At 36.9% G+C, this 115,343-nt stretch carries 93 protein-coding genes and 8 pseudogenes (2 of these 101 only partly in view); 39 read left to right on the forward strand and 62 right to left on the reverse strand.

Annotated elements, in window-relative coordinates:
- Together HG567_RS02965 and xerH are read left to right on the forward strand one after the other, a co-directional pair.
- Positions 1-897, forward strand: the 3' portion of a protein-coding gene (locus HG567_RS02965; protein WP_202140101.1) for a hypothetical protein. Its footprint begins 381 nt before the window's first position; the window shows 897 of its 1,278 coding nt (coding positions 382-1,278); the start codon falls outside the window, past its left edge; its stop codon occupies positions 895-897.
- Between the two features lie 14 nt (positions 898-911).
- On the forward strand, positions 912-1,982 hold the full coding sequence (gene xerH / locus HG567_RS02970; protein WP_202163967.1) for a tyrosine recombinase XerH: 1,071 nt from the start codon (positions 912-914) through the stop codon (positions 1,980-1,982).
- Positions 1,983-2,045: 63 nt separating this feature from the next.
- Here xerH and HG567_RS02975 read toward each other — a convergent pair.
- The 7 genes and pseudogenes from HG567_RS02975 to glmU form a co-directional block, all read right to left on the reverse strand.
- Positions 2,046-2,553 (reverse strand): annotated as a pseudogene (locus tag HG567_RS02975) (methylated-DNA--[protein]-cysteine S-methyltransferase).
- Between the two features lie 3 nt (positions 2,554-2,556).
- Complete coding sequence (locus tag HG567_RS02980) at positions 2,557-3,324, reverse strand: sulfite exporter TauE/SafE family protein (RefSeq protein WP_202140104.1); 768 nt, start codon at positions 3,322-3,324, stop codon at positions 2,557-2,559.
- Between the two features lie 113 nt (positions 3,325-3,437).
- Positions 3,438-4,385: a Gfo/Idh/MocA family protein gene (locus HG567_RS02985; protein WP_000895570.1), complete on the reverse strand. Its 948-nt coding sequence runs from the start codon at positions 4,383-4,385 to the stop codon at positions 3,438-3,440.
- Between the two features lie 60 nt (positions 4,386-4,445).
- Positions 4,446-6,812 (reverse strand): ribonucleoside-diphosphate reductase subunit alpha, encoded by a 2,367-nt coding sequence (locus tag HG567_RS02990; protein WP_202140105.1) that lies wholly within the window; start codon positions 6,810-6,812, stop codon positions 4,446-4,448.
- A gap of 180 nt (positions 6,813-6,992) precedes the next feature.
- Positions 6,993-7,475 carry a hypothetical protein gene (locus HG567_RS02995; RefSeq protein WP_202140106.1) on the reverse strand — a complete coding sequence of 161 codons (483 nt, stop codon included), beginning with the start codon at positions 7,473-7,475 and terminating at the stop codon, positions 6,993-6,995.
- A 24-nt stretch (positions 7,476-7,499) separates the two neighbouring features.
- The gene (locus HG567_RS03000; protein WP_001950567.1) at positions 7,500-7,850 is read right to left on the reverse strand and encodes a hypothetical protein; all 351 of its coding nucleotides are present in this window, start codon (positions 7,848-7,850) and stop codon (positions 7,500-7,502) included.
- Positions 7,851-8,040: 190 nt separating this feature from the next.
- The gene (gene glmU / locus HG567_RS03005) at positions 8,041-9,342 is read right to left on the reverse strand and encodes a bifunctional UDP-N-acetylglucosamine diphosphorylase/glucosamine-1-phosphate N-acetyltransferase GlmU (RefSeq protein ID WP_202140107.1); all 1,302 of its coding nucleotides are present in this window, start codon (positions 9,340-9,342) and stop codon (positions 8,041-8,043) included.
- Between glmU and HG567_RS07945 the strand changes: the two are divergent.
- Positions 9,299-9,388 (forward strand): annotated as a pseudogene (locus HG567_RS07945) (flagellar biosynthesis protein flip); the annotation flags it as partial. The gene glmU and the pseudogene HG567_RS07945 overlap by 44 nt on opposite strands.
- Positions 9,389-9,423: 35 nt before the next feature.
- On the forward strand, positions 9,424-10,170 hold the full coding sequence (gene fliP / locus HG567_RS03010; RefSeq protein ID WP_015427821.1) for a flagellar type III secretion system pore protein FliP: 747 nt from the start codon (positions 9,424-9,426) through the stop codon (positions 10,168-10,170).
- 38 nt (positions 10,171-10,208) lie between these two features.
- Here fliP and HG567_RS03015 read toward each other — a convergent pair whose 3' ends face one another.
- Positions 10,209-12,512: a TonB-dependent receptor family protein gene (locus HG567_RS03015; RefSeq protein WP_202140108.1), complete on the reverse strand. Its 2,304-nt coding sequence runs from the start codon at positions 12,510-12,512 to the stop codon at positions 10,209-10,211.
- Between the two features lie 244 nt (positions 12,513-12,756).
- The gene (gene feoB / locus HG567_RS03020; protein WP_202140109.1) at positions 12,757-14,685 is read right to left on the reverse strand and encodes a ferrous iron transport protein B; all 1,929 of its coding nucleotides are present in this window, start codon (positions 14,683-14,685) and stop codon (positions 12,757-12,759) included.
- 136 nt (positions 14,686-14,821) lie between these two features.
- Here feoB and HG567_RS03025 point away from each other — a divergent pair, with 136 nt between their 5' ends.
- The 16 genes from HG567_RS03025 (at position 14,822) to HG567_RS03100 (ending at position 32,972) form a co-directional block, all read left to right on the forward strand.
- A complete protein-coding gene (locus HG567_RS03025) occupies positions 14,822-15,634 on the forward strand; it encodes a 3'-5' exonuclease (RefSeq protein ID WP_202164021.1) in 813 nt (270 codons plus the stop codon).
- Between the two features lie 281 nt (positions 15,635-15,915).
- Positions 15,916-17,091, forward strand: coding sequence for an acetyl-CoA C-acetyltransferase (locus tag HG567_RS03030; RefSeq protein ID WP_202140110.1), 1,176 nt, complete (start codon positions 15,916-15,918; stop codon positions 17,089-17,091).
- A 10-nt stretch (positions 17,092-17,101) separates the two neighbouring features.
- Positions 17,102-17,800: a CoA transferase subunit A gene (locus HG567_RS03035; RefSeq protein WP_202163969.1), complete on the forward strand. Its 699-nt coding sequence runs from the start codon at positions 17,102-17,104 to the stop codon at positions 17,798-17,800.
- Entirely contained in the window at positions 17,797-18,420 is a 624-nt protein-coding gene (locus HG567_RS03040) for a 3-oxoacid CoA-transferase subunit B (protein ID WP_202163970.1), read from the forward strand. Before HG567_RS03035 ends, HG567_RS03040 begins: the two co-directional genes overlap by 4 nt.
- 18 nt (positions 18,421-18,438) lie before the next feature.
- Positions 18,439-19,803, forward strand: coding sequence for a TIGR00366 family protein (locus HG567_RS03045; RefSeq protein WP_202163971.1), 1,365 nt, complete (start codon positions 18,439-18,441; stop codon positions 19,801-19,803).
- Between the two features lie 124 nt (positions 19,804-19,927).
- Complete coding sequence (locus HG567_RS03050; RefSeq protein ID WP_202163972.1) at positions 19,928-20,929, forward strand: lipid A deacylase LpxR family protein; 1,002 nt, start codon at positions 19,928-19,930, stop codon at positions 20,927-20,929.
- Positions 20,930-21,177: 248 nt separating this feature from the next.
- Positions 21,178-23,319 (forward strand): hydantoinase/oxoprolinase family protein, encoded by a 2,142-nt coding sequence (locus HG567_RS03055; protein ID WP_202163973.1) that lies wholly within the window; start codon positions 21,178-21,180, stop codon positions 23,317-23,319.
- Between the two features lie 11 nt (positions 23,320-23,330).
- Positions 23,331-25,628, forward strand: a complete 2,298-nt coding sequence (locus HG567_RS03060) for a hydantoinase B/oxoprolinase family protein (RefSeq protein ID WP_202163974.1) — start codon at positions 23,331-23,333, stop codon at positions 25,626-25,628.
- A 16-nt stretch (positions 25,629-25,644) separates the two neighbouring features.
- Positions 25,645-26,145 (forward strand): acetone carboxylase subunit gamma, encoded by a 501-nt coding sequence (locus HG567_RS03065; RefSeq protein ID WP_001862402.1) that lies wholly within the window; start codon positions 25,645-25,647, stop codon positions 26,143-26,145.
- Positions 26,146-26,348: 203 nt separating this feature from the next.
- Positions 26,349-26,540, forward strand: a complete 192-nt coding sequence (locus HG567_RS03070) for a DUF262 domain-containing protein (RefSeq protein WP_139521908.1) — start codon at positions 26,349-26,351, stop codon at positions 26,538-26,540.
- A gap of 11 nt (positions 26,541-26,551) precedes the next feature.
- Positions 26,552-27,580, forward strand: a complete 1,029-nt coding sequence (locus HG567_RS03075) for a hypothetical protein (protein WP_202163975.1) — start codon at positions 26,552-26,554, stop codon at positions 27,578-27,580.
- Positions 27,573-27,959, forward strand: a complete 387-nt coding sequence (locus tag HG567_RS03080) for a diacylglycerol kinase (RefSeq protein WP_202140115.1) — start codon at positions 27,573-27,575, stop codon at positions 27,957-27,959. The genes HG567_RS03075 and HG567_RS03080 overlap by 8 nt, the downstream gene beginning before the upstream one ends.
- A 15-nt stretch (positions 27,960-27,974) precedes the next feature.
- Entirely contained in the window at positions 27,975-30,458 is a 2,484-nt protein-coding gene (gene gyrA / locus HG567_RS03085; RefSeq protein WP_202163976.1) for a DNA topoisomerase (ATP-hydrolyzing) subunit A, read from the forward strand.
- The gene (locus HG567_RS03090; protein WP_202140117.1) at positions 30,458-30,931 is read left to right on the forward strand and encodes a hypothetical protein; all 474 of its coding nucleotides are present in this window, start codon (positions 30,458-30,460) and stop codon (positions 30,929-30,931) included. Before gyrA ends, HG567_RS03090 begins: the two co-directional genes overlap by 1 nt.
- A complete protein-coding gene (gene flgR / locus HG567_RS03095) occupies positions 30,928-32,073 on the forward strand; it encodes a transcriptional activator FlgR (RefSeq protein WP_202163977.1) in 1,146 nt (381 codons plus the stop codon). Before HG567_RS03090 ends, flgR begins: the two co-directional genes overlap by 4 nt.
- 104 nt (positions 32,074-32,177) lie before the next feature.
- Positions 32,178-32,972: a hypothetical protein gene (locus tag HG567_RS03100; RefSeq protein ID WP_202163978.1), complete on the forward strand. Its 795-nt coding sequence runs from the start codon at positions 32,178-32,180 to the stop codon at positions 32,970-32,972.
- Positions 32,973-33,306: 334 nt separating this feature from the next.
- Here the strand turns inward: HG567_RS03100 and HG567_RS07755 are convergent, their stop codons facing one another.
- Together HG567_RS07755 and uvrA are read right to left on the reverse strand one after the other, a co-directional pair.
- Positions 33,307-33,492, reverse strand: a complete 186-nt coding sequence (locus HG567_RS07755; protein WP_147748114.1) for a hypothetical protein — start codon at positions 33,490-33,492, stop codon at positions 33,307-33,309.
- Positions 33,493-33,658: 166 nt separating this feature from the next.
- Positions 33,659-36,484, reverse strand: a complete 2,826-nt coding sequence (gene uvrA / locus HG567_RS03105; protein ID WP_202140119.1) for an excinuclease ABC subunit UvrA — start codon at positions 36,482-36,484, stop codon at positions 33,659-33,661.
- Positions 36,485-36,648: 164 nt separating this feature from the next.
- Between uvrA and hopE the strand changes: the two genes are divergently transcribed.
- The 6 genes from hopE (at position 36,649) to HG567_RS03135 (ending at position 43,711) form a co-directional block, all read left to right on the forward strand.
- Positions 36,649-37,470 (forward strand): Hop family outer membrane protein HopE, encoded by an 822-nt coding sequence (hopE, locus tag HG567_RS03110; RefSeq protein WP_000395404.1) that lies wholly within the window; start codon positions 36,649-36,651, stop codon positions 37,468-37,470.
- A gap of 178 nt (positions 37,471-37,648) precedes the next feature.
- The gene (rsmH, locus tag HG567_RS03115) at positions 37,649-38,575 is read left to right on the forward strand and encodes a 16S rRNA (cytosine(1402)-N(4))-methyltransferase RsmH (RefSeq protein WP_202163979.1); all 927 of its coding nucleotides are present in this window, start codon (positions 37,649-37,651) and stop codon (positions 38,573-38,575) included.
- Positions 38,576-38,595: 20 nt separating this feature from the next.
- Positions 38,596-38,940 carry a hypothetical protein gene (locus tag HG567_RS03120; protein ID WP_202163980.1) on the forward strand — a complete coding sequence of 115 codons (345 nt, stop codon included), beginning with the start codon at positions 38,596-38,598 and terminating at the stop codon, positions 38,938-38,940.
- A 244-nt stretch (positions 38,941-39,184) separates the two neighbouring features.
- On the forward strand, positions 39,185-40,087 hold the full coding sequence (locus tag HG567_RS03125; RefSeq protein ID WP_202163981.1) for an SAM hydrolase/SAM-dependent halogenase family protein: 903 nt from the start codon (positions 39,185-39,187) through the stop codon (positions 40,085-40,087).
- A gap of 240 nt (positions 40,088-40,327) precedes the next feature.
- Positions 40,328-42,286 (forward strand): porin family protein, encoded by a 1,959-nt coding sequence (locus HG567_RS03130; RefSeq protein ID WP_202140122.1) that lies wholly within the window; start codon positions 40,328-40,330, stop codon positions 42,284-42,286.
- Between the two features lie 204 nt (positions 42,287-42,490).
- A complete protein-coding gene (locus HG567_RS03135; RefSeq protein WP_202163982.1) occupies positions 42,491-43,711 on the forward strand; it encodes an HD domain-containing protein in 1,221 nt (406 codons plus the stop codon).
- A gap of 111 nt (positions 43,712-43,822) precedes the next feature.
- Here HG567_RS03135 and HG567_RS03140 read toward each other — a convergent pair whose 3' ends face one another.
- From HG567_RS03140 to HG567_RS03160, 5 genes are all read right to left on the reverse strand, one after another.
- Entirely contained in the window at positions 43,823-45,067 is a 1,245-nt protein-coding gene (locus tag HG567_RS03140) for an RNA polymerase factor sigma-54 (protein WP_202140124.1), read from the reverse strand.
- Positions 45,068-45,069: 2 nt separating this feature from the next.
- Positions 45,070-45,792 carry an LPS export ABC transporter ATP-binding protein gene (gene lptB, locus HG567_RS03145; protein WP_000353224.1) on the reverse strand — a complete coding sequence of 241 codons (723 nt, stop codon included), beginning with the start codon at positions 45,790-45,792 and terminating at the stop codon, positions 45,070-45,072.
- A gap of 12 nt (positions 45,793-45,804) precedes the next feature.
- Entirely contained in the window at positions 45,805-46,206 is a 402-nt protein-coding gene (gene tsaE, locus HG567_RS03150) for a tRNA (adenosine(37)-N6)-threonylcarbamoyltransferase complex ATPase subunit type 1 TsaE (RefSeq protein WP_001201266.1), read from the reverse strand.
- Entirely contained in the window at positions 46,203-48,011 is a 1,809-nt protein-coding gene (locus tag HG567_RS03155) for a DNA polymerase III subunit gamma/tau (RefSeq protein ID WP_202163983.1), read from the reverse strand. The genes tsaE and HG567_RS03155 overlap by 4 nt, the downstream gene beginning before the upstream one ends.
- A 68-nt stretch (positions 48,012-48,079) precedes the next feature.
- Entirely contained in the window at positions 48,080-48,712 is a 633-nt protein-coding gene (locus tag HG567_RS03160; RefSeq protein WP_202140229.1) for a LysE family transporter, read from the reverse strand.
- Between the two features lie 259 nt (positions 48,713-48,971).
- Here HG567_RS03160 and HG567_RS03165 point away from each other — a divergent pair, with 259 nt between their 5' ends.
- Positions 48,972-49,394 carry a DUF1104 domain-containing protein gene (locus HG567_RS03165; protein WP_120917743.1) on the forward strand — a complete coding sequence of 141 codons (423 nt, stop codon included), beginning with the start codon at positions 48,972-48,974 and terminating at the stop codon, positions 49,392-49,394.
- 28 nt (positions 49,395-49,422) lie between these two features.
- Positions 49,423-49,908, forward strand: a complete 486-nt coding sequence (locus tag HG567_RS03170) for a sialic acid-binding protein (RefSeq protein WP_202163984.1) — start codon at positions 49,423-49,425, stop codon at positions 49,906-49,908.
- Between the two features lie 514 nt (positions 49,909-50,422).
- On the opposite strand, the gene HG567_RS03180 is transcribed toward HG567_RS03170, so the two are convergent.
- The gene (locus HG567_RS03180; RefSeq protein WP_202163985.1) at positions 50,423-51,469 is read right to left on the reverse strand and encodes a type II asparaginase; all 1,047 of its coding nucleotides are present in this window, start codon (positions 51,467-51,469) and stop codon (positions 50,423-50,425) included.
- 75 nt (positions 51,470-51,544) lie between these two features.
- Here HG567_RS03180 and HG567_RS03185 point away from each other — a divergent pair, with 75 nt between their 5' ends.
- A complete protein-coding gene (locus HG567_RS03185; protein WP_202140128.1) occupies positions 51,545-52,876 on the forward strand; it encodes an anaerobic C4-dicarboxylate transporter in 1,332 nt (443 codons plus the stop codon).
- Positions 52,877-52,942: 66 nt separating this feature from the next.
- On the opposite strand, the gene sabA is transcribed toward HG567_RS03185, so the two are convergent.
- The 7 genes and pseudogenes from sabA to HG567_RS03220 all read right to left on the reverse strand — a co-directional run bounded on the left by sabA (position 52,943) and on the right by HG567_RS03220 (position 61,266).
- The gene (gene sabA / locus HG567_RS03190) at positions 52,943-54,889 is read right to left on the reverse strand and encodes a Hop family adhesin SabA/HopD (protein ID WP_202140129.1); all 1,947 of its coding nucleotides are present in this window, start codon (positions 54,887-54,889) and stop codon (positions 52,943-52,945) included.
- A 222-nt stretch (positions 54,890-55,111) separates the two neighbouring features.
- On the reverse strand, positions 55,112-56,029 hold the full coding sequence (locus HG567_RS03195; RefSeq protein WP_202163986.1) for an outer membrane beta-barrel protein: 918 nt from the start codon (positions 56,027-56,029) through the stop codon (positions 55,112-55,114).
- On the reverse strand, positions 55,999-56,985 hold the full coding sequence (locus tag HG567_RS03200) for a tRNA dihydrouridine synthase (protein ID WP_202140131.1): 987 nt from the start codon (positions 56,983-56,985) through the stop codon (positions 55,999-56,001). Before HG567_RS03200 ends, HG567_RS03195 begins: the two co-directional genes overlap by 31 nt.
- A gap of 89 nt (positions 56,986-57,074) precedes the next feature.
- The gene (tilS, locus tag HG567_RS03205; protein WP_202140132.1) at positions 57,075-58,091 is read right to left on the reverse strand and encodes a tRNA lysidine(34) synthetase TilS; all 1,017 of its coding nucleotides are present in this window, start codon (positions 58,089-58,091) and stop codon (positions 57,075-57,077) included.
- Between the two features lie 35 nt (positions 58,092-58,126).
- Positions 58,127-59,194 carry an HP0729 family protein gene (locus tag HG567_RS03210; RefSeq protein WP_202140133.1) on the reverse strand — a complete coding sequence of 356 codons (1,068 nt, stop codon included), beginning with the start codon at positions 59,192-59,194 and terminating at the stop codon, positions 58,127-58,129.
- Positions 59,195-59,202: 8 nt separating this feature from the next.
- Positions 59,203-59,508, reverse strand: coding sequence for a hypothetical protein (locus HG567_RS03215; RefSeq protein WP_202140134.1), 306 nt, complete (start codon positions 59,506-59,508; stop codon positions 59,203-59,205).
- Between the two features lie 94 nt (positions 59,509-59,602).
- Positions 59,603-61,266, reverse strand: a pseudogene (locus HG567_RS03220) (LeoA/HP0731 family dynamin-like GTPase).
- Between the two features lie 29 nt (positions 61,267-61,295).
- On the opposite strand from HG567_RS03220, the gene HG567_RS03225 reads away from it, so the two are divergent.
- Positions 61,296-62,363 (forward strand): tyrosine-type recombinase/integrase, encoded by a 1,068-nt coding sequence (locus HG567_RS03225; protein WP_202140135.1) that lies wholly within the window; start codon positions 61,296-61,298, stop codon positions 62,361-62,363.
- A gap of 392 nt (positions 62,364-62,755) precedes the next feature.
- On the opposite strand, the gene HG567_RS03230 is transcribed toward HG567_RS03225, so the two are convergent.
- The 3 genes from HG567_RS03230 to ctkA all read right to left on the reverse strand — a co-directional run bounded on the left by HG567_RS03230 (position 62,756) and on the right by ctkA (position 65,483).
- Positions 62,756-63,526 (reverse strand): Fic family protein, encoded by a 771-nt coding sequence (locus tag HG567_RS03230; protein ID WP_165508510.1) that lies wholly within the window; start codon positions 63,524-63,526, stop codon positions 62,756-62,758.
- A 122-nt stretch (positions 63,527-63,648) separates the two neighbouring features.
- Positions 63,649-64,332 (reverse strand): hypothetical protein, encoded by a 684-nt coding sequence (locus tag HG567_RS03235; protein ID WP_001153523.1) that lies wholly within the window; start codon positions 64,330-64,332, stop codon positions 63,649-63,651.
- Positions 64,333-64,502: 170 nt separating this feature from the next.
- Positions 64,503-65,483, reverse strand: a complete 981-nt coding sequence (gene ctkA / locus HG567_RS03240) for a serine/threonine-protein kinase CtkA (RefSeq protein WP_202140136.1) — start codon at positions 65,481-65,483, stop codon at positions 64,503-64,505.
- Positions 65,484-65,713: 230 nt separating this feature from the next.
- Here ctkA and HG567_RS03245 point away from each other — a divergent pair, with 230 nt between their 5' ends.
- Entirely contained in the window at positions 65,714-66,703 is a 990-nt protein-coding gene (locus HG567_RS03245) for a hypothetical protein (RefSeq protein WP_202164022.1), read from the forward strand.
- A 5-nt stretch (positions 66,704-66,708) separates the two neighbouring features.
- Here the strand turns inward: HG567_RS03245 and HG567_RS03250 are convergent, their stop codons facing one another.
- From HG567_RS03250 to HG567_RS03275, 6 genes are read right to left on the reverse strand one after another with little or no spacing between them, the layout of a single operon-like run.
- Positions 66,709-67,995: a hypothetical protein gene (locus HG567_RS03250; protein WP_202163987.1), complete on the reverse strand. Its 1,287-nt coding sequence runs from the start codon at positions 67,993-67,995 to the stop codon at positions 66,709-66,711.
- A complete protein-coding gene (locus tag HG567_RS03255) occupies positions 67,992-69,257 on the reverse strand; it encodes a P-type conjugative transfer protein TrbL (RefSeq protein WP_202163988.1) in 1,266 nt (421 codons plus the stop codon). The genes HG567_RS03250 and HG567_RS03255 overlap by 4 nt, the downstream gene beginning before the upstream one ends.
- A complete protein-coding gene (locus tag HG567_RS03260; protein WP_000323427.1) occupies positions 69,254-70,687 on the reverse strand; it encodes a hypothetical protein in 1,434 nt (477 codons plus the stop codon). Before HG567_RS03260 ends, HG567_RS03255 begins: the two co-directional genes overlap by 4 nt.
- 9 nt (positions 70,688-70,696) lie before the next feature.
- A complete protein-coding gene (locus HG567_RS03265; protein WP_202140140.1) occupies positions 70,697-72,493 on the reverse strand; it encodes a hypothetical protein in 1,797 nt (598 codons plus the stop codon).
- On the reverse strand, positions 72,493-73,557 hold the full coding sequence (locus tag HG567_RS03270; protein WP_202140141.1) for an ArdC family protein: 1,065 nt from the start codon (positions 73,555-73,557) through the stop codon (positions 72,493-72,495). Before HG567_RS03270 ends, HG567_RS03265 begins: the two co-directional genes overlap by 1 nt.
- Positions 73,554-73,724, reverse strand: a complete 171-nt coding sequence (locus HG567_RS03275) for a hypothetical protein (RefSeq protein WP_000046007.1) — start codon at positions 73,722-73,724, stop codon at positions 73,554-73,556. Before HG567_RS03275 ends, HG567_RS03270 begins: the two co-directional genes overlap by 4 nt.
- Before the next feature lie 745 nt (positions 73,725-74,469).
- Here HG567_RS03275 and HG567_RS03280 point away from each other — a divergent pair.
- From HG567_RS03280 to HG567_RS03290, 3 genes are read left to right on the forward strand one after another with little or no spacing between them, the layout of a single operon-like run.
- Positions 74,470-75,138 carry a ParA family protein gene (locus tag HG567_RS03280; RefSeq protein ID WP_202140142.1) on the forward strand — a complete coding sequence of 223 codons (669 nt, stop codon included), beginning with the start codon at positions 74,470-74,472 and terminating at the stop codon, positions 75,136-75,138.
- Positions 75,139-75,178: 40 nt separating this feature from the next.
- Positions 75,179-75,571 carry a hypothetical protein gene (locus HG567_RS03285; protein WP_000365696.1) on the forward strand — a complete coding sequence of 131 codons (393 nt, stop codon included), beginning with the start codon at positions 75,179-75,181 and terminating at the stop codon, positions 75,569-75,571.
- Positions 75,549-76,217: a hypothetical protein gene (locus tag HG567_RS03290; protein WP_165508503.1), complete on the forward strand. Its 669-nt coding sequence runs from the start codon at positions 75,549-75,551 to the stop codon at positions 76,215-76,217. The genes HG567_RS03285 and HG567_RS03290 overlap by 23 nt, the downstream gene beginning before the upstream one ends.
- A gap of 125 nt (positions 76,218-76,342) precedes the next feature.
- Here the strand turns inward: HG567_RS03290 and HG567_RS03295 are convergent, their stop codons facing one another.
- The 12 genes and pseudogenes from HG567_RS03295 to tnpA form a co-directional block, all read right to left on the reverse strand.
- A complete protein-coding gene (locus HG567_RS03295) occupies positions 76,343-77,134 on the reverse strand; it encodes a nucleotidyl transferase AbiEii/AbiGii toxin family protein (protein ID WP_165511385.1) in 792 nt (263 codons plus the stop codon).
- Positions 77,104-77,574 (reverse strand): hypothetical protein, encoded by a 471-nt coding sequence (locus HG567_RS03300; RefSeq protein WP_202140143.1) that lies wholly within the window; start codon positions 77,572-77,574, stop codon positions 77,104-77,106. Before HG567_RS03300 ends, HG567_RS03295 begins: the two co-directional genes overlap by 31 nt.
- A 54-nt stretch (positions 77,575-77,628) precedes the next feature.
- Positions 77,629-79,685: pseudogene (locus HG567_RS03305) on the reverse strand (type IA DNA topoisomerase).
- Positions 79,675-79,893 carry a hypothetical protein gene (locus tag HG567_RS03310; protein WP_001105128.1) on the reverse strand — a complete coding sequence of 73 codons (219 nt, stop codon included), beginning with the start codon at positions 79,891-79,893 and terminating at the stop codon, positions 79,675-79,677. Before HG567_RS03310 ends, HG567_RS03305 begins: the two are co-directional and overlap by 11 nt.
- A 162-nt stretch (positions 79,894-80,055) precedes the next feature.
- Positions 80,056-88,071, reverse strand: a complete 8,016-nt coding sequence (locus HG567_RS03315) for an SNF2-related protein (RefSeq protein WP_202163989.1) — start codon at positions 88,069-88,071, stop codon at positions 80,056-80,058.
- A gap of 19 nt (positions 88,072-88,090) precedes the next feature.
- Entirely contained in the window at positions 88,091-90,352 is a 2,262-nt protein-coding gene (locus HG567_RS03320; protein ID WP_165530250.1) for a type IV secretory system conjugative DNA transfer family protein, read from the reverse strand.
- Positions 90,349-90,867, reverse strand: a complete 519-nt coding sequence (locus tag HG567_RS03325; RefSeq protein ID WP_202163990.1) for a replication regulatory RepB family protein — start codon at positions 90,865-90,867, stop codon at positions 90,349-90,351. The genes HG567_RS03320 and HG567_RS03325 overlap by 4 nt, the downstream gene beginning before the upstream one ends.
- Positions 90,864-91,808, reverse strand: coding sequence for a CpaF/VirB11 family protein (locus HG567_RS03330; RefSeq protein ID WP_165530262.1), 945 nt, complete (start codon positions 91,806-91,808; stop codon positions 90,864-90,866). The genes HG567_RS03325 and HG567_RS03330 overlap by 4 nt, the downstream gene beginning before the upstream one ends.
- Positions 91,809-91,812: 4 nt before the next feature.
- Entirely contained in the window at positions 91,813-92,085 is a 273-nt protein-coding gene (locus tag HG567_RS03335) for a hypothetical protein (RefSeq protein WP_180373640.1), read from the reverse strand.
- A 17-nt stretch (positions 92,086-92,102) separates the two neighbouring features.
- On the reverse strand, positions 92,103-93,074 hold the full coding sequence (locus tag HG567_RS03340) for a hypothetical protein (protein WP_202163991.1): 972 nt from the start codon (positions 93,072-93,074) through the stop codon (positions 92,103-92,105).
- A 12-nt stretch (positions 93,075-93,086) separates the two neighbouring features.
- A pseudogene (locus tag HG567_RS03345) lies at positions 93,087-95,081 on the reverse strand (collagen-like protein); the annotation flags it as partial.
- Positions 95,082-95,173: 92 nt separating this feature from the next.
- Positions 95,174-95,602: an IS200/IS605 family transposase gene (gene tnpA, locus HG567_RS03350; protein ID WP_001878871.1), complete on the reverse strand. Its 429-nt coding sequence runs from the start codon at positions 95,600-95,602 to the stop codon at positions 95,174-95,176.
- Positions 95,603-95,670: 68 nt separating this feature from the next.
- Between tnpA and HG567_RS03355 the strand changes: the two genes are divergently transcribed.
- Positions 95,671-96,954, forward strand: a complete 1,284-nt coding sequence (locus tag HG567_RS03355) for an RNA-guided endonuclease InsQ/TnpB family protein (RefSeq protein WP_202163992.1) — start codon at positions 95,671-95,673, stop codon at positions 96,952-96,954.
- A gap of 2 nt (positions 96,955-96,956) precedes the next feature.
- Here HG567_RS03355 and HG567_RS03360 read toward each other — a convergent pair.
- From HG567_RS03360 to HG567_RS03410, 12 genes and pseudogenes are all read right to left on the reverse strand, one after another.
- Positions 96,957-97,196: pseudogene (locus HG567_RS03360) on the reverse strand (collagen-like protein); the annotation flags it as partial.
- Entirely contained in the window at positions 97,180-98,379 is a 1,200-nt protein-coding gene (locus tag HG567_RS03365; RefSeq protein WP_202163993.1) for a DNA type IV secretion system protein ComB10, read from the reverse strand. The pseudogene HG567_RS03360 and the gene HG567_RS03365, both read right to left, overlap by 17 nt.
- Complete coding sequence (locus HG567_RS03370) at positions 98,376-100,004, reverse strand: TrbG/VirB9 family P-type conjugative transfer protein (RefSeq protein WP_202163994.1); 1,629 nt, start codon at positions 100,002-100,004, stop codon at positions 98,376-98,378. The genes HG567_RS03365 and HG567_RS03370 overlap by 4 nt, the downstream gene beginning before the upstream one ends.
- Positions 100,001-101,167, reverse strand: coding sequence for a VirB8/TrbF family protein (locus HG567_RS03375; protein WP_202163995.1), 1,167 nt, complete (start codon positions 101,165-101,167; stop codon positions 100,001-100,003). The genes HG567_RS03370 and HG567_RS03375 overlap by 4 nt, the downstream gene beginning before the upstream one ends.
- On the reverse strand, positions 101,160-101,294 hold the full coding sequence (locus HG567_RS07760; protein WP_237393069.1) for a type IV secretion system protein VirB7: 135 nt from the start codon (positions 101,292-101,294) through the stop codon (positions 101,160-101,162). Before HG567_RS07760 ends, HG567_RS03375 begins: the two co-directional genes overlap by 8 nt.
- A gap of 1 nt (position 101,295) precedes the next feature.
- Positions 101,296-103,860: a VirB4 family type IV secretion/conjugal transfer ATPase gene (locus HG567_RS03380; RefSeq protein ID WP_202163996.1), complete on the reverse strand. Its 2,565-nt coding sequence runs from the start codon at positions 103,858-103,860 to the stop codon at positions 101,296-101,298.
- Positions 103,860-104,096, reverse strand: a complete 237-nt coding sequence (locus HG567_RS03385; RefSeq protein WP_202140151.1) for a hypothetical protein — start codon at positions 104,094-104,096, stop codon at positions 103,860-103,862. The genes HG567_RS03380 and HG567_RS03385 overlap by 1 nt, the downstream gene beginning before the upstream one ends.
- 11 nt (positions 104,097-104,107) lie before the next feature.
- Entirely contained in the window at positions 104,108-104,371 is a 264-nt protein-coding gene (locus HG567_RS03390; protein ID WP_001177721.1) for a hypothetical protein, read from the reverse strand.
- 9 nt (positions 104,372-104,380) lie between these two features.
- The gene (locus HG567_RS03395) at positions 104,381-104,671 is read right to left on the reverse strand and encodes a TrbC/VirB2 family protein (protein ID WP_021176075.1); all 291 of its coding nucleotides are present in this window, start codon (positions 104,669-104,671) and stop codon (positions 104,381-104,383) included.
- Complete coding sequence (locus tag HG567_RS03400; RefSeq protein ID WP_165508556.1) at positions 104,668-105,147, reverse strand: hypothetical protein; 480 nt, start codon at positions 105,145-105,147, stop codon at positions 104,668-104,670. The genes HG567_RS03395 and HG567_RS03400 overlap by 4 nt, the downstream gene beginning before the upstream one ends.
- Positions 105,144-105,368 (reverse strand): hypothetical protein, encoded by a 225-nt coding sequence (locus HG567_RS03405; RefSeq protein ID WP_202140153.1) that lies wholly within the window; start codon positions 105,366-105,368, stop codon positions 105,144-105,146. The genes HG567_RS03400 and HG567_RS03405 overlap by 4 nt, the downstream gene beginning before the upstream one ends.
- A 2-nt stretch (positions 105,369-105,370) precedes the next feature.
- Positions 105,371-106,159: an integrase gene (locus tag HG567_RS03410; protein WP_202163997.1), complete on the reverse strand. Its 789-nt coding sequence runs from the start codon at positions 106,157-106,159 to the stop codon at positions 105,371-105,373.
- Positions 106,160-106,346: 187 nt separating this feature from the next.
- Between HG567_RS03410 and HG567_RS03415 the strand changes: the two genes are divergently transcribed.
- The 4 genes and pseudogenes from HG567_RS03415 (at position 106,347) to HG567_RS03430 (ending at position 110,094) form a co-directional block, all read left to right on the forward strand.
- Positions 106,347-107,747 carry a hypothetical protein gene (locus tag HG567_RS03415; protein WP_202140154.1) on the forward strand — a complete coding sequence of 467 codons (1,401 nt, stop codon included), beginning with the start codon at positions 106,347-106,349 and terminating at the stop codon, positions 107,745-107,747.
- A 51-nt stretch (positions 107,748-107,798) separates the two neighbouring features.
- Positions 107,799-108,076: pseudogene (locus HG567_RS03420) on the forward strand (hypothetical protein).
- Between the two features lies 1 nt (position 108,077).
- Entirely contained in the window at positions 108,078-109,340 is a 1,263-nt protein-coding gene (locus HG567_RS03425) for a type IV secretion system protein (protein WP_202140155.1), read from the forward strand.
- A gap of 70 nt (positions 109,341-109,410) precedes the next feature.
- Positions 109,411-110,094 carry a CAAX protease gene (locus HG567_RS03430; RefSeq protein WP_202140156.1) on the forward strand — a complete coding sequence of 228 codons (684 nt, stop codon included), beginning with the start codon at positions 109,411-109,413 and terminating at the stop codon, positions 110,092-110,094.
- A gap of 79 nt (positions 110,095-110,173) precedes the next feature.
- On the opposite strand, the gene HG567_RS03435 is transcribed toward HG567_RS03430, so the two are convergent.
- The 5 genes and pseudogenes from HG567_RS03435 to HG567_RS03450 all read right to left on the reverse strand — a co-directional run.
- Entirely contained in the window at positions 110,174-111,247 is a 1,074-nt protein-coding gene (locus HG567_RS03435) for a tyrosine-type recombinase/integrase (RefSeq protein ID WP_202140157.1), read from the reverse strand.
- A gap of 384 nt (positions 111,248-111,631) precedes the next feature.
- Positions 111,632-113,219 (reverse strand): annotated as a pseudogene (locus HG567_RS03440) (GTPase).
- 6 nt (positions 113,220-113,225) lie between these two features.
- Positions 113,226-113,492, reverse strand: a complete 267-nt coding sequence (locus HG567_RS07765) for a hypothetical protein (RefSeq protein WP_164863065.1) — start codon at positions 113,490-113,492, stop codon at positions 113,226-113,228.
- A gap of 104 nt (positions 113,493-113,596) precedes the next feature.
- Positions 113,597-114,916, reverse strand: a complete 1,320-nt coding sequence (gene rimO / locus HG567_RS03445; RefSeq protein ID WP_202140158.1) for a 30S ribosomal protein S12 methylthiotransferase RimO — start codon at positions 114,914-114,916, stop codon at positions 113,597-113,599.
- 1 nt (position 114,917) lies between these two features.
- Positions 114,918-115,343, reverse strand: partial view of a phosphoribosyltransferase gene (locus HG567_RS03450; RefSeq protein WP_202140159.1) — the 3' portion only. 36 nt of this gene lie beyond the right edge of the window; 426 of the gene's 462 nt are visible here — the last part of the coding sequence; its start codon lies off the right edge, out of view — the gene reads right to left on this strand; the stop codon is at positions 114,918-114,920.

Here is a 115,343-nt window from a genome sequence, read left to right on the forward strand (position 1 = left end):
TATAGAAAACTCTGTAATTGTAAAACATTCAATAAAACTTTTGTGGATAAATTCACAACAGATAAGAGCAAAGTGACAATGAAAGATTTCATGTCTACTCAAGGATTTATCACTAAATACAAATACTCCTATAGCGACTATATAAAAGAAACACAACACCTAAAATCTTTTTTAGATGGAAAGCGTGATTTTCTTGGTTATATTCAAGCGATTGGTTATTGGAAAGAAAAGGTAGAAAACGATCTTTTGCCTAACAAAGAAATAAGTTTTTTTGTATTTCAAAACGAGCCAAGCAAGACATTCAATTTAAGAAATTATTTGTTGTTATTGGCAAGATTGTTTGATCAAGAGGCGATCTGTTATTGTAAAAACGCTATTCATGATAAAGAAAACATTTATAAGGTAGAATTGGTGAGTGCTTTATCTAGTGATTTTAATGAGGTGTGGGCTAAATTCTCAGATATTACATTCTCAGTGCCTAGTCAATTACCGCAATCTCTCACACACTTAAAAAATAAGGTAGCTGCATTCTTTTCAAAACAGCCTGGTGGCAATTGTGGTATGAGTTTTAAGGAAATTGATAAGGTTCAAATAAAAGCGACATGCATGCCTAATATTGTTACTGGGGCATTTGAGGATGACATAAAATTATCTATTAAGCATAGTCAGTGGCGCGGTTATCCTAAAGTTTTTGATATTGAAAAGATAGAGAGCATAGAAAGAGAAGTTATTGAAAAGAGAGAACAACATAAAATAGGTTCGGCACAGAACCTTAAAATCAATCAAATTGCTGATGATTTAAAACAAGCTAAGGTAGTTAGCAATAAACTTATTGCGAATGCGCTTATAACGCAAAAAGCACCCAGTGATACGCCACATGATGACGATTTAGATTAGTTTAAAAACCCTAAATGAAGCACCCCCTAGAAGAATTAAAAGACCCCATAGAAAATCTTTTGCTATGGATTGGGCGCTTTTTGCGTTACAAATGCACAAGCTTGTCTAATTCCCAAGTGAAAGATCAAAACAAGGTTTTTGAATGCTTGAACGAATTCAATCATGCGTTCATCAATTCAAGCCAATTGGAAAAAGTTTGCAAAAAAGCTCGTAATGCTGGATTACTAGGGATCAACACCTACGCGCTGCCCCTACTCAAATTTTACGAATATTCCAAAAAGCTTTCTCTAAAATCGCTCAAAAGCATAGACGAAGTCATGTTGGCTGAATTTTTGAGTATTTATACCGGAGGTTTGAGTTTAGCCACTAAGAAAAATTACAGAATCGCCCTACTAGGGCTTTTTAGCTACATAGACAAGCAAAATCAAGATGAAAATGAAAAATCTTATATCTATAATATCACGCTTAAAAACATCAGCGGAGCGAATCAAAGCGCAGGCAACAAGCTCCCTACTCATTTAAACAATGAAGAATTAGAAAAATTTTTAGATAGCATTGATAAAATAGAAATGTCCGCTAAAGTGCGCGCCAGAAATCGCCTGCTCATTAAAATCATCGTTTTTACAGGCATGCGTTCTAATGAAGCCTTGCAGCTTAAAATAAAGGATTTCACTTTAGAAAATGGCTGTTATACGATTTTGATTAAAGGCAAGGGCGATAAATACAGAGCGGTGATGCTCAAAGCTTTCCACATTGAGAGCCTTTTGAAAGAATGGCTCACGGAAAGGGGATTGTATCCTGTTAAAAACGATTTATTGTTTTGCAACCAAAAAGGCATGGCTTTAACGCAAGCTTATTTGTATAAGCAAGTGGAGCGCATCATCAATTTTGCCGGACTCAGACGAGAGAAAAATGGGGCGCACATGTTAAGGCATTCTTTTGCGACCTTGCTCTATCAAAAACGCCATGATTTGATTTTGGTTCAAGAAGCTCTAGGGCATGCGAGCTTGAACACGAGCAGGATTTACACGCATTTTGACAAAGAACGTTTAAAAGAAGCGGCGAGCATTTGGGAAGAAAATTAAAAAACACCCCCCTACCCCCTTAAAAAAATGATTTTTACCATAAAACAACTAAAACCCCATTTTTTAAGAAATTAAAGGGTTTTTAGCTTGCTCATTTAAAATTTTGCTTTTCAAATTCTAACAGCCACTTTTTGACTTCTATGCCCCCATTATACCCCCCTAAAGCGCCATTTTTACGCACCACTCTATGACAAGGCACGATCAAAGAAATAGGGTTATTGCAGTTAGCGTTGCCAACAGCTCTGCAAGATTTAGGGTTATTAATGAGCTTTGCGATTTCATCGTAACTTTTTGTCTTGCCATAAGGGATAGTCATTAACGCAGACCAAACTTGTTTTTGAAAAGAAGTCCCTATCAAATCTAAAGGCGCATCAAATTCAAAAAGTTGTCCCAAGAAATAACGCTCCAAGGCTTGAACGCTGAGTTTTAATGGGGTATTCATAGGGGTGTTATGAGAAAAATTGGCCGCATCAAAATCCAATCTCAATAAATGGCTCTCATTAGTGCACAAATGCAAATACTCTAAAGGGAAGCTCTTAGGGGTCTTAAAATAGTAGTGGTATAAAACCATTAATTAAAAAAAGAGTTTGTATAAAATAATCAATAACGACAAACCATACACCCCTAAAATCAAAATTTTATGCATTTTTTCATTCAAAAGCCCTATGATCCATTTAATCCCAATGCTCACGCCAATAACTGAGCCTAATCCCACAATCGCCCCCGCTAAGAGCACTTCTTTATTGATGATGTGATGATACATTAAAGAAAAAGCTCCTGAAATAGAAGAAAACAAGATGAAAAATAACCCCAACGCCACGCATTTTTTAGAATCATACCCTAAAAAATAATGCATCAAAGGCACCATGAGCATCCCCCCACCAATCCCTAAAGTGATAGCAAAAAACCCTGTGAGCGCACCAATTAAAAATAATTTCAAACCTTGCAAATGATAGCGTCTAGTATCCGCTATAAAATCTTTTTTTTTGGGTTTCACAACAAATTGGATCATAGAATACACGACTAAAAGCGCGAAAATAACCATTAAAATTTTACTGGAAACGATTTTTAAAACAAATCCGCTAAAACTTGCCCCTATCAGCCCCCCTGCCCCTATCAACAAGCCTAAAGAAAAATCAAGCGATTTTTTTTTGAAATTCAAAACAGATCCCACGAACGATGAAAGCGCCATTTGCAAAATGGAAATACCAATGGATTCTTCAAAAGAATGCCCGGTTGCGAGCATGATAGGGACAATGATCAACCCCCCACCAATGCCAAAAATCCCAGATAGAATGCCAGTAAAAAGCCCTATCGCTATGTATAACGCATAAATATCCATAAAAACCCTTAAAAAAGTAAAAACCCCCTCTTAAAAGAAAATTAAAAACAACCCTATTCTAATCAAATGCAAATAACCAAACCCCCTAAACAACGCTTTTAAAAGTGATGCCTTTACTGGTCTGTTTTGTTTTTGCAACACAAAACATGCGAATCTTCATTGGGTTCGCTGACTGAAAGGTTTCTTAATTCATAAGCCAGTTTGATAGACGCCATAGCATCATCCAAGCCAAACCCCCCTTGAGCTAAAATCTGTTTGTAGCTTTCTATATACAGGTTATCAAAGCTCTGTGTGAGATTGACTTCTTCGCCCTCTAGGATCATTTTATGATAAACCTTTTCTTTAGCCACTCCCATGTGTTCTGGATTGATGGAAAAAAACCATCTTATTTTGGCATGCTCTAAAAAGAGTATCCCGCACACGCAATCAGGCTCTTCTCTGTTGATAACCTTGTCTTTAACGCCTCCAAACAAATACAATAAAGTGTCAAAAATATTCACTCCCATTTGAGTGGCTAGCCCCCCACTCCTATTCACATCGGCTCGCCATGAAGAAAAATACCATTTCCCTTGAACGCTGATATAAGTGAGCGTGATGTCAAACACTTTGCTAGGGTTTTTGTCTAATTCGCTTTTAATTTTTTCTTTCAAAGCCAGCGTGTCGCAATGCAAGCGCAAGGGCAAAAGACTGAACACCCTTTTTTGGTGTTTCACCTCCAAATCTTTCAATTCTTGTATTTCGCCAGGGTCTAAAACTAAGGGTTTTTCACAAATCACATGCATGCCGTTTCTTAACCCGAAACGGATGTGATCAAAATGCGTGTGCGTAGGCGTGCAAACGCTCAAATAGTTGATTTCTTTACCCATAGCCCTAGATTGCTCTAAATGCTTTTCAAAATCTTCAATATTGGTAAAAAACTCTGATTGCGGGAAATACTCATCTAAAACCCCCACGCTATCATGAACATCAAAAGAGCAATCCAAAAAATGCCCTGTATCTCTAATCGCTTGCAAGTGCTTGGGAGCGATAAACCCCCCTGAACCAATCATCGCAAAAAGCATTCAACTTCCTTCAAGAATTTTAATCTTATGTTAGCAAAGATTAGCTTATTTAAGCTTATATTATTGGCAATTAAAGCACTCCACCGATCGATCCAACACGCTTTTTTCATCTATGCTAGGGCTTTCGCTGCGCAAATAATAAGTGGATTTGAGTCCCAATTTCCAAGCGAGCGTGTAGATTTCATGCAAGGTTTTACCGCTGGCGTTTTCTATGCGTAAAAACACGTTGATGCTTTGGCCTTGATCGATCCATTTTTGGCGCACGGCCGCTGCTTTAATCAAATCTTTAGCGTCAATATCATAGGCTGACGTGTAAAAATTCCAGGTTTCTACATTCAAATTAGGCACTACCACTGGAATTAGCCCGCTCAAATTTTCTTCAAACCATTTTTTCTTATAAATGGGTTCAATCGTTTGGGTTGTGCCTACTAAAATAGAAATGGAGCTAGTGGGAGCGATCGCCATTAAATAGCCATTACGCATGCCATTGGCTTTGACTTTTTCCCTCAAACCTTGCCAATCGCAAGCATGATTAAAAAGCCCTTTTTCGGTGAGTTTTAAGGCTTCATTATTGGCTTTATCAATAGGGAAAATCCCCTTACTCCATTCTGAATTTTCAAAATCCTTATAAACCCCTTTTTCTTTTGCTAAATTCGCGCTCGTGTCAATCGCATGGTAGCTGATTTGCTCCATTAAAGCGTCAATTTTTTCTAAATGCTCTTTAGACCCCCAGGCGATTTGGTGTTCTGCGAGCATTTGCGCTTCACCCATAACCCCTAACCCTATGGCTCTATTTTGCAAATTAGTGGCTTTGACTTTGCGGTTAGGGTAGAAATTCAAATCAATCACATTGTCTAAAAGCCTAACCATGATCGGCACGACCCTTTTAATGTCTTCTTCAGTGTTGATCTTGCTTAAATTAATGCTCGCCAGATTGCACACCGCCGTTTGCCCGTCTTTAGCGATTTTAGTAGCGATATAGATTGGTTTGCCTTTTAGAATATCGGTGCTAGTGAGCTTGTTAGCGCATTTAGTGATATTATTATCTGTCGTTACCAACTCTTTTTCTTCAAAAAATTCTATGGCGCCATCGGTGTATTCTATTTGCATGTAATAGTGGTTAGGCGCGGTATTTTGAAAAATCTCTGTGCATAAATTAGACGATCGAATGATTCCTGCATGAGCGTTTGGGTTGCACCGATTGGCGTTGTCTTTAAAGGCCAAGAAAGGCAAGCCGGCTTCAAAATAATTCATTAAGATTTTTTTCCATAAATCTTTAGCGTTAATGTATTCTTTAATGATTTTGGGATCTTTTTCATACTCTAAATAGCGTTTTTCAAAATCCTGCCCATAAAGCTCAGTCAAATCCTTACACTCATAAGGGTCAAACAAAGTCCACATCGCATCTTCTAAAACCCTTTTCAAAAACAAATCGCACACCCAAAGAGCCGGGAACAAATCATGCGCTCTTCGCCTTTCATCGCCGCTATTTTTCCTTAAATCAATGAACTCCATCACATCAATGTGCCAGATTTCCAAATACACCGCAATCGCGCCCTTTCGTGTGCCTAATTGATCAACCGCAATCGCCACATCATTAGCGATTTTTAAAAAAGGGATCGTGCCTGCACTCGCATTTTTATGCCCATCAATATAGCTCCCGATAGAGCGCACCAAAGAAAAATCCCAGCCAATCCCTCCGCCGTATTTGGACAATAGCGCCATTTCCTTATAGCTGTCAAAAATCCCCTCAATATTATCCGGCGTGCTGCCAATATAGCATGAGCTTAGCTGGTGTTTGGTGGTGCGAGCGTTCGCTAGAGTGGGGGTCGCGCACATCGCTTCAAATTTGCTTAAAACTTCATAAAATTCTAAAGCGATTTTGTTAGGTTCTTGTTCGTTTTGCGCTAAAAACATCGCAATGCTCATAAACATGTGTTGGGGCAATTCAATAGGGTTGTTGTTAGCGTCTTTTAATAAATAGCGATCATACAAGGTTTTAATCCCTAAATAATTGAATTGGAAATCCCTTTCAGGCTTGATCTGGTTATTTAAAAACTCTAAATCAAATTTTTCCTTAAAGCCCTTAAGGATGCGGCCCTTTTCTTCAGCGTTTTCAAAATACTCTTTCAAATGCCTATACCCTGTAAAACCGCTTACTTTATGGTATAAATCATACAAAAAAAGCCTTGAGGCGACAAAGCTCCAATTAGGCGTGTCAATATCTATCTTATCCACAGCGGTTTTAATCAAAGTTTGTTGGATTTCTTCAGTAGTGATCTTGTCCCTAAATTGCAACCTCGCATCCACTTCCAGCTCACTTTGGCTCACGCCCTCTAAATTGTCCGTAGCGTCCTTAGTGTATTTTTGGATTTTGGTAATGTCCAAAGGCTCAATGCGCCCGTTTCGTTTAACCACCGTAATCAAAATTTTTCCTTTAAATCAAATCGTTTTCTTTTAAATTTAGCATTGTATCAATAAAAAACTTAAGAAAAAGGAAAGTTTAAAAATAAAACTCTTAAGGGGATAGAGAGTATTTTGAAATAATCCCCCTTACAACCCCCAACTAAACCCCTTAAGAGCGCTTTTTTAATAATTTGAGTTAAATCACCACCCTAATTTAGCGCAAAACTTAAGAAAACCTTGAAACCCCACAATGACCAAACCCTCTACAAGAAAGTTACTAGGATGCCCACAATACGCCGAAATTTCATGCATAGCGATACCAAAAGGTATCGTTAAAAGCACCATATAGAAATCCCTTAGTCTTGCTCCTAACACAGCGTCATAAAATGCGCCAAAAAACCTAGCCTTAAAAATGGCTTTAAAAAACTTGGGGAATCCTTGCCAAGTTTCAGCAATTAAATAACCCGCCGACCTGCCTTTTGGGTTGAACAAGAGGTTAGACAATAAAGCCGCTATTAGACCCGCTAACCACACATAATAGCTGTATTTAGGGTCAAAAATCGGATCGCTAGCTGAACCATTTATGTCATAAAAAATCCTAGTGGTTATGGAGATACATCCTCCATAGACTAGAGCCACTGCCCATTGATATTCCCAATCGCTCAAACGCTCTTTGATATTCATGCTTTCTCCTTTATTCACCCAAAACTACCTATCATACACGAAATGACGATCATAGGTGGGTTCTCTTGGGGCTTGCGGCTCTCTATCAACGCCACGGATATAATCTTCTACCCTATCGCCTATTTCAGCCCCAGAATATGCCCCTATTCCACCACCAATGCCTGCACCAAACACAGTACCCCACGGACCTCCAAGAGCCCCAATCATCCCACCCATTGCACCACCCATTCCAGCTCCAACACCACCCCCTATAAGTTTGCCTAATTCACCCCTTGCCTCTATTTTAGGACCAGCTATAGCCACATTAGCCATTGCACCGCATAAAACCACTACACAACTAAATGCTTTTAATCCGCTCATAACAAATCCTTTCATAAAATTGAGATTCAAGGCATGTTTGGCACACCTTGATAAGAATATTTATACCACAATCGCATTCAAAGCATTGTTACAAATCAGCTAAATATCACAAAAAAGATAAGTAAATGTTTTGTTTCTACACAAATTACAGAATTAAATTAAATAAATTATAATAATTTTTGGGTTTTTTCACTATTGAAGCAAATTAAGGTTTCTTAAAAAACTTAAAATACCCGTTTTCAATGTTGGTTTGAGGGGCGCGTGAAAGACTTAACGAACCGCTAGGAATGTCTTTAGTGATGGTGGTGCCGCTGCCGATTAAGACATTAGAGCCGATATTTATGGGGGCGACTAGTTGGCTATCGCTCCCTATAAAGACATTTTCACCGATAATCGTTTGGTGTTTCTTTTTACCATCATAATTGCAAGTGATCACGCCAGCCCCTACATTTGTGTTTTTCCCTATCTCACAATCCCCTAAATAGCTCAAATGCCCTGCTTTAGCGCCTTGAAGTTTGGCGTTTTTAGTCTCTACAAAATTCCCCACATGGCTGTTACAAATCACGCTTTTAGGGCGCGCATGGGCAAACGGCCCCACACTGCTATTAACAATCTGGCTTTCTTCTATCACGCTATAAGCCTTAATATGCGCGTTTTCTATCAAACAATTCCCAATCAAACGCACCCCTTGCTCTAAAACGCACTCCCCCTTAAAACTCACGCCTTTTTCTAAATAAATGCTATTAGGCAATTGCATCACTACTCCTAAGTCCATGGCGTTTTTTCGCAGTCTTTCTAGCATGATTTCTTCAGCTTTCGCCCTTTCTGTTTGGCTATTCACCCCTAAAAAACACTCTTCTTCTAAGAAAATAGCGTCAATTGTTTCATTTTCATTGATTCCTAGAGCGATTAAATCCGTGAGATAGTATTCTTTTTGGGCGTTTTGGTCATTAAGCTTGGGCAAGTATTTTTCTAAAAACTTTCTTTCAAAAAAATACACGCCAGCATTCACGCTTTTAATTTCTTTTTCTTCATCATTAGCGTCCTTTTCTTCTACAATCTTTTTAACCTGATGGTTTTCTAAAATAACGCGCCCATAACCTTTAGGGTCAGCTAAATGCAGTAAGCCTATGGCGTTATTCTTGCTTTCTAATAAGGGGGTAAGCGCGTCTTTAGTGATTAAGGGCATGTCTGCATTCAAAATCAAAACCCGCTCATGTTGAGTGGGAATAGGCGTTTTATCTTCTTGCATGATAGCCCCACCTGTCCCTGAATATTTTTCCACGATTTGAGCGTGAAAAATCACGCCCTTAAAACGCTCCAACACCGCTTCTTTAATGCGTTCTTGTTGGTGGTGTAAGACAAGATGCACATCATTACTGATTGAAAAAGCCGTTTCTAAAATGTAAAACAGCATAGGCTCCCCACAAAGGGTGTGTAAAGTCTTAGGCAGGCTAGAATGCATGCGAGTGCCTTTACCAGCGGCCAGTATGATTACAGAAAGCATTAAAATCCTTTTTTTAGGGAATTTTAACATGCCTTATCTTATAATTTGACTTCGTTTCATCAAAGATTTAAGGCTAGAATTTTGCGTTTTTTCATTTTTTTAATCCTCATTTGCCCTTTAATATGCCCTTTAATGAGCGCTGATAGCGCTTTACCTAGCGTCAACCTCTCTTTAAACGCTCCTAATGATCCCAAACAGCTTGTAACCACCCTTAATGTCATCGCCCTGCTCACGCTTTTAGTTTTAGCCCCATCATTGATTTTAGTGATGACGAGTTTCACCCGTTTGATCGTGGTGTTTTCTTTTTTAAGGACCGCTTTAGGCACGCAACAAACCCCACCCACTCAAATTTTAGTCTCGCTCTCTTTGATATTGACTTTTTTTATCATGGAACCTAGCCTAAAAAAGGCTTATGATACAGGGATTAAGCCTTATATGGATAAAAAGATTTCTTACACCGAAGCGTTTGAAAAAAGCGCTCTGCCTTTCAAGGAATTCATGCTTAAAAACACACGAGAAAAGGATCTAGCGCTTTTTTTTAGGATCAGAAATCTCCCTAACCCTAAAACCCCTAATGAGGTGAGCTTGAGCGTTTTAATCCCGGCATTTATGATAAGCGAGTTGAAAACAGCGTTTCAAATCGGCTTTTTACTCTACTTGCCTTTTTTGGTGATTGATATGGTAATTAGCTCTATTTTAATGGCGATGGGCATGATGATGCTCCCGCCTGTAATGATTTCTTTACCTTTTAAAATTTTAGTGTTTATTCTAGTGGATGGGTTTAATTTATTGACCGAAAATTTAGTAGCGAGTTTTAAAATGGTTTAACATTAAAAACATTCAAGCTATAAAAGCTTGAAATTAATTTAAAACTCATAATTCAAATACGCTGTAATGGATCTCCCTGGCGCGGGCTCTCTCCCTGTAGGGCTTGTGCCAATCCCCCTAAAATAATACTTCATGTTGAAAAGGTTATTGATTTGCAAGCTTCCTGTGATTTTATGCCTACCACTTTGCCATAAAACGGAGCTTACTTGGACATTCAACACAAAATACAAGGGCAATAACCCCACTGAATTACAACCATACTCTAGCCCACCCGTGTATTCTGGATTTAAGGGCAGGCACACGGTTTGGCTTTTGGCTTGATTGAGCATGGAACTATAAGCGCGGCTATAAAAATAACTGCTGATTCCAAAAGTCGTGTGCTTGTAAGTATACATCATGTCAAATATGAATTGGTTAGGACTCACATAAGGCAAACGCTTCCCTTTAATGTCAAAGGGTTTATTGACAATGCCTGTAAAATAATAAGCAATATCATCAGCGTTAGAAGTGATGCGCGCATCAATGTAAGTGTAAGCCACATGAAATTGCAAACCCCTAATCGGCGCGTAATACAATTCCAATTCCACCCCTTGACTCCTAGCATTCACAGGCTGCGGGCTATAGCCTCCCGCATAGTAACGATTGGCAAAAATCACAAAATAATTCGTGTTAAAGCTCAATAGGTTTTTATAACTATAGCGTTGCCCCACTTCAATTTCATTGAAAATTTGGTTGTAATTAGTCCTAGTAATGCCTACCATTGTGTGTTGTGGGGGGATAAAACTGCGGCGGTAGTTCGCATACCATATCCAATTTTCCATAGGTTTATAGCCAATGTTAAGGGCGGGACTCCATTCGTTTTGACGCTGTTTTTTACTGGTCCATACGGAAAAATCGTTCTTTTCTGGCTCTTTGTTATCGTAGTTTAAAAAGGTGTATCTAAGCCCTGGAGTTATCACCAATTTAGAATCAAAAAGCTCTATTTTATCGCTCAACCATACCGCTGTATAGTTGTTAAACATTTCTTGATTGTTACTAGGCTTTTTAGAAAGAACATATGGGGGCATATGACACACCCCATCAATAATATCTGATTTTTCGCATGTGCTTTGATCGGATCTAATGAACATGTCCATCGTCATAAAACGCATGCCCACATTAAAAGTTTGCTTAACTTTATTGGTATTGACAACTAAGTTCAAATTAGGTTCAAAAGCGTTCATCACATAACGCCTTAAATGATCAAAAATAAAAAATCCTGGATAATTTTGATCGGTATAAACAGGGCCTAATTTAGGATTGGTATTGACATTTAAATAGTTAGAATCAAATTTAAAATCCCTTGACATGTCATGCCCATAGTAGCTGAAAGTGAAATCCCCCCCTATTTTATCCGTGTCCCCAAAAAAGTTTTGATACACAGCTCCCCATCGCTTCGCTCTCCCACTTTTATCGTTATTGGGGCGGTTGTTTTGAAAACGATTTTGATTATACGCTTCTATGCCTAAAGATCCAGGGTCTGTCAAGAAATAACTATAATATTGAAAAAAAGCGGTGATTTTATTGCTATCATTGATTTGATACAATGAATCTAACATGTAGTTTTGAATGTTCGTAGGGCTGTTGTATCTAAACCCTTGCCCTTTGAGCCAATTGACTTGAGCTTGGATTCCAAAATGCTTATTCATCATGCCCCCCGTTCTTAAATAGGTGTTAAAAAGCATGTTATTAACTAAGCTTTTATCAATGTTTTTAGAATTTTGATTGAAAAACCCCCCATTTTCAGATTTGCCCCAAAAAGTGGTCCTCTCGCTCACCTGACTTTCCCAATTGGTAGGAATGCCTTTGGTGATAATGTTGATCACACCGCCAAAAGCGTTAGGGCCATAACGCACGCTCTCCCCACCTTTAGTTACGCTGATTCTATCCACAGATTGAAAGGTTACAGGAAAAATGACCGTGCCAATTTCAACATAGGGCGCGACATAAATAGGAATCCCATTGACTAGAATCATTCCCGTATTAGAATGCCCTGGGCCTCCCGCACCAAACCCCCTAATGGAAATGCTAGGCACAGCTCCAATACCGGTAGAGTTTCTAATATGCACGCCCGGCACATTTTGCAAAGCTTCTTCAATACTTTGATTCGCGCTTTTAGTGAGCTGTTTGTTAGAAATCACCGTGCGAGAACCCATATAATTTCTAACTTCCTTGCTCCTCCAGCTTAAAGGCGCTTCTTTATCGTTAGCCACCCCTGAAGCTTCTACCCTTTCCAAATTATGAGTTTTGACAGCATGCGCGCTATGACTCAAAACAGCTAGAGAGACTAAAATTCTTTTCATTTACCACCTTTTATGAAAAATGTTCTTTTTTACAACAAGGTGAAATTTATAATAACCATTATTAGTTTTAGCTTAAATTTTTAAAAAATTATTATTTAGATAATATTAATGACTTTTTTATCAAAAATGCCGATTAATGCGAATGTTTATAGAAAAGATTAGGAGAAAAATAAAAATTTTTTAATATTTCTAATGGGGTGAATTTTAAACAAATAAAGGGTTTTTAACCCTTTATGGCTAGGCTTTAAACCAAAATTTGGGTTACATAAAAAGCTATCAAGGAAAACGCATACGCTACAACGGTTGTGAAGATGAATAAATACGCAACAAACTTGATCCCCCCAGCTTCCCTACCAAAAGTAATGGTCGCTGCAAAACAAGGGATATAAAACATCACAAACACGATAAAAGCGATCCCGCTAGGCACGCTGACTTCTTTTCTTAAAATCTCTCTAAAAGCGTCAGATTTTTCATCTTGATCCCCTAAAGAAAACAACACCCCCAAAGTAGAAACCACCACCTCTTTAGCCATAAATCCGGTTACAAGCGAGACGCTCAAACGCCAATCAAAATCCATAGGGCTAAAGACTTTTTCTAAATACGCCCCACCTCTTCCTACAATGCTATTTTTTAAATTCTTTTGATCCAATTTGGTTTTTAATTCTTTTAATTTTTCTTCTTTAGCTTCGCTTGAAAGGGTGGTGTCTTTATCCACTAACAAGCTTTCTTGTTTATAAGTTTTCATAGCCGCATCGCTTTTAGGGTATTGAGACATAAACCAGATTAAAATCGCTCCCACTAAAATATAAGTCCCGGCCTTTTTAAGGTAAGAAAGCGATTTGGTATAGATACTGAAATAGACCATTCTCCAACTAGGAAAGCGGTATTTGGGCATTTCCATGATAAAGGATTCGGTCTGTCCTTTAAACACGCTTAATTTGAGTAATTTGGCCATCACTAATGCCACAACCGCCCCCAAAATATAAATACAAAACAGCACAAATCCCGCGCTTGAAGAAGGGAAAAACGAGCCTACAAACAGCACATAAATAGGGAGTCTTGCCGAGCAGCTCATAAACCCAATCACAAAAAGCGTGATCAATCGTTCGTTATAGTTTTGTAAGGTTCTTGTCGCCATGTAAGCGGGTACAGAGCAGCCAAAACCGGTGATTAAAGGGATAAAACTCTTCCCATGCAAGCCAAATTTATGCAAGATCCCATCTAATAAAAACGCTACCCTACTCATATAGCCTGTCGTTTCTAGTAAAGAAATCCCAAAATACAACACCACAATTAAAGGCAAGAATGAAACCGTCGCTCCCACTCCCCCAATAATGCCATCGCCCACCAAAGACGCTAAATCTTCATTAGCCACATTTTCTTTAACGCTATCGCTCAAAAATTTAAACCCTGCTTCAAGCGCTTTTTGCGCTCCGCCTCCTATTAAAAAGCTCAAAGAAAAAATGATAAACATAAACCCTAAAAAAATGAAAATCCCATAACGCTTGTGCATTAAAATCTTATCAATCTTATAGGTGTGTTCAAAGCTCGCATTTTGTTTGTTTTCATTGATCACTAATTGAGCGATTCTTTGAGCGCTCTGGCTGTATTTTAAAGACTCCTTAAAACTTTGAGACGGGACTTTTATGCTTTCATTGTTTGTAGTGTTTTGAGAATAAAGCCTGACAATTTCATCTAATAAAAGCTCTGTATTCAAGCGATCTTCTTTGGATCTTGCGCTTGTAGGTACGCACACAACCCCTAATTCTTGAGAAAGCTTTTTGGTATTGATTTTAATGCCTTCTTTTTGCGCCTCATCCCACATGTTGAGCGCAAGAAGCATTTTTTTATTCGTGTCTAACAGCTGCACGCTTAAGGCTAAATTACGCTCTAAATTGGTGGAATCCACCACATTAAGAATGAGATCGTATTGGGCTTTTTCTAAAAAATCTTTAGTAACTTTTTCTTCAGTGGTGAAGTCATTGAGCGCGTAAGTGCCAGGTAAATCAATGATAGTGATTTGACGCTCTTTGTGGATCAAACTCACTTCCATCTTATCCACGGTAACCCCGGCAAAATTCCCCACTTTCAAATGGGCGTTGCTCAAAGCGTTGATGAGGGAGGATTTCCCTACATTAGGTTGGCCCACAAGAGCGACAATGATTTCTTCCACTTCCAATTCTCCAAATAAGTTTTTTAATTTTTGGTTATATAGTTTTGATATTAAAAGTTAGTACTATAGCGCTATAAGACTAATTGTTATATAATAAAAGCGAGACAAGAATATCAAAATGCGAAAGGGGTGTGTGATGTTGTGCGTGTTTGATATAGAAACCATTCCTAGCGTGAGCTTGTGTAAAGAGCATTTTCAATTAGAAGAAAATGATGTGCTAAAAATCTGTGAACGGAGTTTTGAAAAGCAAAAAGAAAAAAGCGGGAGCGAGTTTTTGCCTCTTTATTTGCATGAAATTATCTCTATTGCAGCGGTCATAGGCGATGATTACGGGAAGTTTATCAAAGTGGGGAATTTTGGTCAAAAACATGAAAACAGAGAAGATTTTGCGAGCGAAAAAGAGCTTTTAGAAGACTTTTTCAAATACTTTAACGAAAAGCAACCGCGCTTGATAAGTTTCAATGGCAGAGGTTTTGACATGCCCCTACTCACGCTCAAAGCCCTTAAATACAATTTAACTTTGGACGCCTTTTATAGCCAAGAAAACAAATGGGAAAATTACCGTGCGCGCTATAGCGAGCAGTTTCATTTGGATTTAATGGATAGCTTGAGCCATTATGGATCCGTTAGGGGGTTGAATTTAAATGGCGTTTGCTCCATGACGAATATTCCTGGTAAATTTGATGTGAGCGGGGATTTAGTGCATGCGATTTATTACAACCCTAAGATAAGCCAAAAGGAGAAAAAAGAAATTATTGACAGCTATTGCCAAAGCGATGTGCTTAACACTTACTGGCTTTTTTTAAAATACGAAGTGTTAAAAGGCGCTTTAAATAAGGAGCAATACCTTGGGCTATTGAGCGATTTTTTAGAAAAATTCCCTAAAGAAAAATCCTATTCAAGCGTTTTTATTAACGCTTTAGAGAAAGAGATTAGGGAGTTTGCTTGAAACCCTAATTAAAACCCTGAAACTAGGCAAAGACTGCTTAGAAAGAAATTTTTTAAAGCGTTAGAGAAACATGAGTCTAAAGCGCGTATCTGCTTGATTTTAGATCCACACTTGAAACTGTATTGTGCAATAATCATTGAACGCTAAAATAATATTTTTGTGAAAAAAATAAACGGATCGCCCTCAATCTAAAACAAAACCCAAAACAAAATCAAACCTGTTAGGGTGTCAATCACCTAAAAGTGATACTATGACTGATAAATCAACTTAAAGGCAAAGACATGAATGAAGTGGTTGTAGTGGCGGCAAAGCGGAGTGCTGTAGGGAGTTTTTTAGGCTCTCTAAAGAGCGTGGGCGCTAGAGAAATGGGTGTTTGCGTGCTTAAAGACGCTTTGAATGCGAGCTCTCTTAAGCCTAGCGATGTGGATTCCGTCATTTTGGGCAATGTTTTAGGCGCCGGTTTGGGTCAAAATATCGCCAGGCAGATCCAACTAGACGCTGGCATCCCTAATGACAAAAACGCTTTTAGCGTCAATATGGTTTGTGGATCGTCTATGAAAGCTATCCAGTTAGCGCATGACAGCATCATGCTTGGGCGCGATGAGGTGGTGGTGTGCGGTGGCGTGGAGAACATGAGCAAAGCACCTTATTTGTCGTTTGACATGCGAGAGGGGAAAAGAATGGGGAATGCGAACATGATAGACTCCATGATCCATGATGGATTATGGGATGCTTTCAATGATTACCACATGGGGATCACCGCTGATAATGTCGCTCAAGCATACCACATAAGCCGAGAAGAGCAAGATAATTTCGCACTCCAATCGCAACTCAAAGCAAGAGCCGCCATTAATGCAGGGAAATTCCAAGAAGAAATCACGCCTATTGAAATAGCGAATAAAAAAGGCGTGGTGGTTTTTAAAGAAGACGAATACCCTAGAGACACGACTCTAGAATCCCTTGCAAAGCTCAAACCCGCTTTCAAAAAAGACGGCTCGGTAACGGCAGGAAATTCATCAGGGATCAATGATGGCGCGAGTATTATCATTTTATGCAGCGCTAAAAAAGCGCAAACATTGGGGTTAAAAACCATGGCAACTATTAAGGGGTTTGGTTTGGGTGGTTGCAGTCCGGATATAATGGGTATATGCCCTAGTATTGCGATTAAAAACAACCTTAAAAATGTCAAAATGAATCTCAATGACATCAATCTTTTTGAACTCAATGAAGCTTTCGCCGCGCAAAGTCTAGCCGTGTTAAAAGAGCTTGAATTAAACCCCAATATCGTGAATGTGAATGGAGGCGCAATAGCCATTGGCCACCCTATTGGTGCGAGCGGTGCTAGGATATTAGTGACTTTATTGCATGAAATGAAAAGAAGCGGTCATGGCGTGGGCTGCGCGTCATTGTGTGTGGGCGGCGGACAAGGGCTATCAGTGGTAGTTGAACAAAAATAAGGAGAATGAGATGAACAAAGTTATAACCGATTTAGACAAAGCATTGAGCGTTTTAAAAGACGGAGATACTATTTTAGTGGGCGGTTTTGGGCTGTGCGGGATACCCGAATACGCCATTGATTACATTTATAAGAAAGGTATTAAGGATTTGATTGTCGTGAGCAATAATTGCGGCGTTGATGACTTTGGGCTTGGCATTCTGTTAGAAAAAAAACAGATTAAAAAGATTATCGCTTCCTATGTGGGGGAGAATAAGATTTTTGAATCGCAAATGCTGAACGGAGAAATTGAAGTCGTTTTGACACCGCAAGGCACTCTGGCTGAAAACTTGCGCGCTGGAGGGGCTGGGATACCCGCTTACTACACCCCAACCGGGGTTGGGACTTTGATCGCTCAAGGCAAGGAATCAAGGGAATTTAACGGCAAGGAGTATATTTTAGAAAAAGCGATCACAGGCGATTACGGGCTTATCAAAGCCTATAAAAGCGACACTCTTGGGAACTTGGTGTTTAGAAAAACGGCTAGAAACTTCAATCCCTTGTGCGCGATGGCGGCAAAAATATGCGTCGCTGAAGTGGAAGAAATTGTCCCGGCTGGGGAATTGGACCCAGATGAAATACACTTGCCAGGAATCTATGTGCAACACATCTATAAGGGCGAGAAATTTGAAAAACGGATAGAAAAAATCACGACAAGGAGCGCAAAATGAGAGAGGCTATCATTAAGAGAGCGGCAAAGGAATTAAAAGAGGGCATGTATGTGAATTTAGGGATAGGCTTACCCACGCTTGTGGCTAATGAAGTGAGCGGAATGAATATCGTTTTCCAAAGCGAGAACGGGTTATTAGGGATTGGCGCTTACCCATTGGAAGGGAGCGTTGATGCGGATCTCATTAATGCAGGAAAGGAAACCGTGACCGTGGTGCCGGGCGCTTCGTTTTTCAACAGCGCGGATTCGTTTGCGATGATTCGTGGGGGGCATATTGATTTAGCGATTTTAGGAGGGATGGAAGTCTCACAAAATGGGGATTTGGCTAATTGGATGATCCCTAAAAAGCTCATAAAAGGCATGGGAGGGGCTATGGATCTGGTGCATGGCGCTAAAAAAGTGATTGTCATCATGGAGCATTGCAACAAATATGGGGAGTCTAAAGTGAAAAAAGAATGCTCCTTGCCCCTAACAGGAAAAGGCGTGGTGCATCAATTGATAACGGATTTAGCGGTGTTTGAGTTTTTTAATAACGCCATGAAATTAGTGGAATTGCAAGAGGGTGTCAGCCTTGATCAAGTGAGAGAAAAAACAGAAGCTGAATTTGAAGTGTGCTTATAGCTTATAAAAGGGGTGTTGATGTTTTTATTAAGGCATTTGACTTCAGCGTGCGTGTTTTTGGCGTCTAAATGTTTGCCGGACTCCTTTGTCTTGGTCACTCTTTTATCGTTTATCGTGTTTATTCTTGTTTATGGTTTGACAGGGCAAGACGCTTTTTCTGTCATTTCTAGTTGGGGGAATGGCGCTTGGACGCTCTTAGGTTTTTCTATGCAAATGGCTCTTATTTTGGTGTTGGGTCAGGCTCTAGCTAGCGCTAAATTAGTCCAAAAACTTTTAAAATATCTGGCGTCTTTACCTAAAGGGTATTATACGGCTTTATTGTTGGTTACTTTTCTATCATTGATCGCTAATTGGATCAACTGGGGTTTTGGCTTAGTGATCAGCGCGATTTTTGCAAAAGAGATCGCCAAAAATGTTAAAGGGGTGGATTACAGGCTGCTTATTGCGAGCGCTTATTCGGGTTTTGTCATCTGGCATGGGGGTTTATCAGGCTCTATCCCCTTAAGCGTTGCCACCCAAAATGAAGATCTATCCAAAATAAGTGCCGGGGTGATTGAAAAAGCTATTCCCATCAGTCAAACGATTTTTTCTACCTATAATTTAATCATTATAGGGATCATTCTTGTAGGGTTACCCTTTTTAATGGCAATAATCCACCCTAAAAAGGAAGAAATTGTTGAGATTGACGCAAAGCTTTTAAAAAATGAATACAAGGAAACAGAACTCATTGATCACCAACAAGACAAAACGATCGCGCATTTTTTGGAAAACAGCACTCTGCTTTCTTATCTTTTGGTTTTTTTGGGTTTTGGGTATCTTGGTATTTATTTTTTTAAAGGAGGAGGGATTAGTTTAAACATTGTCAATACGATTTTCCTTTTTTTAGGGATTTTGCTCCATAAAACCCCTTTAGCTTATGTGAAAGCGATCAATCATTCCGCTAGGAGCGTGGCTGGGATTTTATTGCAATTCCCTTTTTATGCCGGGATCATGGGGATGATGGCAAGCCATAGCGTGGGGGGTCATTCATTAGCGCAAATGCTTTCTTTAGCCTTCACGCACATCGCTAATGAAAAAACTTTCGCGCTCATGACTTTTTTGAGCGCAGGGATTGTCAATATTTTCATCCCGTCTGGCGGAGGGCAATGGGCGATTCAAGCTCCTATCATGCTCCCGGCAGGGCAAAGCTTGGGGGTGGATCCAGGCGTGGTTTCTATGGCTATTGCTTGGGGAGACGCTTGGACGAATATGATACAGCCTTTTTGGGCTTTGCCCGCTTTAGCCATTGCGGGTTTGGGTGCTAAAGATATTATGGGCTATTGCGTTTTGACTTTAATTTTTGTAGGCTTAGTCGTGTGTGGGGTGTTTTATTTTTTAGTGTGAGTTTTTTATGCCTAAAACCATGCTCTTTTCAATGGGGTAAGTTTTCTCTTTTTACCCTTTAAACGCTCTTGCAATTAAGCCTTATTTCGTTACAATAACCCCCATAATAACCTAAGGAAGTGTTTTGTTTTTCAAATTTATTTTATGTTTATTATTAGGAATGTTTGCATGGGCAAAAGAGGATATTCCTACCCCATTAACGCCCTCTAAACGCTATTCTATCAATTTGATGACTGAAAATGATGGTTATATCAACCCTTACATTGATGAGTATTATACTGCAGGCAATCAAATAGGCTTTTCTACTAAAGAGTTTGACTTTTCTAAAAATAAAGCGATGAAATGGTCTTCGTATTTAGGGTTTTTTAATAAAAGCCCTAGGGTTACTCGTTTTGGCATTTCCCTCGCCCAGGACATGTATACCCCTTCGCTTAAAAACAGAAAACTGGTGCATTTGCATGACAACCACCCTTATGGGGGGTATTTACGGGTGAATTTGAATGTGTATAACCGCCATAAAACTTTCATGGAGTTATTCACGATTTCTTTAGGCACGACAGGGCAAGATTCTTTGGCCGCTCAAACGCAGCGTCTCATTCATAAATGGGGTCATGACCCCCAATTTTATGGCTGGAACACGCAGCTCAAAAACGAATTTATCTTTGAATTGCACTACCAATTGCTCAAAAAAGTCCCCCTTTTAAAGACTCGTTTTTTTTCTATGGAGTTAATGCCTGGGTTTAATGTGGAATTGGGTAATGCGAGGGATTATTTCCAACTCGGATCGCTCTTTAGGGCTGGGTATAACTTGGACGCTGATTATGGTGTCAATAAGGTCAATACCGCTTTTGATGGGGGCATGCCTTATAGCGATAAATTTTCCATCTATTTTTTTGCAGGGGCTTTTGGGCGCTTCCAACCCCTTAACATCTTCATTCAAGGCAATAGCCCTGAAACTAGGGGCATTGCTAATTTGGAATACTTTGTTTATGCCAGTGAAATAGGAGCGGCTATGATGTGGCGTAGCCTCAGGGTGGCTTTTACGATCACTGATATTAGTAAAACCTTTCAATCCCAGCCTAAGCACCACCAGATCGGCACTTTAGAATTGAATTTCGCCTTTTGATTTAATATCAGTTTAATATTTTTCTTCCTATATGATATTTATATGATATTTTTGGGCAATTTAAGATGAATATCGGTAGCGTTTTAAATGAATTTGTTACTACTTTTCACTTTATTACACCAAATTTTCCCTTATTAAAAACAACTTTGAAATAAATGATTTCCATTTAAAAATCAGCCCTACAATTCGAATAGGTTACCTTGATAGGTTACCTCGAGCAACACTTTAATACTTAAGGAGTCTAAAAAATGAAAGACGCAAAAGTTCAGGTGATGGGTATTGATGCCGGTGGCACCATGACGGACACATTTTTTGTGAAAGAAAATGGCAGTTTCGTAGTTGGTAAAGCCCAAAGCAACCCAGAAGATGAAAGCTTAGCTATTTACAATAGCTCACAAGACGCTTTATCGCATTGGCAATCGGATGTAAATAAAGTTTATCCAGAGTTGATCACTTGCGTGTATTCAGGCACGGCGATGCTCAATCGGGTCGTCCAAAGGCGCGGGATGGAAGTGGGCCTAATTTGCAATAAGGGTTTTGAGCAAATGCATTCTATGGGCAGAGCGTTGCAATCTTATTTGGGGTATGCGCTAGAAGAAAGGTTGCATATCAACACGCACAAGTATGATGATCCGCTGATTCCTTTAAAAAGGATTAGAGGCGTTACAGAAAGAACCGATGTCAAGGGTCAAGTGGTTATCCCAGTGCGCAAAGAAGAGGTTGAAGTTGCTGTTAAGGAGCTTTTAGAAGCAGGTGCAAAGGCCATTGTGATTTGCTTGTTGCAATCTCATAAAAACGCTGAAAGCGAGCGAATCGTTAGAGATATAGCGTTAAAAGAGATTGAAAAATTGGGTAAAAATGTTCCTGTATTCGCTTCGGTGGATTACTACCCTCAAAGAAAAGAAAGCCACAGAATGAACACCACTATCTTAGAAGCTTATGCGGCTGAGCCAAGCAGGCAAACTCTCTCTAAAGTCAGCAACCGCTTCAAAGAGCATGGCGCTAAATTTGATCTTAGGGTGATGGCAACGCATGGAGGCACCATTAGCTGGAAAGCTAAAGAGCTCGCTAGAACGATCGTGAGCGGCCCTATTGGAGGCGTGATCGGATCTAAATTGCTAGGCGAAACGCTTGGTTATGACAATATTGCATGCAGCGATATTGGCGGCACGAGCTTTGATATGGCGCTTATCGTTAAGAGCAATTTCAACATCGCTTCTGACCCTGATATGGCGCGCCTTGTTTTATCTCTACCGCTTGTGGCTATGGATTCCGTTGGTGCAGGTGCGGGGAGTTTTGTGCGCATTGATCCGCACAGTCGATCTATCAAACTAGGGCCTGACAGCGCGGGGTATAGGGTTGGCACTTGTTGGAAAGACAGCGGATTAGACACGGTTTCAGTAACCGATTGCCATATTGTTTTAGGCTATTTGAACCCGGATAATTTCTTAGGCGGTTTGATCAAATTAGATGTGGATAGGGCTAAAAAACACATTAAAGAACAAATCGCTGATCCGCTAGGCATTAGCGTAGAAGATGCGGCTGCGGGTGTGATTGAGTTGCTTGATTTGGAGCTTAAAGAATACTTGCGATCCAATATTAGCGCTAAAGGGTATAGCCCGTCTGATTTTGTGTGCTTTTCATATGGTGGCGCGGGGCCTGTGCATACCTATGGCTATACAGAAGGCTTAGGGTTTAAGGATGTGGTAGTGCCTGCGTGGGCGGCTGGATTTAGCGCTTTTGGTTGCGCTTGCGCTGATTTTGAATACAGATACGATAAGAGCGTGGATATTGCCATTCCGCAGTATTCTTCAGACAAGTCAAAAGTAGAAGCATGCAAAATCATTCAAGACGCATGGGATGAATTGACCCTCAAAGTGATTGAAGAGTTCAAAATCAATGGATTTTCTCAAAAAGATGTGATCTTAAGACCTGGATACAGGATGCAGTATATGGGGCAATTGAATGATTTAGAGATCACTTCTCCTGTGTCAAAAGCTGCAAGCGTGGCTGATTGGGAAGAGATTGTTAAAGAATATGAAAAAACCTACGCTCGTGTTTATTCTGAATCAGCGTGTTCTCCAGAGCTTGGTTTTAGCGTGACCGGCGTGATCATGCGTGGTGTTGTGGCTACGCAAAAACCTGTGATTCCGGTTGAAAAAGAGCATGGTGCTACACCCCCAAAAGAAGCCAAAATAGGCGTTAGAAAATTCTATCGGCATAAAAAATGGGTGGATGCAGATGTGTGGCAAATGGAAAAATTATTGCCTGGAAATGAAGTCATAGGGCCTGCGATCGTTGAAGCGGATTCAACCACTTTTGTGATACCCAAAGGCTTTGCGACAAGACTAGACAAACACCGATTGTTCCACTTGAAAGAAATTAAATAAAGGAGTTCAAAATGGCAAATTTATTGAAAAACGGCAAAACTTTAAAACAAGCTAGAGATGAAATCCTAGCCAGGACAGAAAAAACAGGGCATTATAATGGTCTCAAAAAACTAGAGTTTAAAGAAAGAGATCCGATCGGTTATGAGAAGATGTTCTCTAAACTAAGGGGCGGTATCGTGCATGCCAGAGAAACAGCTAAAAGGATTGCGGCAAGCCCTATTGTTGAGCAAGAGGGGGAATTGTGCTTCACGCTTTATAACGCTGTGGGCGATAGCGTGCTGACTTCTACGGGTATCATTATCCATGTAGGCACTATGGGATCAGCTATCAAATACATGGTAGAGAATAATTGGGAAGATAACCCCGGTATCAATGACAAGGATATTTTCACCAATAACGACTGCGCGATTGGGAATGTGCACCCATGCGATATTATGACTCTTGTGCCTATTTTCCACGATGAAAAATTGATTGGGTGGGTAGGTGGCGTTACGCATGTGATTGATACCGGTTCGGTTACTCCAGGATCGATGAGCACTGGACAGGTTCAAAGATTTGGGGATGGATACATGATCACTTGCCGCAAGACAGGAGCGAACGATGAAAGCTTTAAAGATTGGTTGCATGAATCTCAAAGATCGGTTCGCACGCCTAAATATTGGATTCTAGATGAAAGGACTAGGATTGCAGGGTGCCACATGATTAGGGATTTAGTGATGGAAGTCATTAAAGAAGACGGCATTGATTCTTACATGCGATTCATTGATGAGGTGATTGAAGAGGGCAGAAGAGGCCTTATCTCTAGGATCAAATCCATGACCATACCAGGCAAGTATAGAAAGGTAGCGTTTGTGGATGTGCCTTATGCACATAAAGATATTGGCGTGTGCTCTGAATTTGCTAAGCTAGACACAATCATGCACTCTCCTGTGGAAATCACTATCAATAAAGACGCTACATGGAAATTAGATTTTGAAGGCGCGTCCAGGTGGGGATGGCACTCTTTTAATTGCAACCAAGTGTCTTTCACTAGCGGTATTTGGGTGATGATGACTCAAACGCTGATACCCACTTCTCGCATCAATGATGGCGCTTATTTCGCTACGCAGTTCAGGCTCAAAAAAGGGACTTGGATGAATCCAGATGACAGGCGCACCGGGCATGCTTATGCGTGGCACTTCTTGGTATCAGGCTGGAGTGCTTTGTGGAGAGGCTTGTCTCAAGCGTATTACAGCCGAGGGTATTTAGAAGAGGTCAATTCCGGGAACGCTAACACTTCCAATTGGCTGCAAGGCGGTGGTATCAACCAGGATGGAGAAATCCATGCGGTGAATAGCTTTGAGACGAGTTCTTGTGGGACTGGAGCTTGCGCGATAAAAGACGGCCTGAATCACGCAGCAGCTATTTGGAACCCAGAAGGCGATATGGGCGATGTTGAAATTTGGGAAATGGCAGAGCCTCTTCTTTATTTAGGCAGGAATGTCAAAGCCAATACCGGTGGGTATGGGAAATATCGAGGCGGTAACGGGTTTGAAACCTTAAGAATGGTGTGGGGTGCACATGATTGGACCATGTTCTTTATGGGTAATGGCTATATGAATAGCGATTGGGGTATGATGGGGGGCTATCCAGCGGCCAGTGGTTATAGGTTTGAAGCGCACAACACCGACTTGAAAAACAGGATTAAAAATAACGCTAGCTTGCCTTTGGGAGGCGATTTTAACCCAACGGATAGAGATTATGAAAAGCACATTTCTCATGCGTCTCAAGTCAAAAGGGATAAGCAATGCATCACCACCGAGAACTGCTTTGATAATTATGACTTGTATTTGAATTACATCAAAGGCGGTCCTGGATTTGGCGATCCGATTGAAAGGGATTTGAATGCGATTTTAGAAGATCTCAATAGCAAACAGCTATTGCCAGAATACGCTTACAAGGTTTATGGTGCGGTGGTGAGTCAAAATAAAGACGGCGTGTGGGTCGGCGATGAAGCCAAAACGAAGGCCAGAAGAAAAGAAATTCTTGAAAACAGAAAGTCTAGATCCATACCGGTAAAACAATGGATGGAGCAAGAAAGAAACGCTATCCTTGAAAAAGAGGCTTCCAAACAGGTTAAGCACATGTATGCGACTAGCTTTGATCTCTCGCCCAAGTTTTTAAACGATTTTAAAACATTTTGGAACTTGCCAAAGAGCTGGAGCATGAAAGAAGATGAGCTTGGCGTATTCACCTATGGATCTAAATACAGGATGGATTTGAGCAAATTGCCTGATGTGCGCACAGTTCTGTTGGTTGATGAGAAGTAAAGAAAGGAGAATGGTTATGTCAAAATACACACAAGAACAAATTAAAAATTTGGTAGAGGGGAACTTGGATTGGAACACTGTCTTAAAAATGCTTAGCATGCCTAAAGATCATGAAAGGTTTCAAATGTATTTGAAGGTGTTGCAAGATAAGGTAGATTTTGATGATAAAATCGTCTTACCCTTGGGGCCGCATTTGTTTGTGGTGCAAGATGCTCAAAAGAAGTGGGTTATTAAGTGTTCATGCGGTCATGCGTTTTGCGCTCCAGAGGAGAATTGGAAATTGCATGCAAACATCTATGTGCGCGATACAGCAGAAAAAATGGAAGAGGTGTATCCTAAACTCTTAGCCAGTGATACTCACTGGCAAGTGTATCGGGAGTATATTTGCCCGGATTGCGGCATCCTTTTAGATGTTGAAGCCCCAACTCCTTGGTATCCTGTGATCCATGATTTTGAGCCTGATATAGAGGTGTTTTATAAAGATTGGCTAGGCATACAGCCCCCAGAAAGACGCTAAAACCGATCGATCCTTTTTATGAAGAGGCTTTATGTCTCTTTGACACACTTATAAAAAGCTTGGGTTAATTTAACTCAAGCAAATTTTTCTTCAATCCCAACAAATTCAGCCACAAATTAGGACTTTTTCAAAATTTTAAGCTCTTTTTCTTTTTTTTTGATTTAATACTAGGTATAATTTTAATTCCACCTAAAAGGAAAGCTATGAAAGTAACACAAGGCATTGCTAACGACTTTTTTGCCCTAACAAACACGATATTTTCTGTTCTTGTACACCAACGAAACCACACTTGGGAAGAAGAAAATTGTGGAAAATTACTGCAAGATATTGTCAGTATTTCTCAAAATAAGAAAACGCATTTTATGGGTTCTATCACTATGCTTTCAATAAAATAAAGGGTGTTTTTTTGACTAAAAAATTCATGTCTTGGATGGTGGTTATTGGGGCTTTAATTTGCGTGCTTTTAGGGGTGTTTATCTTCTTTACTAGCATGTCGGTTAAAAAATCTTTAACCGCTTATCTTAACGCTTATTTAGATCAACGCCCCCAAATTAAGGGCATGGGGATTGTAGGCGCTCCTTTTGAATGCGAAGGGTTTTTTAAAATTGCATGCACTTCTAAAGAGCTCAGTTTTTTAGATTCTCAAAACTCCCCTATTGTGGATTTTAAAAATTTAAATATCAAGCTCCATTCTTTAGACAAAAGCTCTCTTACCCTTTCTATCAGCTCTCAAATCAAATCCCCTATTTTAGAACAAGATATTCAGCAAAAAATCAGCCAAATCCCCCTAAAAGATTTGAATATCTTATTGGAAAAATTCAAACCCACGCACTTGAATTGCTCTTTAACATTCAACGCTTTAGATGAAAAAACCTTAAACGACAACTTAAAATGCGATTTGACTAATGCGGAAAATATCCTTGCTTACACTTTTTTTCAAGAGGGTTTAATGGAGGCGCAAGAAAATCTCTCCCTTAAAAATATTTTTAAAACCTTGAGTTCTAAAGACGCTAAAGCCATAGAAGAGTTGCAAGACAAACTGCGTTTTTTAGCGCCAAAGTTGGGCGTTTCTATCCAAGTGCGCCATCTTAAAAATGTTTTAGAAGCCTTTTATTACCAAAATAAAGAGAGTTTGGGCTTTTTTTCCCCTTATTTTAGCTTGCGCTCTCAAACCCCTAGCATCTCTTATGAAAGCGCGTTAGCTTCTTTAAAAAACTATTTTATGGCCTTGTTCCAATCCCATTTTAAAGACAATACAGAGCTCCAACAAAATTTTAAAGGATTGTTGCAAGCCTTTGTTTCTATGGCTAAAGACAAACGATCCCAAATCGTTCTTAACGCCCAAGCTAAAGACAACGCTAAGCTGACTTTTAACGCTTTGTTAGAAAGCCTTAGCGTGAATTTCTTTCAATCTTACAAAATAAGCCATGAGTGATTTCAAAGTCCCCCCCAAAGCTAAAGGGTTTAAACGCCTTTTTAAAGCCCTTTTTTATTCTAAAGACGGGCTTAAATGCGCATGGGTTGAAGAGAGCGCGTTCAGGCAAATTATTATCTTGGCTCTTTTTTGTATCGCTCTAGCGAGCTATCTAGCTAAAGATTTTTTAGAATGGGGGCTATTGATTTTGCCTTGTTTTTTATCGGTGGTGGTTGAACTCATCAATAGCTCTATTGAAAAGGCTGTGGATTTTACTGGCACCGAGTTCCACCCTTTAGCCAAAAAGGCTAAAGACATGGCCAGTGCAGCCCAACTGATAGGGCTTATTTTTTGGGCTTTTGTTTGGGGGCGTTATCTTTTAGCGCTTTATTTTAATTAAATTTTAGGGAGACACATGCAAGATAATTCAGTCAATGAAACAAAAAATATTGTAGAAGTGGGGATTGATTCTTCTATTGAAGAGAGCTATTTAGCTTATTCCATGAGCGTGATCATAGGGCGCGCCTTACCGGATGCTAGAGATGGCTTAAAGCCAGTGCATAGGCGTATTTTGTATGCGATGCATGAATTAGGCCTTACTTCCAAAGTCGCTTACAAAAAAAGCGCTAGGATCGTGGGTGATGTGATTGGTAAATACCACCCCCATGGCGATAACGCGGTTTATGATGCGCTAGTGAGAATGGCGCAAGATTTTTCCATGCGTTTGGAATTAGTGGATGGGCAGGGCAACTTTGGCTCTATTGATGGCGATAACGCTGCAGCGATGCGTTACACTGAAGCCAGAATGACCAAGGCGAGTGAAGAAATTTTAAGGGATATTGATAAAGACACCATTGATTTTGTGCCTAATTATGATGACACCTTAAAAGAGCCAGATATTTTACCAAGCCGTCTGCCTAACCTTTTAGTCAATGGGGCTAATGGGATCGCTGTAGGGATGGCGACTTCTATCCCCCCCCACAGAATTGATGAAATCATAGACGCTTTAGTGCATGTCTTAGAAAACCCTAACGCTGAATTAGATGAAATTTTGGAATTTGTCAAAGGGCCTGACTTTCCCACCGGCGGGATCATTTATGGCAAGGCGGGTATTATTGAAGCCTATAAAACGGGGCGAGGGCGCGTGAAAGTGCGGGCCAAAGTGCATGTGGAAAAAACAAAAAATAAAGAAATCATCGTTTTAGATGAAATGCCTTTCCAAACCAATAAAGCCAAATTAGTGGAACAAATCAGCGATTTAGCGCGAGAAAAACAAATTGAAGGCATTAGCGAAGTGCGCGATGAGAGCGATAGAGAGGGCATTAGAGTGGTGATTGAATTAAAAAGAGACGCAATGAGTGAAATTGTCTTAAACCACCTTTACAAACTCACCACCATGGAGACCACTTTTAGCATCATTTTACTCGCTATTTACAATAAAGAGCCTAAGATTTTCACGCTTTTAGAGTTGTTGCGCCTTTTTTTAAACCACAGAAAAACCATTATTATAAGACGCACGATTTTTGAATTGGAAAAGGCTAAGGCCAGAGCGCATATTTTAGAGGGTTATTTGATCGCCTTGGACAATATTGATGAAATCGTGCGACTCATTAAAACAAGCCCAAGCCCAGAAGCGGCTAAAAACGCCTTAATGGAGCGTTTTAGTTTGAGCGAAATCCAAAGCAAAGCCATTTTAGAAATGCGTTTGCAACGCTTAACAGGTCTTGAAAGGGATAAAATCAAAGAAGAATACCAAAACTTATTAAAGCTTATTGATGATCTCAATGGCATTTTAAAAAGCGAAGATCGCTTGAATGAGGTCGTCAAAACCGAGCTTTTAGAAGTCAAAGAGCAGTTTTCTTCTCCAAGGCGCACTGAAATTCAAGAATCTTATGAAAATATTGACATAGAAGATTTGATCGCTAATGAGCCTATGGTGGTGAGCATGAGCTATAAAGGCTATGTGAAAAGAGTGGATTTAAAAGTTTATGAAAAGCAAAATCGTGGCGGTAAGGGCAAGCTTTCAGGCAGCACTTATGAAGACGATTTCATTGAAAACTTTTTTGTGGCTAACACGCATGATATTTTGCTCTTTATCACCAATAAGGGGCAATTGTATCATTTGAAAGTCTATAAAATCCCAGAAGCGAGCCGGATCGCTATGGGTAAAGCCGTTGTGAATTTAATCTCGCTCGCTCCGGATGAAAAGATCATGGCGACTCTAAGCACCAAAGACTTTAGCGATGAACGCTCTTTAGCCTTCTTCACGAAAAATGGTGTGGTGAAGCGCACCAATTTGAGCGAATTTGGGAGCAACAGGAGTTGTGGTGTCAGAGCGATTGTTTTAGATGAAGGCGATGAATTAGTGGGCGCAAAAATTGTGGATAAAGACGCCAAGCATTTACTCATCGCATCGTATTTGGGCCTTTTCATTAAATTCCCTTTAGAAGATGTGCGCGAGATCGGAAGAAGCACTCGTGGGGTTATAGGGATTAAACTGAATGAAAATGATTTTGTTGTCGGCGCGGTCGTTATTAGCGATGACAGCAACAAGCTTTTGAGCGTGAGTGAAAACGGGCTTGGCAAGCAAACTTTAGCCGAAGCGTATAGAGAGCAATCTCGTGGAGGTAAGGGGATCATTGGCATGAAGCTCACTCAAAAGACCGGCAATCTAGTGAGCGTTATCAGCGTGGATGATGAAAACCTGGATTTGATGATCCTTACTGCAAGCACGAAAATGATCAGAGTTTCTATTAAAGACATTAAAGAAACCATCGGAAGAAATACTAGTGGGGTAAAACTCATAGACACCGCTGATAAAGTCGTGTATGCCAATTCTTGCCCTAAAGAAGAAGAGCCAGAAAATTCAGAAAACCCTCCCACGCAATTGTTTGAGTGATGCGTTTCTTTTCATTCTTGTATTTTTTATTGTATTTTTTAGGGGTTTCTTTGCATGCTCTAAACCCCCTAGAAGATCAAGAATTTTTAATTTCGTATCGCTTGAAAATCGTTGATTCTAGAGTGATGGGCGAAGAGTATTCTGTTTCTAAACCTATCGTTAGCCGCATCAAAACAGCCCCCTATGTTTTAGACTATCATTGCTCCATCATCACTCGCAACTCACCCGATTTGAAAGACTCCTTGCTCCCAATAAAGTTAGAACGCTTCCTTTTAGAAATAGCGTTAAAAAAAGAAAAAGAGCGAGTCATAGACTGCATTTTAAAAAGCCAAGTCGCTATCACGCATTATGATCACAGCTATAAAAACGGCACCACTACCACAAGCATTCTTAACCTCAAAGCCTTAAGCGTTAAAGCGAGTTTAGTGGGAGATGTGCTGTTTTTAGATATTTTTAGAAAGGAAGAAGAATGAAAATCGCCATTGTAGAAGATGATATTAACATGCGTAAAAGTCTAGAGCTTTTTTTTGAGCTTCAAGACGATTTAGAGATTGTGAGTTTTAAAAACCCTAAAGACGCTTTAGCCAAGTTAGATGAAAGCTTTGATTTGGTCATCACGGATATTAACATGCCCCATATGGACGGCTTGGAATTTTTGCGCCTTTTAGAAGGCAAGTATGAATCCATTGTGATTACCGGTAATGCGACCTTGAATAAAGCCATTGATTCCATTCGTTTAGGCGTGAAAGACTTTTTCCAAAAGCCTTTTAAACCAGAATTGCTTTTAGAGTCCATCTATCGCACCAAAAAAGTTTTAGAATTTCAAAAAAAACACCCTTTAGAAAAACCTTTAAAAAAACCACACAAACACAGCTTTTTAGCCGCTTCAAAAGCGTTAGAAGAGAGCAAACGGCAAGCCTTAAAAGTCGCAAGCACGGACGCTAATGTCATGCTATTAGGCGAAAGCGGGGTGGGTAAGGAGGTTTTTGCTCATTTCATCCACCAGCATTCGCAACGCTCTAAACACCCTTTTATAGCGATCAACATGTCCGCTATCCCAGAGCATTTATTAGAAAGCGAGCTTTTTGGGTATCAAAAAGGGGCGTTCACGGACGCCACAGCTCCTAAAATGGGGCTTTTTGAAAGTGCTCATAAAGGCACGATCTTTTTAGATGAAATCGCTGAAATGCCCATTCAATTGCAAAGCAAACTTTTAAGAGTGGTTCAAGAAAAAGAAATCACGCGCCTTGGGGATAATAAGAGCGTTAAAATTGATGTTCGTTTCATTTCCGCTACCAACGCTAACATGAAAGAAAAAATCGCTGCGAAAGAATTTAGAGAAGATTTATTTTTCCGCTTGCAAATCGTGCCTATAACTATCGCGCCTTTAAGAGAGAGGGTAGAAGAGATCTTACCCATTGCTGAAATCAAGCTTAAAGAAGTGTGCGATGCGTATCATTTGGGGCCAAAATCCTTTTCAAAAAACGCCGCAAAACGCCTTTTAGAATACTCTTGGCATGGGAATGTGCGAGAGCTTTTAGGCGTGGTGGAGAGAGCGGCGATTTTAAGCGAAGAAGCAGAAATCCAAGAAAAAGATTTGTTTTTGGAAAGGTAGTATCATTTCATGGAGTTATTAAAAAGCATTTATTAGAAACGCTTAATTTGGGATTTTTGCTTAAAGGGATTTAAAGATGAGGGTTCAATTAATGGGGAGTTTTTATGTTAGCGAATGATTTTATGGTTAAGAAATTAAAAAACAAGGAGTTGCATGGTTTGTTGTGTAACAAATTGAGTAAAAGAGTGGATAGGTTTGGCTATAGAGCGATTGGTGTTGGAGTGGATCAAGAGACTAACGAAGTTATTGTTCAATTGAATAAGGAAACGATTGTTAGATTGAATAGCAAAACCGCTTTAGCAAATGATGATAATTTCATGGAGAGTATTCTTGATGAATTTAATGGATTAAAGGCTAATAAAGAACCACAGAAACCTAACTCAATCTATTATGGGCATGGTAGCTCCTATAAAATCATTGATATTCTTAATGATAAGGATGGTGATTTTATCAATTGCAAATTGTTTATCGTTAAGGAATTAGAGGTTGATGAGTGTTTAGGGTTTTATGCGCCCCCTATGATTGATAATAACAACACCACTCTTGCTGATTTGCTTGAAAATGGCGAGCTTGCAATATGTTATGAAGCTAATTCTGCAAATATCAGGCGTTTTTTGGATAGAGGGCCCTACAACATTGAGTGGTTGATAAGGAAGTATTTGGGGGTTGGGTTTAGGAGTTGCAAAATAGAGCGGATACAAGGAACAGAATTTGTGATCAAGTTCCGCTATAAAAAGTGGGGGTCTATGATTGATAGAGAAGTTAAAATGCAATTCCCCAAATACCTTAAAGACTCAAAGAAGACAGCCGTTAAAATAACAAGCAAGGTGTTTTACGAGTTGCTGAAAGGGTCTTTGTTTGGCAACCTTCTCGGCAAAGATCCCATTAAGCGATTATAATGCGGAAAGAAAACAATAATAAATAAAATCTTGTTGGGCCTTAATCTTCTTATTTTTTAAATTAAAAGTCATTTTTTAACCCCTAAGACCACGCTACACAAATTATCGTGCGACTAAAATCAGGCTCTTTACTATTGATTATAAAAAATGTTTTTTAGCATTTTTTATAATTTATGATTAACACTTAATGATAATAAAGCCTTATTAGTAGTTTTTGTGTGGGACTAAAAATAGTGAGTTTAGGGGTGTTTTTTAACCCTACCCCTTGTAATTTGGGCTACAGGGCGAAAATAATAGCGCCCACTCTCACGATTTTTAATGGCTGATAACCTGCTTATTTCAAGCTTTTTATAATCTTTAGCATGGATTTAACTATGGCGCATTTTTCTTGCTTCATTCGTTGTGGCTCTTGTGTTTTAAACTCGTTTGTGGTAGGATTATTCCCATTAAGGTTTGAGACGCTATTGCCGTTTCTGTAATGGTTAGAGAGTGTCGGCTTGGTCTCTATTTTCCTTAATATTTTCTCAAACTCTCATGCGATGGATTTCAAAAGCATGGCTTCCTTGCTAACTCTTGCATGATCAAGTGACTATTATTGCCTCTAGCCTTGTAATTTTTCTGCTCTCCAATATTTGGCTGTCTGTTATTTTATTCAGCCCTACTTTAACAAACAAACCCCATGCAAGCTATTTCAATTCCAAAGCTAAAAATTTTCCCGTATAGCTTTGGGTTTTTTCGCAATTTTGTGCCACCTCTAAAGGCGTGCCGCTCGCAATGACTCTCCCGCCTTTATCCCCCCCATCAGGCCCCATGTCTATAATGTAGTCAGCGTTTTTGATAATGTCTAAATTATGCTCAATCACTAGCATGGAATTGCCTAATGCCACTAAAGAATGCAAAACCTGTAAAAGGTGATTCACGTCTTCAAAATGCAAACCGGTGGTGGGCTCATCTAAAATATAAAGGGTTTTGCCTGTGTCTTTTTTACTCAATTCTTTAGCTAATTTGATCCTTTGAGCCTCCCCCCCGCTTAAAGTCGTAGCGTTTTGCCCTAAAGTGATATAGCCTAAGCCCACATCTATAAGCGTTTTTAACTTCACGGCGATTTTAGGGAATTTAGCAAAAAATTCATAAGCTTCTTCCACGCTCATGTTCAACACATCAGCAATGGATTTGCCTTTCACCTTGATTTCTAAAGTTTGGGGGTTGTATTTAGCGCCCTTACAGCTATCGCATTGGACTAACACATCAGGCAAAAAGTGCATTTCTATTTTAATATCCCCATCGCCTTGGCATTTCTCGCACCGCCCCCCTTTAACATTAAAGCTGAAACGGCTCGCGCTATAGCCTAAAATTTTAGCTTCTTTTTGCTCGGCAAATAAAATCCTGATTTCATCCATCACTCCCGTGTAAGTGGCAGGGTTGCTTCGTGGGGTTTTGCCTATGGGGGCTTGATCTAAATAAATCACTTTATCCAAATGCTCCAACCCTACAATCTCCACCCCATTCAAGCTTTGATTTTTTTTAGCATGGTTTAAAAGGGTTTGAGCGGTGGGTAAAAGGGTTTGTAAAATCAGCGAGCTTTTACCGCTCCCGCTCACCCCCGTAATGCACACCAATTGTTTTAAAGGGATTTGAACGCTCAAATTCTTAATGTTATTGATATTGACATTTTTAATTTCTAAAAAATGCTTTTCTTTAGGGGGTTCAAATTTGGGGCGCTCAATCTTTTTAGTGCCGTTGAGATACAAGGCGGTAGAATGGTTATTTTGCAACAATTCTTTCACGCTCCCGCTAAAAACCACTTCACCCCCATGCCTTCCAGCCTTTGGTCCAATATCCACAACAAAGTCCGCATGCTTAATCGTCTCCTTATCATGCTCTACGACAATGAGCGTGTTCCCCTTTTTTTGTAAATTCCTAAGGGTGTTGATGAGTTTGAGCGTGTCTTTTTCATGCAAGCCAATGCTAGGCTCGTCTAAAACATACAAAACCCCTGTCAAACCACTCCCGATTTGACTAGCGATTCGTATCCTTTGGCTCTCCCCTCCGCTAATGGTTCGCGCATCCCTCCCTAAAGTCAAATACCCTAGCCCCACATCGTATAAAAAAAACACCCTTTCTAAAATCTCTTTTAAAATGGGTTCAGCGATCTTTTTTTCTTGCTCGTTAAGATAGCTAAAATGCGTGGGATCATTAAAAAAGTGATAAACTTCTTCAATGGGCTTAGTTAAAAAATCCGCCATTTTCAAGCCAGCGACTTGGACGCTCAAACTGGAAGCTTTCAAACGATGCCCCTCGCACGAAGAACAGGTTTTTTCGCTCATGTAATCGCTCAAATCCTTTTGCTCTTTAAACATGTCATAAGCGATTTGGATAATGCCTTTCCAGGGGCGTTTCAAAGGGCTGTTTTTAAAATGAAAGCTGATTTCAGTGCCATTCCCATATAAAAGAGCGTCCTGTTGCTCTTTATTCAATTCGTTAAAACAAAGCGCGCTGTCAATGCCATTATAAGCGCAAAAGCCTTCAAACATTTGAGCGTAATAACTGCGGTTATACCCAAAAATCACTTTAATCGCTCCTTGATTTAAAGGCGTGTTAGGATCTAAAATCTTACTAATGTCTAAACTGAATTTTGTCCCCAAACCCAAACAGCTCTCACACGCCCCTTTAGGCGAATTGAAGGAAAAACTCAAAGGCTCTAATTCTTCAAAACTCATCTTGCATTTAAAGCATGCCTTATGCTCGCTGTAATGCTTTCTGATGCTTGGCGCGTTGTCTTGCAAGATTTCCACTTCTAATTCCCCATAGCTTTCTTTAAGGGCTTTTTCTACCGCGCTAGCGATCCGTGAAGAATTTTCGCTATTGATAACCACCCTATCCACCACCGCTTCAATGGTGTGTTTTTTGGTTTTGTGCAAATGGATTTCTTCATCTAAGCGCACCATCACCCCATCAACAAAAGCCCTCACATACCCCTTCAAACGCAAGCTTTCTAATTTATCGTTAAACGAACCTTTTTTATCTTTAATAATGGGGGCTAGAATAATGATTTTAGAATTTTCTTCTAAATGACAGATTTGAGAAATAATATCGCTCGCGCTCATAGAACTAATAGGCTCTAAACATGTGGGGCAAAATTGCTCCCCAACCCTTGCAAACAACAACCTTAAATAATCATAAATCTCAGTGATCGTCCCCACAGTGGATCTAGGGTTTTTAGAAGTGGTTTTTTGATCAATAGCAATCGCAGGGGTTAGGCCTTCAATTTTATCCACATTAGGCTTACCCACTTTGTCTAAAAATTGCCTCGCATAGCTGGACAAACTCTCTAAATAGCGCCTTTGGCCTTCAGCGTATAAAGTATCAAACGCCAGAGTGGATTTACCCGAACCGCTTAATCCGGTAAAAACAATAAATTGGTTTTTAGGGATTTCTAAAAAGATATTTTTGAGATTGTTTTCCCTAGCCCCTTGAATAATGATCTTATCCATAATGGTTTTATGTTGCAAGAGTTTCCTTAAAATAAGAAAATGGATTAAAAGGAGCTATTATACTTCAAAAAAGAATGGTTTTATTATCATTTCTTATTCATAAGAGTTAAAAATATTTGCTTGATTAAGGATAAACATGCTATTATTTTATGAGACAATTTTAAAGATAGGAATGTAAAGGAATGGAATTTATGAAAAAGTTTGTAGCTTTAGGGCTTCTATCCGCAGTTTTAAGCTCTTCGTTGTTAGCCGAAGGTGATGGTGTTTATATAGGGACTAATTATCAGCTTGGACAAGCCCGTTTGAATAGTAATATTTATAACACAGGGGATTGCACAGGGAGTGTTGTAGGTTGCCCCCCAGGTCTTACCGCTAATAAGTATAATCCAGGACATACCAATATCAACTGGCATGCTAAATACGCTAATGGGGCTTTGAATGGTCTTGGGTTGAATGTGGGTTATAAGAAGTTTTTCCAGTTCAAGTCTTTTGATATGACAAGCAAGTGGTTTGGTTTTAGAGTGTATGGGCTTTTTGATTACGGGCATGCCACTTTAGGCAAGCAAGTTTATGCACCCAATAAAATCCAGTTGGATATGGTCTCTTGGGGTGTGGGGAGCGATTTGTTAGCTGATATTATTGATAACGATAACGCTTCTTTTGGTGTTTTTGGTGGGGTCGCTATCGGCGGTAACACTTGGAAAAGCTCAGCGGCAAACTATTGGAAAGAGCAAATCATTGAAGCTAAAGGTCCTGATGTTTGCACCCCTACTTATTGCAACCCTAACGCTCCTTATAGCACCAAAACTTCAACCGTTGCTTTTCAAGTATGGTTGAATTTTGGCGTGAGAGCCAATATCTACAAGCATAACGGCGTAGAGTTTGGCGTGAGAGTGCCTCTACTCATCAACAAGTTTTTGAGTGCGGGTCCTAACGCTACTAATCTTTATTACCATTTGAAACGGGATTATTCGCTTTATTTGGGGTATAACTACACTTTTTAAACCCTTTAAAAGGGTGTCTTTAAACCCTTTTTAGTCTTTATAAAAGGGATTTTAGTCTGGGTTTTTGCATCTTAAAAAGCTAAGATTGATTATAAAGAAACTTTTGAGCGTAACCAACAAAACCAATACCATTGAGTGAGCGTTTGGAAAATTCATCTAGGGGTTTTAAGGGGATTGTTTGCAAGAAATAGAAAATCTGCACCAAAGCGTTTTGTTGCAAGAAGTTTTGCAAGCGTTCACGCCTTTAGAAGAAGGGGTTTTGATTGATTGCACTTTAGGGTTAGGGGGGCATTCTAAAGCCCTTTTATCCCAAAAACCGCACCTGAAACTCATTGGCATTGATAAGGATAAGTTCGCTCAAGAAATCGCTAAAGAACGATTAAAAGCCTTTGAAGGGCGTTATAATCTCTTAAGCGGGGGGTTTGCTAAACGCTTTAAAGAAGCCCTAGAAACGCATAACAAGGAGATTAAAGGGGTTTTAGTGGATTTAGGGGTGAGCTCTTTGCAGCTTAATGATGATAACAGAGGGTTTAATTTCCACTCGCACGCTCTGGATATGCGCATGGATTTAGAAGACGATTTGAACGCTCAAAAGGTCATCAACTCTTATCCTGTAGTGGCGTTAGAAAAAATCTTTAAAGACTATGGCGAAATCAAAGAATACAAAAAAATCGCCCACAAAATTGCAGAAAGGCGCGCTAAAAAACCCTTTAAAGACGCTAAGGATTTGAGCGATTTTTTAAGCTCCCTTTCTAAAAATAAAAAAATCCATCCAGCGACTTTAGTGTTTCAAGCCGTTCGCATAGAAGTTAATAGTGAATTAGAAGAATTAAAAGAGTTTTTACAATGCGCTAGAAACCTTAAGGGAGCGATTTTGTGCGTGATTTCTTTCCATTCTTTAGAAGATGCGTTAGTGAAAAACGCTTTTAAAGATTACGCTAAAAATTGCATTTGCGATTCTTTAAGTTTCAAATGCACTTGCTCTAACAATCACGCTTTAGGCGAAATTTTAACCAAAAAGCCCATCACTCCAAGCCCAGAAGAAATTAAAAACAACAGGCGTTCACGAAGCGCTAAAATGAGGGTGTTTCAATTCAAACCATGAATAAGTTCAATGAATAAGCCATGAATATCAAAACCCATTCTTCAAATGAAAAAGAACGCTTTGTGCGCATAGAAGAGGATGAAAAGAAAGAATTATTTGCTGGAACTGCAAATGAAAATTCGCACGGCCTTTCTTTAATGGCTTTAATAGGGGTATTGGTTTTTGGGGGCACATTTTTAGCTCTGTTAGTGCCTAAAATCTATTTGAGCAATAATATCTATTATATTAGCCGTAAAATCAACACCCTAGAGGATCAAAAACGCCTGCTTTTAGAAGAGCAACAAATCCTAAAAAACGAATTAGAAAAAGAGCGTTTTAAATACTATATAGAGAATAGTGAAAATATTGGCGATATTGCGTTTTAAGTGAAAACCCCCCTATCCTTAAGAGAATCTAATTGATAATAAATCATTTTGAATTATTTTAATATAAAAGACTTATTTTAAAATTTTGTTTCAATACGAAATTTTAATCCCTTATAAAAACTTTAAATTGTGAAAAACAAACAAACAACCCCCTTAAATTGTATAATAAAAACACTTTAATCCAACAAAGGATAACCATGAGAAAACAATCCACTCCACTTTTGTTATTCAGGAAATAATACAGATGAAAAAAACGATTTCAGCGTTGTTTTTATCAGCGTGCATAGGGTTATCGTCTGTTTATGCAGATAACGCTTTGATTTTACAAACGGATTTTAGCCTAAAAGATGGGGCGGTCTCAGCGATGAAAGGCGTTGCTTTCAGCGTTGATTCCAATCTTAAAATCTTTGATTTAACGCACGAAATCCCTCCGTATAACATCTGGGAGGGCGCTTACCGCTTGTATCAGACCGCTAGTTATTGGCCAAAAGGTTCGGTATTTGTGAGCGTAGTTGATCCGGGCGTAGGCACTAAGCGTAAATCGGTGGTATTGAAAACTAAAAACGGCCAGTATTTCGTCTCGCCGGATAACGGCACGCTGACTTTGGTGGCACAAACTTTGGGGATTGATAGCGTGCGTGAAATTGATGAAAAAGCTAACCGCTTGAAAGGTTCTGAAAAATCCTATACTTTCCATGGTCGTGATGTGTATGCTTACACTGGGGCGCGCTTGGCTTCTGGAGCGATCACATTCGAGCAGGTTGGGCCAGAGATTCCCCCAAAAGTCGTTGAAATTCCTTACCAAAAAGCGAAAGCCACAAAAGGGGAGGTGAAGGGTAATATCCCAATTCTTGATATTCAATACGGCAATGTTTGGAGCAATATCAGCGATAAATTACTCAATCAAGCAAAAATCAAACTCAATGACACGCTGTGTGTAACGATTTTTAAAGGTTCCAAGAAAAAATACGAAGGGAAAATGCCGTATGTTGCGAGCTTTGGCGATGTTTTAAAAGGCCAGCCGTTGGTCTATTTAAACAGCTTGTTGAATGTTTCCGTAGCGCTGAATAGGGATAATTTCGCGCAAAAATACCAAATCAAATCCGGTGCTGACTGGAATATTGATATAAAGAAGTGCGCTAAGTAAAGCACTTTTTAGAAAAATTAAGGGGGGTTATAAGGGGGGAGTTAAAGGGTTTTCCCTACCAAACTTTGATTAACACAGCCTAATTAATGCTAAATTAACCCTAAAACAAACGCTTGTTGTTGAAATTTTGTTTCAATATGAAACACTAATCCCTTGTAAAAACTTTAAATTTCAATAAAATAAACAAACCATTCCCTTAAATTGTATAATGAAAACACTATAAACTAACAAAGGATAACCATGAGAAAACTATTCATCCCACTTTTATTATTCAGCGCTTTAGAAGCGAATGAGAAAAATGGCTTTTTCATAGAAGCCGGCTTTGAAACCGGGCTATTAGAAGGCACGCAAACGCAAGAAAAAAGACACACCACCACAAAAAACACTTATGCGACTTATAATTATTTACCCACAGACACGATTTTAAAAAGAGCGGCTAATTTATTCACCAATGCCGAAGCGATTTCAAAATTAAAATTCTCATCTTTATCCCCCATTAGAGTGTTGTATATGTATAATGGTCAATTAACTATAGAAAACTTCCTACCTTATAATTTAAGCAACGTGAAGCTTAGTTTTAAAGACGCTCAAGGCAATGTAATTGATCTAGGCGTGATAGAGACCATCCCCAAACACTCTAAGATTGTTTTACCTGGGGAGGCATTTGATAGTCTAAAAATTGACCCTTATACTTTATTTCTTCCAAAAATTGAAGCCACTAGCACTTCTATTTCTGACGCTAACACGCAAAGGGTGTTTGAAACGCTCAATAAGATTAAAACAAATTTGGTCGTAAATTATAGGAATGAAAACAAATTTAAAGATCACGAAAATCACTGGGAAGCCTTTACCCCACAAACCGCAGAGGAATTCACTAATTTGATGTTGAACATGATCGCTGTGTTAGACTCTCAATCTTGGGGCGATGCGATTTTAAACGCTCCTTTTGATTTTACTAATAAAGGCGGAGAGGAATGCGATACTAGTAAAGAGAATGAATGCGTAAATCCTGGGACAAACGGGCGTGTCAATTCTCAAAATGAAAGTTATGTGTTAAACAAACAAGACATTGTCAATAAATTTAGAAACAAAGCGGATCTTGATGTCGTTATTTTAAAGGATTCAGGGGTTGTAGGGCTTGGGAGTGATATTACCCCTAGCAATAATGATGATGGTAAGCATTATGGTCAGTTAGGGGTAGTGGCTTCTGCTTTAGATCCTACAAAACTCTTTGGCAACAACCTTAAGACTATCAATTTAGAGGATTTAAGAACCATCTTGCATGAATTCAGCCACACTAAAGGCTATGGGCATAATGGGAACATGACTTACCAAAGGGTGCCAACCGGTCAAAGTGAAAATGGCAAGCCAAAAGATTCTGATGGCCTCCCCTATAATGTGTGCTCGCTTTATGGGGGTCAAGGTCAGAGCGCTTTCCCTAGCAACTACCCTAATTCCATCTATCACAATTGCGCGGATGTCCCGGCGGGCTTTTTAGGGGTAACGGCAGCGGTTTGGCAGCAGCTCATCAATCAAAACGCCTTGCCGATCAATTACGCTAACTTGGGGAGTCAAACAAACTACAACCTAAACGCTAGTTTGAACACGCAAGATTTAGCCAATTCCATGCTCAGCACCATCCAAAAAACCTTTGTCACTTCTAGCGTTACCAACCACTATTCTTCAAGCGCATCGCAAAGTTTTAGAAGCCCTATTTTAGGGGTTAACGCTAAAATAGGCTATCAAAACTACTTCAATGATTTCATAGGGTTGGCTTATTATGGCATCATCAAATACAACTATTCTAAAGCCCTTAATCAAAAATTCCAGCAATTGAGCTATGGTGGGGGGATAGATTTATTACTAGATTTCATCACCACTTACTCCAATAAAAATAGCCCTACAGGCGTTCAAACCAAAAGAAACTTTTCTTCATCTTTTGGTATCTTTGGGGGGTTAAGGGGCTTGTATAACAGCTATTATGCGCTCAATAAAGTCAAAGGAAGCGGTAATTTAGATGTGGCTACCGGATTGAACTACCGCTATAAGCATTCTAAATATTCTGTAGGGATTAGCATTCCTTTAATCCAAAGAAAAGCTAGCATCGTTTCTAGCAATGGCGATTATACGAACTCTCTTGTTTTCAATGAAGGGGCTAGCCATTTTAAGGTGTTTTTTAATTACGGGTGGGTGTTTTAAGTATAAAATCCATTAAGCGCGAAATCCATGACAGAAATAATATTTTTTTAAATAAAAGCCTTATTTTTGTCTTTTTTTCGTATAATAAGATTTAAGTTAGTATTGATAGTGGTGCGTTAAGATTTTTCAATCTTGTGCGATCAAATCAATATTTCTTAATAAGATCATAGCTTTAATATTCAAAATAGTATAAAAAGGAAAGTTATGTATGCGGCTCATCCTATTAAACCCCTAAAAGCCCCCAAACTCAAACCTCAATTTTTAAGGCGTGTGTTTGTGGGCGCGTCTATTAGGCGCTGGAATGACCAAGCATGCCCTTTGGAATTTGTGGAATTAGACAAACAAGCCCATAAAGCGATGATTGCGTATCTGCTCGCTAAAGATTCAAAAGATAGGGGTAAAGATTTAGATTTAGATCTTTTAATCAAGTTCTTTTGCTTTGAATTTTTGGAGCGCTTGGTTTTAACCGATATTAAACCCCCTATTTTTTACGCCCTCCAACAAACGCACAGCCAAGAATTAGCCTCCTATGTCGCGCAAAGTTTGCAAGATGAAATCAGCGCGTATTTTTCTTTAGAGGAACTCAAAGAGTATTTAAGCCACAGACCCCAAATTTTAGAAACTCAAATTTTAGAGAGTGCGCATTTTTATGCGTCTAAGTGGGAGTTTGATATTATTTATCATTTTAACCCCAACATGTATGGCGTGAAAGAAATTAAAGATAAAATTGACAAGCAACTCCACAATAACGAGCATTTGTTTGAAGGGCTTTTTGGGGAAAAAGAAGATCTGAAAAAATTGGTGAGCATGTTTGGGCAGTTGCGTTTCCAAAAGCGTTGGAGCCAAACTCCAAGAGTGCCGCAAACTAGTGTTTTAGGGCATACCCTATGCGTGGCGCTTATGGGGTATTTATTGAGCTTTGATTTAAAAGCTTGTAAAAGCATGCGGATCAATCATTTTTTGGGCGGGCTTTTCCATGATTTACCCGAGATTTTGACCCGAGACATTATCACGCCCATCAAACAAAGCGTTGCGGGGCTTGATAACTGCATTAAAGAAATTGAAAAAAAGGAAATGCAAAACAAAGTCTATTCTTTTGTTTCTTTGGGCGTTCAAGAAGATTTGAAATATTTCACCGAAAACGAGTTTAAAAACCGCTACAAAGACAAGTCTCACAAAATCATTTTCACTAAAGACGCTGAAGAATTGTTTATGCTTTATAACAGCGATGAATATCTTGGGGTTTGTGGGGAGCTTTTGAAGGTGTGCGATCATTTGAGCGCGTTTTTAGAAGCCCAAATCTCTCTTTCTCATGGCATTTCCAGTAACGATTTGATTAAAGGGGCTCAAAACCTTTTAGAATTGCGATCCCAAACAGAACTGCTTGATTTGGATTTAGGGAAATTGTTTAGGGATTTTAAGTGATTTATAGATCTATTTAATAGAGTATTAGTTATAAAATCTAAAAAATGCTCAAAAGTATTTTAATTTGATCATTTACGCTCAATGAGAGCGAAATCATTTGGTTGGTTATTTTCAAGCGCGCATCAAATAGAGCTTTTTCCTTTCGCTTGAAGAAGCGATGTTGAGCAGTTGGCGGTATTTGGTGATCGTTCTTCTTACCATTTTCAAATGGAATTTTTCTTCAATGAGTTCTAAAATCTTAGCGTCGCTCAAAGGCTCTTTTTTGTCTTCGTTTTTGATCAATTCTAAAAGGTAGTCTTTAATCACAGCGTTTGAAGTCTCGCTATTGTCTAAGGCGGTGCTAAAGAAATGCTTAATAGGGAAAACCCCCCTTTCGCATGCCAAATATTTATTAGAAATGGCCCTTGAAATCGTGCTTACAGAGTGGTTAAACTCATTGGCTAAATCCAATAATTTTAAAGGGCGCAATTCCTTACCCTTAAAAAAATCGTATTGATACTCTAAAAGCATGAGACCGATTTTATAAATCGTGGCTTTTCTCAAATTCAACGCATCAATCAAATCTTTAGCCTCTTTTAATTTTTCTTTTAAATAAGCGCTATCTTTAAAGCGATTTTCTTCTAAACTGATCGTTGGGTAGCTCTCATCATTCAAACGCACGATGATTTCATTATCCACTTCTAGAATAAAAAGCTCCGGAATGACTTCTATTTCTTTTTCTAAAAATTCAATGGCTGGGGGGTTTTTAAAGGATTTTAAAATCTTTAAAGCCTTTTCATAATAAAAATCTTTAGAAAATTCGTGGTGTTTTTCTAAATTCAAAATGATTTTTCGCGCTTCTTCATAAAGCTCGTTATTGTCTAATTCCCTACCCTCTAGCTGGAATAAAAAGCTCTCTTTCACATCTCTAGTGCCAATGCCAGCGGGATTAAGGTAACTAAAACGCTGGCGCACTTTTTCATAAACTTCGCTCTCTACCCCTAAAATTCTAGCCCTTTCTTCAATGTTTTCTTCAAAATACCCTTCACTATCCAGCCCGTTGATAATATCCATAGCGATTTTTTGAGAGGTTTCAGTGGGAAAGAGGGGGGGAATGATTTGAGCTTCTAAGGTTTCAAAAAGGCTTTTAGATGCGATTGCGAAATTTTCTAAATGATCGCTGCTATTTTTAGCGCTAAAGCGATCGCTAAAATTTTTGATGCGTTTGTTTTCAATTTTGATTAAGGGGTTATCCAGGGCGTTTTGTTTCAACACTTCTTCTAAGTCTTCAAGCTCGCTTTGTAAAATGGGGAGCCACCCTTTTAAGGTAGCGTTTAATTTGTTTTTAGGGCTAAGGTTTGCGCGTAAAACCGCCATGTCTATACCTTAAAATTTTCCCCTAAATAATACTTACGCACCAAAGCGTTTTCATAAATTTCATTAGCGTTCCCGCTCGCTAAAAGCGTGCCGCTTTTAATCACATACGCCCTGTGGCACACGCTCAAAGTCTCTCGCACATTGTGATCGGTAATCAACACGCCGATGTTTAATCCAATCAGGCTTTCAATGATTTTTTGAATGTCAATCACCGCAATCGGATCCACGCCCGCAAAAGGCTCATCTAATAGCACGAATTTAGGGTTTTTCATTAAAGCCCTAGCGATTTCTACGCGCCTTCTTTCTCCCCCACTCAAGCTCATGCCCTTGCGCTCTCTTATGGCTTGGATATTGAAAGCGTCTAGCAAGCTTTCCATTTTTTCTTCGCTTTCTTTAGAGTTTTTAAAAGTGCTCTCCCCTGCTAGGGCTAGATTATCTTCCACGCTCAATTCTTTAAAAATGCTGGATTCTTGGGGCAAGTAGCCTATGCCTAAGTTAGAGCGCTTGTGTAAGGGGTATTTAGCTAAATCCACATCGTTTAAATAAACGCTCCCCCCACTAGGCTCTAAAAGCCCGCATATCATATAAAAGGTGGTGGTTTTACCCGCTCCATTAGGCCCTAAAAGCCCCACCACCTCGCCGCTTTTCACTTCTAAAGAAACATCTGAAACGATTTTGGTTTTTTTAATCTGTTTGTTTAAATGCTCTGCTTTTAAAATATCCATTCAAACGACCCTTTAAGCGATCTTTATTGTATAAAAACGGCTGGTTAATTCGGTTTTAATTTCCACAACCTTAATAGCTAAATCGTATTTTTTTAAAATTTTTTCTAATTTTTCATCGCCCCATTCCACAAAATGGATCCCCTTTTCCAACAAGCACTCTAACATGCCAAGCTCCAAGCAAGCCTCTAAATCGCGCATGTAAAAATCATAATGGAACACGCTCTCGCTATAAGCATGCATCAGGCTAAAGGTGGGCGAAGTCGCTTGAATGTCTAAACCCAAATGTTTCAAGCACGCTTGAACCAAAGTCGTTTTACCGCTCCCCACAACGCCCTTTAAAAGCACCACCCCCTTAAAATCATCTTTTAAAATTGCAGCAGCCACTTTGTCTAACTCGTCTAAATGCGCTCTCATAACAATTCCACGCTTTTGATTTCAAACTCGCTCTTAATCTCTTCAATGAGATCAGAATGGTTAGCCATGAATTCTTGCAAGGCTGTAGGGGCTTGTTTTGGTTGGACTTCTTGAATCTCTTTAGTGTCGTTTTCTTGAACCTCTTTTTCTTTAGTTTCTTTTTCTTTAGTTTCTTTTTCTTTAGTTTCTTTTTCTTTAGTTTCTTTTTCTTTAGTTTCTTTTTCTTTAGTTTCAGCCGTGGTTTCGGTGGTTGGTTGGGGTAAGATTTTTTCCCTTAAAGAAGAGATTTTAAAATCTTTAACCTCTTTAGTTTCTTCTCTAGCGCTTTTATTTTCCAAATGATTTTTTAAAGCGATTTTGATACTTTCGCCCTTGCCAAAAACCCCATCAACGATACTTTTCACGATTTTAAATCGTTCTCTTAAAAGCTCCTTATCCTTATCAGTGGCTAAAGACTCCCAAGTCAAGGTTTTAGTTTGGCTGTCAAAATCAATGAAACGGATATTTTTTTCAAACACTGCCCCTAATTCGTAGTTGCGCTCATAAACCAATGTTTGAACTTGTTTGAAAAGGTTGTGAAAAATGCGATCTTTAGCTGAAAGCATGGGAGTTTGCGGGGTTTCTGCGTTCTCTTTTTTTTCTAGTTTTTCTCTTTTTTCTGTTCCCTCTATTCTTTCTGCTTGTTCTATTTTTTCTGCGCTTTTAAATTCTTGTTTAGGGGCGTTATAGCTTATGCTAGGGCTTTGATTGAAAGGGGTTTGCTCTAATTCCAAAATCGCATCGTCTAGGGCTTTGAGTTTTAAAGCTTCTTTGAATTTCATTTTCAATAACAACAGCACAAAACTGGCATTTGCCCCTTCTTTTAAAAGGCTGAGACTGCTCATAATGATTTTAAAAAAGCGCTCTATCAAAAGGATGGAATAAGTATCAGGGCTTAACAATTTCGCTTTCAAAAAAAGCATCATTTCTTCTAAAACGCTCTCGGTTTCATAATTTTCTAAAATGGCATAACGCTCTTGTAATCGTGCTTCATCTTGGTTGATTAGGCTTTGGAAAAAATCTTCTAAAACGCTCCTATCAATCGCCCCTAACATTTCAGCCACTTTGCTTTCTGTGATAGCGTTATCGCAATAATTGATGGCTTGCTCTAAAAGAGTGATCGTATCCCTCAAGCTCCCTTGCCCGCTGTGAGCGAGTTTTTCTAACGCGCTACTTTCATAGCTCACTTGTTCTTTTTCTAAAATGGTTTTTAAATGAGAAATAACGGAATTTTCAGGGATTTTTTTAAACCTGAAATGCTGGGTGCGGCTGAGTATGGTAGCGGGCAATTTCAAAGCGTCCGTTGTCGCTAAAAGGAATTTCACATGGCTAGGAGGCTCTTCTAAAGTCTTTAAAAGCGCGTTAAACGCTTCGGTGGTGAACATATGCACTTCATCAATGATAAAGATTTTATAGCGCCCAAAGCTTGGTTTGTAGCGCGTTTGCTCTATAAGGTTACGGACATCATCAATCCCCCTATTAGACGCCCCGTCCATTTCTATAATGTCTATGTGGTGGTTGTTTAAAGCGCTCTGGCATTGGATGCAAGTATCGCAAGGCACGGCTTTTGGCCCTGTTTCGCACATTAAAGCCCTAGCAAAAATCCTAGAAGAGCTGGTTTTGCCTGAACCTCTTAACCCGCTGAATAAATAAGCGTTAGCTAAACGCTGGTTGTCTAGGGCTAAAGAAAGCGTTTTAGCCACGCTCTCTTGACCGACTAGCTCGCTAAAATGTTTGGGGCGGTATTTTAACGCTAAAACTTGCATATTGATTGTAATCCTTAAAACTCATTTAGGAGTATTGTAATGCAAAATGACTTAAAACTAGCCCCTTTTTAGGTTTTACTCAATAGCGCTAAAAAATCTTTAAATAAATTAATACTAAGCGTTCCCATGATAGCGGTTACAAAGAGATTCACGCCCATAAAAATTTTTTGGTTGTTTAAAAGTTTAGAGCCATAGCGTAACGACAAAACGCATAACAATAAAAGCCAAGAAAGAGCCGCCGATAAAGTGCCGGCTAAAAAGACAAATTTTTGCGCTAAGTTAAAAGATAAAGCGCTCGCGCCAATCAAAAACACCATTTCCAAATACACTTGAGGGTTGAGTAAGGTAACGCCTAAAGTGAATAATAAGGTCTTTTTTAAGGATAGTTTTTTGGGGGTTTGGACTTGCTTCTTTTTAAAGGTTTGAAAAAGGGTTTTTAAAGCCAAAAAAGCGTAAAATCCAGTAAAAGCCGCCCCAAATAAATTCAAAAACAAGCTCAAATAAAGATTTTTAGCGAAATAAGCCCCCACGCCAAACACGCCCATGCTCATTAACACAATATCGCACATAAAACACAAAGCGCAAATCAAAAACACATAATTCCTAGCCATGCCTCTTTCCACAATAAACAAGGATTGTGCTCCCACCGCCGCGCACAAAGAAATCGCTAAACCAAAACCTTCTATAAAAACCACAAACATCTTGATCCTTTCACTCAAAATAAGCCAAAAACTACCAACGCCATGCAAACCAATCATTCAAAAGGGTATTTTAAAATTTTAGGGTTTAAAACGACCTTTATAAATAAAAGTTAAATGATGACACAATGGCTATATAAAATTTAAAAACCCATTTTTTAGTGCTCTTAGAGATGTTTGAGAATAAGTTAAAATTAACATGGTAGAATGCCAAAATTTGCTGTCGTCATGCGGCAAAAATTTAGACAACAAGGAATTGGGAATGAGAAGGAGTTTGGCTTTTTGCCTATCAGCTTTGCTTGGATTACAGGTTTTAGGCGCTAGGGATTTTTCGCAACTCAAAAACGAGGAACTTTTAAAATTAGCAGGCACTCTGCCTTCTAATGAAGCGATTGATTATCGCATGGAAGTGTCTAAACGCCTTAAAGCTTTAAAAGCTGAAGACGCTAAGAAATTCCGCGCGAATTTCAGCCGGATCGCTAGGAAGAATCTTTCCAAAATGAGCGAAGAGGATTTCAAAAAAATGCGTGAAGAAGTGCGTAAGGAATTAGAAGAAAAAACCAAAGGTTTGAGTGCTGAAGAAATCAAGGCAAAAGGGCTTAATGTGAGCGTTTGCAGCGGTGATACGAGAAAAGTTTGGTGTAGGGCTGTTAAGAAAAAAGACGAACATTGCTCTCCTAAGTGAGATAAAATTTAATTTAAAAGGATAAAAAATGAAAAAAGCGTTGAAAATACTTTCTGTTAGTGCGTTGTTATTTGTGGCTTTAAACGCCAAAGATTTCAGTAAAACAAGCGATGAAGATTTGGCTAAAATGGCTGGTATTGTCGCTCCGCAGGATATTGTGGATTACACAAAAGAGTTAAAAATGCGCATGAAAAAAATGCCTGAAGATAAGAGAAAGGCGTTCCATAAACAATTGCATGAATATGCAATTAAAAACACAGACAACATGACCGTAGCGGATTTTGAAGCCCGCCAAAAAGCCGTTAAAGAAGTGCTTAAAAAAGGCAACATGGAAGACATGGATGATGATTTTGGGTTGAGATCATGCAAGCATGGGAAAATGCATAAACACCATAAACACGGTGGTCATGATAAACATGGCAAAGGGCATGGCAAAGAACAAGGCAAAAAAGATCACGATGAACAAGGCAAAAAAGATCACGATCATGATGATCATGGCGAAAATGAAAAATAAAGCTTAAACCACACCCCTTTCTCTATCAAAGCTTCAAATCCTTTAAGCAGAAATCCTAAACGCTTTGAGCGTTTGGGATAGAAGCATGCTATTATGTATTGTATAAAATATTATTAGTAATTTTTATTGTTTTTTAATAAAGTATGGTATAATTAAGACGATTAAAAATCCTAACAAGGAGTAACGAATGCCTTACACTTATAACCAAAACAGCGAAATGTCCATTTTAGCGTGCGTATTCAACACCGCAGTCTTTAGCAACAATTCCGCCTTTGATATAACGCCTAACGCCTTTTGATTTAGGGGCAATGCACTTTAAAAGATGATGAAAGCTATCCGTGTGTGATAAAACAAGTCAGCTTGAGTTTTAAAGGCTTACCCAACATGAATGGTAATCAGCCAAGCGTGGGATTTACGATTAAAGGCGACTTCTACCCCCAACCAGATTAAAATACCAATTAAAAAACAAAAACCTAAAACCGCTTCAGCGTTTCAAACCATTCTAAAGAGCGTTTCAATACTCTTCAAACATTTCTTGGATTTTTGCCTTATCATTCGTTTTAGTTAGAGCGAGTTGTAAAAGCACCCTAGCCTTTTGGGGGTTTAAGTTATCGCTTGTGATAAAGGCCCTATCATCAATCTCACCTGAAGTAATCTCACCGCTGCCTACCCTACTAGAACGAACAATAACCACCCCCATTTCGCTCGCTTCTTGCATCGCTTTTAAAAACCCAGCGCTCACATTCCCATTACCCACCCCGGCTATCACAACACCCTTTGCATGCGATTTCAGGCTCGCTTGGAATAAATCGGGGGTCATGCCAACATGCGTGTAAATAATATCCACTTTAGGCAAGGGGGTTTTTAGCTCTAAAATAGAAAATTCGCTCTCTATGGTGTGTTTTCTTAAAGGTTGCATGTAATAACGCGCCTTGCCATAATACACGCTCCCTATCGCACCGCTATTTAAGGCTTTAAAGGTAGAAGTGTGGGTGGTGTGCGTTTTAATCGCTTCTCTAGCGCTAAAAATAGTATCGTCCATGACCACTAGCACGCCCTGATTCGCGCTTTTTTCATTAATCGCTACGCTCAGTGCATTATACAAATTCAAAGCCCCATCCGCGCTCAAAGAAGCAGCGTTACGCATCGCTCCCACTAACACCACCGGTTTTGTGGAGCGTAAAACCAGGTTTAAAAAATACGCACTCTCTTCTAAAGTGTCCGTGCCATGCGTGATGACCACGCCTTGAATACGGCTATCGTCTAGCAACTCTTGGGTGCGTTTAGCGAGCTTGAACCATATTTCTTCATTCATGTCTTGTGAGCCGATATTAGAAACCTGCTCCCCTTGAATGCGAGCAATCTTGTTGAGACTGGGGATAGCTTTAAGAAGCTCTTTGATACCCAACTCACCACTTTTATAGCTACCTGAACTTGCGCTTGCGCCACTCCCTGCAATCGTCCCCCCTGTCGCTAATAAAGCAATGGTAGGTAAATTTTGAGCCATAACTTGCCCTTTCAAACAAAATAAGAGAATCAAAAATTTCAAAAACATTCTCATTATAGACTACCTTTTGAAATTTAAAAGATTTTATAGTATAGTAAAACATTGTTAAAATAAATTTAAAAAGGGTTAATGGTGGATGCCTTTTTTCAAATTATCGTGTTACTTTTTTCGCTTTTTTTAGGGGCAAGGCTAGGGGGCTTGGGAGTGGGCTATGCGGGGGGCTTGGGCGTGCTTGTTTTATGCTTGTTTTTGGGACTAAACCCGGGCAAAATCCCTTTTGATGTGATTTTAATCATCATGGCAGTCATTAGCGCTATCAGCGCCATGCAAAAAGCGGGGGGCTTGGATTACTTAGTCAAAATCGCTGAAAAAATTTTAAGAAAACACCCCAAGCAAATCAATTACCTCGCGCCAAGCGTGGCGTATTTTTTAACGATACTAGCCGGCACCGGGCATACGGTTTTTTCCTTGATCCCGGTGATTGTGGAAGTGAGTCAGAGCCAAAACATCAAACCCAAAGCACCCTTAAGCTTAGCGGTAGTCTCCAGTCAAGTCGCTATTACTGCAAGCCCGGTGAGCGCAGCGGTGGTGTTTATGAGCGGTATTTTAGAGCCTTTAGGGGCAAATTACCTCACCCTTTTAATGGTTTGGATCCCTACGACTTTTCTAGCATGCATGCTCACGGCGTTTGTGATGAGTTTTACTAATTTGAAATTAGACAGCGACCCGAATTATTTAGAACGCTTGGAAGCGGGCAAAATCTCGCCCCCTAAAATCAAAGAAGAAAAAGAAACCTCAAAAAGCGCGAAATTATCGTTATGGATTTTTATCGGCGGGGTTGTAGCGATCGTTTTTTATGCGAGCGCGATTTCTAAAAATATCGCTTTTGTTAGCCCGGTGGTTTTAGGCAGAGATTACGCGATTGTGTCTTTCATGCTAAGCGTGGCGACTCTCATTGTGATTTTTTGCAAGATTAATGCTAATGAAATCGCTCATTCAAGCGTGTTTAAATCCGGCATGCAAGCGTGCGTGTGCGTGTTAGGCGTGGCGTGGTTGGGCGATACTTTTGTGAGCAATCATATAGATGAAATCAAGCGATACGCTTCTTTTTTGATTGCAGATTACCCGTTTTTATTAGCCGTAGCGCTCTTTTTGGCTTCCATGCTTTTGTATTCGCAAGCTGCCACCTCTAAAGCGCTCATCCCAAGCGTGATCACAGCCTTAGGCATTAGCGCTAACCATACCGAGCATTTGTATATTATCGTGGCTTCTTTTGCGAGCGTTTCGGCATTGTTCGTGTTACCCACTTACCCCACTTTACTAGGAGCGATCGCTATGGATCATACCGGCACCACTAAAATGGGCCGTTATGTGTTTGATCATGCGTTTTTGATCCCTGGGGTTTTAGTCGTGTTTTTGAGCGTGGCGTTAGGGTTTGTTGTCGCGCCGTTAGTTTTGTAGATTTTACCACCAACGATAAAAGCTTGGCGTTGCGATTTTTCTAAACCCTCTTAAAGAAGAGAGTTTTTAATAAGCAAACACATAATTGAGATACACGCTATAGAGCCTTCTGTATTGCAATTGAGTGCCTAGAAAAGAATAGTAATTCGTGTTAATGGTGGGGATTTTAACGCCCAATTCTATGCCATGTTGCGCGGAATGTTCGCTGTCTTTTTTCTTTTTCATAGCGAGATTCATCCTCAAACCGAGATTGAACAAGAATTGGAAATTGGAAGTATTGACTTTCGCGCTGTAAGGATTATTGAACGCTGTCAAATTCACATATTGAGAATTAAGCCATGTAGTCCCTGCTAGTTGGATGCCTCCAAAAAGACCCACGGAGAGCTTGTTGTTCTTTTTAGTGGCTTTATCATTAAGAAAGTTAAATAACAAATCGCTCCCACCGCCATAAGTCCATATATCAGAAGACGAATTAAAAAAGCTGGATTTGATATAGCCGTGGTTGTAATCAAAGAAGCCATAATACCTTAACCCAAACGCTTTCTTTTTCCCAAAGAATTGCTTATAGCCCACTTGCACGCCAAGCCCGTTCAAAGCGCCGTTATTGTTTTGAGAGCTGATCATTCCTATATTTTTAAAGGGGTTATTGCTCATCGCCGCTAAAGCTTGATTAAGTTGGGATTGCTGCTCTGGGTTGATTTGGTAGTTGTATTGGCCCGCTGCCGGAGCGTTTTTATCGTAAGGCAGTGTAACAATGTCTTTTGTGTTGACTTGATTGTGCGGGAGTTTAGAAATCTCTTCGCTCAAAGTCTTAGCGTCGTTATAAGTGGTTACAATCTCTGTTTGATTGGATTTTAAGTTATAAACATCTCTAGCCACGCTTAAAGCCGCATCCACCCGGTTACCATAATAACTCACGTTGTTTTGAATCGTTTGAATTTCTTGGTTTAAATTCACCTCCTGTCTGTAAGGGTTAGTAGGCGTTGAACCCGCATTGGCTATTTTCAAGTAGGCTTTCTCTAGATAGCGATACTGATCTTTAGGGATGGAATCAAAGAGGTTGAAAATGTCTTGAGCGTAAGAGATGATTTGCTTTTGGTTTTGAGCGAAAGCGTAAATGTCTTTAGCGAAATTAGGGTTTGTTTGAGTCCCTGTAGCTTGAGCTTGCAAGCTAGCAGATAGGGTGTGGTTGCTTTGAGAAAGCGTAACCGCTTGTTGCAAGATAGGTATCATCGCCTTGATGTTGTTAAACACCGCGTATTGCGTTGGGTAATTAGTGGATGTGATAGCGCCGGACGCGTTTGAAACGCCACTGATGACGATATTTTTCCACATCATAGCGGTCTTAGTGTTTGCGATCAAGTCCATAAGCTTTTGCGCGGTTTCAAGAGCGCTGCTTACGGTTGAGTTTGGTGGGTTTTGGCCTTCTGTTGTGGTGCATCCGGATAAAGCGCAAAGATTGTTGCCTTTAGTGGTAGCGTTTGTTTGAGCTGCTTGGAGACTTTCAGCGAGTTTTTTCATCTCATTATAAGTGGTTTCATTCATAGCGCAGTTTTCAATTCCTGAGCAGTTGCTGACAATTGTGCTAAAAGGAGGGTTACCATAGACATCAGCGGGTTTGTCACCACTACCCACAAGAAAAGTGAAGTAGTTCCCCGCATAAAGACTCCAAAAACCCAATACCGAAGTGATAACGGCTTGCACGGCGTTAAAGATGGGCGATTGGGTGGTGCTGTTATAGTTGTTGTTGGTGAAGCTTTTTAAAAAGTTTAAAGAGCTATTGACCAGCTCAATGTTGTTGGCGTTTTGAATGCTTTGCCTCAATGAAGCCACTTGATTCAAATACTGGCTTAACTGCTCGTATTTTTCGTTTAAGTTTTTCAATTCACCGGTGTTTTTGACCATTTGCACCGCTTCGCCGATTTGATAGCCCGCGCTCACAAAAAAGCCGTTGTCTTCAGCATAAAGCAATGACGATGCAAGGGATAGAGAAAGTAAAAATCGTTTTTTCATAAAAGTGTTCCTTAAAGTAATTTTTTTGTTGCAAAAATATTCTAAAATGATAATAGATTTACAATGAGTTTAATTTTATAATAAACTTATTGGATTTCCAAAAAAAAAAAAAAAAAGATTTTGGGGTGTTTTTAACTTATTTATCTTTGAAGCGTTGATTTTTGTAACGATAAAATGATTTTTTGAATTTTATCATCAGTATTTAATGTGAACGAAGCCAAACTAAAACAAGAACGCGTAGCTCACAAAAACTTCTTTATTCCTAAAAACGCTGAAATTTTGTCGGATCGTTTGTTGCTGCCACACATTGCTAGTGCCAAAATTTTTCCAACTTTGCGCACTCAAGTTGTAATAAGGGATTTTTAGCCCCACATTGAAACGGTTGCGCTTGCCTATATACAAAGAGCCTCCAAAATTCACAAAAAACCCTCCACCCGCAGCAAAAAATTTATCGTCTTGATTGGTGTTTTGATTTTTATATTGAGAACTCCATAAGATTGCGTATTCCACCCCACCCCCACCAAACACGCCTATTTTAAAAAACAGCATTTTTTCTGTTTTTAAAGCGAGTTTCAAAAGAGCATCTATGGGGAGATTAACAAACACATTCACATTCAAACCAAACGCCATGAAATGCCCGTTATTGAAGAGAAAATCTTGAGGACTTGGGGTTTTTTGCAAAACTAAAGAGCCTTGAGCATTTGAGATAGGATCGTAGGTTTTAATCGCGCTTGGGTTATAATTTGCTTGAGATAAAAGGGTATTACCCCCCACTTTTTGACCTAATTGCGCTTTAGCGTATTCTACATCCCCCCATACCCTTAATCCTAAAATATGGTATTTATCAATCGCTATTTCATCGCCTATTTGCCCGGTATAAGACAGGTTTTTACCCCCCTTATAATGGGCTTCTAATTTCTCGCCATAACACACGCTACTAGGGCAGGTTGGGTTGTCTTTATAGGCTTGTTGCCACATGCTTGTGCGCGTATTAGCCCCTGTGCCTAGCCTAAAACCCAAATAAATGTGGTTTTTGGTTTTAAAAAAAGGCGTTCTTTCAGCGCTATTGCCCCACAACACCCCCAAGCTGGCTAAAAAAATGAGCGCTTTCAAACGCTTTTTTGATTCAATTCTACCCATAATGGCACTTCACTTTGCAACATTTCTTGATTAAAAAATTCCTCTATACCCTCTCGCATGCTCTTTATTTCTGTAAGGGTATTGACACAATTACGAAACGCGCTCGCTTGCATTTCGCCCTTAGCGTAAGCATGCAAATTTTTCCTAAACATAACCACCCCCCTATCCCCATAAAACTCCACCATTTTATCAAAATGTTCTAAAACCAAATCTTTTTTCACGACTGCGGGCAATTTTGTGGTGTTGTTTCTGATTTGCCAAAATATCCATGGGGCTCTTAAGGCCGCTCGCCCTATCATTAGCCCATCAGCTTGCGTGATTTGCAAAACTTCAAAGGCTTTTTTCACGCTGTCAATTTCGCCATTGGCTATCACAGGCTTTTTTAAAATCTTTTTCATTAAAGAGATGCTTTCATAATCTATTTTGTCTTTTTGGTATTTGTCGCTTCGTGTCCTCCCATGCACCACCACATAATCCACCGGTGCGTCATTTAGGGCATGAGCGATTTCTTTAGGGATTTTTTTTTCAAAGCCTAAACGCACTTTCACGCTTGTGATTTTTTTATTGGTGTTTTCTCTGATGATTTTTAAAAGCTTCACCAAGTGGTTTAAATCCTTCAATAGCCCGCTCCCGTTACCATGATTAGCCACTTTAGGAGCGGGGCAACCGCAATTAAAATCAATCCCATTCACATGATCTAAAGCGTTGATTTTCTCCACCGCTTCTTTGACTACGCCCTCTTTAGAGCCTGAAATTTGCGCCATGAAATGATCTTCTAAAGGGGATTTTTCCAACATTTTAGAAGTTTTATCAAACGCATACACTAACGAATGCGAGCTCACCATTTCGCTTGTGGTAACATCCACGCCAAATTTTTTCACCACGCTCCTGAAAGGCAAATCCGTATAGCCTGCTAGAGGGGCTAGAAAAAGCCATTTTTTATTTTTAAAGTCCATCCGCTCTCATATCAAAGTTTTTGCTGTATTTTGACACAATCAAGGTTAAAAAGCGCTTTAAAAACTTATCGCTTGATTAAAATTAACTTTTACAGATTGATTAAACTCTGTTTAAAACGGGTTAAAAAATCATTTGTTGGTTGTTTTAAAAACTCTGCGTATAAAACAGGCCTTAAGCGTTTAGGGATATTCAGCCTCCTGACTCTGTCTTTAAAATCCTTTGGCATGCTTAAAGTTTTTTGAGGTTTAAGGGCGATAAACGCATGCTCATTATCGCTTTCAATGATGAATTTTTGAGCGATTTCTAGGCTAAAAAAATTGCGTTTGATTTCTTCTTTTTGAGAAAAGCTCAACACATACCCCTTTTGCTTTAAGATTTTATCCACCATAAAAAGCGCATTTTGCGAATGCTTAAAAAAAGTGATCCCATGCATTTGTGAAACGACCATCAAAGGGTAAAGCCGCTCTTTTTCTTCATCTAAAAACTTAAAACTTTGGATAATGCCCTTAGAATAATGTTGCATCAAGGAGTTAGCGTAATTTTTCCTGAAAAAATTGCGTTTGAATTTTAAAGAAGCATTAGAACTATCTTCAAAAAATTCCCAATCTTTAGCGAGCGTTTTAAGGGTGTCTTTAGGGGTGTAGAGTAAGGGGCGAACGATCGCATAAAACCCTCTTTTTTCATAAGCTTGAAAGCTTAAAAGCGTGTTTAGCCCGGCTCCTTTGCTTAATTGCATCAAAAACCATTCCAGTCTGTCATTCAAGTGGTGCGCTAAAATCAAATGCTTGTAAGAATGCTCTCTCATTAGGGTTTCAAAAAAATCATAACGGATCTTTCTCGCTTGCATTTCAAAATTGCGCTCAATTTTTGGGGCGTAGTGGACATAGCATTTTTTATGGTGTGTTTGTGCGAGTGTTTGAGCGTGCTGGATGATTTCAAGGCGTTGTTTTTGCGTGTTATAATCCACTAAAGCGATGTCAAAAGCGATATTTTCTCCAACTAAAAGATGAAACAAGCAAGTGGAATCCAACCCACCCGAAAAACCCAATAAATTTTTCCCCTCCCTTAAAGGCTCTAAATAATTTTTAAAATCTCGCGCTGTCAAATCGGTGCTAAACGCATGCTGAATGGGTTGCGCTTTTATGAAGTTTCCTTGTGGGTTAAAACGCCTTTGAGTAAGCTCGCGCCTTCTATGCCTAAAATTTCATTCCTGAGCTTTTCTACTTCATGCAAACTCGGGGCTTTTTCATGGACGGCTTCATTGCGGATATCTTGAATGAGGTTTAGGCTTTTTGAAAAAGGATACTTGATGAAGTTGTTCAAGCTCTCTTCCAAATGGCACTGAACCCTTTTGTGCATCAGCAAGTATTTAATGCTCCCAAGATTGGGCTTTTGAGTGAAAAAATCTTCAAATATCAAAGATTTTCCTTGGACTTTATAATTTAAATCATAAAGGCTAGGATCTTTTGCGCAAGCCTTTAAAAGGACTTTTTTAGCAAAAAGATAAATTTCGTATTCTAAGGTTTTGGAGTATTTGACGATGATGCTTGTAAAATCATTCAAAAGATCGTTTTCGCTTTGCAAAAGCTCTAATTCTGCATGGATGATGTTATTGATGCTGTCATGGTGTAAGAGGTAAAAAAGCCTTTTGCCAAAAACAAAACGCATGAAATTTTCTTGCATGATTAAATATTCTTTGTTTTTATACACGCTCAAATAATGTTTTTCATCGCCTAAAAAATAAGAACGCTCTTCTTTCAACCTCACCGGCAAAGGATAGACATAATTATTCCCATAAATGGCGTAAGTGTGGTTGTTGGGCGCGATGAAGTTGGCTAAAAATTGATCCCTTAAAAGGCTAAAGTCTTCCCTGACTAATTCCCTTAAATCGCTGATAATAAAAAAGTCTTCCACTTCCAAATTTTTTTCTTTATAATAACTAGGGATCAAACTCTCATCAATATCTTTAGAAACCTTTATCACCTTAGCGACAAATAAATTAGCGTAATCGGTCAAAAAAAGCTGCAAAAAATTTTCTTCACTAGTGGCTTTGTAAATCTCTTCTAAAGAGTGGTGCTTTTCTTGATCGTTGAGCTTTGATCGGATTTTACCAAAGCCCACTTGGGATTTTTCCTGTAAAACGCTTAAATGTTGTTGGATAACATCTTTTTGATAGTAAGGGTTATAAAGGATTAAAAGATGGTTCATGCCTTGTCTTATTTTAAGATTTCTTTAAGGTTTTTCTTGATCTCATCAGGATTTTGCTCGTATTCTTGAATGAGTTCTTTTAAAATTTCAAACAATTCGTCAAAATCTTGCGGGTGCTCTTTCTTAAACTTCACTACCAAATCCAAAGCTTCACAAGCGTTATTCAATGGATCTTTATCGTCATTGAAAGCGTCTTTGATACCCAAAACCATTGTGGTAATGCGAGTGCTTTGCATGGGGCTTGAAATGCGTTTGAATAAAAAACCCTTAAGCGCGTTGGCGAGCTTAAAAGATGAGCAAATTTTAGAAAACATCGCCTTTTCCTTATTAAAAGATTTAAAACACCGCTTACTAGCCAAAAACTAGCAAGCGTTCTAGCGTTGGTGCATTCGGTATTTTAACACAATTTCAGTTCATTCCTCTTTCAGGCTCAACTTCTATAAAATCTTCGCCGGTTTGAATCCATTTTTCAAATTCTTGATCGCACTCTTGCGTTTTTTTAATTTTTTCTTCAATTTCTTGAAAGGATTTTTCCAGTTCCAATGCGCTCGGGAAACATGTTTGTTTGAATTTGGTTTCATCATTGATGAACTCTATCATTTGTTCTTTAGCTTTCTCAAAATTGGATTTCATTTTTTCTTTGGTTTCTTCAAGTTCTTTTTCCTTTTTGAGCTTCATCACAGAATCCCCTATTTCAAAAGCAAGACCGATAAGCGGTAAAGCTTTGTTCAAATTGCTTGCCAATCTGACAGCGCCCCAAGGTTTGAATTTTAAAGCCAAATCTACGCCTGTAAATTTTGCCACAGCCACTATCCCATCTCTAGCCACTTTGATGTTAGTTGCATTGATAAAACCGCTTTGTTTTAAAAGATCGATTCCAATCCTTCCAAATGCTCCGGCATGTTTTTCAAAAGAACTCATATCGGCATTAAAACCAGTTTCAATTTTAGCAATTTCATTTACAATCCCTTGCGTTTCTCTTTCAAATTCATTTTGGACTCTTGTGTCTATATTGATACCTTTATCACCTATTTCTCTAATAGCAAAATCATTAAAGGTTTCTAGGCTGGTGCCAGAAACTTGAAGGATGAGATCGCTAAAATACCTTATTATAATTATAAATTCTTTTAAATGAATACGGGCTTGAGAAATTTCTTTATTTAAATCTTGAATATCCTTTCGCCTTTTTTCAATCATTCTATTCAAATATTCCATTTCTCTATTAATATCTTGCAATGCTTGTTTTGCGGGCGGCATTTGCCTATAGATAACATCTTGAATGACGCTTTTTTTGGCTTCTTCTATGATGGTTAATTTCCCGCCATTTTCTTTAATCTTTTTTTGAATCGCATCTTGCAGAGTTTTGATGTGCGAAAGCTTTTGGAATTCTTCTTTATGCTTTAGCTAGTGTTCCACCCCCAAATCATAAGGGTTTGCCGCAACAGCGACAATAATCAAACCCTCTTTTTCTTTTTCGCTTAAAGAAATGAGATCATTCAGTCGGTTTTGAACGTTTTCTTTTTTGATTTTAAATCTTTTATAAATATTGTCCTGGATAAAAGATTGAGCGTCCTGAACAACCAATTCAAATCGTCCTTATGGCTGTCTTTGATGGGGTTTGACGGGTTGAGCGTGTATAAAATGAGATGGGCTTCGCTGACATATTTTTTTGTAATATCTTTATAGCGCTCTATTGTGCCGCTATCAGTTATTTTTTCTTTAAACCCGAATAGTCCCTGGGTATCAACCAATTCCATTTCATTGTCTATGTCATAGATTTTAACTGCATCGCTTGATTCTTTGTGGTCTATCTTCATGCTCTTTTTGTCCAACCGCTCGATCCACGCTGCCGCTATAGATGTTTTTCCTTCAGAAAAACCTCCCACCAACGCCACTTTCAGTTTTTGATCGGCAACATTTTTAATCGCATTATGGATCTTGTCTTTGAGAGACTCTTCAACCTTGATTCCGTATTCTTCCCAAGCATGGACAAAATCAAGCAATTTTTTAAGATTTTCTTGATTCCTCTTTTGATTTTTTTTAAATTGTTCTAGCGTTTCATTCTTTAAGATTTATTTTTACATTTTAATAAGGGAGCAATATGCTAAATAACAAACTCACCAAATCTCAAAGAGAACTTTTTGATAATCTCAAAGTCTTTTTATACACTAAGGTTAAAAATTTCACACCTATTCAAGATGTGAATGATATGGCTTTGATATTAGATACGCAAAACAAAGTTTTAAAATGCCATAATGTTGAGCAATTAAGACAACTCTGTCATGTTCTTTATAATCAAGGTATCAAACACACCATAATGATGCAAGGCTTGTTTTTATTCTTTGAATACTTTAGAGACAATCTGAAACTAAGAAGTTTTAGAATGCTTAGTGAAGAGCAAGTCATTAACTTTCTTTTTGAACTCGCTCAAAATAGAAAACCAAGCTCTATGGCTAAGTATGTGATGTATTTAAGGCAATTCTTTGATTACTTGGATAGAAAAAAGCATTATAACTTTGACTTTGCCCTTAAAAACCTAGCCTTTGCTAAGACCAAAGAAAGCTTACCCAGACATTTAAACTACAAGGATTTAAAGAGTTTTTTAAAAACACTTTTAGAATATAAGCCAACCACTAGCTTTGAAAAGCACAATAAGTGTGTTTTACTCATTGTAATACTAGGAGGGCTTAGAAAATGCGAAGTGTTAAACATAGAGTTAAAACACATTCAAGTAGAAGAACAAAACTACTCTATTTTAATTCAAGGTAAAGGTAGGAAAGAAAGAAAAGCTTATATCAAAAAGAGTTTGTTAGAACCAAGCTTGAATGCTTGGCTTAGTGATGGTTACAGACTAAAATATTTCAATGGAGCATATCTCTTTAAAAAGGATAAGCAAAAATCGCAAAATTCTTTAACGCTTTATAATTTTATCCCCTTAATCTTTAAATTAGCCCAAATCAAACATTACAAACAATATGGCACAGGTTTACATCTATTTAGACATAGTTTTGCTACGCTTATCTATCAAGAGACCCAAGACTTAGTTTTAACCAGCCGAGCCTTAGGGCATAGCTCATTACTCTCTACTAAGATTTATATCCATACCACACAAGAGCATAACAAGAAAGTAGCTCTTGTATTTGATAGTTTGATAGAGAATAAGAAGTAAGGGGGTTAAAATTGATTAGTTAGTTTAATGTAGTTACTCTAAATAGTCTAATCAGAATAAATAGTATAACATTAGATAATTTTTACTTAACTATTTAATGTTTTATTGCTAATTAAAAACAATTAGATTTTATAAGGGTTGTTAAAAACAATTAGTATTTATATAGCTATCTTAAACTACAAAATATACTAAAAACAATGTAATTATAGATTGTTGTTACTTATTAAGAATATATTTAATAGTTAGTATAAATAACTAAATTCTACTAAATTTATATCATAAGCAATAAATTGAATGTTATTGTTTATTAAGATTGTATATATTAAGTAACTAAATTCTATTAAATACATACATAATAACTAAAACTATCAAATATCCACTTAATAATATGTTTATCGCCTACGCTTAGGTGTGGGAGCGTATTCATTAGAGCTGTCTAAATCATCGGTGTTGTCATTTTCTTGCTTATTCTTATTTAACACCATTTGCCCTTGTATGCGAGTGAGTTCAAATTCTTGGGATATCTTAGCGAGTTGATACAAGCTCTCTATATTGTGCGTGTCCAACGCTTTGATGTAAGCCTCTTTTTGCTCTTTGGTAATCACAAAAGGCACTAAATTTTGCTCTAAAACGCTATAAAGGATTAGCGCTCTACCCACTCTGCCATTGCCATCGCTAAAAGGGTGTATTCTTTCAAACAAAATATGCTGTTCTAAAATGGCTTTTAGTTTTTCTTCTTTATCTTGTAAGGTATTCATTTTATAATTGAGATTGTCGCACCACTCTTTCATAGCCATAGGCACTTGAAATGATGGGGTCGTTTCAAAACTAGCCCCTAAAATCATGTTATCAGTGGTTTTAAAAGTCCCCTTGTTAGGGAGTAAAAAATTCATTAAAATTCCATGCAATTCTCTCACAAAAAAGCTATCAATCTTTTGTTCTTTCTTTAAATTTTCTAATAAAAAGGGGAGCATATTTTGATAGTTTTTCACTTCAAAGAATGCCCTTTGGGGCATTTCTCTAGGAATGTATTCAGTGGTTAAAATACTTATGGTTTCAGCAAGACTTAAAGGGTTGTTTTCAATAGCGGTGCTATGATGCGCCATTCTAATGGTTAAATCCATAGCGTAATCATTAAATTCTAGTAGTTCTTTGTAATTCATAGGTTCTCTTTATGTTTGATTTGTTCTAGTTTAGCAAATTTTGTGTTGGTTTTGGTTTGACTTATAGTGATTGTTTGGCTATAATACGCCTACATTCAATGGGCTTCGGTTAGCCCACTTCTTTATAAGTTACTCAACTCTTCTAAATCTTTATTCCCAATGCTTTTGATTAAATCATCTAAAAATAGAGTGATTTTACTAGACTCAACGCTTATATTCATGGGTTTTTTAGGTTTATTATCATCTCTTAAACCATTAAAATAAGTCGTAATGCGTGGGCGGTTGTTTGGTTTGATTTTTAGTAGGTTTTCCCAATGATACGCACGATTTCTAATTGTCCATAGCAAATTCAAGACAATATGGGCTTTAGCATAATTAGAAAGGTGTTGTTTTCTTCCCTTAATAAGCAAGGTATCCCTATTATCTTGGTAATAAGTCTTAAAGCTATAGGCTCTTAAATCTAATACTACCCTCTCTAACTTATAAAAAAAGATAAGCTTAATCACCGCTTCCAAAGACATCTTAGATAATATTAAAGAATGCGAGATTTCTTTTTTCTTGTCTTTTAATTCTTCTATTAAGGGGATTAAAGAATTTTCATTGAACACCCACTCATTCCCCTTACTTTGAGTGAGACAATAATTTAGTGCGTTACGCAGATAAATCTCTAAATTAGAGATTTTAGGCGTAATCAAAGAAATGAGCTTTAAATTTTCTTTGTATTGTTCTAAATTATCATAAGTTTCAAGTCTGTCTTTAGACAAAATAAGTGTAATATCGTTTTTAAAATTTTGTAAATCTTGCATAGTGTCTCTTAAGTGGATTATTAGATAGATTATAACACAAACAAACATGAGCTATAAAAGATTGTTGTTACACATTAAGAATATATTTAATCAGTAATTCAAATAACTAAATTCTACTAAATATATATAAAATAACTAAACACTATCAAATATCCACTTAATAATATTGTTTATCGCCTACGCTTAGGCGCATGGGCATATTCATTAGCATTGTCTAAGTCATCGGTATTGTCATCATAGGAATTTGAGTGAGCTTGTTTGTGTTGTAAAGATAGCTCAATAGCTCTAGCGTGTGCTACATCTATAATCTTTGATTTTCTTTCATCAAGCATTGTATGTAAAAATTCTTTGTGTATTTCGCTCATAAAGGGCGTATTATCAATAATTGAATGGATTTTATCCATATCTATGCGTGGGTATATCCTAAGTAGCGCATCAAGGCAATCTTTATTATTTGTTTGAGTTAAGAAATCATAGTAGTTGATTTTTTTATCATTATTATCTTTTAAGATAGATTGGGGGAAATTATAAATTCTTGCATTTAGCTCATCAATATTATTTAAAACTTTTTGACATACTTCATCATCAGCTTGTGGGTATAGACAAGAGCCACAATCAAAAATGGGAGCTATTTTATATTCTTTTGAATTTGAGGCTCTTAAAAAACCCCAATTACCATTATGCCTATCAAAATTACCTAGCAAGGTATCTGCTATAAACATATCCCAAAAGAAACGCTTTAAAACTTGTGGTTCAATAAAATGCTGGTTATCTATGGCATAAAGGACATCATTCAAATTAGTGTCTTTGCCTGATTTTTCTAATTCAATCATGGTGTTTTTTAGGCTTAGAAAATCTACAAGCTCGTATTGATGAGTGGTAAAATCTTTACAAGCAACTACGATTTTATTTTTATAAGTGCCTAGCAATGTTTCTTGAACCTTTAAGCCTAAGCTATTAACTATATGGCATGCCACATATTCACTAAAGCAACCATTGGTATAGGACATTTCTTTATGTGTAGAAGGCTTAGGGGGAAATTTGACCATGTAGAGTTCATTGTTATAAACTAGGCTAATCTTATTTCCATTTGCTCCCCCAAAACCTTTTTTAGGATTAATCTCACAAGAGGTAAAATCAATGGTTGGCATGGTTATCCTTTTGCTACTCTTAAATGGATTGTTGAGCCAATTATAACACAAACAAAATTAGCTATAAGACATTGTTATTACTTGTTAAGAGTATATTTAATCAACAATTCAAATAATTAAAACTAACTTAATACTTATAAAAACTAAATACTTGATTGTTATTGATATATTTTTAAAACTTTATGTTATAATGATGAGTGAGATATTAAGTTTCAATTAAAGAAATGAAAATGATTAAGCTAAAAGGTTTGAATAAAATTTTAAGGGCAGGGTTATTAGCTGGAGCGTTGCTAGGTGTTGCTACTCCCTTAATGGCGAAACCTTTACTAAACAATGAAGATTTATTAAAACGAGTAAAGCTCACAAATATTAAAGAAGATACGCTAACTAGCTGTAATGCTAAGGTGGACGGCTCTAAATATCTTAATCAGGGGTGGAATATGTCTAAAGAATTTCCACAAGAATATAGAGAAAAGATTTTTGAATGCGTAGAAGAAGAAAAACATAAACAAGCCCTTAATTCAATAAATAAAGAAGACACTAAAGATAAAGAAGAACTTGCAAAAAAAATCAAAGAAATTAAAGAAAAAGCTAAAGTTTTAAGGCAAAAATTTATGGCTTTTGAAATGAAAGAACACTCTAAAGAATTTCCAAATAAAAAGCAACTTCAAACCATGCTTGAAAACGCTTTTGATAATGGAGCTAATGATTTTATTGATGATTGGCATGAACGCTTTGGGGGCATAAGTAAAGAAGATACCTATAAAGCACTTGGCGTCAAAGAATTTAGCGTTGAAGAAGGAATACTAGGTATGGGTGAAAGAAGTTATATTAGGCAATATAAGAAAGATTTTGAAGAAAACACTTATGATGTGAGACAAACCATGTCTGCTATGGCTAATATGAGTGGCGAAAACGATTATAAAATTACTTGGTTAAAACCCAAATATCAGCTCCATAGTTCAAATAATATTAAACCCTTAATGTCAAACACAGAGTTATTAAATATGATAGAGCTAACCAATATCAAAAAAGAATATGTTATGGGCTGTAATATGGAAATAGATGGCTCTCAATACCATTATACTCGTAGTAGTTGGGGTAAGCAAAACTTACCTCCAAAAGAGTGGAGGGCTAAAATTTTTCAATGTGTGGTAAAGAAAATGCAAACTTATGAAGAGCCTCAACATGTCGCTATCAAAATGAGTTGGAAGTCTTAAATACTTTATTCCCATATTGTAAAAATGGGAAAGCCAAATTGGTCAAATTTAACATTAGGGTTTTGAAAGTATCTTCTAGCCCTTTCTCTTTCGTTTAGTCTTTTTTGTGTTAATTGTTCGTCTATATGGTTTTCTTTTTTCCCAAAACCATTGTTATTTTGTTTGAAATAATCATCTGCCATAATCTCACTTTGCATTGCCATAGTTTGATTTAAAAAGAGCATTTGATTGGTAATTTCTTTGAGATACTTCACAGTGAGTAGTCTAACCCTTTGGTTGAAATTCGCATAGGCTTGGCTCTGAGCGTCTTTATTGGGGGCTTTAGATAAATCAAGCGTGAGCGTTTGGATTTCTTGATCTAGCTCGTTATCTAAGCGGTCTTTGTTTAACAAGATTGGAGAGCATTTGCCTGTCTCTTTATTCTCTTCACAATATTTTACCCCTTGTTCATTATGATTAGCTGTGGGGTCGGTTACGCCTAGTTGCATGTCTTCCATTGATTTTTTTAACATGATTACTCTGCTGTAAAAAGGAGCAACTTTATCTCGTAATTTTCTTTCATCATTAACTTTTTTCTTTATTTTAAGCAAAAATCTCCGTTTTTGTTTTTCTGAATTATTTCCTGTTGCCAAAAGAGCTTGTTCGTTTTCATAATTGCTATCAGTTACCATTTCACACAGCATCTCCCCCCACGCTCTACCACTTAATTGCCCTGCAAGTGATTGCATGTTTTCATAGCCACTGCTACTTAGAGATTGGATTAAATTTTGCACATCTCTTGCGGTTTGGGTTTGTTCGCCATTTTTGGTGATTAAATTATTGAGATTTTTTAGATTGACAATCTTATTGTTAGTCAAGGCATTGACATTAAGCCAAGGGCATTGTTGCTGTAAGTATTTATTCCTTAATAAATCTCTTGCGTTCCAATTTTCTATGCTTTGCTTTAAATTCTCATAGTTATATTTAATGCTCTCTATTTGATACTGAGCGTTTTGTATCACTTGCATAGGGTTTGCTAAAGTGATAGCACTGCTCCTAATCAAAGAGTTAGTCGTATTTATCATGTTATTGACTTTTTGCAACTGATTGATTTGATTTTGAGCTTTAGAGATAATCTCTTCATATTTTTTAATGCTATCTACCATTTTACCTATCACAGTGGCTTGACCAGCATGAAGCTCTGGGTCATTGACAATCAAAGGAGTTTCCCCCTCTGCAAACACGCTATTACAATATAAAAGCACACTAAAACCTATATTAAAAACTAATTTTTTCATTATAGAACCTTTCATTTGTTGTTTCTATCATTATCAAGTCCAAAGCCACTTTTCACACTCGCTACAAAGTGTCTCACACCAGCTTTTGCTCCTTTTGCATTTGCCATAGTGGTAATCCCTCCGCTTAGTCCAGCCCCAAACATCGCTCTTGCTCCAGCTTGAAGTCCTGCTAATCCGCCCCCAGCACTCTGATAAGCTTGTTTAGCTTGATTAGCTACCATAACCATAGAGCCTCCAACGACTGCTCCGCCTATTGTCATACCAATTTTTTGCATCATTTCTGTTACTGCCCCAACGCCTCCACTTGTGCCAAAGATATTGTTGATAAAATCAGGCACTCGTTTGATTAGAAAGAAACAAATTACAGATCCTAAAACAATAATGGTTAAAAAGCCTACAATAGAACTATGAGCTAGATAAGAGTTCCAATCCCCTTTTAAGACATTACCAAAGGCATCAATGATATGCCCTTCTTTTGCCATTTTGTCCGCATTACCATAAAAACCTTGTGCGATTTCTGTCTTAGTGGGTATCAAGGCATTAACCTTGTAAATCACTCCATAATTCAAAAAGGCTACAAGCATCATGCAAGGCTTATAAAAAGTAAGGGAAATGAGCTTTTTAAGATAGCTAAAGAGCATACCCTTAGTCTGGGGTATTAAGCCTAAGGGCAATACAATCAAACCTAGTGCTGACCACATAAAAATTTCTGCTGTAACTAACAATACAATAATGAGTAATAATCCTAAAAATAATAATTCCCCTAACATCACTAGAAAAAACATGATGAGTTTAGGTATCATTGTAAGCCAATTGAACATAGTTACTCCATTAAAGGCATTATCCCATAGATTAACAATCATGGCATACGCACTTGAGGCTAAGTTTCCTATGCTAAACATTTCACTAGGACTTAAATTAGCGTTAGTGGGGATTTCTAAGCCATCATTTAAGCTTTGAGCGATAAGTATGGCTAGTTTTTCAGCTGGGTAGAATATCGTGTTGATAAAATAAGTATTAAAATCATTAGGATTTTTAATCCCCCAATTGATAAACCCTACAAACACTACAAATACAACCACACCCATAGCGGTTTTAAACTGAAACATATCCCCCTCTTTTATGCGTCTATACGCCCATATCATAAATAAAATGCTGATAATCATGTTTAAGATTAGTTGTGCATGAAAAAAGTTACTAGCATGTTCAGCTAGACTTTTAGCTATTTTTTGGGCAGGTTCAACAAACATGCCCATAATGATGTCAAAGAAATTCATCTCCCCATCCCTTTAACATAACTCTGTGTCTGTAAATTTTCTTTAGCGTTTTCTATAATGCCCTTAAAGGTTTCATTAAAGGGTTTAAGGCTATCAATTTGTTCTAATTTATCCATGATATTTTCCTTTTCTTGTATTGAAGTGTAGTTGTCTTTTAATTTCTCTAAAGAGCCATCTAAAAACTCCGCCATAATGTCAATGTTAATCGCCTTATTTTCTATAATGTGAGCTAGTTTCAAATCATCGTTACAATCCTTTGAAAAAGGCGTATAGATAGTGGGGAATTGCTGTAAGAGAGCATATAAAATACCCTCGCATTTTTCTCTATAACCTTTGCCTTTAACATCATTATCAAAGGCTAACACCACATTAAAGCTCTCTTGTGGTTGATTGACAGGTTGTGGCTTTCTAAACTCTCTAGTTTTTTCCACTCTTTTATTATAAATGGGAGTGTTCTTTTCTCTTTGATAGTTTTTAATAATGTCAGTGTAGGTCTCTACGACCACACTCTTAAAATCATCATTAGCCTTGCCTTGTCTCACTAGCTCTTGCCATTGTTCTTCTTGTCTTAGATAATTGCTATACGCTTCTTGTTGTCTGTTTTTTAATTGCTTAAAAAAGCTTTGAAAAAAGAGTTCTAATTTTTGTGCGTTAAATTGCCCTGCAGTGCTAATTAAAACGCTTTCTTTGGGGTCTAAATCTTGTAATTCTAAATAAGCGAGACTATCAAAGATATTTTCAGTAACAATGACATTTTTAACTAAGTTTAAGTCATTAGGGTATAAGACTTCTATGCCTTTATTTCCTTGTGCGATAGATTTTAAGGGCTTATCTCTTATGTTGCCCTCTTTGTCTGTAGTTAAGGGCGTATTTAAGCGTTTGTTAATGCCATATTGATGAATGGGTATGACATTAAGTCTTTTATCTTCAAAAGCTAAGTAAGTCGCTAAGATTAGATTGTTAAAGCTATCGGTCTTTAAATGCTCTTTGTAAGGTTCTAATAGCTTTACATCAATCTCACGCTTTTTAATGAGTGTAGCGTTTTCTAAATCATAGGGTTTAAGGTTGCTAAACTCCTCTCTTATTTTTTGAACTTCTTCGTTATTCTCTTGTGTGTTATTCCTTGCTTTGAGATTGTCTTGCTTGTTAAGATAATCTTCTAACTTTCCAGCGATTAAATCTTCCACACTAATATTTCTATCCTTACAAAAAGTGATGATATTACCGACTTTATCTGTGTGGGTTTCTTTGTAGGTGTAACTAATAGAGCCATCTTTATTTTGATTTTTAAAGATAACTAAACTTCCCTCTTCATTTTCATGTTTTAAGCAAGGGTTATTCTTGCTTGTCTTGTTTTTATTATAAGTGTAGCCATTGTCTAGCAAAATCTCATGTAAAGGCAAGGCAGTGAGATTAGGAATGTAAGCCATAATGCTTTCCTAGCGCCTTCTGCTCTTAGCTGGCGTATTTTGTGTATAGCCATAGTCTATGGTTGGAACTTCTTTGTTTTGGTTCTCTATGGTGTTTTGGGTATTTTGTTGATTTTGCTTGGCTCGCTCTTTTTCTAAACAAGCTTGATAATGGGCTTTGGCTTTAGCTTGCATTTGTTTGCCATATTCAATCCAAGGCTCATCATTCCCCTTACTTGGTGTTTTTTCTTGGTTTTCTTGTCGCTCCTTTAATCCCGCATGATTTTTAGGGTCATAATCTAGCCATGGTTCATCAGTGTGTGGTTCTTTTTGAGCTTGAATAGTGCTATTTTGCTGTGTAACTTGGCTTCCTTTTGTGTTTTCTTGTTGAGCGTTTTCATTAGCCTTATTTTGCTCTTTAATAGCATTCACTCCCACACTTTGAGTGGTGCTATCTAAATTTTTGAGCGCTTTTTCTTGTTGCTTGTCTAAGTGTTTTTGCATCACTTCATACACTCTGTTATCCATAGGTTCTAAGCTGTCTTTACTTTTTTGCATATAATCTTTTAACGCTTCATGGTGTTCTTTTTCTAATTCGTGTCCCAAGATTGATTTAACGCTTAATTGTAAGCCCTTATCTTGCATATGTTTATTGCCATGCGCTTGTTCTAAGCAATCCTTAATCAAATTGATATGCTCTTTAGTGAGTTTAGTCGGCTCTTTTTGGCTTACCACTAATAAGACTTTTAACTCGTCTTCATTCATGTGGTTTTTAGCGTAATTCAAAAAGCTCTCTTTAAAATCAAGCTTAGTCTTAATACGCTTTTGTTTAATATCAAGCTCGGTTTGTTTGAAAAAGCTATGCAAATTAGCGTATTTGTCTTTAAGGTCTATATCATTACCAATCTTAGGTTTTTCTTGCTCTTTTTCTGTATTTTGTTCTTGTGTGTTAGTTTCTTTTTCATTAAGCTTGTTATTTTCTTCTAAGGCAAGAGAGGCAATTTTGCTGGTAGTATTCTCACCTGTAGGTCTTAGCAATTCAATGGTCTCATTAGCTCTTAGAGAGTTGGCAACTTCGTTTGTTTCATCTCTTATGATTTGTAAGCTCTCTAAAAGCTCTAAATTTTCATCATCTAAGCCTTGCTTGGTATTGTTATCCCTTAATGTTTCTAATTCTAAGTTTTGCTTATTTGAACGCTCTTCTTCTTTGTTTTGCTCTTGTGCGACTTGTTGCTCATAGAGAGTACAGGGTTTTTGGCTTTCATCATATTGTTCTAATGCTTTATTTTCGCCCTCTATGGCGTATTTTTCTAGCTCTTGTTTGGCTAACTCATTTTCATGCTCTGTAAGACTAATTTCTTCGGCTCTTTTGATTTGGTTTTCTTCATAATCTTGTAATGCCTTGCTTTCAAGCTCAGACTCTTTTCTTTCTAGTTCTTGTTGCTCTAACTCATTTTTATTTTCTTGTATCTCAGTAATGGCTTGGGCTAAACTTTCTACAAACTCATTTGGATTATCATTAGAGTTGTTTTGTCCTTGTGAGATTTCATTTTGCAAGACATTCATAAAATCGCTCACATTTTCGTTGTCTTTTGAATTAGAGATTTCATTTTTCATGCTCTCAATCACTTCTAGCATAGAAGACATGTCATCTTGTAAGCCCTCTTGGCTTAAAGATTTGATTTCTTGTTCTAAAATGCCTAAGAAGTTAGAGGGGTCATTTTGAGAACTTTTAACTTCATCTAAAAAACTCTCTAAAAAAGCGTCCTTACCATCATCACTCCACGCTTTCCAAGCTTTAAGAAATCCATTGATAAAATCTTGCATTATCTGCCCCTACCCTTAGATTGAGTGGGTGCTGCTTCATCATTAGCAAAATAGTTGTCATGCTTTTGTTGCTCTGCTCCCTTATTAAGAGTTTGTTGTAACATAGCTAACATTTGCGGATTATTCTGAGCCATTTCAAGCATTTTGTTAAACTGCTCCATATTCATTTCATTGTTATTTGGTTCTTTGGCGTTGTTTTCTTTGACATTATTTTCTGTGCTAGGAGCGATTTCAACATTAGGTTCTTGTTGGTAGCTTTGAGAAATGCTGTATTGTTTGCTTTTTTCAGAATGGGTTGCGCCATATTGCTCCACATAATCTAGCACTTTCTTATATTCTTTTTCATTTAAATGCTTGGATAAATCATAAATCACTAAGTTTTGATTATCCATAGAGAAAGTATGGCTAATGTATTGCGTTCTTAAAGTTTTAGGGTCTAATTCTTTAAGCTTAGTTTTGTCTAGCGTTTGAAAAATATTGACATTGTAGAGATTTTTAATTTCTAAAGTCGGCTCTATATCTATTTTTTCTTTCTTAAACTCATAAAAGGGTGTAACGCCATCTTGCATATACTTGATGTTGCCAAGTTTGTCTCTTTGGGGGACTTTTTCATTTTCATAAAGCACTTCGCCCTTAGCATTACGCCTAGCATTGCCCTCTTTGTCTTTAAGGGGGATTAAATTGCCTTCTTTGTCTCTTGCTTTAACATAGCGCATTTTATAATCTCTAATATAAGCGATACTTGCCTTATCATAAATGCCCTCCTTATTACTTTTGCTCTTAGTGTTGTTTTTAATAAACTCCACTTCTTTAGGGTTTGCCCCAAGTTTTAAGGCATCATCTAAACCTACCCACACATTACTCTCATAGCCATTTTCATGTTGCTTGGCATCTAAAATAAGAGCGTTTAAGCCATTATAAGCATTACCCACATTGCCATTATAAGCTCTATTATTGGATTTAAACTCTAGTCCTGCATTAAGACTTTGTGCAATTTCACTCGCTAAAAATTGAGCAAAAATTTCTTTTTGCTCTTTAATATCCATTTCATTCCACGCTTTCATTTTGAATCTTCCTCTCTACTATTATTGGCATTTTCTAATGAATTTTCTAGCTCCATTTTCATTTCTTGTTCGCTTTTAGGCTCTACTCCCATAAGATTAAAATTTAACATTTGCTCCTCACTTATATGGTAGTTTCCCTCTGTAAGTTCTAAAAAATCTTGTGCCATTTTGTCTGTCCTTGTTGTTAAAAAATCTTTTTAGAATGCCATTAAGATTGCAAAAAAATCAAGGTCTTGACTTATTTACTATTTCAAAGTGTGTGCGTACACATATGCCACTTTTTAAGCTAAAATTAAGCAAAAAACCCAAATGTGTACGCACACATTTTTAAGGCTCAAACTCTACAACCCCCTAAAATGCGTAACTTAATCTAAAAGTAAATTAAAAGTAAATAAACCTAAAAAATTAATGAAAAAAGTTAAAATTTAAGCTAATCTTAAGCTAAAATGATAGTTTTTTACTATTTTAAAAAGTTTTTTAAGAAATTTTCTAACCACATCTATAAATTTCACATAAAAATCTTAGACAACCTAGATATTCATTTGTATTTTACTGATTTTGCAATTTTTATTTGGCGGTATAGAAGGTGCAAGTAAATAAAAAAGGGGTGCTAGTTATCACACAACAGCACCAAACTAAAAGACCCACTTAAAATGCTTTGAATTTAATTAATAACTTAATTTCTTAATAGTTTAATGATATAAGCTAAATAAGTATAAATTCTTTTAATATCATAATATTAAATTAAAGATTAAATACTCATCAAATAGTAATAATTTTATTATCCCTTACTAAATTTAATTGATAATTACATCTACTATAGAAAATCTTAATAATTAAAATCTTTAAAGTTAATTTAAAATCCATATAATTATGCTATACTTATAAAATAACTAAATTAAGGAAAATAGCATGACCATTTGTATTGCTAATGAAAAAGGGGGAAGTGGTAAAAGCACGCTTTGTTTAAATTTAGCGGTGCAATTACTCAAAGACAATAAAGAAGTGGTTGTCTTAGATACAGATAGCCAAAAATCTATGGAAGTTTTTACTGAAATTCGCACTCAAAAAGAACATAAAACTTTTAGCTTATTTAATCGTAGTAGTGGCTTTAGCGATACTTTAAAACAAATGGTATCTAAGTATGAAAACATTCTCATTGATACTAAGGGGGAATATAGCAAAGAAACTCAAAAAGCTATGCTTTTAAGCGATATTGTTCTAGTGCCTACAACTCCTAGTCAATTAGGTACTGAAGTATTAGCTAATATGCTAGAAAGAATTGAGCAACTCCAAGAGCTTAATGAAAACCTAAGAGCCTTAATCATCATCAATAGAATGCCTACTATCCCTACGCTTAAAGAAAGACAGGCTTTAATAGAATTTATCAAAGAAAACAACCCTAGCGATAAAATCACGCTTTTAGAAAATTCTTTGAGTGAACGCATTGTTTATAAGCGTAGCGTGAGTGAGGGCTTAGGCGTTATAGAATATAGCGATAAAAAGGCTATCAATGAATGGGCTAATTTCTACAATGAATTAAAAGGCTATTTAGAAAAAGAGAAAAAACATGCGCTTTAGAAGAGTCAAAAAACACAAATATAACAAGGAGCATACAAATATGGATTTGCAACAAATTGATGATTTAGAAAAAAAGCTTGAAGAGAGTTTGAATAAAGAAGAACAAGTCAGTGAGTTAGAAAATCATTTAGAACAAGAGCCTAGCACAAAAGAAGTAAAAACCCCTAAAAAAAGGGGGCGTAAAAAATCTATTTTAGATGAAGATAAGAAAAAGAGCTTTAATATCTCTTTTAGTCCTTCTATCATAAAAGAACTTGATGAATTTTTGTTAGAATTTGGCTCGTTTAAAGAGACACGAAGCACTTTTATTGAAGAAGCGCTTATTAGGCATTTAAAACATAGAAAAAACACCCAGGAGCAAAAACTCTTAAAGCAAATTGAAAAGCTACAAAACAAAGAAAGGGATAACAATGAAAACAATAAACTTGAATGAATTTTTTACTAGCAAAGTCATTTACAAAGACACACCTCTAAAACTCCAAGACAAACTAGAACAAGACATTAGCCAAGCTAGTTTAGAAAAGAAGTTAATTCTGGCTAATATCTTAGCTAATATGGTATTTGCTAAGATAGATAATGAAAATGCCCCTAAAATTCTTATTTCACGCTTTATGTGTAAGTTTAATCCTATTGATTATGAAAACACTATTCCTAGTGATTTTAAACCTATTGATGAAGAAGAATATGAAGACGACTTAGAATGGCTAAACGAAGAAAAAGAAGATAGGCTCTTTGATTACTATCTATTTCTAAATGGTGTTAAAGAAAGTCATTTAGAAGAAGTGTTTGATGAAAGCATAGAAATCTATGATGAATGCATGATAGAAATCGCTCAAAATGCCCTTAAGGATAAATTTTCTTATGACATTGATTTGTTGCAAGTCTTAGTAAAGGGGTATGCTAAAGAGATTAGAGAATTTTTGAGTTATGAACCTACAGAAGAAACTCTTAAAGACCATTTTAAAGACACCACGCTTTATGTCAGTTTAGGAAAGGATTATGACAAAGAAAAAGAGTCATTTTCTAAGAAATTACAAGAAAGTTTTAAAGAGATTTTAGAGAGTAGGCGTATTAACTAAACCTTGTTGGGTTTAAAAAATAGATAGGTTTTTAATGGTTTTAGAAAAACTATTAAGTGTTATGTAATTAACATGGCACTATAAAAACAACCAAAAACTATTCAATACACACTTAATGATATTATTTACCGCCTACGCTTAGGTGCGTGAGTGTTTTCATTAGAATTATCTAAACTATTATAAACATTAGGTTCTTGCAAGGTATTAAGGGAATGAGATTGTTTTTCAAGTTTTTTATGAATGAGATGAGCCATAATGCTTAATTCTAAAGCTGTTTCTTCTAAGTCCATAATTTGATTTAATAAAGCATCTAGTCTTACATCTACTTGATAATCGCTCACTAATTTATCAGAGTCTTTGCTAAATTCTTTTAAACGACTTGCTAAATCTAAGTTAAAGTGTTCTTCATAATGCTTGGCTAAAAAATGCAAATCAAATAAATCTCTTGCTTTAGTTCTTGTATACTCCCCATCAAAACAAGCACAGAGTTTGTTATCAATGATACGCTCTATTTTGGCAATTCGCATTCCCTCAATGACATTGACTTCGCTCTCTTTTGGTGCGTCTCTGTAGGATATTTCTAATTTTAAGGTTTGTTCCTCTTTATTATCTTTAGTGGCATAACGCACCATATAACGCCCCACACTATCAGTGTCTTTTTTGATATGAATATCATTTAAAATAATGCCACTAGGAATAGCGTTTTTTACTTTGCTTGAAAGATTGATTTTTTTATGACAGTCAAAGTCTAAATCCTCTGAAAAACGATTTAAGCCATAGCCTAGATACAACGCTGTTCCTCCCTTTAATACCATAGGAGTGTCGGCTAGATTTTCGACAATCGCTCTCATCAGTTTTTCATGATTAAGAGCTTGTTGGCTTAAAATCACTCGGTAATGGGGTTTCTTGCTATCCATTTATCCAAATTCTCTCTTTCTAAGTCATTTAATTTTGGTCGCATAATGTTTAGTAATTCATACACACTCTTTTTGTCTTCTATGCTAGGAAACCACTCATCTAACATAACAACCCCTAGCTTGCCAGATTGCAATACAGAAACATAGAGACAATCCACACAAGCTCTTGGGTGGTCTGCAATATAAGTGGGGGTATTTTTAGGGTAATAACCCATTTTATTTAGCCTTTCTGTGCCATCTATAATGCCTAGATTACCCAATAGTTTATTGGTATTATGAGCTTGTTTTTCACCATAGATATAAACCCCTATATCATCAAACGCATTCTCCATTAAAGCATAGCTACTATGCCAATCTCCTGTGCCTTGTGGGCTATGGATATTTAAAGCCACAATAGAGCTAACATAGACTTCTTTTGAAGTGGGTGGAATATAAAGCATGCTAAACTCCCTCATTAGTTTTAATTAGGTTCTAGTTTAGCAAAATTTCACTTACTACTTCTTATGATACTCATTGATAAAATCCCCACACACTTTCATACTATATTTAAATCCTTTAGGGAGCTTGACATGATGCTTTTTAGCCAAGCTTTCAGCAAAGCTAATTTGTTTGGGTGTAGCAGGTCTAATTTCATCATTATTAGAGCTACTAGCCTTTTTGTTGTTTTTCTTAAAGAACTCATGCTCTTTAATATATCTATCCAAAAACGCTTTAGCTACCCTGTTGTCTTCTTTGTAGTTTTTAAACTCTTCGCTTAGTTCTAATTGTAAATCTCTTAAAATATTTTCTATATAAGTGATTTGCCCCTCACTACTAGGCTTTATCTCATCATCATTTCTTTCTAGCTTTTCAATCTTAGGGCATTTAGAATTTAAATTGCTGATAAAATCCACATAAGAGCTTTTATTTTCTACAATCTCATCTAGCACTTCTTCCATTTGTTTAGTATAGGTCAAATCAATAATGAATTGATAAGCATCTTCAAACACTTCTACCACTCTTTTACCCTTATGTGTAGGCGTAATAATGTGTTTTTTATCTTGGCTAATGCTGATATATTCTCTTTTTACAAGCGTAGGCAAATAGGTAGCATAAGTGCTAGGTCTTCCTATGCCTTTATTTTCTAAAAGCCTTACAAAGCCTGCCTCTTTATAAGGGCTTGGGGCATTTCTTTTAATGGTAGCTAAAACTAAGTCATTTAGACTCACATCATCAATTTTTAGATTAAATTGTGCGTTTTGGTCTTTTTCTTTATCATCTTTGTCATCATTACTTTCATCGCTCTCTAATTCTTTTTTAGAAAACATTGCTAAAAACCCAGCGCTTTTTAAACTCTTAACGCTACACTTAAAATACTCATTTTTGATTTTAAAGAGCAAGTCTTGTTTGTCATAAATAGCATTCTTGCCTTGACTTTCAATAGTTCTTTCAAAAATAAGTTGATAGAGTTTTAAAGCGTCTTGATTAGTAATGCTAGCATTATAGACCACACTTCCTAAGTTTTCATAAGTATGGGGGTGCGTAATCCTAATCGCCTCGTGAGCTTCTGCTTGGCTTTGCTTACCAGCTTTATATTCTCTTTTTAGATACACTTCTTTATAAATGGGTGTATAAAAGCTCTCTGCCTCATTTAAAAATTCCACACTCAAACTTTCAGCGTCCGTTCTAATGTAAGTAATAAGCCCAGCTTCAAAAAGACTTTGAGCTAAAGATTGCACTTCGCTAATACCTAAACCTAACTCAGAACTCGCTTTCTCTAAAAGTGTAGAAGTGATAAAGGGTTTTTTAGGTTTAGTTTCTAGGATAGAATTTTTTAAATCTTTTAAAAGACAAGCTTTATTGTCTTTCAAACTTTCAAAGAGTTTTAAAGCCTCTTCTTTATCATTAAACTTGATTTCTTCGCCATTTTCATCACAATGCTTGATAACGACTTCTTTATTAGCATTGTCGTTAATCTTAGCTTGGATTTGATAGCTTACTTTCTCATTTTCAGGTAAAGCCTTAAATTTTTCAATTTCTCTGTCTCTATCCACAATAAGCTTTAAACAAGGGGTCTGCACTCTTCCAGCACTAGAGCCTTTCATTTGCCCTAAAGCTTTGCCTAAATAAGGGAGAGCGTAAAACCTAATAGCATATCAGCCACACGCCTTGCTAAAGCGCTTTGATACATTTGCTTATTAGTGTTTTCAAATAAAGAAGCGTTTTGTAAGCCCTTGTTAATCCCACTTGGAGTGATTTCAAAAAACTCCGCTCTATAAATAGAACTTGCTATCCTTTTAATTTTTTCATAAAAATGATAGCCTATAGCATAACCCTCTCTATCAGGGTCAGTAGCGATATAAACTTTTTTGTTTTTACACGCCTCTATTATCTCAAAAATACGCTTTTTCTTTTGGGGGTCGTATTCAAAAGTCGGCTTAAAGTTATTATTTTCATCATAGCTTTTTAGTTGCATAAAATGCCCTATGGTAGCAAAAACACTAGCTCCTGTGATTTCTTTAATCTTAGCCACTTTATTAGGGCTTTCAATAATGATGACACTATCTTTCATTTTTTACTTCCCCCTTAATATCCATAATGATAGGTTTATTCGCCACTTCAAGAATACTAGGAATTTTAATATTACAATTACAGCGTTGTAATTTCTCTTTTAATCTCTTATTCTCATCTTTTAATTTAAGGTACTGTCTTAATCCATAGACATACCAAAGAATTAGCAAGATTAACGCTAAAAACCCCATTAAAACATCGTAATTCATTACTTAACTCCTTTCTTTTGTAGATTTTGTTTCTGTAAGAGTTCTTTTAGCATTTGGTTGTTTTCTTTTAAGAGTTCATAAGTGGCGTAAGGCGTAAATCACGCCACTTAATGCCATTTAAAAAGCTGAAGAGCTTGTTAGATTTTTTGCTGGACTGGTTTTTCATCTTCTACCCCTTGATTTAATGATTTCTACTTCTTCGTTCTCGTAGTAATCAATATTGTTAGTGGTTATAAGCTCACTAGAAGAAATATTTTCAGTGCCTTTTTCTATTTCTTTCTCAATCACTTGCTCTATATGTTGTCTTACTTCATCATCGCTCTTTATATCCCTCTTAATCTCTTGCTCTTTATTGCTGTTTTTAATTTCAGTCATTTCTTTACTCTCATTCTCTAAACTCGCTCTTTTTTCAGCGTTCATTTTCTCTAAGACTTCTTGAGATTTAGGGTTGAACACAGGCTTATAATCTCTGTCTTTGCTCATTTTAGCTAAATCATCTATTAGAGTTTTATGATCCCATTTTAAAGCTTGCAAGTATTCTAGTCGTGGGTAAGGAGGTCTTTGTTCCACTAATCTTGTGTATTTAGCGATATTTTCTTGAGTGATTTTAATGGAGTTTTCTAATTCCTTGATTTTTTCAGGGAGTTTAGTGATAGCGTTATCCAATCTTTTTAAAAACCCATCAAATTTAATCTCGCCGCAGAAATTATAAGAGCTAAACAGTTGGCTAGTATCGTTTTTATAAACCATATTGCTAGGGCTATAGGCAATATTTGGATTGTCTTTAGGGTTTAAACTAAACTCCACTTGATACTTAGTTTTATAAGCATTCACCACAAAGCCCTTGTATTCTAAAAGCTTACAATCTCTTTCCTCATTGAAAAACAAGTCGTTCAAATTGCTTGCAAATTGCTTTTTAATAGCGTCTAGCTTTTCTTTATTTTGTTCGGCTATTTGCTTGTTTTGTTCTTTGAGTTTTTTGTGCGTTAATTCTTCACTCATAGAGGCGTTTTCTTTTAAAGGCTCTACTTCTTTAACTTTGATAAGCTCATAATCCTTACTCTCTTCATTTTTCAAATCATAGAGCTTGATCTCTGTATGAATGGGGATCATTACAGAGCTTTGAAGCGTTTCTAAATCTTTCAATTCCTGTTTGAGATAATCCCATTGAGAAGAGTTGTTTTTCAAATTCTCTTCATTGAAGTAATGCTCTTTATTGAAGGCTTTGTATTTTGCTTCTTCGCTTTTAATCTCCGCTCTCAATTTGACTTCTTCAATAATCAAGGGATTGCCTGTCGCTTCTGCTTTCATCTCACTCGCATTAGAACTCCCCATAGTGAAGTCTTCTAATTCATTCAAGCCTAATTTGTGCGCGTTTCTAAATTGCTCTATGCCTTTAGATTTAGTTTCTATGATTTGCCACATACGGCTATCGTAAGTCTTTTCAGTGGCGTAGCGATAGATTTTCATTCTAAAGTTTTCAGGATCATTTTGGTGTAAAATATTGCCTTGCCTTATCCCACGCCCTTCCATTTGCAACAATTCATCAGGCCTCCATGGGCAATCTAATTCATGCATAGCGACTAATCTTTCTTGCACATTAGTGCCTACGCCCATTTTAGCAGGACTGCCCAATAAAACCCTGACTTCGCCACGATTGAGCTTTTTGAACAAATCCTGCTTTTGCTCTTCGGTTTTAGCGTCATGGATGAAAGCGATTTCATTTTGTGGGATACCCATTTGGACTAAATGCCTTAAAACATCGCTATAAACATCAAACGAACAGCCTTTAGCTAGCTCTTCATCTAAATCAACATTTTTTGCCTTTTTCTCTTTGAGTTCGTTTTCTAATTCTTTCTTGCTAGGCGCGATGAGATTGCCATTTTCATCATAGCTAGACAAGCTCTCTAAAAGCTCTTGAGCTTCATCTAGGGGATTTTTGTTTTCTATTCCATGAGTGCTATCTGGCGCTTCTAAACTGACTTTTTGGCTATGGGTTTTGGGTGTGGATAGCCCTATGAAACCAAGTTGTGTGCCTTTAGTGGCATGAGTTTCTAAATAATTCTCATAGATATTTTCTGCCATAGCATAGCTTTTAGAAAATTCTTTTTCCACTTTAGCGTTTGGATCAATCAAGCGGTAATCCAAAGCCACTTTTCTAGCGTCTGTGGTGCAAGAAAGGATATTGTCTTGCCCTTTTTTATTTTTCTTGCCTTCGCATTTTTGCATCCTATCAATGATAGAGCCTTCATTATATTTGCCATTTTCATCCGCCACGCCAATAAATTGAGCCACTTCTTCGCTTCTTTTCACCACCATATTGATAGGTTTATCCCCATACACTTTAGGCACAAAGTGGGGGTTATGCTTTAAAATATCATCATTGGAGACAATATCCGCAAAAGCTCTATACATGGTGCTTAAGCCTTGCACATCGCTAAATTTAGAAAAGCGATTAACCATTTTATAACTTTGAGCGGAAGTGTCTAATTCAAAATCATTCACCACTTCCCCATAAGTCTTTGCCCAATCATCAAAGAATTCTAAATCTCTTTCTTTTAACACATCAGGGGTTAAATAGCGTTGCAAGTGATACATTTCACTTAAGGAATTAGCTATAGGCGTGCCGGTTAAAAACATGATTTTCTTATTGTTTTGATGCAAGTAGCGCGTTTTAATCAACAAATCTCTGGCGCGATTAGAGCCTTGTTGGTTACCAAGCCCTGCAATTTTTTCCATAGAAGTTTCAAAGGCTAGATTTTTGAATAAGTGGGCTTCATCCACGATCAAATTGTCAATCCCCATTTGACTAATATCAATATGAGAGCCTTGTTTTTCTAAAATCGCATCGTATTTAGCACGGATTTTATCCAGCTTGTTTTTAAAGGCTCTTTCATTGGGTTTTTTAGTTTCTCTAGGGTTATTTTTATAAGCCAGTTCTTGCCTTTCAAAGTTTTTTTCGGCATTCACTAGCTCTTCTTCTTTCAATTCTTCTATGATTCCTCTAGGGTTAGACAATAATTCCAAATGGGTGTGCGCGATAATCACAGCGTCATAATTGTTGTTAGCGATTTGATTGAATAAAAGCTCTCTTTCTTTTTCAGTGATGTCCTTGCTACCAACAACTAACACATTAGCGTTAGGGTAAGCCTTATAAAATTCATCGCCCCATTGCTTGGTTAAATGGTTAGGCACGGCAATGAGCGTTTTATTCACTAATCCCATGCGTTTTTGTTCCATGCAACTGGCTATAGCGCACAAAGTCTTGCCTGCTCCAACCTGATGGTCTAAACACACCGCCTTATCTTGGATGGTTCTAAAAATAGCGTTCTTTTGGTGGGGGCGCAATTTGATATTATGATTAAAGCCCTCTAGTTCTAATCGCGAGCCATCATAGGTTTTTAAAACCAGGTTATTGAAAGTGTCATTATAGATTTGCTCCAAATGGGTTCTTCTTGCATAGTCTTTGTAAATCCAGTCTTTAAAGGCTTCTTTCAATTCTTCTGCTTTTTGTTTGGCGAGATTGCTTTGCTCTTCATCAGTGATAAAAATTTCTTTTTTAGGGTCATTAGGATCAACTTGGGCGTATTTAACGCTCAAATCCTTGTTGTTTAAGACTTTATTTAAAAGGCTTTCAAAAGGCGCTTTATAAGAATGCGGTTTGTCTTTATGCCTGATACCATAAAGCTCGTTTAATTCATTGTTTCTAACAAAAACTTCATAAGCACCGCTTAGGTGTTCTACTTTGATGTCTTCTTTGAGATTGCCTAGTTGGTAATCTGTCATTTTATCGCCGTATTGCTTTTCATAATGGTTAGCGCTCAATTCTATTAAAAACTCTTCTAAATACTGAGTGGGTATCCAAGGGCTGTTGATATGAGCCATGATTTCAGTGGCTTTCAAATCTTTAGGGACAATCAGCTCTAGATCTTTCACATTAGCCTCTAATCCCTCCACGCCTTGATTAATGGCTTCTTTAACTTCTTTGAGTTTTCTTTTTACATTGCCGCTCAAATAATCGTTCGCTAAAACATAGTCGCCATTATCCTTGTGGTCTTTATAAATAAGTTTTTGCTCTAAAAGTTCTTTGATCGTGGTTTCTAAACTTTGGGTTGTGAAATGATCCCTAATGAAATGCAAATCCAAACCCCCTTTTTGATTGATGCTTGCAATTAACGCCTCTTTAGCGTTAGTGATGATGAGTTCTTTTTTAGGGTTCAAAGTCCTTTCAAAAAAGATTTGAGCTTTTTTAGCTTGAGCTTGCCTTGGCTCTATGTTTTGCATTTTAGCGCTTCTAGGGGTGATTTCTTTTTCAAAGTCTTTTTCTAATCCTAAGACTTTAGCGCCATACAAATCTTGTTTGATGTCCTTGCGGTTTTTGTTTTCATTGAGATAGCCAAATTTCTTGACAAATCCATCATAAACAAGATTGAGTTTAGCCCTCTTGTTTTCTAGCTCTAAATCAGAGCTTAAGGGGTTTAATTCCGCGCTCGTTAAATCATTCAAAGCGTCTTTGATTTTAAAATAGGCTTTTAGTCGTGAATCTTGGACTTTAGAGTTGATTTTAGTGGGTTTTAAAAAGATTCCCATTTCATTATTTTGTTCTAGTTGGAAATAAAGATTATCCCACTTGACTAATTCCCCCCTTTCTAAATTTTTGATAAGCTTTTGAACTTCTTGATAGCGTTCGTTATTTGCATCAATGATGAGAGCGTCTGTTTTAAGGGTAGTCTTATGGTATTGATAGACATCTTTAGGCAATTTTTCTATCGCTTGTTGAAGCGCTTGGGATAAATCCAAGCTCTCATCTTCTAAGGCTTGCAACTCGTATTTATAAATTTGTTCGCCATTGATTTCAAAGCTATAGCGGGTTTTTTCCAAACTCAAATGCCCTAGAATGTTTTCAGGGTGGTGGATAAAGTATTCATTTAGGGTTTGTTCGTTGAGATGGATATTATTCTCGCCAACTTTATCCATGAAGCCTTTGATGATCTTATAGTCTTGTTCTCTGTAGCCAAAGTTAGCGGTGTCTATTTTTTCATACCAGCGTTGCAATTTTTCTTGTTTGAAACCAAAATGGCTTGCAACCGCATTGACAATCTTAAGTTGATCGCTAGGGATAAAACTATCAAAGCGGTTGTTTTGCAAGGCAAAAAGGGTTTCATCGTCCAAGCTATTAATGATCTTGTCATAATAGGGCATAGCTTTAGTGAAGCTTTGATTGGTTGCTTTTTCAACGCCTTTTTTGAAAAACACAATGTCGCTAGTTACTTCTGCTCCTGTTGCTTTAAACACGCTATTAGGCAGTCTTATCGCGCCTAAAAAGGTGGCGTTTTGCGCGATGTGTTCTCTCATTTTAGGGTTTTTAGCATCCATAAACCAAGAACTCACCACAAACGCCCCTATGCCATCATCTTTCAATTCTTTGATAGCTTTCCCTAAAAAGTAATTATGAACGCTCTCGTTACTCAATTCTTTGTCATTAGAGCTATAGATTTTATGATTGCCATAAGGAGGATTGCCCACAAACGCATCGTATTCTTGATAGAATTCGTGGTTTTCTAAAGCGGTGTTTTGGATGACTTGATTAGGGTAAAGGAATTGAGAAATATTAGCGCTAATAGGATCTAATTCTGTTCCCATAAAGCGGTAATTCTTATCGCTTGGCGCATGAGCGATGAATTTGCCTGTGCCTAAACTGGGTTCAAAGATTTCTTTTTGATGGTTGTTTTGATTAAACCCTAATCGATCTAAAGCCTGATAAATGCTATCAATAACCAATTTAGGGGTGTAGTAAGCGTCTCTTGTGCTCAAATAAGCTCTTCTGAATTCATCTTTAGTGAGTAAGGCTTTTAATTCTTCAAATTCTTCAGGGTGTTGATCTTTTTTAAAGTAGCTCTCTAAAGCGCCCCATCCGCTAAATTGCGCTAGGATTTCTTGCTCTTTTAAAGTGGCGTAATAATCGCCTTTTAAGATCTCTTGTTTGGTTTGCAATTCTTTTAAAAGCCTAATAGCTTTTATGTTAGCCTTATAGCGGGTTTTAGCTCCTTTAATTAAAACTTCTTCGCTCGGCTTAAAATCTATTTTAGGATTAAGGGGGATAGCTGGCGTGGTTGGTGTTTCTTGCTCTTGTGTTTCTTGTTTTATCGTGGTTTGCGCGTTTTCTTGCGTGTCTTGCTCTTGCGCGGTTTGTTCTTGAGCGTTATTTAACTCTACGCTATTGTCTGTTATCCCACTCTCTTGTGTGGGATTTAATCCTATGCTATTAGAGATAGCGTTTAAATCAATGGCTTGACTATCTGGCGCGTTGAATGCGTTTAAGGCTTCATTTGTTGTTTCAATGGATTTTTGAATGCGATTTTCTAAAATCTCTAAGACTTTTTTAGGGCTGATTTTTAATTGGAATTTGTCATAAAAGATTTTAGTCGTAGGGTCTTTAAGGAGTTGTGCCCCCACAAGGCTATCTTTTAAAGGCTCGTTGTTTTGAATGGCTTCTAAGAGCCTGGATCTAAAGTCAGGCTCGCTCGCTATAGTGTTGTTTCTAATAGCGTTAAGCAAGCTTTCTAAATGGTTTAAATTTGATAAAAGTCCTCTCTTTTGATCCCTGTTTTGTTCAAGGTTTCTAAGTCCATTTGGTGCGCTGAGTCCTGCATGATGTAATCGGCTTTGAGCAGGTAATAATACTGATTGATTTGAGCTTCCTTGAGCAATTCCAAATCGCTCACCCCTTGCGCCCTTTTGATTTGCGCTTCCATTCTGTCTAGGGCTTCTGTCTCCATTTTCGTTTGCTCTATCACTGCTTTTATCAAGCTCATTATTGTTCTGTGATCTTTGGTTTTCATGGTCTGTGGGAAATAATGAGCCCACCTGTCCATGATCAAAAAGGCGTAAGCGTCCAGTCTGTCCTGGCTGTTCTCTAGAGAGAGAAAGCCCCAAATCTCTGGAGCTATTTTGTTGATGAGATGGGGATTGCGGTGGCTGTGGTATTCCTCTCTCATTTGGGGGATTATCCCCTTTTTCTTCGCTTCTTGCTCCATTTTCCATTCGGTTTGCTTGACTTGATGCGCCATTGCCATCCGCTCTTGCTGATACTCTATCTCCTCCAAATACATGTTCATGTAATCTATCTCGCTCTCTATGGGGTTTTTCTGAAACTGCCTGTTGGTCGCTAGATCTATAAACTCCTCTTGTTCCTCCCTGCTCTCTAGGCTCAATAAATAGATTAGGGTCTTGGTGTGAAAGTTCTTCATCACTCGATCGCTCCATTCCCTCTTGTTGTCCTCCATGTTCGCTTCTGCGGTGAATTTCTTGCGGAATTCCTGCTCTAGCTCTGCTCGGCTCATCTGCGCGATTCGTTCTTTCTTTTCCATTTGGTTCTCCTAAATTTTGTTGCTCTAATTCTAAATCAGCCAAGCTTAAATTTGGATGATTATTATCATTATTTTTAATAATATTGTTAGAAGTATTAGTCTCTATTGTATTTTTAATAGTGTCATTAGTATTCAATTTGGTATTTTCATTGTTTATTGATTCAAAAGGCAGTTTGTTATAGAGCTTAAAATACTCAGCGCTAGAAATACTAGGGATTATTTCTCTTACCAATTCACCAGCTTTTGTTGTTTCTACTTCTTGGTAAATGTCTTTAAGATAGTCGTATTCTTTAGCGATTTCATTGCCATTTTCTAAGGTTTTTTGATGCGTTTCATTGTGGTGGATCAATTGGATTTCTAAACCTTGTTCTTTCAATTCTTCTAAGCTGTTTGTGTGGGTTAGAATTTCAATTTCTTTTGAAAAAAACTCTTTGTTGTTTATAGTGTCAATCAGATCGTATCTTTTAGTGATGCGCCTTTCAAACCCTTCCTTATTCGCTTCATAAACACGAGAACTTTCTTTTATCTCACCATTAGCAAAGAACCTAACATCTTCTTTACTATTATCCTTATATATTCGTTTTTCAAAGCTTAAATACTTTGCCCATTCAATAGGATTTCTAGAAATCATGCTTGCTGTATTGATCTGAGTTTTCACGACATAGGGGAGTGGATCTTGTTTTTCATTAACCTTGTCTGATTCTTCAGTAGGGTTGCTTATGGCAATATCACTATTATCTAAGATGCTAAATAAATTCGGTTCTTCTCTTAAAGTTTGAAGTTTCTTTTTGCTGGGTTTATATGCCATTTGTTGCTCCTTTTAAAATTTAACTTTGGGTGTCTTGTAGAACTTCTTGTTCGCTTTGTTCATCGCTTTGTTGCATTTTCTTAAATAAGGCTCTTTTTTCTTCCATGCTGATTTCACTCAGTGGCTTTTTTAAAATCTCATCAATTTCATTGTGATTTTCTTGATCTGTGTTTTCATTCTTGTTTTTTTCTTGTGAAGTAGTGTGGTTTTCATTATCTTTCTCTCTTTCTGTTAGATTTGAATTTTCACTCTCTTTTTGTGGTGTAGTGGGGTTATTCTCGTTGGTCTTGCCCTCACTATCCTTGTTTTCTGTGTTTTCCCCCTTATTGCTTGGATCTAAGTTAGCTTTGTTTTGATTAGGGGTTGTTGCAATTTCTGTAGTGGGTTGCGTAGACTCTTTAAATCTTTTTCTTTCTACTTCTAAATCAATAGGCAAGCTAGCTCTTTTTAAAAGCTTTTTATCTTTAAACCAATAATTAGCTTTAAGTTTTAAAGGGGTCGCTTTAGCTCCTGTAACAATGACAATAACTTCATCTGATTCTATATTCATAATGTCTTGGGCTGTGAGTAAATTTCTACCCTCATGGCTATAAGAAGAACTACCTCCAAAGACTAGCTGACCCTTTTCAGTAGAATAATTTTTAGATTGTCTAGTGAATTCGCCCACTTCCTTAGAAACAATCTCAGCATCTTCAGCGCTATTCATCTTAAAGACAATGTTATAATGCACCACGCCTTTTAAGATTTTCAAATCATCATCGCTATAATATTTTCTAATCATCGCATAATCTTGCGTGATGAATAAGGGAACGACATTATAAGAGCGACAAAGTGCAGGCATTTCTAACAAGAAAGGCAATTTACCAAATCTAACAAATTCATCTAAAATCATATAAATGCGTTCTTCTTTTTTAGAACTTTCATTAGCTAGTAAGTTTTTAGCAATACTTTCTAAAATCACTCTAACTAAGGGGGCAAGCGTGTTGATGTCTTTTTGAGCAATCACAATATAAAGACTGATATTGTCTGTTCTTAATTCTTCATAATCAAAGCTCATTTTAGAAGTAGCAATTCTTACTTGATTGCTTTTAAAAACAGACACAAAGCGATTGAAAGTAGAAATAATACTTGCAAATTCTTCTTCAGCACTATTAGCCCACGCTCTTGCATCATTTCTTACAATTTCATCTAACGCCCCTTCACTTCTAGGGGCTGGTTCAGGCTCATTTGGGTCAAAATTTCTAGGGTCTTTGGGGTCAGCGTATTTTTGCTCTGAAACTTGCAAATACCACAATTTTCTCGCATTCACATTAGGAATTAAAATAGGCTCATTAGTTTGTGGGTCTAGAATAATTTCGCCTGTCTTTTTGTCGTGCTGATAGAGCTGTTTGTAATAGCGACTTCTTTTATCAATTAAATTGACATAGTCTCTATTTGGACCCATAGCCACATCAAAAAAGTTTGTTTCATCTTTGGAACAAACATCATGCAAGGCATAAAAGCTAAACAAATCTTTCGCTTTAGATACCCAATGGTCTTCGCCCTTTTCTTCGCTAATAAAGACATTATTAGCATTCTCTTGCACAAGTCTTAGGCGTTGGTCAAAGTTCATGGGTTTTACAATCCTTTTATCAAAAGGATTGAAATAACAAGTATTATCATCACCATAGGGATTAAAGATTAAAATCCTATTGTTTAAGAATTTTTGTCTATATCCAGCAGTTTTATCTCTTAGTTCGCCTTTAATATCAGTGATAATACAGCTATTAGGCAAAGTCAATAAATTGGGTAAAGCCACGCATGCAGTTTTACCAGCTCCGGGCGGTGCAACAATCATGGCTCCTAAGGGCTTGTCATAACACACATCTCTAAGTTTTGGAAAACCAAATTTACCTAGAATAAAGCCCTTGTCAAATTGCACCCCTAATCTATGCACTACCTTACAAAAGCCCTCTTTACTAAAGACTTTAAAGCACTCTATGTCTTTAACATTAGCCCATCTCGCATAGCCATGCGAAGTTTCTTTAGTCTTTTGAATACTCATATAAATCGTAGCTACTAAGGGCATTAAAGACATTATCATAGTGATATAGACTTCAAATTTTAAATCTAAGATACTCGCCCCCTTATAAAGCCCTATAAACACGCTTTGAGAAAAGAAATAAGCCTGTCTAAACGACTTTAGGGCATCAAAAACATAATAATTTGCCAAGATAAAAAATAAGGGGATAAGTAAAATGCTAAAAAGCACGCAAAAAGCTTTCACAAATTGCATTTTCATTCATTATCCTTTTTTGGCTCAGTAGCAGATTGTTTTTCATTAAGAGCATTGAGAATTTTTGAGATGGTGTTAAGCTCTGTTTCGCTTTTTTGCTCTTTATAGATTTGGAGCAACAATTCCAAAGAGACTTTTTTGCAATCTTCTATGTTTTTATTGAGCGTATCCATAGTCTTAAAAAGCTCTTCTAAGAATGCTAAATTCTGCAAATAAAAGGGCTTGTTATACTTAATGGCAATGTTGGTGTTCTTGGCTATTTGGTTAATGTTATTACCATTAGCCATGAGTTCTTTATAGACATGTTGGTTAAGACTGATGACTTTAAACAAGCTTTCATAAAAATCCCTTGCTCTTAGTGTTTCTTTGCTAGGGTCTAGGGCTAATAAAAGGCCTTCTATACACTCAGTAACGCTAATTTTTTTGACTTTTAAATAATTTTCTAAAATGTCCTTACATTCATTTGAAATAAAGCAATTGATACGCTTACCCAATTTTCGCTTGTTTTGATACTTTTTCATAAGCTACTTTCTAATTCTTTGGTGGGTAAGATTTCTTGAATATATCTAGTGTTAGTGGCTTTATCAAGCACAATTTGAACGACAATATCTACACTGCTTTCAAAGAATTTTCTTGCTACACTGACATCTAAACCACTTTTATTCATCTGTAGATTTAAAGCAATCGCCTCTATGACCCCATGCACACTATCTGCATGTAAAGTAGAAACCATTCCTTTATGTCCTGTGTTGCCAAACCTTAAAAAAAGCAAGGCATTTCGTGTGTCAATCTCGCCTACCATAAGTCTATCAGGACTCATTCTCATTGCCATATTCAAGGCGTTTTCATAGGTAAATTTAGAGCTTTCAGTTTTATCCACTAACAAGGATTTATGATTTTCAAACGCTCTTAAATCTAATTCTTCGCTATCTTCTACACTCACTATTCGTGTGTGTTTAGGGATAAAGTCAATCAGAGCGTTTAAAAAACTTGTTTTGCCACTGCCTGTTCCTCCGCTAATGAGTAAGTTTTTACCCTCAATCATCAGCTTTTGTAAATACTCATAGTCGTATTGACACACACCAGAAAGCTTGAAAGCTTTTAAATCAAACTTTTTCTCGCTAGGCACTCTAATATTCAAACTCAATTCATTATCCGCACTAATAGCAAAGTGGTTCATGCTCACTCTGTATCTAGAAGTAGGAATGGAAGTATTAAGGGTGGGGTAATTAGCATTAAAGAACAAATCTCTAAAACTCGCTAATTGTTCCCCAAAACCAAGCATAAAGGCTTTATCTAAATTTTCATCAAAGACTTTTTCTCTAGTTCCATCAAGCTTATAGAGCCAAATTTCTTTTTCTTTATTCATAATCAGCTCTGTAATACCGCTATCTAAATAAGGCAAGAGCCTCAAAATAGCGTTTCTTAAAGCCCTATAATCTTTGAGTTTGTTTAAGTCCATCAAATTACTTTCTTTTTAATTCTTCAATCTTTTTACTAAGCGTTTCAATCTTGTTATCCAAGTGCTTAATGCGTCTTTCAAACTCTCTTTGCAAGCTTTCACGCTTATTGATAGCCTTGTCTAATTCATCAGTGCGTCGAACAATTAAATTGGCGTTGTTTTTTAATTCCTTAGCTTTTTGAATGTTATTCAATGGCATTTCTGCTTCCTTTGGTTTTTGGTTTTCATTATTTGAGCTAGTTTCTAACTCGTCTGCTTGTATGTTTTCATCTAACATCATTGACTCCTTAAAAATTAAAATAAATAGGCGTAGTTAAACGCTATGTAGCTAGAATTAGTCGCTTTGGTAATAAAATTAGAAAATAAGACTTCGCCCTTAAAATTCCCGTTTTGAGCGACAATTTTGCTAGGTGTTAGGGATTGATAATTGATTGCCCCTCCAAAGCGATAATTCACTTCAAATTGATGATGATTTAAGTAATAATGAAGTCCAATGGTAGGATAAAAACCATGATTAAAAATATCTTTAGGCTTATTGGTGATAAACTCACTACGCATGGTTTTTATGGGGTCTATTTTTGCAAAATAATATTGCATACGCCAGCCAAATCCTACACTTAATCCTAGTGTGTGGCGGTTCTTTTTAATGACATTTAAAAAATCAAACAAATACTTTATATCTAGTCCAAAGTTTAAGGGCGTGTAATTAGCGCTAACCTTAGAATTGTAAATGTCTATATTGGTGCTTACAGCACTAGGTGTGCCTCCATATAAATGCGTTGAAAACTTAATCCCATGTCTTTTTGTAGCTCCAAAGTAATGCTGATAGCCCATTAAAACACCCATATTAAAATTAGCGTTACTAGAAGTGTGGCTATAAGTGATTAAATCATCTGTAGCATTAGAGATAAGGCTTAGATTTTGAGTGAATTTTGTGCCTGTAATAGCAATTTCTGAGCCTAAGAAAAAGCCATTTTTAGTTTGCATAGCTTTGAAATGTTTTTGAGATTTCTTTTTTTCTTTAAATTCTCTTTTAACCTGACTTTGCAACAACTCAGCGCTCTTTAAGGGGGCTTTCTCTTGAATAATATTGTGTGGGGCACTCTTTTGTTCTAGCTTGTGTTCTAGTTTTTGCTCTTGTAAAATGTCTTCTTCTTTCTCACTAGGCATAATGGCTAAAAAATCGCTATTATCCACAAAGCTTTCATTCGCATTCAAGCAACTAAGACTAGCTAAAAACAAGGCTTTCTTTAAATGTAAATCCATTACTTTCCTTTCTTATTGGTTAGGGACAATCCAATTATTGTGTGAGGCACAAGAATAATTGGCATTAGGCGTTTGCGCCCATGAGCAATATTTGCCTTTGCTAGATGGTTTCCATTCACTCCCATTGCTAAAGGTATAGTTCATGCAAAGATTACCATTCCCATTAGGGCGGTAATAAGTGGATTGCCAATTCGTAAAATCTTGCGTGTTAATGATTTGCTTAACGCCATTATTGAGATTAAGCTCTTGGCTTAAAGTAGTGAGTTCAAAATTTTTACGATATTCATCGCTCAAATTAAGACGATTGATATAGATAGTTAAAGGAATGCGTTGGAGCGTTTTTTGAGCTTGTGAGGCATAATAGTATTTGTAAGTGTCATACACTGCATCACTATCGCCCTCATTTCTAGGGCGGATATATTCAATGGTTGTGCCTTGGTTGATAGTTTTATATTGCGTAACCCATTTAGCTAAGGTTCTTAAGCCTCCATTAAAATAGCCTGTGTAAGAATGGGTTTTAGTCCAAGAACCCCAGCCATCATTACAATGAGAAGTGGTGGTTAAATCACTGCTATTTAATGCCATTTTTTGAATCTCAAAGGTAGTGTATTGGGACAAATTATCATTAGAACCATCTGTGGTGTTTAAATCGCCTACCTCTTCGCCTTTAACTGAACTTGCAACATTGATTTTGGTGTAAGGTTGAACAATTTTAGGCGCTTTACCCATATCAGAAGTGTAATCACAGCCTGTTATATTGTAGTATTGATTAGCTACCGTATCAAAGATACGAATTTGAGTGGGGCGATAAGCCTCTAATTTAGCATCATCAAACTGCCACTTCCCACAAGCATAAGTTTGATAACTAAATTTCAAAGGACTAACCACATTATGACTGATAAAAACCTTTTGTTTAGTGATAGGGTCAATATAGTATTGATTGATCACTCTTTGAACCGTTCTAGTGGCAGGGTCATTATCGTATTTGACTAATTGTTCTTGCACCCCTGCAAAATCAGTGCAACTTTTAGCCACATGGATTAAATTATCAAGTCCACGAAATAAAATCTCTGTTTGAAAAAAGCTCGCACTCCCACTCCCATAGCCTTTATTTGTCGTAGTATCTAGTTTGCATTTATTAGCGTCTTCATACATAGGAAATTCAAATTGTTTGCCTACTAAATCCACACAACCGCCAATATTCACGCTTTTATTTTCTCTGTTAATGAAGTAAAATTGCGTTTGTTTAATGGCTTTCATGTTTTCAAAGTCATAGCTGTATTGACAGACATTATCGTTTCTAAAGGCTTGCATTTTAAAGCAAGAGCCATTTCTATCTACAATATCTAAACTCATCGTATTGCCATTTCTAACAGGAGCTGTGCAAAATTCATTGGTATAATGGCTATCTGCACTAGCAGTGCCTCCATTAGCGCTGTTGCTCCCATTAGCTCCGCTTGTGCCATTACTACCATTACTTCCATTAGCACCACTACCATTTTGAAGTCCGGGCGAATAAGGGAAAGGGATAAAGCCTCCCCCCATGCCTCCCCCTGAGCTTGTAAAAGGGGTATAACCACTATTAGAACTCCCACTAGAGCCACTACCACTCCCAGCAATTGGGGGGAATGGGTCAGAACCTACGCCTTGATAGCCACTTGTTCCATTAGCTCCATTACTTCCATTACTTCCATTAGCACCACGAGAACCATTAGTGCCACTTGTTCCACTCATACTAGAGCCATTAGCCCCATTAGAGCTAGTGCTATTGCCTGTGTCTCCATAACCACTTGCATATCCCATGCCACTTGCTCCACTCCCATTAAAACCTTTGCCATTTTTACTAGAAGTATAAGTGCTTTTATTTATACCTATGGCACTAGACATCTCACTATCATTCTCGCCACCTAAGACAATCCTTGTGCCTTTTTTAAGCACTAATTTGCCTTTAATCTCTTTTATAGCGTTTGGAGGGCTTTGTAAGGTCTTATAATCATTACCCTTTTTAAAACCACCCAAGCAGAAATCCCAAATATCTTTAGTGTTTGGGATGAATGCTTTAGTTCCGCTAGGAACTATAAAAAACCTTATGAGTAAAACTAACCTTGATTTTCTATATACGCCTTGATCGTTTCAGGGTTAGCCTCACCGATAGAGCAAACAAAAAATCCATCAGTCCAAAAAGTTTTTTCTTTCCAAAAGTGTTTTTGCAATAAAGGGATAAATCTTTTATCGCGCCAAACTCTATAAGTGGTGATCTGTTTGATTTTAGCAATAATGGAGCTAATAGACATTCTAGGGATATATTGAACCATTAAGTGCAAATGATCTATATCGCTTTCCATCGCAATGATAATGAAATGACTTTGGGTGGCTATCTCATCTATAACAGACTTAATAAAGTTATTCAAATCCCCTTGCAACAACTTTTTTCTATACTTACACACTAAAATCAAATGGGCTTTTAGATTATGCTTACTTCGGTTGGTTGAAATATACCCCCTTAATGGGTAATGGTTTTTTCTCATTGTTTAGCCTTATTCATTATTTATAAAAACATTGTATAATAATACAAGATAAAAACAAGGGAGTTGTTTTGCTTAACGCTATCAAGTTTAGAATTTATCCTAACGCCCAACAAAAAGAATTGATTTCTAAACATTTTGGCTGTTCTAGGGTAGTGTATAACTACTTTTTAGATTACCGACAAAAGCAATATGCAAAAGGCATTAAAGAAACTTACTTCACCATGCAAAAAGTCTTAACCCAAATCAAGCGGCAAGAAAAATACCATTATCTCAATGAATGCAATTCTCAAAGTTTGCAAATGGCGTTAAGACAGCTTGTGAGCGCTTATGATAATTTCTTTAGCAAAAGAGCGAGATACCCTAAATTCAAATCCAAGAAAAACGCTAAACAATCCTTTGCAATCCCCCAAAACATAGGAATCAAAACAGAGACTCAAACCATCACTCTCCCTAAATTCAAAGAGGGCATTAAGGCTAAATTACACAGAGACTTGCCTAAAGATAGCGTTATCAAACAGGCTTTTATTTCTTGCATAGCCGATCAATATTTTTGTTCTCTATCCTATGAAACTAAAGAGCCTATCCCTAAACCTACCATTATTAAAAAAGCGGTAGGTTTAGACATGGGCTTAAGAACGCTCATTGTTACAAGCGATAAAATAGAATACCCACACATTCGCTTTTATCAAAAATTAGAAAAGAAACTCAAACAAGCGCAAAGGAGGTTAAGTAAAAAAGTAAAAGGTTCCAACAATAGGGAAAAACAAGCTAAAAAGGTAGCCAGATTGCATCTAGCTTGTTCAAACACTAGAGATGACTACTTGCATAAAATCAGTAATGAGATAACCAATCAATACGATTTGATAGGGGTAGAAACTTTGAACGTTAAGGGGCTTATGAGAACTTATCATTCTAAAAGCCTTGCTAATGCGAGTTGGGGGAAATTCCTTACTATGCTAGAATACAAAGCCCAAAGAAAAGGGAAAACCCTATTAGGCATAGACAGATTTTTCCCTAGTTCTCAATTGTGTTCTTATTGTGGGTTCAATACAGGCAAAAAACATGAAAGCATCACTAAATTCACTTGTCCTCATTGCAACATCACACACCACAGAGATTACAATGCGAGCGTCAATATCAGAAACTACGCTTTAGGCATGCTAGATGACAGGCATAAAATAAAGATAGATAAAAGTAGGGTAGGGATTATCCGAACTGATTACGCTCATTACACTAATGAGCGCATCAAAGCTTGTGGAGCTTCCTCTAATGGGGTTATTTCTAAATATGGCAACATATTGGATCTAGCTAGTTATGGAGCTATGAAGCAAGAAAAAGCCCAATCGCTTTAGCGGTTGGGTAATTCACTATGAGTTACCATAATAGAGAGATTAGACCTATTCTTAGAAACCTTGTAATGACCCATAGCAAGAGTGTTTTCTTGCACCTTATTACCCACAACTACCAAAGCTTTAAATTCGCTATTTTTTCTTAAATTCCAATCTTGCATGGTCTGTATCACAAGGGCTTGGCTAGTTGAAAGCGCTAAACATAAACTCATTAAAATTTTAAAAACATTAGATTTCTTCTTCATTGTTAACTTCCTCTTTTGTTGTGATTAGGGGTTTTTTCTCTTTAAAAAACTCCGCTAGAACCTCCCCATCTTTTGGTTTAGGGATAAAAATGTCTAAATTAGGGCTAATAAACACTCTGCTCCCCTCTCTAATGATGATAATGGGGTTTTGCGCTCCATATTGTCTTAGCATTTGATTGATGACTTGGTTAATCCCCATGCCTGTGTTTCTAGTGAGTTGCATAAGCAAATAATCCCCAAAAAAAGGGTTGCCATCACCTTTTTTGTTTTGGTTATTAGCTAAGGCTGAAGTAATTCCTATTAAAAGCCCATTAGAAAGCGTGTTAGTGAGTAAGGGGATACCATAGCGTTGAAAATTTCGGCTAATGTATTTGCCTACTAAGCCATTATAGCCTTTCACATCAGCCCCTCTTGCATTAGTGAGCATGATATTGATGCCTTGAGGGGTGATAATTCTAGTCCAAGCAATGTTTAAGCGGTATTGTCCGATTTGATTATCGTTGTTGTAATAGCCTATAACCTTAGAGCCTTTAGGGATTAGCACCGCTCTACCCATAGAGGCAAAAATATCGCTCTCTACTTGAGCGGTTACTTTTCCAGCAATTTGAGAGTTAATAGGCGTGATTAAAAAGGCTGGTATCATTCTGTCAGCGGTTATAGTTCTTAAGAGCTTATGCTCATTAGTGCCAATGTCTTTATATTTTAAATTAGTAAAACTATCCACGCCATATTCCGTCTCAGGCTTAGTAGCTGGTTTAGTTGGCTCTAAGGGTTTAAGGCGTGTGTTTAAAAACTCTAATTGCTCTTTAGTATGTTTTGGTTTAGGCTTTATTTTAGGGGGGCTTTGTAAAACTTGTTGTAAATGCGTAAGGGTGTTATGTTGCTTGTTTAGATTGTTGTTAAGATGACTATAATCTGTAATGATAGGATTAGTTGAAACATTAGCAGTAGTTGGAGCTGTAGGTTGTGGCGTGGTTGTTGTTTTGGGGCTTTCTTCTTTTTTAGGTTCTTCTTTGACTTCTTCAAAGAAATAATCACTTAGGGGGAATTTACTCTCGCTTGTTTGAAAGATTTCTTCTTTATTGTTATTGTTTGAGCCTTTATTAGCAAGCAGTCCTAATGCCATTAAAACGCCAAAGCCCCCTATAACTAAGCCTATCTTTTTAAACAAGGATTTATTCATTTTGCTCTCTTTGCTATCTTTTCTATGCAAAGATAGGCTTTACCAAGTTTTAAATTCCATTGATTTGAAACATCTTCAGCGATTAGATAATCGCCCACCACTCTGCTATTAACAGGATTATCATAGCCATCTACAACCTTATAAACCACAGGGAATTTACTTCTAGCATTAGAGCGGTTGAACTTAAAATAGGTGAATTGCTCATCATTAAAGATTTGAGTGGGTAAATCATCTTTGTATTTAGATTTAACAGCCTTTTTGCACATCCATAAGCAATACCATTTGCGTTTTTTCTTATCTATGATGACATAACCATATTCCATTTTTTTCTTGTTGATATAGATGTGATTGACATTGTCCCCAATCCTAATGAACTTGCCATCATCTTTGATTTTGGCGGAGTAATCTACATATTTCATTTCATCTTGGCTGTGTCTATGCTCTTTAAAAGTTTTAGTGTTATTACTAATCACTTTAAAATTTTCTGAAGCCTTTCTAGAATTAGCTAGAGCGTTACTAGGGGGATAACTAGGGGATTTGAAACGATTTAAAGAAAGGGGAGCATTTGCTATTGCTGTTTTAGTGGTAGTAGGGTTTTTTGACTTTAGGTTTTGTTCTTTAATGCTTGGTAATTTTTTAGCTATCTTTTTAGGAGCGTGGCTTACTTTAATGTCTTTGTTTGGGGCGCTATGAGTGGTTTTAATTTCTTTATTAGTTTCTTTTTTGGAGCTAGTAAAATGTTTAAAATACTCTTTAGAAGACACATACACCATTAAGGCTGGGTTTTTAGAACTCGTATAAGTGGTTGAAAACACATAAAAGCTATACACCTTACCGCTTTTTCCAATGATAGTAAGGTTGCTATCCACTCCAATTTGTAAAGGCTTAATGAGCAAAATATTAGAAATCAAATGTTCTTTATCTTCGCCTAGCATTTTAGTAGAAAAACCTATATCATCGCCCAAGACTACTTGAGCAATGGGTTCATCAAAGATAAAAGTGGTTGTCATGGCGTATCTTAGGCGAATATTGAAAGTATCGCCTATGGTGTAATGGATAAAATGAGCGTTATCTTTGATAGAGCGGTTCTTAGCAAAGAAGTTGTTTTGGATAGCGTTAAAATTAGTCATGGGTTTTAGGGTGCTATCGCTATTTTCGTCGCTTTCTTTAGTTTCATCATTTGATACATTAGGTTCATTATTAAGGTCTCTATTGTCTTTAAACGCACTAATAGGCACATCATTAGGTTTTGGACTAAGCTTGTTATTGACATAATTAGTGGTGTTAGTGATAGTTTGCTTAGTGTTATTAAGAGCGTTATTAGTGAATTGCTTGGCGTTATTTAGCATTGTTTGAGTTTGTGCGTTATTTGGTTGGTTATTTTGTATAGGTGTAGTGGGTTGTGAATAAGGGTGATTTGGTATAGGTGTTTGCATAGAGTTAGTCTGTGTGTTGTAGTTAGTGATAGGTTGTGTTTCTTGGTTAGTTTGGTTATTAAAGGGTTGTAAGGAAACATCGCCTTTTGAATAATCCATTGGCTCATTATAATTTTGAATGTTATTTTCTGCTAATAAGGGAGCTAAGAGTGATATTGAAAAACTAATTCCCCTAAATGCTCTAGTCATTGTTCTCCCTTATTATTAGGCTCGTTAGCTGGGTTGTTTTGAGGGTTAGTTGGTTCAGGTTTTTTGTATTCAATTTTAGAATGGGGTCTTTCTACTTTCTTATAAGTCTTATCTAGGGCTTTAATGCTTGCGATTTCACTCAAGGAATATTTATCTACGATAAAGCCTGTAGGGTTTTTAGGCATAGAACTATAATCAAATTGAATAAGGGGCTTAAAATGATAGATTAAAGACACTCTGTAGCGTTTTTCAGAGATTAAATAGCCTTTATCAAAGACCTTAGCTACAATATCTGCTACAGCGATATTTTGTTGTTTACCTTGCTTATAGATAGAAATATTGATGATTTTAATTTCTCTATCCATATTGGACTTAGAATAGATACTGCCCTTGCCTGATACTAACTGCTCTAAAGTCTTCCACACTTCATTAGAACTTTGCTCTCTTATGGTTTCATTCAAGCGGATATTGTCATCAATATGATTGATAGTTTCTCTACCCATAATGTAAGAGCCGACTAGATTTCTTAAAAACGCCTCGCCATAATCTACTTTAGTGTCTGCTTTTTGCACCACTGCAAAATGTTTATCGCTATTGGCAAAATCCACAAAATAAGGTTCAATCTGTTTTAAAGGCATTAAAAAAGCTAGAGCCACGCTTAAAGAGATAACTCCTATTAAACCTCCTATAGCTAGTCTATACGCCATTTGAGTGTTCTTTCTTTGTATTTCAAACACGCTAGATAAATCTAATTCATCTTTTTTAAAACTCTCTAGCTGAGCGTTTAATTTCGGCATAACATTGTCTTTAAGCTTGTGCGTAACAATGCGTTCTAACTCAGGCAATACCCTTTCTTGAATTTTATTCGCCCATTTTTCAAAAGAGATTTTTTCTAGCTCTTGGTTTTTAGCAATGTTTGTTTGAATGTTTTTAATTAGCTCTTCTTTATTTTCTTTGGCATCTTGATTTAAAAGCGCTTCTTTATGGCAATCTTTTTCTTTATTTTCTTTATCTTGCTCTTCTTTTTGTTGGACTAAAAACATGCTTAATCCCATAAAAAAGCATTTAGCGTATTCTTTGATGTCTTCTTTAGAAAAAGAGCCTATCTCAAAGGAATTTTCTAATTCTTTTAAATGCTCTCTTATCTCTTGTAAATTAGACATACAAGCCCTCTTGAATTATGGGTGTATTTAACGCACAAGGGGATTTTTTCATCTCTATGAATTTATTTGAGCATGCGTTTAAAATCACAGCCACTAATATAAAAGCTAGATATTGCATCTTTTTCATGTTAGGCAAGCACCGTTTCTAAGTGTTTTTTATCATCAAATTTTTGATAGGTGTTATTGACAAAGACTTCTCTCCAAGTAGTAGGGTAATGCTTAATGAGATTTTCAATGTGTTCTACCATGCTAGAATTAGAGCTAAAGATTTGTAAGTAATTACCCAAAGAGCTAAGGCTCACATCTATAATATTAGATGAGCCATCATTCATGTTTTTGAGTAAGACTTTGTATTCATTAACGGCGGTGTTTTCTAAAAAATGCTTTTCAGTATCGCTCAGTCTAATGCCAAATTTATCGTTTAAATCTTTGGTATCAATATTTCTTTGGGGATACAAAATCAACTGCCCCATATTTTTAATAAAGCTTTGAGCGTTTCTCACTTCAGTTAGCTGGTTAATGTCTTGTAAGGCTAGAACAATCACTCCATTAGCCTTTCTGGCTTGAGTAATGATTTCATTGATTTTTTTATTCATCATTTCATTTTGTGCGTAAGATTTAAACTCATCAATAAAGCATAAAAAACCACGATTGATTTTCAAGGCTCTATCAATCATCTTATGAAACACATAGTAGGCTAAAAGCCCAGCGTCATCATCATTATGTAAAATGCTATCGGTATTTATGGTGCTAATGCGAGTTTTAAAATCTAGGCTATCCATTCGGCTAGAAAATAAGGAAGATTTTAAATAGTCTTCAAAACTACTATCTAAAATGTTTGTATTGGTTTTAACAATGGCATTGACAAACTCTTTTAAATCAAAAGGAAGGGGTAATTCTTGGTTGCTAAATTTGGCTTGTTTGACTTCATCGTTATAATTTCTATACATAGTATCAATAGCATTTATTAGGGCTGTTTTATCTTCTACTTTATCTTTATGGTCATCATAGCTATCCACTTTTGCCATTTGGGCATAAAAATGCAATAAAAAGGCTCTATTAGTTGCGCTATCTTCTAATGAAAAAGGGTTGATATGAAAGTTTTCGCCTTGATTATAAATCCCATCAAAATACTTGGTAAAAGAATACAAACCATTTAATCTATCAAGAGCTAGAATATCAATGTTAGAGTATTTTAAAGCGCTCATCATTAAATAGCTAATGAGCGTGGTTTTACCAGCTCCTGTTGCTCCTATAATCATCGTATGCCCTACCACTCGTGCAACATTATGGGCTAACACGCCTTTATGTTTGACTTCTTGGTTGTGGAAGTTAAACAAATAAGGGCTATGGTCTAGGTTCTTAAACACAGATAAAGGCATATCACCCCAAGAATTTGCCCTAAAACCTGTATTATTTTTTTCAAACAAGATTAAAGAGGCTATCACTTGGGAAGTTTGATTTCTCATTCTAGGGTTAATGTTTGCATTATTAGGGAAGAATGAAAAATAAGAGGGTTTTAGCCCTATGGTTTCTGTAACACTACCTAGTCCAGCGTTATTAAGCAAGGATAAAATCTCTTTTAAAGATTTGTCTAATTTGGCTTTGCTCTTAGCTCTTATAACTAAGTTTAAGGCGCACTCTTGCATACTCAAACGATTGGCTTGCACCAATTCTATATAATCATCAATATCATTTTTCACCATTTTAGAAAGCGTGAGTTTTTTCTTGGTTTTTAGAAAATTCAAGCTTTCAAACTGCCCTAATGAACGGATATGAAAGATTAAATCTAATTCAATTTGCGTGTGTAAAAGGGTAGAAATGGGGAGAGAAGAAATTTCTTCACTCTCATAGTTTTTAATACCCACACACGCACAAAAGGTGCTTTGATTTTGAAATTCAATGACAAAGTAATCTTTTTTAAAATGCACATTACTAGCAATATAGCTATCGCTTAGTCGCTTTAATTTAGGATTAAAGGCGATGTATTTGCCATTGATATACTCCGCATAGAAATTCAACACTTCTTTAGAATTTAAGAGAGTGGGTTTAAACTCTCTTAATGCGTTTTTCACTCTTTCTATGGTTTGAATGAGTAAGGCTCTTTTACTTGTGGCGCTAAAGGTTGTCTTTTTTTTGAACTTGTTTTTCTTGTCTTTTTTAGAGCTTGTGTTTGAATGGGTCTCATTGGAGTTATTTTCATTCTCTTTAGAGCTTTCTTCTAATTCTTCATTGATTGAAGTAGTCATTTCTAATTTCTTTTTCTCAAAGAAAGATTTGACATTAGAAGTAATGCTCTCAAACACTAAAAAATATTCTGTTTTATAGATTTCCTTGCTTTCAAATTGTGTGATAATGGCTTTGGCATAAGGGTTGTCAATGTTGGGGCTTTGATTGATAAATTCTTTACGCCTTTTAGCTACAATCCTTAATTGAATGTCCTTACTAATGGTATTGAGAACATTTTGTCTTGTATCAAAATAGCCCTCCAAATCTTTTTGCATTAAATTAGAATAACTTAGTCCTTGTAAAGACATAATAGCGACTAAATTTTCTTGTTTGGTGATAATAAAAGTATCATCATACAAGCCTAAAATGTTGCATTCCTCTGCCATAGAATAGGTTTTTGGCACAAAACCTGTTAAAAGCTCTATGGCTTTCTCTTTGCAATATTTAAAAGCGTTTTCTAGCATTAAGAAGACTTTCCTTTTCTTTTAGGGGGCTTAGAATTATTGCTTACATGCAAAATTACATCTTTATGAAAATCATCTACAATGCTTTTAATACCACAAACAAGAGTATAAGCGTCATTATATTGCTCGTTTTTCTCCAATAAATTCACACTCTCTTTCAATTTAGAGATAGTTTGCTCTAAGTTGTAAGCAATGGTCATTTTATTAGGTTTTTCTACTACGATTTTTTGTTGCATATTCTTTCCTTTTAAGCATAAAATGAATTAGATTTGGTTTTAATCTTGGAATGAGCGATTAAAATGTCGCTTATATCTTCATCAAAAAACTCCGCTATGCTAAAAACCAATAAAAAGCACGCATACAGCATAAGAGAGTTCAATATATCTAGCCAAGGTGTCATTACAAATGGCACAAAACTTGAGAGCAAAAAGCTCTTAGCATTGAGCCAAAGAAACTTTTCTTTGGAACTGATTTCTTTGAGATTAGAAACTGAAATACCGACTAATTGCATTGATAAGCCTTAGTTACCAACACTAGTCATAAACCATTGAGCTAAGGCTGGGGCTTTAAAAAATATCAGCGTTCCTAAAACAACTCCTAAAATAGTTAATAAGATTTCTTTCCATCTATCTAAGTTTTTCCACACAAAAATACCAATAGCAATGAATATGATCATTAAAATGCCCTTACCTGTAGGGCTTTGGAGTTGTTGCTCAATGCTATTAAAAAAGGTAGTTATATCCGCTTGTAATAAAAGTGGTGAAAAACCTAAAAAGGCGATAAGCTTTCTAAAATGTCTTAATTTTTTCATGCAATGTTCCTTTCTTTTTTAATCACGCAAAATTGAGCTATCACTTTATAAGATTGTTGATTGAGCTTAAAATCCAAGTGATAAACAACAAGCTCTTCATCTTTTTCCAAACTTTCTTCATTGACAACTTGTGATAAATGAATGATTTGATTTTTTAAGGCTTGTGTCATTTCGTAGGTAAGAACCTTTAAAACACCCATTTGCTTGATTTGAGCTAAATTCAAAGGCTCTTTGTCTTTTAGTAGGGCAAACTCGCTCTCAAAGGTAAAATGCCCTAAATTGTTTTCTAAAAGTTGCTCTAACAACAAGAAGTCTTTATCCCATAAATAACTACAAGTAAGCTCTGTTTCACTTTCTAATGTTTTTGCGATTATCTTTTGTTCTTTGTTTGAATAAAACTTTTCTAAATGCTTTTTAATGTCTAGCAATTTTTCATCAATTTGTATGGACTTTTTGTCTAGGGTTAGTTCAATCATTGTCTTTCTCTCTTTGTAGATGGTTGGCTTTGAAATAAAATGTCGCTCGTTGGTTCAAGTATTTTTAAAACATGACCTTTTAACTTCTCTTGTAACAATTCTTTTCTAAACAATTCTTCTAAAATTTTGTTCTGCGTTTCTGTGTCTGTCTGCGAAAAATCAATTTGTAAAGTTTTTTCATTCAAATCAAAACAAATATTCAAAATATCGCTTGGTGTCATTTTTAAGCGCTCTCTTGAAAGTAATTTGAAACTTTGGATGAGTTGTTAATGGGTTCACCCACACACTCTCTGTCTTTTAAGGCTTTTAAGAGATTTTTCTTCACAATGGCTGTTTGATAAAAACACAAATTGCTTGGAATATCTTTGTTTGTTAAGTCTTTGTAAGTTAGAGTGTAAGTGGTGTTAGGATTAGAAATAGGCGTGAATTTTAAAACCACATTGTTAGCTCTTTGCATAAGCTCTTGGCTAGGAATGTGCGTAATGCATTCTTTTTTGTTGATTGTTACTCTCTTAATTGCTTTAGCAAACTTTTCTAAGAAACGCATAATCTGTAAGAAAAAGGGCGATGGGATATTGCTCTTTTTATTCGCTCCTACTGAGTTGTAGCCCTCTAATTCTCTGTAGTCCTTGAGATACACATACAAGTATCTTTGTTTGTTCTTAATGACTTCAATTAAGCCCTGCTCTTCTAATATATTGACATTCTTTCTTAAGGTTCTTGCCACAATTTGTAAAAATGTTTTGGCGTAATGTCTATCTAGAGCAATTTTATTGGACTTAGCATTAAATGCGAGTTTGTAGAGCATATCTAGTAATCGCTTAGCCCCTTGTCCGCCAACAAAACTTATACAGCCTTGTTCATGCATAATGCTAGGATTAAATAATTTGTAGTCTAAGTCTTTTTTAGTTTTGAAAAAATGCTCATGCGTGTTTTTAGCATAAGAAAGATTTGCCTTATAAAGCGTGTTTAACTCATCTTTATCTAAATTAGGTTTTAAAGTTTTTGCCATAGTTTTTAAGTCCCTTTCTATGAGACTTAGAGACAAAAACTAACATTCTAGTAAGAATGAAGGCTTTTGCTCTCAATACAACATTTGGAGTGAAAACACAAAGATTGGCAAGAATTGGTATCGTTGGCATGATAATAAAATTTCTTGCACTCAAAGACTGATTTATAGACCCTTTCAAGGATAAGGCATGAAAGCGTTGAAGACTTTTTTAAAAAAATCCTTTATTTTGTTGTTGGTGGTTGCTTTAAACCACTTAAACGCTGTAGCTATGATTGTGGATAATCCTACGCAGAACGCTTGGAATGGTGCTAAAAGAGCATGGGATGAAAGCAAGTGGGCTAAACATTTATCCACTATCACTGAAAGGATCAAGCTCGCTCAAGACACATTAGACAGGGCTAATCAGACGCTTAATTCCATCAACAAAGTGAATGATGTTTTGAACAAAACCAATCAATTTCTAACAGGCAGTATTTTAAGTATTCCCAATCCCATGCAGTATGTAGAAAAAATCCAAAGTTTTGCCAAGCAAGTTCAAGCCAATACTGAAAAGATCAAAGAAAATGCACAAAACTATGATATACGCAATCAAATTGCAGCCAAACGCATCTCTGAAAAATGCCCTGAACTCAATTGGGATGTCAGTCAAGATGCGAGCCCTACAGAGAAAAATTTACACCAATTTTTCACGAGCAAGGGGAAAGAGAGTGCTAACACAAAGGCTCTAAAGGATTTTGCTAACGCCATAGGTAACACTCAAATCAGCACGGCGAACGATTTAGGAGCTGGACTTAGAGGCAGAGCCTTATTAGAATACATTTGCATTCAAAAAGGCAATTTAGAAGCGGCTAAAAAAATCCAATTATTAGACAGCCAAATGACTTTAGCTCTACTCAATAACGACTATACGGCTTATGAAAAACTTAGAGCTGAAAAAGAAGAATTACAAAGACAAATCGCTCTAAATGTGTATGCGAAAATCAAACAGCTTGTTGTAGCTTCCCAAGATAGAGCGTTTAGTCAAATGGATAATGAGTTAGGCGTTAAAACTTTTGGGCTCAACGACGAGAATGTTAAAAAAGGTTATTGCAAGAAAGAAAACAGAAATGGCAAAAGCGAGTGCATCCCTAACATGCTCAATGTTAGTCGCTTAAAAGCGCAATTTGATGAGCTTAATTTAGATTATAGTAGGGATATTGCTGGTAAAAAAGGTGAAGCAGCCGCTAAAGTGTTCAATGACTACAAACACCGATTTCAGCAATTAAGCGTAGAAACTGCTTTAGAAATCGCTCAAAATTTAAGTTTTATGAATAAGACGCTGGGTTTAATGGCGCAAATGCAAAGCTATACATTCAAGCAACAAATGGGCTATTTTGAAGATATTATTCCTGCTGACGCCCTAAAAGATGACAAAGAGCATCAAGAAAGTCTTAAACAAAAACAACAAGAAATAGAAAAAGTCTATAGGGCTAAATTAGACGCTTATGGTTTCCCTAATGGTAGTGTAGGAAAGGCAAGTGGCGTGAATTCAAATAGTAATAATGAAGCTCCAAGCTCTGATAATATCCAGTCGTTTAATCCGTATTGAAATAAGGGTTATTATGTTAAAATTAGTCAAATATTTTGAAAAGGATTTTGCATGTTTAAAAGCAGATTAAATTCATGGATTTTGTTAGGGATTTTAGGGGTTTTAGTGGTGGTTTTTTGGGATGTTATAAAATACAAAATAGAAGATTTGCAACATGATCATTATCTATCACAAGTGAAAGAAAGGGAAGAATATATAAAAACCATGTAGAAGAAGCCTTGAAAAAGGATAGCGAATGCTTTGAAAAAGGTGGCGATAAAGTGGATTGCTCAGCTGCTATGAGAATAGCCGCTGGTGAAAGAAACAGAAGAATGTTAGAGATTAAATAACATGGCTGCTCCACTACTTGCTCTGCCCTTTCTTTCTAACCCTTTAGTGCTTGGTGCTTTAGCTGTCATAGGAGTGGGTGCTTACTTGTATTCCAATAAGCAAGATTCTTTAATTGTGCAAGCAGATGGGCTTTATAGTGAAATTCTTGGGTTTTTTATTTCGTTTTCTAGCAAGATCTTGAAAGGAATTGGTGAGCCTTTAGCCAATGTTATCCAACCTTTTGGTATGGTTTTAGGAGTGCTTTTAATCCTTTTGTATTCCTTTAAACGCTATCAAAACAATGATTTATTTGAAATCAAGACCTTTTTAACGCTTTTTGTGTTTGTAGGATACCTTTCTTTGTACCATTATGCTTTTAAGTCTGATGGTTCTAGTAGCGGTAATGCCCGCTCCAGTTTTGCCTTTCAAAATCATGTAACAGAAATTTTTGACACGCCTGCTAACTTGCTAAATGCTGGGATTTCTAATGTGGTTAAGGAATATCAAACAAATAGTGTAAGAGAACACAAGAATATAGACACGCACCACAGCATCACTAACGCTAATATTTCATTCCATGTCAGACAAATTTTGACGAGTTTGAATAAACTATATGAAGACTTCAAAAATAATAATGGACTATCGCTAAAATCCCTTATTACAGCTGTTTTGTTATTAGTTATTTTAGGATTAGAATTTTTTTTGTTATTCAAAGTTTTCTGTTATGTTTTTGTGACTTATTTAGAAAAAATTATTTACTTGTCTTTGGTTATTTTCATGCTACCGCTAGGGTTTTTTCAGCAGACTAGAGGTTTTTTAGTGTCTTATGTGAAAAAAATTATTTCATTGACTTTTTACATGCCTTTGTTGTTGTTATTGGTGTTATTCAACTCTTTTGCATTGCAATACGCAATCAAAGTGGGAGGGAGCAATGAAATAGTGGCTAAATTTGGCATTATTGTAGCAATAGGAATTTCACTGACATTTATTCAAAAAGTCCCCGAAATGATTAACGCTATCTTTGGCACACAAGGTGGTCTAACGGATGCTAAAAGCTTCATATATCAAGGTGTGCAAATGGCTAGTGCTGGAGCTGGAGCCATAGCTGGAAGCCTTAAGAGTGTGGGTCGTTCAGCGTTTGGTAGAACGCTAGAAGCTTATAAAGACGCAAAATCTACGATAAACAGCACTACGGCTAACATGAGAGACATGCCAGGACATCCTGGTGTTAGAGTGGGTGTGGAGACGATTGAACTTCCCAAGTCTCATAGAGCTAGCAAATGACAAAAGCTTTTTAGGGCAATTTTTGAAAATTATTTTTAGTTATAATTTTTCAAAAAACCTTAAGAGAAACATGCAAGATTTACAAGATTTTAAAAATGATATTACGCTCATTCTATCCAAAGAAAGATTAGATGCTTATGACAGCCTAGAGCAATACAAAGAAAATTTAAAACTCATTTCTTTCATCACGCCTAAAATCTCTAACTTAGAAATTTATTTACGCAACGCTTTAGACTATTGCTTGACTCAAATCAAAGGGAGTGAATGGGTGTTTAGTGAAAATTCTTTAACAGATTTAATCAAAGAATTAAAAGAAAAGAAAAAAGAAATCACGCATTCTTTAATCTTATCTAAAATGTCTTTAGGGGCAGTGATCAGGCTTATTTTTTGTTATAAGTTAGAGGGGATAATATTAGATTTAAAGCGCATCAATTTCAAATCCTATTACCCCAATAATAAAAATGCATTATTTATCAACAATAAGAAAAATCCATTATCTGGTGCTTCAAAGGTTCATATTGCTTTAAACTTGTTATGGACGATTAGAAATCGAGCGTATCATTGGGAAAATTTACTCAAAATCCAACCGAACAAGCGCCCACGCATTACGACTTATTTCACTGGGTTAAAAGACAATGATAGGGCAAAAATTCCTATGAATATCAGTGTAGAACCAAGTAAAATCGTCTTGTTTTTAGATGATTTAATTAAAAGCATCGGAAATAAAGACTTGGAAAATTTAAGTAATTTGTGAAAAGGTGGGCTTCGGTTAGCCCATTGAATGTAGATGCATTATAACTCAAAAATCAAAATAAATCAAATTTCTTAAAAACCTAATCGCTTTTTTCATTTTTTAACAATCCTTTTAACACAAGAGCCACTTTTTTATTGTGTTCTTGAGTGGTATGGATATAGATTTTAGTAGAAAGCAAAGAACTATGACCCAACGCTCTTGAAGTTAAAACCAAATCCTGTGTTTCATCATAAATAAAAGTAGCAAAACTATGCCTAAAAAGATGCAAACCTAATCCATAAGATTTTACATCAATATTAGAGAGCTTAAAAATTTTAGCGATAAAGCCCTTTAAAGAGCAAGTTTTTTGTGTGGTGTTGTTTTTTGCTTTTTTAAACACAAAACGCCCCTTAAAACTCTTTAATCGTTTAGTATCGCTTAGCCACGCATTCAAAGGAACTTGCAAAAATTCTTTTTCAATATAAGCGTATCTCTCTTTATTGTTTTTGCCTTTGATTAAAAGGCGGTAGTGGTTATTTTCTAAAGCAATGTTTTTTAGCTCCAAATCTAAGGCTTCAAACTTCCTTAACCCCCCTAATGCAATAAGCAGTAAAATACACTGATTGCGTTTTTCAAAACTGGTTTTGGGATAGTATTTTAGAAGAGCTTGGATAAAAGCCTTAAAATCATTTTTATTCAAATGTTTAGGCAAATGCGTTCCTTTCTTGGCAAATGATAGATTTTTAAGTTCAAAATCAAAGCTATAGTTTCTTTTTCTGTCTAAATAATCAAAGAATTGTCTTAAATACATCACATATTTAGCCATAGAGCTTGGTTTTCTATTTTTGGCTAATCCAAATAAGAAGTCTATAACCTGTTCTTCTGCTAGATTGTGCAAGGATTTGAGCTTAATCCTATTATCAAAATATTCAAAGAACAAAAATAAGCCTTGCATCATAATCGTATGCCTAACGCCTTGATTATAAAGCTTGTGATTGAGTTCTTTCAATGCGATAAGACTTTGGCACTCTAAAACTCTATCTTGCCATTTTAAGACCAATTGTAAATCATTCACGCTTTGAATGCGTATCATTGTTTTAAACTTATAGTGCAAAAATGACTTAATATTATCAAACAATTCCCTACTAACCCTACTCATTTTACAATCACTCATCTTTCTCCCTTAGTTATTTTTAATCAATAAAAATCATCTTGTAGGGTTAAGAATGAGACTTTTTTCGCAACAATAACGAATTAAATAGCCTAAAAATTTAAGATTATTTTAAGCTTTTGAGCTCCCATGAATACGATAATTAAACAGAAAGCGGAAAAAATTTTCCGCATAATTATATTATAATAAAGGGAAAGAAGTTTTTGTTTTTGATAAGTAATATTAGATCATGTATTAGTGCTTTCAAAAAAAAGAAAAAAAGAGGGAAAAATAGAAAAAAGAATGTGAGCTTTAATAAAAAATAAAACATTTTTTAAGGTTATTTTTGTAGATTTTTGGTATAATAACAGAGTAATCATCTTGTAGATTAGATTTAGCTTAAAAATCTCATTCTTCATTGCATGCTCCTTGTTTTGATATTGTTAGATGGATACTATTAGAGATGTATCCTAATTTTTCATGGGCTTCTTTCAATTGTCTTTTCATGCGTTCGTAATGATCAACAAGTTTGTTAAAACCGGCGTTGAGTTCTTCAATCATTCCCAATGTGCCTTTTTTATAACTTTCAATGCGGCTTTTCACATTCTCTGCAATTTTTTCACAAACTTCATCTAATTTCTTATCCACTTCTTTTCTTTGTTGGGATTTTTCATAATCTGAATCAAAAAAACTCCACACTGATTTAACTATCCCCACAAATGCTAAACACACTCCTGCAATTAGTGCAAACTCACCTACTACAGGCGTCAATAGAAGCAAAATCAAACCTCCTATTGAACTAAATAAGCCTATTTTATCAATGCCGCTATCAATATTGAAACTAAAATCAAAACCACTATCAATGTTGATGCGATCTAACATTATTAGAGAATCTTTAAACCTTTCTTCAAATTGTTCAATATTTTTTCCTATACTTCCGCGGAATCGTTCCTCACATTCTTTGAACCGCCGTTCTATGTTCTCAATCAATTTTGTCTCTCTTTGTTTGAGTTCATTTTTAAAAATTTCTTCACATTTCTCATTTTCAATGTCGTCATCAATGTGCGCATGCATTTCTTCTCTAAAATCAGATTTGAATCGCTCTATTTCTGTGAATACTAAATTTGTTAAATTGGATATATATTTTTCTTTAGAACGATCCAAATTATCACAAACTTCTTGGTGGTGGTTCTTTATTTCTCTGATGGTTGGATCTATCTGTCTGTCAATCGTGTTTACGATCGCTTTTTGTAATTTTTGCTTTTAAAGCTTTATTGCAGTTGGATTCTATGATTTTGTTGCGTGAGTTTTCAAGAAGCGCTTCGGTTATAAATTCTCTTAATTGTTGGAAACGGGATTTATACAATAATTCTTCTACTTTAAAAATTTCTAGAAATTTTTGTTTGTTTTTATAAAAATCACTCTCTGGCAACAACGCCGATGAAAGACCATAGAAAGCCATTTGGGTGCTGACTATTTGATGCCCCATGTAGTGTTTGCCTAAAATGTTTTTCATTTCTTTATTTAAAATTTTTAAGCTTTCTTTTTCGCTTCCATCAATAAGCCCATCTTTGAAAGCTCTCGGGTTGTTAATCGGTTTGTTAAAAATCGTCCATACCTCTGTTTGCGAATCAAGTTGTTTTTGGATTTTTTCAATCGTCCCTTCTTTTCTCTCTTCTCCTTTTTGCGGAGGGGTGGGCTTTTTGGTAACATAAAAAATAGCATGGGCTTTTTGTGTAGCGTTAGAAATTTGCTGAATAACTTTCTTTTCGTCGCCTTCTATCCCTGGCATATCCAACAAAACAAAATTTTGATGGTTGTATTGGAAAGAATAAGATCGTGTTTTTAAAGTGAAATCGCTCCTCCCATCGCCTATAGCCATTCCATCTTGCAATGAATGAAGTTCGTTTAAAATAGCTTGTTTTTTGCGTTCATCATTTTGATAATTGTTTTGGTAAGTTGAATAAAGCCGCTTGAATCGTTCTTGTTGAACCACTTTACTTTATTCTTTAAAAAACAGCCTCAAACATTCAATAAGGGTTGATTTCCCCGCACCGGTTTCCCCATAAAAGGCAATGGTAAAATTTTCCCATTCTTCATTATTTTTTAAACTTTCAAGCTCTTTTAAACTTTTAGATTCTAATTTTTGAAACACCTCCAACGCTTCTTGGTTGAATTTCTTTAGTTTTTCATCTTTATCATCAGTGTTTTTGAAAATACTTTGAAGATCTTTAATACTCTTTTCTACGCCAAGATAAATGTTTTTCATTTTTGCCCTCATGCCGAACTTTTCTGACGCATTTTAACAAAAAAAACGCAAACCCCCACGCTCCAGCCACGCTATAGCCGTGCTTTTAGCCTTATGACTAACTTTTAAAAAGGGCTCAAAACCTTAGCGAGTAAGATATTGTCTTTAAACACACTAGGCATAATCGTGTAATGCCCGGGTTTTAAAGGGGTGGTTAAGGTGCTGTCATTGATTAAAATTTCCCCATCCACTTCAGGCGCCCATCTCAAATCCCTAGCTTTGTAAAAATACTCGCCCTCTTTATTTTCCACTAACGCCTTAATGGGCTTATTCAACAAAGCCTTAAAGGAATGGTTTTGGTGTTTTAAAGCGATTTTATTCAAGGCTTTGATGCGGGCGTTGATGGTTTTTTTAGGCACTTTCTCTAAAGAATAGGCATGCGTGTTTTCTTCCGCGCTGAAAGCAAAAATATTCAATCTGTCAAACCGGAACTCGTCTAAAAACGCACTCAATTCTTCAAATTCACCCTCATTTTCTTCTGGATGCCCTACAATGATCGTGCTTCTGATAAAGCTTTCTTTAACCTGCTTCATGGCGTTTAAAAGCTTTAAATGGTGCGCTTGGCTGGAGTTGCGACGCATTTTTTTAAGCATGGAGTCGCTGATATGCTGGATGGGCATGTCAAAATAATTTTGAAAAATAAGCGAGTCTTCAATCGCGCCAATCAGCTCTAAAGTGGTGCTAGAGGGGTAGAGGTATAAGATACGAGCACTCTTTAAGGCTTGTTGCTTGTCAATCGCTCTAATGAGCTGGATCAAGCCGTCTTTTTGCCCCTTATCGTATAAAAATGAGCTAGAATCTTGAGCGATAAAAGTCATATCCTTATAGCCTTTAAGCGCGAGATTTTCCACTTCTTTTAAAATGGAGTCTAATTCCCTGCTTTGCAATTTCCCCTTAAAGCTAGGGATAGCGCAAAAAGAGCATTTTTGGTTACAGCCCTCAGAAATTTTAACGTAAGCATGCACGCTAGAGCCGGTGATGATGCGCGCGTTATAATGCTCGCTTAAAAACACTTGCTCGCTGAACTGGTTTTGTTTTTTAGCGATTAAAATATCAATCTTGTCATAATCCCCCACGCCGGTAAAAATATCCACTTCAGGGATCAACTCTTTGATTTCATCTTTATAGCGCTCGCTCAAGCACCCGCTCGCAATCAAAATCGCTCCCTCTTTTTTGTCTTTGGCGGCGTTAAGAATGGTTTGAATGCTCTCTTGTTTGGCGCTTTCAATAAAACCGCAAGTGTTGATCAAAATCACATCAGCGTTTTTAGCGTCATTGGTGAGCGTGTAGTTATAAAGCTTGCCTAACATCACTTCTGAATCCACCAAGTTTTTAGAGCAACCTAATGAAATTAAGCAAAGTTGTTTGTTTTCTTTAACTTGCATGTTAATGGCTTTTCAAGTTTTTCAAATCCACTTCCCAAAAGAAATCAATCCATTCAGGAGCGTCTTTTAAAAACGCATCGGCTTTGTATTTCGCGCTTGTTTTTTGGAACAAACTCGCGCTATAAAACTTTTTATCAGGGTGTCTTTCTTCTAACACTTTAAGCACCGCTTCTAAAGAATTACCGCTATCTACGATTTCATCTACCACCAAAATGGTTTTTAGATGATCTTTGATCGTGGGGATATTTTCAATTTTTAGGGCGTTTTGTCGGTGGGTGGTGTCATAAGAAATCGCATTGATGCCATAAACTTCCCTTAAATCCCAGTGCAAACTCAAAAAATGCGCTAAAGTCATGCCCCCTCGCATCACGCACACAAGGGCTTCTGGGACATTGCAAATTTGCTCTACTTGTTTGACTAATTCCAG

Source organism: Helicobacter pylori (assembly GCF_016755635.1).
GTDB lineage: Bacteria > Campylobacterota > Campylobacteria > Campylobacterales > Helicobacteraceae > Helicobacter > Helicobacter pylori_CQ.

Bases quoted from the DNA above. Each gene is read 5' to 3' on its own strand.
- xerH (WP_202163967.1), top strand. From the start codon at position 912: ATGAAGCACCCCCTAGAAGAATTAAAAGACCCCATAGAAAATCTTTTG.
- HG567_RS02980 (WP_202140104.1), bottom strand. From the start codon at position 3,324: ATGGATATTTATGCGTTATACATAGCGATAGGGCTTTTTACTGGCATT.
- HG567_RS02985 (WP_000895570.1), bottom strand. From the start codon at position 4,385: ATGCTTTTTGCGATGATTGGTTCAGGGGGGTTTATCGCTCCCAAGCAC.
- HG567_RS02995 (WP_202140106.1), bottom strand. From the start codon at position 7,475: ATGAATATCAAAGAGCGTTTGAGCGATTGGGAATATCAATGGGCAGTG.
- HG567_RS03000 (WP_001950567.1), bottom strand. From the start codon at position 7,850: ATGAAAGGATTTGTTATGAGCGGATTAAAAGCATTTAGTTGTGTAGTG.
- glmU (WP_202140107.1), bottom strand. From the start codon at position 9,342: ATGCTTTCTGTAATCATACTGGCCGCTGGTAAAGGCACTCGCATGCAT.
- HG567_RS03015 (WP_202140108.1), bottom strand. From the start codon at position 12,512: ATGAAAAGAATTTTAGTCTCTCTAGCTGTTTTGAGTCATAGCGCGCAT.
- HG567_RS03025 (WP_202164021.1), top strand. From the start codon at position 14,822: ATGTTGTGCGTGTTTGATATAGAAACCATTCCTAGCGTGAGCTTGTGT.
- HG567_RS03030 (WP_202140110.1), top strand. From the start codon at position 15,916: ATGAATGAAGTGGTTGTAGTGGCGGCAAAGCGGAGTGCTGTAGGGAGT.
- HG567_RS03035 (WP_202163969.1), top strand. From the start codon at position 17,102: ATGAACAAAGTTATAACCGATTTAGACAAAGCATTGAGCGTTTTAAAA.
- HG567_RS03040 (WP_202163970.1), top strand. From the start codon at position 17,797: ATGAGAGAGGCTATCATTAAGAGAGCGGCAAAGGAATTAAAAGAGGGC.
- HG567_RS03045 (WP_202163971.1), top strand. From the start codon at position 18,439: ATGTTTTTATTAAGGCATTTGACTTCAGCGTGCGTGTTTTTGGCGTCT.
- HG567_RS03055 (WP_202163973.1), top strand. From the start codon at position 21,178: ATGAAAGACGCAAAAGTTCAGGTGATGGGTATTGATGCCGGTGGCACC.
- HG567_RS03060 (WP_202163974.1), top strand. From the start codon at position 23,331: ATGGCAAATTTATTGAAAAACGGCAAAACTTTAAAACAAGCTAGAGAT.
- HG567_RS03065 (WP_001862402.1), top strand. From the start codon at position 25,645: ATGTCAAAATACACACAAGAACAAATTAAAAATTTGGTAGAGGGGAAC.
- HG567_RS03070 (WP_139521908.1), top strand. From the start codon at position 26,349: ATGAAAGTAACACAAGGCATTGCTAACGACTTTTTTGCCCTAACAAAC.
- HG567_RS03080 (WP_202140115.1), top strand. From the start codon at position 27,573: ATGAGTGATTTCAAAGTCCCCCCCAAAGCTAAAGGGTTTAAACGCCTT.
- gyrA (WP_202163976.1), top strand. From the start codon at position 27,975: ATGCAAGATAATTCAGTCAATGAAACAAAAAATATTGTAGAAGTGGGG.
- HG567_RS03090 (WP_202140117.1), top strand. From the start codon at position 30,458: ATGCGTTTCTTTTCATTCTTGTATTTTTTATTGTATTTTTTAGGGGTT.
- flgR (WP_202163977.1), top strand. From the start codon at position 30,928: ATGAAAATCGCCATTGTAGAAGATGATATTAACATGCGTAAAAGTCTA.
- HG567_RS03100 (WP_202163978.1), top strand. From the start codon at position 32,178: ATGTTAGCGAATGATTTTATGGTTAAGAAATTAAAAAACAAGGAGTTG.
- hopE (WP_000395404.1), top strand. From the start codon at position 36,649: ATGGAATTTATGAAAAAGTTTGTAGCTTTAGGGCTTCTATCCGCAGTT.
- HG567_RS03120 (WP_202163980.1), top strand. From the start codon at position 38,596: ATGAATATCAAAACCCATTCTTCAAATGAAAAAGAACGCTTTGTGCGC.
- HG567_RS03125 (WP_202163981.1), top strand. From the start codon at position 39,185: ATGAAAAAAACGATTTCAGCGTTGTTTTTATCAGCGTGCATAGGGTTA.
- HG567_RS03130 (WP_202140122.1), top strand. From the start codon at position 40,328: ATGAGAAAACTATTCATCCCACTTTTATTATTCAGCGCTTTAGAAGCG.
- HG567_RS03135 (WP_202163982.1), top strand. From the start codon at position 42,491: ATGTATGCGGCTCATCCTATTAAACCCCTAAAAGCCCCCAAACTCAAA.
- HG567_RS03140 (WP_202140124.1), bottom strand. From the start codon at position 45,067: ATGGCGGTTTTACGCGCAAACCTTAGCCCTAAAAACAAATTAAACGCT.
- lptB (WP_000353224.1), bottom strand. From the start codon at position 45,792: ATGGATATTTTAAAAGCAGAGCATTTAAACAAACAGATTAAAAAAACC.
- tsaE (WP_001201266.1), bottom strand. From the start codon at position 46,206: ATGAGAGCGCATTTAGACGAGTTAGACAAAGTGGCTGCTGCAATTTTA.
- HG567_RS03155 (WP_202163983.1), bottom strand. From the start codon at position 48,011: ATGCAAGTTTTAGCGTTAAAATACCGCCCCAAACATTTTAGCGAGCTA.
- HG567_RS03160 (WP_202140229.1), bottom strand. From the start codon at position 48,712: ATGTTTGTGGTTTTTATAGAAGGTTTTGGTTTAGCGATTTCTTTGTGC.
- HG567_RS03165 (WP_120917743.1), top strand. From the start codon at position 48,972: ATGAGAAGGAGTTTGGCTTTTTGCCTATCAGCTTTGCTTGGATTACAG.
- HG567_RS03170 (WP_202163984.1), top strand. From the start codon at position 49,423: ATGAAAAAAGCGTTGAAAATACTTTCTGTTAGTGCGTTGTTATTTGTG.
- HG567_RS03180 (WP_202163985.1), bottom strand. From the start codon at position 51,469: ATGAGAATGTTTTTGAAATTTTTGATTCTCTTATTTTGTTTGAAAGGG.
- HG567_RS03185 (WP_202140128.1), top strand. From the start codon at position 51,545: ATGGTGGATGCCTTTTTTCAAATTATCGTGTTACTTTTTTCGCTTTTT.
- sabA (WP_202140129.1), bottom strand. From the start codon at position 54,889: ATGAAAAAACGATTTTTACTTTCTCTATCCCTTGCATCGTCATTGCTT.
- HG567_RS03195 (WP_202163986.1), bottom strand. From the start codon at position 56,029: ATGGGTAGAATTGAATCAAAAAAGCGTTTGAAAGCGCTCATTTTTTTA.
- HG567_RS03200 (WP_202140131.1), bottom strand. From the start codon at position 56,985: ATGGACTTTAAAAATAAAAAATGGCTTTTTCTAGCCCCTCTAGCAGGC.
- HG567_RS03210 (WP_202140133.1), bottom strand. From the start codon at position 59,194: ATGAACCATCTTTTAATCCTTTATAACCCTTACTATCAAAAAGATGTT.
- HG567_RS03215 (WP_202140134.1), bottom strand. From the start codon at position 59,508: ATGTTTTCTAAAATTTGCTCATCTTTTAAGCTCGCCAACGCGCTTAAG.
- HG567_RS03225 (WP_202140135.1), top strand. From the start codon at position 61,296: ATGCTAAATAACAAACTCACCAAATCTCAAAGAGAACTTTTTGATAAT.
- HG567_RS03230 (WP_165508510.1), bottom strand. From the start codon at position 63,526: ATGAATTACAAAGAACTACTAGAATTTAATGATTACGCTATGGATTTA.
- HG567_RS03235 (WP_001153523.1), bottom strand. From the start codon at position 64,332: ATGCAAGATTTACAAAATTTTAAAAACGATATTACACTTATTTTGTCT.
- ctkA (WP_202140136.1), bottom strand. From the start codon at position 65,483: ATGCCAACCATTGATTTTACCTCTTGTGAGATTAATCCTAAAAAAGGT.
- HG567_RS03245 (WP_202164022.1), top strand. From the start codon at position 65,714: ATGATTAAGCTAAAAGGTTTGAATAAAATTTTAAGGGCAGGGTTATTA.
- HG567_RS03250 (WP_202163987.1), bottom strand. From the start codon at position 67,995: ATGAAAGGTTCTATAATGAAAAAATTAGTTTTTAATATAGGTTTTAGT.
- HG567_RS03255 (WP_202163988.1), bottom strand. From the start codon at position 69,257: ATGAATTTCTTTGACATCATTATGGGCATGTTTGTTGAACCTGCCCAA.
- HG567_RS03260 (WP_000323427.1), bottom strand. From the start codon at position 70,687: ATGGCTTACATTCCTAATCTCACTGCCTTGCCTTTACATGAGATTTTG.
- HG567_RS03265 (WP_202140140.1), bottom strand. From the start codon at position 72,493: ATGCAAGATTTTATCAATGGATTTCTTAAAGCTTGGAAAGCGTGGAGT.
- HG567_RS03270 (WP_202140141.1), bottom strand. From the start codon at position 73,557: ATGAAAGCGTGGAATGAAATGGATATTAAAGAGCAAAAAGAAATTTTT.
- HG567_RS03275 (WP_000046007.1), bottom strand. From the start codon at position 73,724: ATGGCACAAGATTTTTTAGAACTTACAGAGGGAAACTACCATATAAGT.
- HG567_RS03280 (WP_202140142.1), top strand. From the start codon at position 74,470: ATGACCATTTGTATTGCTAATGAAAAAGGGGGAAGTGGTAAAAGCACG.
- HG567_RS03285 (WP_000365696.1), top strand. From the start codon at position 75,179: ATGGATTTGCAACAAATTGATGATTTAGAAAAAAAGCTTGAAGAGAGT.
- HG567_RS03290 (WP_165508503.1), top strand. From the start codon at position 75,549: ATGAAAACAATAAACTTGAATGAATTTTTTACTAGCAAAGTCATTTAC.
- HG567_RS03295 (WP_165511385.1), bottom strand. From the start codon at position 77,134: ATGGATAGCAAGAAACCCCATTACCGAGTGATTTTAAGCCAACAAGCT.
- HG567_RS03300 (WP_202140143.1), bottom strand. From the start codon at position 77,574: ATGCTTTATATTCCACCCACTTCAAAAGAAGTCTATGTTAGCTCTATT.
- HG567_RS03310 (WP_001105128.1), bottom strand. From the start codon at position 79,893: ATGAATTACGATGTTTTAATGGGGTTTTTAGCGTTAATCTTGCTAATT.
- HG567_RS03315 (WP_202163989.1), bottom strand. From the start codon at position 88,071: ATGGCATATAAACCCAGCAAAAAGAAACTTCAAACTTTAAGAGAAGAA.
- HG567_RS03320 (WP_165530250.1), bottom strand. From the start codon at position 90,352: ATGAAAATGCAATTTGTGAAAGCTTTTTGCGTGCTTTTTAGCATTTTA.
- HG567_RS03325 (WP_202163990.1), bottom strand. From the start codon at position 90,867: ATGAAAAAGTATCAAAACAAGCGAAAATTGGGTAAGCGTATCAATTGC.
- HG567_RS03330 (WP_165530262.1), bottom strand. From the start codon at position 91,808: ATGGACTTAAACAAACTCAAAGATTATAGGGCTTTAAGAAACGCTATT.
- HG567_RS03335 (WP_180373640.1), bottom strand. From the start codon at position 92,085: ATGTTAGATGAAAACATACAAGCAGACGAGTTAGAAACTAGCTCAAAT.
- HG567_RS03340 (WP_202163991.1), bottom strand. From the start codon at position 93,074: ATGGATTTACATTTAAAGAAAGCCTTGTTTTTAGCTAGTCTTAGTTGC.
- tnpA (WP_001878871.1), bottom strand. From the start codon at position 95,602: ATGAGAAAAAACCATTACCCATTAAGGGGGTATATTTCAACCAACCGA.
- HG567_RS03365 (WP_202163993.1), bottom strand. From the start codon at position 98,379: ATGAATAAATCCTTGTTTAAAAAGATAGGCTTAGTTATAGGGGGCTTT.
- HG567_RS03370 (WP_202163994.1), bottom strand. From the start codon at position 100,004: ATGACTAGAGCATTTAGGGGAATTAGTTTTTCAATATCACTCTTAGCT.
- HG567_RS03375 (WP_202163995.1), bottom strand. From the start codon at position 101,167: ATGTCTAATTTACAAGAGATAAGAGAGCATTTAAAAGAATTAGAAAAT.
- HG567_RS07760 (WP_237393069.1), bottom strand. From the start codon at position 101,294: ATGAAAAAGATGCAATATCTAGCTTTTATATTAGTGGCTGTGATTTTA.
- HG567_RS03380 (WP_202163996.1), bottom strand. From the start codon at position 103,860: ATGCTAGAAAACGCTTTTAAATATTGCAAAGAGAAAGCCATAGAGCTT.
- HG567_RS03385 (WP_202140151.1), bottom strand. From the start codon at position 104,096: ATGCAACAAAAAATCGTAGTAGAAAAACCTAATAAAATGACCATTGCT.
- HG567_RS03390 (WP_001177721.1), bottom strand. From the start codon at position 104,371: ATGCAATTAGTCGGTATTTCAGTTTCTAATCTCAAAGAAATCAGTTCC.
- HG567_RS03395 (WP_021176075.1), bottom strand. From the start codon at position 104,671: ATGAAAAAATTAAGACATTTTAGAAAGCTTATCGCCTTTTTAGGTTTT.
- HG567_RS03400 (WP_165508556.1), bottom strand. From the start codon at position 105,147: ATGATTGAACTAACCCTAGACAAAAAGTCCATACAAATTGATGAAAAA.
- HG567_RS03405 (WP_202140153.1), bottom strand. From the start codon at position 105,368: ATGACACCAAGCGATATTTTGAATATTTGTTTTGATTTGAATGAAAAA.
- HG567_RS03410 (WP_202163997.1), bottom strand. From the start codon at position 106,159: ATGGCAAAAACTTTAAAACCTAATTTAGATAAAGATGAGTTAAACACG.
- HG567_RS03415 (WP_202140154.1), top strand. From the start codon at position 106,347: ATGAAAGCGTTGAAGACTTTTTTAAAAAAATCCTTTATTTTGTTGTTG.
- HG567_RS03425 (WP_202140155.1), top strand. From the start codon at position 108,078: ATGGCTGCTCCACTACTTGCTCTGCCCTTTCTTTCTAACCCTTTAGTG.
- HG567_RS03430 (WP_202140156.1), top strand. From the start codon at position 109,411: ATGCAAGATTTACAAGATTTTAAAAATGATATTACGCTCATTCTATCC.
- HG567_RS03435 (WP_202140157.1), bottom strand. From the start codon at position 111,247: ATGAGTGATTGTAAAATGAGTAGGGTTAGTAGGGAATTGTTTGATAAT.
- HG567_RS07765 (WP_164863065.1), bottom strand. From the start codon at position 113,492: ATGAAAAACATTTATCTTGGCGTAGAAAAGAGTATTAAAGATCTTCAA.
- rimO (WP_202140158.1), bottom strand. From the start codon at position 114,916: ATGCAAGTTAAAGAAAACAAACAACTTTGCTTAATTTCATTAGGTTGC.